The organism is Chromatiales bacterium, from assembly GCA_014323925.1.
Lineage (GTDB): Bacteria > Pseudomonadota > Gammaproteobacteria > Poriferisulfidales > Oxydemutatoraceae > SP5GCR1.
Map to the genome: position 1 here is coordinate 1 of JACONC010000005.1, position 98,501 is coordinate 98,501.

At 44.0% G+C, this 98,501-nt stretch carries 96 protein-coding genes, 3 tRNA genes and 1 pseudogene; 48 read left to right on the plus strand and 52 right to left on the minus strand.

The genetic code is table 11. The features are described from left to right. Nucleotides 1-22 precede the first annotated feature (22 nt). The 3 genes from GDA45_03160 (at nt 23) to GDA45_03170 (ending at nt 3,172) form a co-directional block, all read left to right on the plus strand. The gene (locus GDA45_03160) at nt 23-958 is read left to right on the plus strand and encodes a sulfotransferase (GenBank protein ID MBC6413920.1); all 936 of its coding nucleotides are present in this window, start codon (nt 23-25) and stop codon (nt 956-958) included. A gap of 143 nt (nt 959-1,101) precedes the next feature. Then, entirely contained in the window at nt 1,102-2,004 is a 903-nt protein-coding gene (locus GDA45_03165; protein MBC6413921.1) for a sulfotransferase domain-containing protein, read from the plus strand. A gap of 52 nt (nt 2,005-2,056) precedes the next feature. Beyond that, nucleotides 2,057-3,172 (plus strand): DNA adenine methylase, encoded by a 1,116-nt coding sequence (locus GDA45_03170; protein MBC6413922.1) that lies wholly within the window; start codon nt 2,057-2,059, stop codon nt 3,170-3,172. A gap of 41 nt (nt 3,173-3,213) precedes the next feature. Here GDA45_03170 and glmS read toward each other — a convergent pair whose 3' ends face one another. The 3 genes from glmS to selD all read right to left on the minus strand — a co-directional run bounded on the left by glmS (nt 3,214) and on the right by selD (nt 7,584). After that, on the minus strand, nt 3,214-5,058 hold the full coding sequence (gene glmS / locus GDA45_03175) for a glutamine--fructose-6-phosphate transaminase (isomerizing) (GenBank protein ID MBC6413923.1): 1,845 nt from the start codon (nt 5,056-5,058) through the stop codon (nt 3,214-3,216). After that, complete coding sequence (glmU, locus tag GDA45_03180; protein ID MBC6413924.1) at nt 5,058-6,440, minus strand: bifunctional UDP-N-acetylglucosamine diphosphorylase/glucosamine-1-phosphate N-acetyltransferase GlmU; 1,383 nt, start codon at nt 6,438-6,440, stop codon at nt 5,058-5,060. The genes glmS and glmU overlap by 1 nt, the downstream gene beginning before the upstream one ends. Before the next feature lie 103 nt (nt 6,441-6,543). Beyond that, on the minus strand, nt 6,544-7,584 hold the full coding sequence (gene selD / locus GDA45_03185) for a selenide, water dikinase SelD (protein ID MBC6413925.1): 1,041 nt from the start codon (nt 7,582-7,584) through the stop codon (nt 6,544-6,546). Between selD and mnmH the strand changes: the two genes are divergently transcribed. Next, on the plus strand, nt 7,583-8,653 hold the full coding sequence (gene mnmH, locus GDA45_03190) for a tRNA 2-selenouridine(34) synthase MnmH (protein MBC6413926.1): 1,071 nt from the start codon (nt 7,583-7,585) through the stop codon (nt 8,651-8,653). The two genes, selD and mnmH, sit on opposite strands and share 2 nt — an antisense overlap. 108 nt (nt 8,654-8,761) lie before the next feature. Here the strand turns inward: mnmH and GDA45_03195 are convergent, their stop codons facing one another. The 11 genes from GDA45_03195 to GDA45_03245 all read right to left on the minus strand — a co-directional run bounded on the left by GDA45_03195 (nt 8,762) and on the right by GDA45_03245 (nt 16,507). Continuing rightward, complete coding sequence (locus tag GDA45_03195; GenBank protein ID MBC6413927.1) at nt 8,762-9,112, minus strand: DUF861 domain-containing protein; 351 nt, start codon at nt 9,110-9,112, stop codon at nt 8,762-8,764. A gap of 239 nt (nt 9,113-9,351) precedes the next feature. Further along, nucleotides 9,352-11,016: a Na(+)/H(+) antiporter subunit D gene (locus tag GDA45_03200; GenBank protein ID MBC6413928.1), complete on the minus strand. Its 1,665-nt coding sequence runs from the start codon at nt 11,014-11,016 to the stop codon at nt 9,352-9,354. Then, nucleotides 11,006-11,224 (minus strand): hypothetical protein, encoded by a 219-nt coding sequence (locus GDA45_03205; protein MBC6413929.1) that lies wholly within the window; start codon nt 11,222-11,224, stop codon nt 11,006-11,008. The genes GDA45_03200 and GDA45_03205 overlap by 11 nt, the downstream gene beginning before the upstream one ends. After that, the gene (locus tag GDA45_03210; GenBank protein MBC6413930.1) at nt 11,221-12,660 is read right to left on the minus strand and encodes a monovalent cation/H+ antiporter subunit D family protein; all 1,440 of its coding nucleotides are present in this window, start codon (nt 12,658-12,660) and stop codon (nt 11,221-11,223) included. Before GDA45_03210 ends, GDA45_03205 begins: the two co-directional genes overlap by 4 nt. Continuing rightward, complete coding sequence (locus GDA45_03215; protein MBC6413931.1) at nt 12,657-14,120, minus strand: monovalent cation/H+ antiporter subunit D family protein; 1,464 nt, start codon at nt 14,118-14,120, stop codon at nt 12,657-12,659. Before GDA45_03215 ends, GDA45_03210 begins: the two co-directional genes overlap by 4 nt. Nucleotides 14,121-14,141: 21 nt before the next feature. Beyond that, nucleotides 14,142-14,498 carry a cation:proton antiporter subunit C gene (locus tag GDA45_03220; protein ID MBC6413932.1) on the minus strand — a complete coding sequence of 119 codons (357 nt, stop codon included), beginning with the start codon at nt 14,496-14,498 and terminating at the stop codon, nt 14,142-14,144. A 2-nt stretch (nt 14,499-14,500) separates the two neighbouring features. After that, a complete protein-coding gene (locus GDA45_03225) occupies nt 14,501-14,920 on the minus strand; it encodes a Na(+)/H(+) antiporter subunit B (protein ID MBC6413933.1) in 420 nt (139 codons plus the stop codon). Between the two features lie 2 nt (nt 14,921-14,922). Further along, nucleotides 14,923-15,459, minus strand: coding sequence for a DUF4040 domain-containing protein (locus tag GDA45_03230; protein ID MBC6413934.1), 537 nt, complete (start codon nt 15,457-15,459; stop codon nt 14,923-14,925). Further along, nucleotides 15,459-15,740, minus strand: a complete 282-nt coding sequence (locus GDA45_03235) for a monovalent cation/H(+) antiporter subunit G (GenBank protein MBC6413935.1) — start codon at nt 15,738-15,740, stop codon at nt 15,459-15,461. Before GDA45_03235 ends, GDA45_03230 begins: the two co-directional genes overlap by 1 nt. Beyond that, nucleotides 15,733-16,032, minus strand: coding sequence for a hypothetical protein (locus GDA45_03240; GenBank protein ID MBC6413936.1), 300 nt, complete (start codon nt 16,030-16,032; stop codon nt 15,733-15,735). Before GDA45_03240 ends, GDA45_03235 begins: the two co-directional genes overlap by 8 nt. Next, entirely contained in the window at nt 16,025-16,507 is a 483-nt protein-coding gene (locus tag GDA45_03245; GenBank protein ID MBC6413937.1) for a Na+/H+ antiporter subunit E, read from the minus strand. Before GDA45_03245 ends, GDA45_03240 begins: the two co-directional genes overlap by 8 nt. Before the next feature lie 538 nt (nt 16,508-17,045). On the opposite strand from GDA45_03245, the gene ppc reads away from it, so the two are divergent. Beyond that, the gene (gene ppc / locus GDA45_03250) at nt 17,046-19,886 is read left to right on the plus strand and encodes a phosphoenolpyruvate carboxylase (GenBank protein MBC6413938.1); all 2,841 of its coding nucleotides are present in this window, start codon (nt 17,046-17,048) and stop codon (nt 19,884-19,886) included. Between the two features lie 12 nt (nt 19,887-19,898). On the opposite strand, the gene GDA45_03255 is transcribed toward ppc, so the two are convergent. The 5 genes from GDA45_03255 to gmhB form a co-directional block, all read right to left on the minus strand. After that, on the minus strand, nt 19,899-20,294 hold the full coding sequence (locus GDA45_03255; protein ID MBC6413939.1) for an aspartate 1-decarboxylase: 396 nt from the start codon (nt 20,292-20,294) through the stop codon (nt 19,899-19,901). A 36-nt stretch (nt 20,295-20,330) separates the two neighbouring features. Beyond that, nucleotides 20,331-20,407: transfer RNA gene (locus GDA45_03260), tRNA-Met, on the minus strand. 259 nt (nt 20,408-20,666) lie between these two features. Further along, nucleotides 20,667-23,465 carry an isoleucine--tRNA ligase gene (gene ileS / locus GDA45_03265; GenBank protein MBC6413940.1) on the minus strand — a complete coding sequence of 933 codons (2,799 nt, stop codon included), beginning with the start codon at nt 23,463-23,465 and terminating at the stop codon, nt 20,667-20,669. 9 nt (nt 23,466-23,474) lie between these two features. Continuing rightward, nucleotides 23,475-24,404, minus strand: coding sequence for a bifunctional riboflavin kinase/FAD synthetase (gene ribF, locus GDA45_03270; protein MBC6413941.1), 930 nt, complete (start codon nt 24,402-24,404; stop codon nt 23,475-23,477). Continuing rightward, nucleotides 24,404-24,943: a D-glycero-beta-D-manno-heptose 1,7-bisphosphate 7-phosphatase gene (gene gmhB / locus GDA45_03275; protein MBC6413942.1), complete on the minus strand. Its 540-nt coding sequence runs from the start codon at nt 24,941-24,943 to the stop codon at nt 24,404-24,406. The genes ribF and gmhB overlap by 1 nt, the downstream gene beginning before the upstream one ends. A gap of 171 nt (nt 24,944-25,114) precedes the next feature. Between gmhB and glyQ the strand changes: the two genes are divergently transcribed. The 12 genes from glyQ (at nt 25,115) to GDA45_03335 (ending at nt 36,756) form a co-directional block, all read left to right on the plus strand. Continuing rightward, entirely contained in the window at nt 25,115-25,993 is an 879-nt protein-coding gene (gene glyQ / locus GDA45_03280; protein MBC6413943.1) for a glycine--tRNA ligase subunit alpha, read from the plus strand. Between the two features lie 28 nt (nt 25,994-26,021). Next, nucleotides 26,022-28,115, plus strand: a complete 2,094-nt coding sequence (locus tag GDA45_03285; GenBank protein ID MBC6413944.1) for a glycine--tRNA ligase subunit beta — start codon at nt 26,022-26,024, stop codon at nt 28,113-28,115. Nucleotides 28,116-28,186: 71 nt separating this feature from the next. Continuing rightward, complete coding sequence (locus GDA45_03290; GenBank protein ID MBC6413945.1) at nt 28,187-29,263, plus strand: AI-2E family transporter; 1,077 nt, start codon at nt 28,187-28,189, stop codon at nt 29,261-29,263. A gap of 47 nt (nt 29,264-29,310) precedes the next feature. Further along, nucleotides 29,311-30,192, plus strand: coding sequence for a 4-hydroxy-tetrahydrodipicolinate synthase (locus GDA45_03295; protein ID MBC6413946.1), 882 nt, complete (start codon nt 29,311-29,313; stop codon nt 30,190-30,192). Then, nucleotides 30,189-31,241 (plus strand): outer membrane protein assembly factor BamC, encoded by a 1,053-nt coding sequence (gene bamC / locus GDA45_03300; GenBank protein ID MBC6413947.1) that lies wholly within the window; start codon nt 30,189-30,191, stop codon nt 31,239-31,241. The genes GDA45_03295 and bamC overlap by 4 nt, the downstream gene beginning before the upstream one ends. After that, the gene (locus GDA45_03305; protein ID MBC6413948.1) at nt 31,241-31,642 is read left to right on the plus strand and encodes a hypothetical protein; all 402 of its coding nucleotides are present in this window, start codon (nt 31,241-31,243) and stop codon (nt 31,640-31,642) included. Before bamC ends, GDA45_03305 begins: the two co-directional genes overlap by 1 nt. 53 nt (nt 31,643-31,695) lie before the next feature. Beyond that, nucleotides 31,696-31,914: a hypothetical protein gene (locus tag GDA45_03310; protein ID MBC6413949.1), complete on the plus strand. Its 219-nt coding sequence runs from the start codon at nt 31,696-31,698 to the stop codon at nt 31,912-31,914. A 57-nt stretch (nt 31,915-31,971) separates the two neighbouring features. After that, a complete protein-coding gene (gene leuC, locus GDA45_03315) occupies nt 31,972-33,384 on the plus strand; it encodes a 3-isopropylmalate dehydratase large subunit (GenBank protein ID MBC6413950.1) in 1,413 nt (470 codons plus the stop codon). Then, nucleotides 33,384-34,019, plus strand: a complete 636-nt coding sequence (gene leuD / locus GDA45_03320; GenBank protein ID MBC6413951.1) for a 3-isopropylmalate dehydratase small subunit — start codon at nt 33,384-33,386, stop codon at nt 34,017-34,019. Before leuC ends, leuD begins: the two co-directional genes overlap by 1 nt. 215 nt (nt 34,020-34,234) lie before the next feature. Continuing rightward, entirely contained in the window at nt 34,235-35,323 is a 1,089-nt protein-coding gene (gene leuB, locus GDA45_03325) for a 3-isopropylmalate dehydrogenase (GenBank protein ID MBC6413952.1), read from the plus strand. A gap of 36 nt (nt 35,324-35,359) precedes the next feature. Continuing rightward, complete coding sequence (locus GDA45_03330; GenBank protein MBC6413953.1) at nt 35,360-36,067, plus strand: metallophosphoesterase; 708 nt, start codon at nt 35,360-35,362, stop codon at nt 36,065-36,067. Nucleotides 36,068-36,123: 56 nt separating this feature from the next. Beyond that, nucleotides 36,124-36,756 (plus strand): redoxin domain-containing protein, encoded by a 633-nt coding sequence (locus GDA45_03335; GenBank protein MBC6413954.1) that lies wholly within the window; start codon nt 36,124-36,126, stop codon nt 36,754-36,756. A gap of 170 nt (nt 36,757-36,926) precedes the next feature. On the opposite strand, the gene GDA45_03340 is transcribed toward GDA45_03335, so the two are convergent. The 7 genes from GDA45_03340 to GDA45_03370 all read right to left on the minus strand — a co-directional run bounded on the left by GDA45_03340 (nt 36,927) and on the right by GDA45_03370 (nt 46,762). Further along, entirely contained in the window at nt 36,927-37,379 is a 453-nt protein-coding gene (locus GDA45_03340) for a helix-turn-helix domain-containing protein (protein MBC6413955.1), read from the minus strand. Continuing rightward, nucleotides 37,363-37,698: a DUF4258 domain-containing protein gene (locus tag GDA45_03345; GenBank protein ID MBC6413956.1), complete on the minus strand. Its 336-nt coding sequence runs from the start codon at nt 37,696-37,698 to the stop codon at nt 37,363-37,365. The genes GDA45_03340 and GDA45_03345 overlap by 17 nt, the downstream gene beginning before the upstream one ends. A gap of 86 nt (nt 37,699-37,784) precedes the next feature. Further along, nucleotides 37,785-38,486 (minus strand): M48 family metallopeptidase, encoded by a 702-nt coding sequence (locus GDA45_03350; protein MBC6413957.1) that lies wholly within the window; start codon nt 38,484-38,486, stop codon nt 37,785-37,787. A gap of 8 nt (nt 38,487-38,494) precedes the next feature. Beyond that, on the minus strand, nt 38,495-41,695 hold the full coding sequence (locus GDA45_03355; protein MBC6413958.1) for a type I restriction endonuclease subunit R: 3,201 nt from the start codon (nt 41,693-41,695) through the stop codon (nt 38,495-38,497). Nucleotides 41,696-41,864: 169 nt separating this feature from the next. Continuing rightward, nucleotides 41,865-44,105, minus strand: coding sequence for an AAA family ATPase (locus GDA45_03360; protein MBC6413959.1), 2,241 nt, complete (start codon nt 44,103-44,105; stop codon nt 41,865-41,867). Further along, nucleotides 44,102-45,205, minus strand: a complete 1,104-nt coding sequence (locus tag GDA45_03365) for a restriction endonuclease subunit S (GenBank protein MBC6413960.1) — start codon at nt 45,203-45,205, stop codon at nt 44,102-44,104. Before GDA45_03365 ends, GDA45_03360 begins: the two co-directional genes overlap by 4 nt. A 42-nt stretch (nt 45,206-45,247) precedes the next feature. Next, nucleotides 45,248-46,762 carry a type I restriction-modification system subunit M gene (locus GDA45_03370; protein ID MBC6413961.1) on the minus strand — a complete coding sequence of 505 codons (1,515 nt, stop codon included), beginning with the start codon at nt 46,760-46,762 and terminating at the stop codon, nt 45,248-45,250. Nucleotides 46,763-47,091: 329 nt separating this feature from the next. Here GDA45_03370 and GDA45_03375 point away from each other — a divergent pair, with 329 nt between their 5' ends. From GDA45_03375 to GDA45_03395, 5 genes are all read left to right on the plus strand, one after another. Then, nucleotides 47,092-48,210 carry a hypothetical protein gene (locus GDA45_03375; GenBank protein MBC6413962.1) on the plus strand — a complete coding sequence of 373 codons (1,119 nt, stop codon included), beginning with the start codon at nt 47,092-47,094 and terminating at the stop codon, nt 48,208-48,210. Nucleotides 48,211-48,501: 291 nt separating this feature from the next. Further along, nucleotides 48,502-49,521, plus strand: a complete 1,020-nt coding sequence (locus GDA45_03380; GenBank protein MBC6413963.1) for an aspartate-semialdehyde dehydrogenase — start codon at nt 48,502-48,504, stop codon at nt 49,519-49,521. Between the two features lie 219 nt (nt 49,522-49,740). Then, nucleotides 49,741-51,144: a hypothetical protein gene (locus GDA45_03385; protein MBC6413964.1), complete on the plus strand. Its 1,404-nt coding sequence runs from the start codon at nt 49,741-49,743 to the stop codon at nt 51,142-51,144. Further along, nucleotides 51,141-51,920: a tRNA pseudouridine(38-40) synthase TruA gene (gene truA / locus GDA45_03390; GenBank protein ID MBC6413965.1), complete on the plus strand. Its 780-nt coding sequence runs from the start codon at nt 51,141-51,143 to the stop codon at nt 51,918-51,920. The genes GDA45_03385 and truA overlap by 4 nt, the downstream gene beginning before the upstream one ends. 407 nt (nt 51,921-52,327) lie before the next feature. Continuing rightward, nucleotides 52,328-52,690, plus strand: coding sequence for a TusE/DsrC/DsvC family sulfur relay protein (locus GDA45_03395; GenBank protein ID MBC6413966.1), 363 nt, complete (start codon nt 52,328-52,330; stop codon nt 52,688-52,690). 11 nt (nt 52,691-52,701) lie between these two features. Here the strand turns inward: GDA45_03395 and GDA45_03400 are convergent. Both GDA45_03400 and trxA read right to left on the minus strand, forming a co-directional pair. Further along, a tRNA-Val gene (locus GDA45_03400) sits at nt 52,702-52,777 on the minus strand. A gap of 34 nt (nt 52,778-52,811) precedes the next feature. After that, nucleotides 52,812-53,138 carry a thioredoxin gene (gene trxA, locus GDA45_03405; GenBank protein MBC6413967.1) on the minus strand — a complete coding sequence of 109 codons (327 nt, stop codon included), beginning with the start codon at nt 53,136-53,138 and terminating at the stop codon, nt 52,812-52,814. Nucleotides 53,139-53,666: 528 nt separating this feature from the next. On the opposite strand from trxA, the gene GDA45_03410 reads away from it, so the two are divergent. Next, nucleotides 53,667-54,557 carry an NAD(+)/NADH kinase gene (locus GDA45_03410; protein ID MBC6413968.1) on the plus strand — a complete coding sequence of 297 codons (891 nt, stop codon included), beginning with the start codon at nt 53,667-53,669 and terminating at the stop codon, nt 54,555-54,557. A gap of 4 nt (nt 54,558-54,561) precedes the next feature. Further along, a complete protein-coding gene (gene recN / locus GDA45_03415; protein MBC6413969.1) occupies nt 54,562-56,235 on the plus strand; it encodes a DNA repair protein RecN in 1,674 nt (557 codons plus the stop codon). Nucleotides 56,236-56,243: 8 nt separating this feature from the next. Here recN and GDA45_03420 read toward each other — a convergent pair whose 3' ends face one another. Together GDA45_03420 and fur are read right to left on the minus strand one after the other, a co-directional pair. Beyond that, nucleotides 56,244-57,578: a DNA methyltransferase gene (locus tag GDA45_03420; protein ID MBC6413970.1), complete on the minus strand. Its 1,335-nt coding sequence runs from the start codon at nt 57,576-57,578 to the stop codon at nt 56,244-56,246. 128 nt (nt 57,579-57,706) lie between these two features. Then, nucleotides 57,707-58,135 carry a ferric iron uptake transcriptional regulator gene (gene fur, locus GDA45_03425; protein MBC6413971.1) on the minus strand — a complete coding sequence of 143 codons (429 nt, stop codon included), beginning with the start codon at nt 58,133-58,135 and terminating at the stop codon, nt 57,707-57,709. A 187-nt stretch (nt 58,136-58,322) separates the two neighbouring features. Here fur and GDA45_03430 point away from each other — a divergent pair, with 187 nt between their 5' ends. Next, nucleotides 58,323-58,580 carry an outer membrane protein assembly factor BamE gene (locus tag GDA45_03430; protein ID MBC6413972.1) on the plus strand — a complete coding sequence of 86 codons (258 nt, stop codon included), beginning with the start codon at nt 58,323-58,325 and terminating at the stop codon, nt 58,578-58,580. Between the two features lie 26 nt (nt 58,581-58,606). On the opposite strand, the gene GDA45_03435 is transcribed toward GDA45_03430, so the two are convergent. From GDA45_03435 to GDA45_03445, 3 genes are read right to left on the minus strand one after another with little or no spacing between them, the layout of a single operon-like run. Continuing rightward, nucleotides 58,607-58,927, minus strand: a complete 321-nt coding sequence (locus GDA45_03435; protein ID MBC6413973.1) for an RnfH family protein — start codon at nt 58,925-58,927, stop codon at nt 58,607-58,609. Then, entirely contained in the window at nt 58,881-59,276 is a 396-nt protein-coding gene (locus tag GDA45_03440; protein ID MBC6413974.1) for a type II toxin-antitoxin system RatA family toxin, read from the minus strand. The genes GDA45_03435 and GDA45_03440 overlap by 47 nt, the downstream gene beginning before the upstream one ends. Nucleotides 59,277-59,320: 44 nt before the next feature. Beyond that, a complete protein-coding gene (locus GDA45_03445) occupies nt 59,321-60,628 on the minus strand; it encodes a sodium-dependent transporter (protein ID MBC6413975.1) in 1,308 nt (435 codons plus the stop codon). 113 nt (nt 60,629-60,741) lie between these two features. On the opposite strand from GDA45_03445, the gene smpB reads away from it, so the two are divergent. Continuing rightward, a complete protein-coding gene (gene smpB, locus GDA45_03450; protein MBC6413976.1) occupies nt 60,742-61,212 on the plus strand; it encodes an SsrA-binding protein SmpB in 471 nt (156 codons plus the stop codon). A 1,050-nt stretch (nt 61,213-62,262) separates the two neighbouring features. On the opposite strand, the gene GDA45_03455 is transcribed toward smpB, so the two are convergent. Genes GDA45_03455 through GDA45_03465 form a run of 3 tightly spaced genes read right to left on the minus strand, consistent with a single transcriptional unit; the run spans nt 62,263 to nt 66,235 of the window. After that, entirely contained in the window at nt 62,263-62,904 is a 642-nt protein-coding gene (locus GDA45_03455) for an outer-membrane lipoprotein carrier protein LolA (GenBank protein MBC6413977.1), read from the minus strand. Beyond that, nucleotides 62,904-65,162: a DNA translocase FtsK 4TM domain-containing protein gene (locus GDA45_03460; GenBank protein ID MBC6413978.1), complete on the minus strand. Its 2,259-nt coding sequence runs from the start codon at nt 65,160-65,162 to the stop codon at nt 62,904-62,906. The genes GDA45_03455 and GDA45_03460 overlap by 1 nt, the downstream gene beginning before the upstream one ends. Before the next feature lie 53 nt (nt 65,163-65,215). After that, entirely contained in the window at nt 65,216-66,235 is a 1,020-nt protein-coding gene (locus GDA45_03465) for an N-acetyl-gamma-glutamyl-phosphate reductase (protein ID MBC6413979.1), read from the minus strand. Nucleotides 66,236-66,338: 103 nt separating this feature from the next. Here GDA45_03465 and GDA45_03470 point away from each other — a divergent pair, with 103 nt between their 5' ends. Then, nucleotides 66,339-66,764, plus strand: a complete 426-nt coding sequence (locus GDA45_03470) for a CopD family protein (GenBank protein ID MBC6413980.1) — start codon at nt 66,339-66,341, stop codon at nt 66,762-66,764. On the opposite strand, the gene GDA45_03475 is transcribed toward GDA45_03470, so the two are convergent. Next, entirely contained in the window at nt 66,761-67,210 is a 450-nt protein-coding gene (locus GDA45_03475; protein MBC6413981.1) for an RNA pyrophosphohydrolase, read from the minus strand. The genes GDA45_03470 and GDA45_03475 overlap by 4 nt on opposite strands. A 96-nt stretch (nt 67,211-67,306) precedes the next feature. Between GDA45_03475 and GDA45_03480 the strand changes: the two genes are divergently transcribed. Then, nucleotides 67,307-67,957 carry an HAD family hydrolase gene (locus GDA45_03480; GenBank protein MBC6413982.1) on the plus strand — a complete coding sequence of 217 codons (651 nt, stop codon included), beginning with the start codon at nt 67,307-67,309 and terminating at the stop codon, nt 67,955-67,957. A gap of 31 nt (nt 67,958-67,988) precedes the next feature. Here GDA45_03480 and GDA45_03485 read toward each other — a convergent pair whose 3' ends face one another. The 4 genes from GDA45_03485 to GDA45_03500 all read right to left on the minus strand — a co-directional run bounded on the left by GDA45_03485 (nt 67,989) and on the right by GDA45_03500 (nt 73,253). Beyond that, nucleotides 67,989-68,927, minus strand: a complete 939-nt coding sequence (locus tag GDA45_03485) for a carbohydrate kinase family protein (GenBank protein MBC6413983.1) — start codon at nt 68,925-68,927, stop codon at nt 67,989-67,991. A 6-nt stretch (nt 68,928-68,933) separates the two neighbouring features. After that, complete coding sequence (locus GDA45_03490; protein ID MBC6413984.1) at nt 68,934-69,107, minus strand: rubredoxin; 174 nt, start codon at nt 69,105-69,107, stop codon at nt 68,934-68,936. A 328-nt stretch (nt 69,108-69,435) separates the two neighbouring features. Next, entirely contained in the window at nt 69,436-72,219 is a 2,784-nt protein-coding gene (locus GDA45_03495; GenBank protein MBC6413985.1) for a cadherin-like beta sandwich domain-containing protein, read from the minus strand. Nucleotides 72,220-72,344: 125 nt separating this feature from the next. Further along, nucleotides 72,345-73,253: a GIY-YIG nuclease family protein gene (locus tag GDA45_03500; GenBank protein ID MBC6413986.1), complete on the minus strand. Its 909-nt coding sequence runs from the start codon at nt 73,251-73,253 to the stop codon at nt 72,345-72,347. Between the two features lie 557 nt (nt 73,254-73,810). Between GDA45_03500 and csrA the strand changes: the two genes are divergently transcribed. From csrA to hflX, 4 genes are all read left to right on the plus strand, one after another. Continuing rightward, nucleotides 73,811-74,029 (plus strand): carbon storage regulator CsrA, encoded by a 219-nt coding sequence (gene csrA / locus GDA45_03505; GenBank protein MBC6413987.1) that lies wholly within the window; start codon nt 73,811-73,813, stop codon nt 74,027-74,029. 21 nt (nt 74,030-74,050) lie between these two features. After that, nucleotides 74,051-74,143: transfer RNA gene (locus tag GDA45_03510), tRNA-Ser, on the plus strand. A 217-nt stretch (nt 74,144-74,360) separates the two neighbouring features. After that, entirely contained in the window at nt 74,361-74,573 is a 213-nt protein-coding gene (locus tag GDA45_03515; protein ID MBC6413988.1) for a transposase, read from the plus strand. A gap of 168 nt (nt 74,574-74,741) precedes the next feature. Then, on the plus strand, nt 74,742-76,019 hold the full coding sequence (gene hflX, locus GDA45_03520; GenBank protein MBC6413989.1) for a GTPase HflX: 1,278 nt from the start codon (nt 74,742-74,744) through the stop codon (nt 76,017-76,019). A 180-nt stretch (nt 76,020-76,199) separates the two neighbouring features. On the opposite strand, the gene ribD is transcribed toward hflX, so the two are convergent. The 11 genes from ribD to GDA45_03575 all read right to left on the minus strand — a co-directional run bounded on the left by ribD (nt 76,200) and on the right by GDA45_03575 (nt 86,550). Further along, nucleotides 76,200-77,330: a bifunctional diaminohydroxyphosphoribosylaminopyrimidine deaminase/5-amino-6-(5-phosphoribosylamino)uracil reductase RibD gene (ribD, locus tag GDA45_03525; protein MBC6413990.1), complete on the minus strand. Its 1,131-nt coding sequence runs from the start codon at nt 77,328-77,330 to the stop codon at nt 76,200-76,202. A gap of 34 nt (nt 77,331-77,364) precedes the next feature. After that, nucleotides 77,365-78,615 (minus strand): serine hydroxymethyltransferase, encoded by a 1,251-nt coding sequence (locus GDA45_03530; GenBank protein MBC6413991.1) that lies wholly within the window; start codon nt 78,613-78,615, stop codon nt 77,365-77,367. 55 nt (nt 78,616-78,670) lie between these two features. After that, nucleotides 78,671-79,276, minus strand: a complete 606-nt coding sequence (locus tag GDA45_03535) for a sulfoxide reductase heme-binding subunit YedZ (GenBank protein MBC6413992.1) — start codon at nt 79,274-79,276, stop codon at nt 78,671-78,673. 13 nt (nt 79,277-79,289) lie between these two features. Continuing rightward, on the minus strand, nt 79,290-80,231 hold the full coding sequence (gene msrP, locus GDA45_03540) for a protein-methionine-sulfoxide reductase catalytic subunit MsrP (protein MBC6413993.1): 942 nt from the start codon (nt 80,229-80,231) through the stop codon (nt 79,290-79,292). Nucleotides 80,232-80,402: 171 nt separating this feature from the next. Continuing rightward, complete coding sequence (locus GDA45_03545) at nt 80,403-81,365, minus strand: TraB/GumN family protein (GenBank protein ID MBC6413994.1); 963 nt, start codon at nt 81,363-81,365, stop codon at nt 80,403-80,405. Between the two features lie 59 nt (nt 81,366-81,424). Beyond that, nucleotides 81,425-82,207, minus strand: coding sequence for a uroporphyrinogen-III synthase (locus GDA45_03550; protein ID MBC6413995.1), 783 nt, complete (start codon nt 82,205-82,207; stop codon nt 81,425-81,427). Continuing rightward, nucleotides 82,200-83,123, minus strand: a complete 924-nt coding sequence (gene hemC, locus GDA45_03555; GenBank protein ID MBC6413996.1) for a hydroxymethylbilane synthase — start codon at nt 83,121-83,123, stop codon at nt 82,200-82,202. The genes GDA45_03550 and hemC overlap by 8 nt, the downstream gene beginning before the upstream one ends. Nucleotides 83,124-83,298: 175 nt before the next feature. Further along, nucleotides 83,299-84,048, minus strand: a complete 750-nt coding sequence (locus tag GDA45_03560) for a response regulator transcription factor (protein MBC6413997.1) — start codon at nt 84,046-84,048, stop codon at nt 83,299-83,301. Further along, nucleotides 84,045-85,037 (minus strand): histidine kinase, encoded by a 993-nt coding sequence (locus GDA45_03565; protein ID MBC6413998.1) that lies wholly within the window; start codon nt 85,035-85,037, stop codon nt 84,045-84,047. The genes GDA45_03560 and GDA45_03565 overlap by 4 nt, the downstream gene beginning before the upstream one ends. Before the next feature lie 287 nt (nt 85,038-85,324). Further along, nucleotides 85,325-86,137, minus strand: coding sequence for a 3'(2'),5'-bisphosphate nucleotidase CysQ (gene cysQ, locus GDA45_03570; GenBank protein ID MBC6413999.1), 813 nt, complete (start codon nt 86,135-86,137; stop codon nt 85,325-85,327). Continuing rightward, complete coding sequence (locus GDA45_03575) at nt 86,134-86,550, minus strand: YkgJ family cysteine cluster protein (GenBank protein ID MBC6414000.1); 417 nt, start codon at nt 86,548-86,550, stop codon at nt 86,134-86,136. The genes cysQ and GDA45_03575 overlap by 4 nt, the downstream gene beginning before the upstream one ends. 287 nt (nt 86,551-86,837) lie before the next feature. Here GDA45_03575 and GDA45_03580 point away from each other — a divergent pair. From GDA45_03580 to GDA45_03655, 16 genes and pseudogenes are all read left to right on the plus strand, one after another. Continuing rightward, nucleotides 86,838-86,942 (plus strand): annotated as a pseudogene (locus tag GDA45_03580) (IS3 family transposase). A gap of 307 nt (nt 86,943-87,249) precedes the next feature. Next, entirely contained in the window at nt 87,250-87,525 is a 276-nt protein-coding gene (soxX, locus tag GDA45_03585; GenBank protein ID MBC6414001.1) for a sulfur oxidation c-type cytochrome SoxX, read from the plus strand. A 38-nt stretch (nt 87,526-87,563) separates the two neighbouring features. Further along, entirely contained in the window at nt 87,564-88,022 is a 459-nt protein-coding gene (gene soxY / locus GDA45_03590) for a thiosulfate oxidation carrier protein SoxY (GenBank protein ID MBC6414002.1), read from the plus strand. A 16-nt stretch (nt 88,023-88,038) separates the two neighbouring features. Then, nucleotides 88,039-88,350 carry a thiosulfate oxidation carrier complex protein SoxZ gene (gene soxZ / locus GDA45_03595; protein MBC6414003.1) on the plus strand — a complete coding sequence of 104 codons (312 nt, stop codon included), beginning with the start codon at nt 88,039-88,041 and terminating at the stop codon, nt 88,348-88,350. A 12-nt stretch (nt 88,351-88,362) separates the two neighbouring features. After that, complete coding sequence (gene soxA / locus GDA45_03600) at nt 88,363-89,202, plus strand: sulfur oxidation c-type cytochrome SoxA (GenBank protein ID MBC6414004.1); 840 nt, start codon at nt 88,363-88,365, stop codon at nt 89,200-89,202. A 13-nt stretch (nt 89,203-89,215) separates the two neighbouring features. Next, nucleotides 89,216-89,530 carry a hypothetical protein gene (locus tag GDA45_03605; protein MBC6414005.1) on the plus strand — a complete coding sequence of 105 codons (315 nt, stop codon included), beginning with the start codon at nt 89,216-89,218 and terminating at the stop codon, nt 89,528-89,530. 33 nt (nt 89,531-89,563) lie between these two features. Next, nucleotides 89,564-91,309, plus strand: coding sequence for a thiosulfohydrolase SoxB (gene soxB, locus GDA45_03610; GenBank protein MBC6414006.1), 1,746 nt, complete (start codon nt 89,564-89,566; stop codon nt 91,307-91,309). Further along, on the plus strand, nt 91,310-91,846 hold the full coding sequence (locus GDA45_03615; GenBank protein ID MBC6414007.1) for a heme-binding protein: 537 nt from the start codon (nt 91,310-91,312) through the stop codon (nt 91,844-91,846). It abuts the gene before it with no gap. A 40-nt stretch (nt 91,847-91,886) separates the two neighbouring features. Continuing rightward, nucleotides 91,887-93,020 carry a thioredoxin fold domain-containing protein gene (locus tag GDA45_03620; protein ID MBC6414008.1) on the plus strand — a complete coding sequence of 378 codons (1,134 nt, stop codon included), beginning with the start codon at nt 91,887-91,889 and terminating at the stop codon, nt 93,018-93,020. 379 nt (nt 93,021-93,399) lie between these two features. Beyond that, complete coding sequence (locus GDA45_03625) at nt 93,400-94,350, plus strand: phosphotransferase (protein MBC6414009.1); 951 nt, start codon at nt 93,400-93,402, stop codon at nt 94,348-94,350. Then, the gene (locus tag GDA45_03630) at nt 94,347-95,006 is read left to right on the plus strand and encodes a nucleotidyltransferase family protein (protein ID MBC6414010.1); all 660 of its coding nucleotides are present in this window, start codon (nt 94,347-94,349) and stop codon (nt 95,004-95,006) included. Before GDA45_03625 ends, GDA45_03630 begins: the two co-directional genes overlap by 4 nt. A gap of 81 nt (nt 95,007-95,087) precedes the next feature. Beyond that, nucleotides 95,088-95,975 carry a carboxylating nicotinate-nucleotide diphosphorylase gene (nadC, locus tag GDA45_03635; GenBank protein ID MBC6414011.1) on the plus strand — a complete coding sequence of 296 codons (888 nt, stop codon included), beginning with the start codon at nt 95,088-95,090 and terminating at the stop codon, nt 95,973-95,975. A gap of 5 nt (nt 95,976-95,980) precedes the next feature. Then, a complete protein-coding gene (gene pyrE, locus GDA45_03640) occupies nt 95,981-96,589 on the plus strand; it encodes an orotate phosphoribosyltransferase (protein ID MBC6414012.1) in 609 nt (202 codons plus the stop codon). A gap of 74 nt (nt 96,590-96,663) precedes the next feature. Further along, nucleotides 96,664-97,506: a lysophospholipid acyltransferase family protein gene (locus GDA45_03645; GenBank protein ID MBC6414013.1), complete on the plus strand. Its 843-nt coding sequence runs from the start codon at nt 96,664-96,666 to the stop codon at nt 97,504-97,506. A 22-nt stretch (nt 97,507-97,528) separates the two neighbouring features. Continuing rightward, nucleotides 97,529-97,705 (plus strand): hypothetical protein, encoded by a 177-nt coding sequence (locus tag GDA45_03650; GenBank protein ID MBC6414014.1) that lies wholly within the window; start codon nt 97,529-97,531, stop codon nt 97,703-97,705. Nucleotides 97,706-97,756: 51 nt separating this feature from the next. Beyond that, the coding region (locus GDA45_03655) for a hypothetical protein (protein MBC6414015.1) at nt 97,757-98,501 on the plus strand (745 nt) is incomplete at its 3' end.

Below are 98,501 nucleotides of genomic sequence, written 5' to 3' on the forward strand. Positions count from 1 at the left end.
CCATTTTAAGGATTTAAGAACGATGGTACTATCCATTGGTTCTCTCGCAGCAGGTTCGTCAATTATCGGCTTCCTTTTAACTGCACATCCTAATATTGTAATGACCGACGAAGGTGAGTTAGAAACCTTCTTGAACATTAATAATAAATATATAGAACTGTCAAAGTGGCAATATAAATTATTCAATTATCTTTTGAAGATAGACAGGTATGGTTATCTCTCTTGGAAAATTTCTTCTAATAAAAATATAGATGCGTTAAGAAACCTCTCGGACATTAATAATAGATATATAGAACTGCCAGATTGGCAATATAGATTATTCGATTATCTTTTGAAGACAGACAGATATAGATATCTACTTTGGAAAATTTCTACTTATAAAAATAAAATGGAACATATTAGAAGAAGTGGCACTAGGGAAAAGCGTTATGTATATGTTCCTGGCCAATACCAGGGGCGTTTCCAAAAATTACATGTAATAGGAAATAAAAATAATCACACAGATATTAAGCTTCTAGCCAACACGAGTTTACTAAAACATTTAAGAAGCAAACTTGAAGATAATAAAATCTCGCTGAAATTTATCTTCATCACTCGCAATTTATATGACAACATTGCTTCCGCCGCGCAGCAATGGCATGGTGGTTCTTTGGATAAGGCTATCAAAATCTTCGCAGAATTATGCGAACGAAACCAAAAAATTCTTGAGCAGATAGATTCTAATGATGTGTTTATCTGCAGAAATGAAGATCTGATTGCGAATCCTAAACTACAAATCACCAGATTGTGCGATTTTCTAAAGGTTTCCGCTTCGGCTGATTATATCAATACCTGCGCTTCGTGCGTTGTTAATAAACCGACTAATAGTAGACTTAAAATTGATTGGTCTGACCAGCATAAACAAAAAATTAATTCGCTCATAAAAAAATATGATTTTCTCTCTAGCTATGATTGTTAATCATATTCAGAGATATTGCCCCTTCTCTAGGTATATTTGGATTAAAACTTCAACTTATATGGACTTTTTAATAAGTTCCATAAATTCAGTGCGAGTGCGCAGGTCAAGCTATAGAACAATAAATTAGGTATAGTACTTATTAAATGGAAAATAGACTTAAACGAGCGGCTAAGTTACATTATCTCAGGCCTTCTTATCTTAGGAATCGATATAGAGTATCTTCTAATGACTTACTGCTTCTCTATACCCGTTTCTTATACAAACCCAAAGCAGACCATTTTAAGGATTTAAGAACGATGGTTTTAAATGCACATCCTAATATTGTAATGACTGACGAAGCAGAGTTAAAAACCTTCTTGCAAATTAATGATAGATATGTGGAACTGCCAAATTGGCAATATAAATTATTCAATTTTCTTTTAAAGATAGACAGATATAGATATCTATCTTGGAAAATTTCTTTTGATAAAAATAAACTGGAACATAATAGAAGAGGTTACCCTAGGGAAGAGCGTTATGTCTATATTACTGGGCAATACCAAGGGCGTTTCCAAAAATTACATGTAATAGGAAATAAAAATAGTGCAAGAGATATTAATATTCTAGCCAACACCAGTTTCTTAAAAAATTTAAGAAGCAAACTTGAAGATAATAAAATCTCGCTGAAATTTATCCTCATTACTCGTGATTTATATGATACCGTTGCTTCCGCCGCACAGCAATGGTATGACGGTTCTATGGATGAGGCTATCGAATCCATCTCAGAAGTATGCGAATGGAACCAAAAAATCCTTGAGCAGATAGATTCTAATGATGTGTTTATCTGCAGAAATGAAGATCTGATTGCGAATCCTAAACTACAAATCACCAGACTTTGCGACTTTCTAAAGGTTTCCACTTCAGCTGATTATATCAATGCCTGCGCTTCGCGCGTTGTTAATAAACCGACTAAAAGTGAATTTAAACCTGAGTGGTCTAACCAACATAAAGAAAAAATTAATTCGCTCATAAAAAAATATGATTTTCTCTCCAGCTATGATTGTTAATTATATTCAGTAAACTTCTACAGGAAGATATTGAAAGCCTGAAGCAAACAAAATGACTACTGAGCAATTAAGCCTTCCGAACACATCTTTTGCTACCACACCGAATACCCAAGGAATAAAGTATGTCGGTTCAAAGTTGAAAATTCTGCCTTATATCATTGCTATAATCAGTCAATTAAATAATGTGCGTAAAGTGTTAGACGGGTTTAGCGGGTCAACCCGTGTCTCGCAAGCATTCGTGCAGCAGGACTACCAAGTGACCGCAAACGATGTGGCAGTATGGTCGGAAGTCTTTGCTACCTGCTACCTTAAATCAAAAAAAGACGATACTTTTTATCAAGATATACTTGCTCACTTAAATAACTTAAACGGCTACGATGGTTGGTATACCGAAAAATATGGGGCAGAGACAAGCGGTAGCAAAAAGCCTTTTCAAGCGAAAAACACCAGAAAACTTGATGCAGTGCGTGATGAAATAGAAACATTAAACCTAGCTTGGGAGGATAAATGCGTTGTACTCACAAGCCTAATCTATGCCCTTGACCGTGTCGATAGCACATTGGGTCACTATGCATCGTACTTAGCCGAATGGTCGCCGCGTTCGTACAACGACCTGATACTCAAACTGCCTGCACGTTTTCGACATAACGGAAAACACCGTGTTCTCCGCGACGATATTTTCAATATTGTGAAAAACGACGAATACGATCTTGCTTACTTAGATCCACCGTATGGTTCTAACAATGAGAAAATGCCGCCTAGCCGCGTCCGCTATGCCGCTTATTATCATCTATGGACGACGATTATCAAACACGACAAACCAGATGTTTTTGGTAAAGCCAATCGGCGAACCGATAGCAAAGATTTAGCGTGTAGTTCTCTATTCGAGGAGTTCAGAAAAGACCAAGACGACAAATACATTGCCATGAAAGCACTCTATAGATTGATAGAACAAACTCAAGCTCGCTATATACTATTGTCGTATAGTTCCGGCGGCAGAACTACGAAAGAAGAATTAAACCATATTATAAAAGCGGCTGGCACTCTTTTAGAGTTTACCGAAATAAACTATAAAAGAAATGTTATGGCAAATATGCGGTGGACAAATGACTGGGTAAACGAAAGTGGCAAGCATTGCGAGTATTTGTTTTTGCTACGCAAATTTTAGTCGCGGTTAGCCTGAGATGAGGGTGTCGCTGCAATATCTAGTTACTCAACGGTAACCGATTTAGCGAGATTGCGAGGTTGGTCTATGTCGGTGCCTTTCAATAGTGCCGTATGGTAAGCCAGCAGCTGCAAGGGGATGGTAAATAGAATAGGGGCAACCGCGTTTTCTGAGGCATTGATCCGTATAAGTTGCAAGGACTCCTCTTCATCCGATTGAAAGCTACAGCCGTGGTCGGCGAAGACATGCAAACGACCGCCCCGTGCGCGCACTTCTTTCAGATTGGATTTTAGTTTAGATAATAGGCGATCGTTAGGGGCAACTGCAACCACCGGCATATCGGAATCCACCAGTGCTAGCGGGCCGTGCTTGAGCTCCCCTGCGGCATAAGCCTCGGCGTGTATATACGATATTTCTTTCATTTTAAGCGCACCTTCCATAGCGATTGGGTAATGCAATCCGCGTCCTAAAAATAATGCGTGATGTTTGTCAGAGTACTGTTTTGCCAATAAGCATACTTCTTTTTCACAACCGAGTATTTGTTCTAAACGCGAGGGGAGGTTGCGTAGTTGGTGGACCAGATCAGTGATCATTTCTTTGCTTAAGCACGACCGCTTACCTAATAGTATGGTTAATAAAAGCAAAACGGTTAATTGAGTGGTGAAGGCCTTGGTTGAAGCCACTCCTATCTCGGCGCCGGCGTGGGTCATCAGTATTTCATCGACCTCATGGGTAAGAGAACTTTCGGCGACATTGCAAATAGCCAATGTTTTAAGATAATTATGCTGTTTGGCAATCTGTAATGCGGCTAGGGTATCGGCGGTTTCGCCCGATTGAGAAATGGCGATAAATAGGGTATTTGGGAGGACAAAGTGGTGTCTGTAGCGGAACTCGCTAGCAATTTCTACATTGCACGGCAGATGCGCAAACTCTTCCAGCCAGTAGCGTGCAACTAAGGCGGCATGGTAGCTAGTCCCACAGGCGACAATTTGTATATGCTGAACACTATCAAGAAATTCGTTAGCGTTGGAGGAAATAATGTCGTCCGGTATGTTGTTATCCAATAAACGACCTTCGAGGGTATCGGCGATGACGCGAGGCTGGTCATATATCTCTTTTTTCATGTAATGGCTGTATTCGCCTAGTTCGTTATCGTACGACTGCAAAGATATTGAGCGATGTTTGCGTTCAACAGCTTGTAGGTGATTATTGAATATATGCACTGCATCTTTTCTAATTTCTGCTATATCGCCGTTTTCCAGATGCACAAAAGTTTGGGTGACGGATGTTAGCGCTTGGATGTCGGAAGCCGCATAGTTGGCATTTTCTCCGATACCAATGACTAATGGACTGCCTTCTCGCACCAACACGATATGCTGCGGATTTTGCGCATCCAGCACCGCCAAGCTATAAGCTCCTTCAAGGTCGTTTATGGTTTTTGATATGGCATTCAGTAAATCATCGTTTTCTCGCAGATAAAATATAATCTGATGCGCAATGACTTCAGTGTCGGTTTCTGAGTGAAACTCAAACCCTGCGACTTGCTGTGCTTCTTTCAAAACTTCGTAGTTTTCTATGATACCGTTGTGGACAATAGCGATACGATTGTCGGAAATATGCGGGTGTGCATTAGCCTCATCAGGGGCACCGTGAGTAGCCCAACGAGTATGCGCTATGCCGATATTGCTATGGCACGGCGAAGATATCAGTGCTTCCTGCAGTTTGGCCACTTTGCCTAGGCAGCGCACTCGTTGTACAGGTATATCAGTGTTATCGCTCAACACCGCAATGCCAGCCGAGTCATAACCACGATACTCCAGTCTCAATAGCCCGTCCACTAACACACTGCTCACATCGGAGTCGGCAATGGCAGCGACTATTCCACACATTATTTTGATTTCTTGCTTGGTCGTTTCCAGCCTGTGACGGTAGTCTGTTGGCACCGAGATAATGTTAATTTATCGGCTGGTACATCGCGGGTAATCGTTGAACCAGCACCAATGGTAGCCTTAGAACTTATCTCTACTGGTGCGACAATTTGAGTGTCCGAACCTACGAACACATCGTCGCCGATGCGTGTACGATGTTTTTGGGCACCGTCGTAATTACAAGTAATGGTGCCGGCACCTATGTTAACTTGTGAGCCTATATCGCTATCCCCTATGTAGCTTAAGTGGTTGACTTTGGTGTAGGCACCCGTTGTGGTCTCTTTAATCTCGACGAAGTTACCAATACGATTATCATCACCTATCCGAGTATTGGGGCGTATTCTGGCATACGGACCGACGATACAGCTCTTGCCTATATGTGCGCCTTCTATATAAGAGAACGGCTTAACCATCGTGTCTGCTGCGATACTAGCATCCTTTAATACGCTATAAGCTCCTACCTCAACACGATCGCCGAGTTCTATTTCTCCCTCAAGCACTACACCTACATCAAAGACGACATCCTGTCCCAGTTGCACTTTTCCGCGTACATCCAAGCGGTTGGTGTCTCGGACAATCGCTCCTCTTGCTATCAATTCCGATACTCGTGCGCGCTGTAGCAGACGCTCCGCTACAGTATATTGTGCAAGCGTATTGATACCGCTAGCCCGCCAAGTTTCCGGTAATTCGCAAGTGCCTATTTTCAAGTTGTTGTTAACCGCTAGCTGTATGCAATCGGTTAAATAGTATTCGTGTTGTTTATTATCATTTTTAATTTCTTTGATCAATTTATTTAGAGTCTGTGATTGGCTTGCCATAATGCCTAGATTAACTTCTTTAATTTTATATTCATCAACCGAAGCATCGGCTTGCTCAATAATACGTGCGACTTCACCGCCGTCGGTGCGCAATATCCGTCCGTATCCGGTCGGATCTTTTAGCATTGCTGACATGAAAACGACATCGTGTTGTTTTTGTATATCTAATAGCGCACGATAATTTGCTGCATTGATGAATGGCATATCGGCATACGCAATGATTACTTGTTCGTGGTTAGCGATAGTCGGTAGTGCTTGTGAGACTGCGTGGGCGGTGCCGAGTTGCTCAGCTTGTTGATGCCAATGTATATTATGCAACTCCTTAAAATGGCAAGAGACTGCTTCTTGGACTTGCGTGCCACCGAAACCTACGACTATATGTAGCTGTATACCCTTGATTTTTTGAATTTCTCGGATGACATGGAAAATGAGCGGTTCGCCGCCGAGTTTATAGAGTGCTTTAGGTCTCACCCCCCCCATCCGTCGGGCTTTCCCGGCCGCAAGAACAACAGCGGAGATACTCATAGGACTATAGAAACTAACATTTTTTGTATGACAATATTATGAATTGTTATTATACATTAGTATAAAGCTGTAGAGGCAGTGTCGTTGCCGATCTATACATGACCTATACGACGGTGATTTTTTTGCTCCCTAGGTTATTCAATAGACCTATAGCTGTTGCTTGCTCAAACCCGTTTCGCACGAATAAGTCTTGCACTTGCGGCGCTGCTTTCGGCGCACAAGCAACCAACAACCCACCGTTGGTTTGAGGGTCAGTCAATAGTGCTTTAATGGTCTTTGCTTTATCGGATAGGGAGGTATCATTTCGGCAATTCTCCCAGTTGCGCAGAGCAGCTCCTGCAGTGATGCCATTTGTTGCCAGATCTACTGCTTGACTTAGCAATGGAATATCATCGACATTAAGCACAGCCTGCAGTTTTGATGCTTTGCATATCTCTAATAAGTGTCCCAATAGACCGAAACCGGTAACATCAGTTATTGCGTGCACCGCTTTTAGCCGTGCCAGTTCGCCACCTACGCTGTTGAGTTGGCTGGCATAATTGATCAAGGTTTTATATCCTGATTGATCTAGTTTTCCCTGTTTATAAGCGGTTGCTAAGACACCTATCCCAAGCGGTTTACCCAATAGTAAAACATCGTTGGCTTGTGCCGTACTATTCCTTTTTATATGATTAGGATGTGCGGTGCCACAAACTGAAAGACCGTAAAAAGGTTCCTGGCAATCGATAGAATGTCCGCCGGCTATGGCAACATCAACGCGCTCGCAGATTGTTCGTCCGCCGGTCAATATTCTATCGATAGTTTCTACTGCCACTTTTGCCATCGGCATACCCAGTATATTCAATGCCAATATAGGTTTGCCACCCATTGCATAGATATCCGACAATGCGTTGGCCGCGGCAATGCAGCCGAAGTCAAAGGGGTCGTCTACTATGGGCATAAAAAAATCAGTGGTCGTAACCAAGATACTATTTGCACTGAGGCGATAAAGTGCTGCATCGTCCGAAGTGGTGTGGTCGAGTAATAGTCGTGAGGTGGACAGCGAGGGCATGCGATTGAGTAATTTACCAAGGATCGCTGGAGAAATTTTGCAACCGCAACCGCCACCGTGAGATAATGCCGTTAATTTGAAGTTTTTAGTCATGTTTAAGTTAGCAGAGAATTGGACACTCGAACAACTGGCGTATTTTGACGATATTCTAGATGTACGTTCTCCCGCAGAGTACGCTCTTGACCATTTGCCGGCTGCTGTTAATTTTCCGGTGTTAGACGATGCAGAACGCGCCCGCGTTGGCATATTATATAAAAAAGTCTCACACTTTGAGGCAAAAAAACAAGGCGCAGCTTTAGTCGCAGAACATATCGCTGCACATATCAAAGAACACCTTAGCGATAAGAGCGAAGGATGGCAACCCTTAGTTTACTGCTGGCGCGGTGGCACCCGTAGCGCGGCGATGGTGCATGTTCTAAGCGACATAGGCTGGCGTGCGCAACAATTACCCGGAGGCTATAAAGCCTACCGCAATAGAGTCATAGCAAAAATATCCGAACTGGCAAATCAACTGCATTTCACAGTGTTGTGTGGTCCCACTGGTGTAGGTAAAACTAAGCTACTAAACGCATTGCGTAAACAATCAAAACAAGTGCTTGACTTAGAGGATATCGCAAATCATAAAGGCTCAGTACTGGGTGAACCTACTGAAGGCACACAACCTTCGCAAAAATATTTTGAGAGTCGGTTGTGCAGTGCGATGATGGCTTTTGATGCTAAACAGGTAGTCTATGTTGAAGCCGAAAGCCCTAAAATCGGTCGCATTCAACTTCCTACGGTTTTGCTAGATGCGATGCATAGAGGACAATGTCTGCGTGTCGAAGCATCGCTTGCATCGCGAGTATCCTTCTTAAGTTCGGAATATCGCCACTTTTTAAAAAACTCGGAATTATTCAAACAAGCCGTAGAAAAATTGACCGCATATGCGGGCAAGAAAAAAATAACCCACTGGTTGTCATTACATAGTGAAGGAAAGTTAACCGAACTGGTTGAAGATCTATTGGTTTCGTACTACGATCCTTTTTATACTCGTTCAATGAAAAAGAATTTTAAGCGCTATCAAAACACTGATACAAAAATACAACTGCAACACATAGACGAAGCGAACCTTGCCGAAGTAGCCGAGGCTATAGAAAGAATGTGCATGCCAAGCTGTGAGTAAGGCATAGCGCACTACTGTATGTGCGTATGGTACGCCGGCCGGCTTTTACGCTAAACTGTCTTCTCTGAGATACAAAACAAAGTTTTGTTGAGCGCTACGATAGAAACTTTATAGCACGCCTTGTTTTCTTTGTCCGACATAAAAGGCAGTGCCGGAAGTCGCCGATGAAAAAACTACTTTTGTTCCAGTGTCAAAATAAACGACATCGCCGGGTTTTAGGTGAACGCTCTTGCCACCTTCTTCCGAAATAGTCATTTCTCCGTCAAGCATAATTTTACATTCGTCATAACTGTAAGTGTATTCAAGTGGATTGCCTGCTTCCATTCTAAAAAATCCTGCGGTAATCGGTGATGTTGCATTATTTGAAGACACCGTGTCTTCCAAGAACGCATTTATTCCATCTATGCCCAAAGACTTAATTTCTTTCTCCTTAGCATTTGCAAAATATTTCATTGCCATAGTTATACTCCTTAATTTATCAGATTAATTATCAGTTCAAGTATAGCACGGCAAACAGCACCGGCTACTGCACCACACTTTATAATTTAATATACGGCATGCAAATAGTAGTGACTTTAGCTACGACTAATCAAAGAGAGATTTTATAAGTGCCTTAATATTTCTTCTACGAGTAGGCATATAAAAATTACACTACTACAAGCACTACAAGCTATAGCATATCAGATGCTTAGAGCTGTTCAGAGATAATAAATTGCTAGTAAGATAGACAGCGTTATTCCCAGCACGATTATCAGCGTTGTGGTCGATATGTCGCGCCCAATGGTATTTATATGTGGCTGCCTGCTCTTTGCGATAGCTAGTCCGTGTGCATATATTCTACAGCCGATTTTTTCTATGCGCAGATAAGTGGGTTTTAAGTAGTGTTGTAGGCATATTGGTAAGCGACGGTATAGCCAGTCGGTATCTAGAGTGATAGTTGGCGTACGTTTGAGCAACGGGAGCATTAAAAAGAATGCAATCATGGCAAATACTAAGAACTGCGATTGCGAGAGCAGATGCGCTAAAGTATAGGGCTGATAATCAACCGGATAGGGCAGTAGTTGATAGAATTGTTGGGGGAACACACCCATCGCTATACATAGGATGGAGAGAAAAACCATTGCCGCTTTCATATTACTGGGTACTTCCAATACTTGACGGCGCTGGGGTTTGTTTTGAAAAAACACGAACCACGGAATGCCAGCGTGAAGGAATACGCCTGCGGATGCTGCCAGCAGAGCACCCCACACCCAGATCATTTCCGCTTGCTGTGCGGCCTCGCTAATCAGGGATTTTGCAACAAAACCTGAGGTTAACGGCACTGCTGAAATAGAGATTGCGCCGATTACGCTACAGATCATAGTCAAACGCATGACCCGATTTAGTCCGCCAAGCTCAGAGCACTTTCTTTGATTTGTTGCGTATAGCACACCACCTACTGACATCAGCAACAGTCCTTTGTAGATGATGTGCGCCGAGGCGTGCGCAGCGACACCGTTGATTGCCATCTCACTACCAATACCGACACCGGTGATCATAAAACCGACCTGATTGACGATGCTATAGGCGAGTATCCTGCGCATATCGTTTTCCGATAAGGCGTAAATGATGCCGTAAAACATCATGTAGATGCCAATAGGAATTAAAATTGCGTTACCGGCAAATACAACTAGCAGAGCAAACACTGCCGATTTGGTGGTAAACGCCGATAAAAATACGCTGCCGCTTACGCTACCTTCAGGATAGGCATCGGCAACCCACGCAGACAGCGGTGGTGCGCCGGCATTGATGAGAAAGCCAGCCAAGATCATCCACTCGTAGACTGATGACAGCTCAAGCGCGCGCAAAGATGCATCGCCACTTTGCCAAATTAAACCGATAATGCCCGCCAACAATATCATTCCTGATAATAAATGTATTAAGGCATAGCGCATTGTCGCATTAAAAGATGCTGCCATCGGCGACGAGAACAAAATCATCGTAGAACCGATTGCCATGAGTTCCCAGAATATAAAAAAGGTAATGAAGTCACCGCACAATACTAGACTAATCGCGCTACCTGCATATAGTAGAGCGCCTGACAGTTCGGTGCGCGCAGCTTGCTTGAATGCGAACCACAGTCCGCCAAATGCTATCACTGAGAAAGTAGTTGCAAAGAGTAACCCTAAATCACTCTTTTGAACAACGACTAACTGATAGCTCATAAGCGTAGCAGAGACATAGTCTTTGCCTAGCCAAACCACTGCCAAGCACAGTAACGGAAGTAGCAATAGGACAACCCTGCTTGATGTTTTCAAATAGCCGGCAAAGACAGCTCCGCCGATTAATATCAGACCTGGTGACATGAGCCAATCAAGAGTCATAATAAGTATCCTTTCTTTTTATGACTTTCGCGATGAGTAAGGCGATTAATATCAACGCAATAAAACTTACAAAGCCTGCTAATGCGTAGAATCCAGTCATCTTTACCGTTGCAGTGCCGAGCCAGCCCTCTATAACCAATAATAGTGCGCCGACTATCAACAAAATAAGTAGCAGCGAGCGTACATTACGATGCCATAGTTTCTTCATAATAAACCTCCGATCAACGCAATAATTTGATCGCTATAAAAGAATAGCAACACGCAGGTAAGTGTTGGCACGAGCATAGCAATTCGCATGACCAGCGGCGCTTCATCATTGTCTAAACTCAATCTAGGTCTAAAAAAAGCTCGATGAATGATTGGCAACAAATAGGCAGCACTCAGCACACTACCAGTTACTAGCACTACAATGGCAACATAGCTACCGGAGGCAACGGCACCTTCCAATAAAAACCATTTGCTAGTAAATCCGATCAACGGTGGCATACCGATAATAGAGAGTGAGGAAATCGTGAATAGCCCCATCGTCCATGGCATCGTGTGCCCGATACCGTCAAGTTCGCGGATACGACTAAAGCCTTTTACCGTATAAATTGCACCGGCGGCAAAGAACAATGTTATTTTGGCAAAGCCGTGGGCGACGATATACAGTGCTGCGCCAGACAATGCTAGCGGGTGCAATATGGCGACACCTAGAATAATATAAGAAAGCTGGCTGATCGTTGAATAAGCCAATAGCTTTTTCAACTGCACTTGCTTCAGGGCAATCACCGAAGCTGCCAGAATCGTAAAGCCGGCAAGATAAACTAACCAGTCGGTATTGATACCCGTTAGAGTATCTACTCCGAAGGTATAAACCACGATTTTCATTATTGTAAAAACACCAGCTTTAACCACTGCGACTGCGTGGAGTAAGGCGCTGACCGGCACTGGTGCGACCATAGCACTCGGCAACCAACGGTGTAACGGCATAATTGCAGCTTTGGTGGTTCCGAACACGACCAGCAATAACAGAATGGTAGTTTCCATAGCACTGGTATAGCCCGGTAATATGCCGCCTTTTTCAAAATCTAAACTCCCAGCAACATAGCCTATCCAGATAATCGCAGTGAGCAAAAATAATGCCGATGCGCCGACCAGTGTCAGTAAATAAAGCCATCCGGCTTTCAGTGCTTCGCTAGTACGGCTGTGGACGACTAACGGATAGGTGCTAAAGCTCAGTATCTCGTAGAAGATAAAAAGAGTCAGTAAGTTATCGGCAAAGGCAATGCCTAAGGCACTGCCTATCGCCAGGCTGTAGCAGGCAAAGAAATGTGTGGTGCGCGGCAGATTATTCTGATACATATAAGTCATTGCGTATAACGAACTCACTGGCCACAGTACGCAGACCAAGCCGGCAAATATCAATCCCAAAGGCTCCACTGAAAAAGTGATGCCGATATTGCCGACGATATCCAGTAGGGTGACCTTAAAGTCGGCCGCAGGGTTATAGAGTGATGCCAGCCATATCAATGCGAGCAGCGAGATAAACGGTGCAACGGTATTGACAGTATTAATCAAAGTCGGCCTTTTGTGGTTTAACAAGATCAGCAACGCAGCCACGAAAGGCGTTGCAAGACAAAGCAATAATGCACCCGCAGTCATAATTGTGCCCATAATGTGTTGCCTACAGCGGCGCAAATCTCAGTCAGCCAAGCGGGTTGCACGCCGGTGTAAATGGTAATAGCGGCTAATGCATAAACGGCAATAGTCATGCTAAGCGGTGCTTCTTTAACTTGGGTTGCTTTGCTTCCTTCAGAATAAGTGGCCGCTATCAATTGCCATACATAAATAAGGCTCAGCAAAGAACCAGTCAATACAACGATTACAATCAACCAAACATTCGCCTGTAGTGCTGCAGTGATTAAATACCACTTGCTTATGAAGCCTGATGTCAGAGGCATGCCGATTAAACTCAAGCCGCCGATAACCAGTGCTGCCGCTGTCCACGGCATCTGCTTGGACAGTCCGCGCAGTTCTAAAAGCGTACAATTTCCCATTCTATAAACTACGCAACCTAAAGCCAAAAATAGCATGCATTTGATAATCGCATGATTAAATAGATTGATGAGCGCTGCGCTCACCCCTGCTGAGCTCAGTAAGCCTACGCCAACAATGATATAACCCAGTTGCCCAATGCTCGAATAAGCCATCATCTTTTTGATGTGTTTTTGCCGACAGGCAACGAATGAACCAAATAAGATGGATAGGCTACCTAGGATTAGTAAGATAGTGTCTATATGATCGGAGAACGCAGAACCGCCAAAAGTATCGAAATAAAAACGAATCAGCAAGTACAGCGCAACTTTACTGCTGATACCAGAGAATAATGCGCTGATTGCCGACGGCGCGTAAGTATAAACCCGAGGCAGCCAAAAATGCAGAGGGAATACCGCACTCTTAAGCAATAAGCCGATGATTATAAAAACCAAGGCTGCCAGTCCAGCCGGCGTGTCTAACAAAGTCGATAACCGCAGCGATAAATCACTAAGATTAAGCGTGCCAGACAAGACATACAAATAGCCGATGCCGAGTAATAAAAATATTGCCCCCACAGTGCCTAGAATCAGGTACTGATAAGCTGCGATGAGATCATTGGGTTTGCCCTTGGCTGCAGTTAATGCGTAGCCAGCGAGCGATGCCATTTCTAAAAACACATAAATATTGAATAAGTCGTCGGTTACGACAGCACCGGTATAACCCGATTGCGAGATGAATAACGCACTATAAATAGGATAGCGGTGTCGGTCGGCAAGCTCGGCAGCAAAACTGCGTGGTATATAAAGAAATACAAATAAGAAAATGATACTCAATAAAAAGGCAATCAGTGCGCTCAGAACATCGATCTTATAGGCGATGCCAAACGGCGGTATCCATCCGCCGAGATAGTAGCTTAGGTCACCCGTAGTGCTGGCGTATATCAACATCCACGCACAAGCAATGACTGAGAAAGTGCCAACCAGTAGAGATAAAATATGGAGGAATTTGTTGTTGCGTAGCAACAGACATAGCGGTGCGCATAATAACGGTAATGCGACGACTAATACGGGGATGTGCCTGAGCATATTAAATTATGAAAAGCCGTTTTAACTTAAAGTACTATACTTGGAAATCGTGTTTTCACTCAAACTGCCACAGGATTTTTTGATTTTAACAATCAGCGTAAGCGCCACTGCGGTGATAGAGACATTGACAACGATAGCAGTTAGTATCAGCACATGCGGTAGCGGATTTGCATAAACATCGTAATCTGCTGACAACAACGGTGCGCTACCGCCTACCACCGCACTCGCCGAAATATAAAAGATAAAAACCGAAGTCTGCATTATGCCGACACCGACTACTTTTTTAATTAGGTTGTCATAAGCTATCGTGATATAAAGCCCAATAACGAATAGCGTTGTAATTAATAAGTGTATATAGGGTTGTAGTGAGGCGTCCACAGTTACTCATCCACTTCCGCCATCAACAGATAGAAAATCAACATCACAACCCCAACGATAGTAATGCCTACTCCTAGCTCAATCAATAACACACCAGCGTGTTGACCAGAGAGGGGCTGTGTTGCCAGCACCGAATAATTCAGAAACTCTCCGCCCATCAATAGACCAGCAAAACCCACTAAAATGTAGATGCCAATACCTAAACTTGCTAGTATCTGCGCAGTCTGCATAGAGATAACGCGACGCGCGCTTTCGACACCAAAGGTGAAAGCATACAATACTAAGCCAATAGTGAATATCATCCCAGCTTGGAACCCACCGCCAGGTCCGTAGTTACCGTGAAATTGCACATAGAGTCCGTAGAGTAGTATGGTCGGCACCAAAGTGTATGTGGTTTCCCTAATGATGGGATTGTGTTTAATCATCATGGCTTCATTCCCCTGATATGATTACCTAGCATGATCAATACGCCGACACCAGCAGTGAATATAACTGCAACTTCTCCTAATGTATCCATGCCGCGATAGCTCGCTAGCACGGCGCTCACTACATTTGGTTTGCCGACATCTACCATAGCGTGCTCTAAATAATAATGCGCGACATAAGCGTGCAGTGCTATATCGCCATCACCCAACAATGGTAAATCAACCATAGAGTAGTAAATCAAAACGCCGATAACTAGCGATAAAGCGAGCGCCGGGATTTTTCTGGATGCAGCGTAGGCACGCTGTTCACCTACTGCGCCAATTGTTATTAACAAAAGGATGGTGCCGATTCCAGCGCCTACGGCAGCTTCGGTGAAAGCTACATCTGGGGCACTCAAAGACATATAGAGCGCCGCTGCCGACAGACTGATGATACTCGACAAAAAAGCAACTGAGAACAAATTGTTGGTGATGGCAACGATAAACGCAGTGCCTACGAGCAGTAACAAAATAAGTAGTGGGATATAATCCATCATTATTCGGTGGTCTCGGATAAGTAGATATTAAACAACGCATAGATCGCAACGGGTGAAGTCGTCACTAAAAATAGTATTATTAAAAAAAGTTTTAACGAGACGATAGACCAACCGTACTGCAAAACGACCGCAATAATAATCAACGATGCACCTAATACATCGACCAGACTGGCGGCGTGTGCGCGGGTTTCAAAATTGGGCAAACGCAGTATTCCTAAGGCGCCAATAACTACGAAGAGCGCACCGACTACAGCAAACGACCAGCTTAATATTTCAATCATTGGAAAGGCGCCTCCTGATATTGTTAAAAAACGCTAGCCAACCCTGCCCCTTCTTCTTAAACAGTCTCAACCAAGCAATCATGCTAACGAAGTTAACCAGTGCATACAAAAGTGCGATGTCGATGAAGTACTCGCGTCCCGATAGTAACCCAATGCCGACAATCAATAGTATCGTAATCGTGCCAAAAGTGTTGATAGTGAGCACTTGGTCAAAAATATGCTTAGAAAAACCAGCATGCAATAAAATCAGGAACATCGCAAACAATAACGATAAGATGATCATTTCAGCCATTGCGTTTTCCTTGCAGCCATAATATCTTATCGGCAATTTCCCCTTTTAGTAGATCACCAATGTTTGCATTACTCAGCGCATGCACATGAATGATGCCGTCTTTTATATCTACACTGATCGTACCAGGCGTAAGCGTAATAGAGTTTGCGTGTATTAAATGGAACAGCGGTGTATCGCCGGCAAGTTTTATTTGAAGATACTGGGGTTCTACAGGTAAGCGTGGATGCAGTATCCTATAAGCGACTTGCACATTCGCTAGGATGATCTTCCATGTCAACCAGATAATATAAATCGTTAGCTTGAGGTAAAACAACAGTCGGTGTTCGCCGATTCCTCCCAATCGCATACGCGCCGATAAATATGTAACGATTACTGCTGAAACGGCACCAAGCAACACAATTAAATATTCAAAGTGGCCAGAAAGCGCCAGCCAAAAGATAAATAGTAATACGATAATTAAAATCTTCTCGCGCATAAAATTCCTTTTATTTTATTTACTGTAGTCTCGTTTAGAATATGCTTAGTAATATAGTCTACATCATAATTATAATGCAGTATAAAAAACGCTACTAAATCGAAGAAGGCTACTGTCTAGCCCAGGGAATTATATAGATAATTTGATAAGCGATTTTGCTTATCGTGAATCGTCTGGTCAAACCTAGTTTGACAATATATGCCGAATCATCTTGCAATCACCTGTTGTAGTAGTTTTTGGTGTTGTATAGCACCTAGCAATATGAAAAATCTATAATAACAGTTTCTGTGATATACAGCGATTTTTGAACTTGCGTCATAGAATAATTACATACATCGCCACCCAGGTCTGCCGTCTCGTTTTAATTCTTATGTGTGATAAAGCAAATAACTTAATTAGCGGTTTTGGCGTTCATTTCCACATAAGCCAATTGAAAACTACCGTAATAATAATTTACCTCGCTACTAACAGAGGTTGTGCGTTATATCAGTAACGATTTGTTGTCTGATAGAATAAGCAGTTTAATCGGTCTTTTACCATGACATTTTTAGCATCCGACGATCGTTATCTCCGTGCCCGAGTTAAGTTACTGGGCAAAATACTAGGCGATATTATCAAAGAAAGTAGCAATGAGCGTACATTCAATACTATTGAAACACTACGCAAGGGCTTCATAAGTCTGAGCAGCAAGCGTAACGATAAGAAAGCCCAAGACATTATTGCACTAATCAATGCGCTACAACCGGATATGGCGTTCACGATTATACGAGCTTTCTCTACTTATTTTAATCTGGCAAATATCGCTGAGGAGATTAGCGAATATAAAAATGTTCATCATCGGATCTCGTCTACTGGAGCAATGGGTTTGGGTAGCGGCACGCCTATTGCAGTGTTGTCGTCGTTTAAGGATGCTGGCGTAAAAGCCGCCGATGTGCAGAAACTTTTCAATAAACTCGAGTATATACCGGTGTTCACTGCGCATCCGACCGAAGCAACCCGACGCACGATTATGCAGCTGCAAAAGCGTATTTTCGAAACTGCGAAGCAAATGGAAAAGCGCCCCCACAGCATAGAGGAAAGAGCAGAGAGAGAATACTGGGCACAGAAGCTACGCAACGATATACGGATATTATGGGAGACCGACGAGGTGCGTTTGAGCAAGCCAAGTGTTGCATTAGAGGTTAGCAACGGGCTTTATTACTATAAGACATCATTATTCGACACCATTCCTAAAGTATATCGTATGCTAGAAGCGGCAGTTGCTGAAGTTTATCCCAACGAGGAAATTATAATTCCCAGCTTTATTAATTTTGGCTCATGGATCGGTGGTGATAGGGATGGCAATCCATATGTAACACCGTCGGTGACTAAGCACACCGTACAATTACAATCTGTGATGATACTCGAGCACTATATTGATTGTGTTGAGCACCTGATAGGTGTGTTAACACATTCAATTAATATGGTGAATTTATCGGAGAATTTTATACTCAACCAACGCAAAGATAAAGAAGATGGTATCGTCGAAAAAGCGTACCAAGATACCGGCTATAATTTCGCCAAAGAACCATACAGATGTAAATTATCTATTGTGCTTTATCGTTTACGGTGTAAATTGCGCTTAATAAAAGCACAGCAGGTGCATGCTAATGACCGTGAATATGCCTATCAACACGAATACGAACTGCTTGACGACCTGAGATCTATGTATGAATCTTTGTCTTACCACGGTGATCGTATTGTTGCCGATGCCGAATTAAAAGATTTGATACGCTTAGTTGAAACTTTTGGCTTTTATCTGGCACGATTGGATATAAGAGATGAGTCTAAACAGCATACTGGAGCAGTCGCGGAGATTGCCAAACAATGGGGGTGTTCCGATTACTCGTCAATGAATGCCACCCAAAAAGCCGATTATTTGAGTGAAAAAATTGGCAGTGATGTCGCCCTAGAAATAGATCAGAGTCGCTTGAGTGAGGATACCAAGCGTATTTTGCAAGTCTTTGAATGTATGGTGCAAGCACAAGAAGAAATCAGCCCTAAAGTTATCGGCAACTATGTCGTGTCTATGACGCATAACGCCAGTGATGTATTAGAGGTTGTTTTGTTGGCAAAAATTAATGGTTTAGTTGGACAAAAAGCGGATGGCACACGATATTGCAATATCAGTGTTTCACCGTTATTTGAAACCATAGACGATTTAGCCCGCACTAAAGACATACTCGAAGATCTATTCGGTAATCCGGTCTACAATAAACTTTTGCAGTCTTCTGGTGGCTTACAAGAAGTCATGCTGGGCTATTCCGACTCGTGCAAAGACGGTGGCATACTGGCATCTAAATGGCAGTTGTATCAAGCGCAAAAGAGCATTATCGGATTGATGATTAAATACCGAGTTACCTGTCGCTTGTTCCACGGGCGCGGTGGAACTATAGGGCGCGGCGGCGGGCCTACTTATGAGGCAATTACATCACAGCCGCCGGGCACCGTGAACGGTCAAATTAAAATTACTGAACAAGGCGAAGTATTGTCGTATAAGTATAGTAAAAGAGAGGCTGCCGTTTATCACTTATCTACTGCGATTGCCGGGTTAATCAAGGCAAGTCAGCATTTGGCTATATCGCATTCTTTTGATCTGTCGTTCAAACCCAGAGATGAGCAAACCTATTTAGAAATTATGGCTAAGCTATCCGACAGCGGCGAACGTTATTATCGCCAACTGATAGACCATACCGACGGTATATTGGATTACTTCTACGAAGCAACTCCGGTGGTTGAAATCGGTCAAATGAATATAGGTTCTCGGCCGTCACATCGTCGTAGCACCGATCGTTCTCGCCAATCTATACGCGCAATACCTTGGGTGTTTGGCTGGTCTTTGTCTCGTCATACTCTACCGGCGTGGTTTGGCATCGGCAGTGCACTTGAGGATTTCGTAAACGAGCACGCCGACAATATGCGCAAGCTACAGAAACTTTACAGCGAGTGGCCTTTTTTCCATAGCTTAATGGAAAATATGCAAATGGCATTATCTAAAGCAAACATGAGTATTGCCGAGCAATACGCCGGTTTATGCGTTGACCAAGAAAGTGCGATGCGGATACTCAAAATTATTAAAACTGAGTATTACAAGACCGTTGATTATGTACTACAGGTCAGTGGTTGCGATAAGTTATTGGCACATCAGAGTTCTCTGATGCTTTCAATACAAAGGCGAGAACCTTATATACAGCCGATTAATTATTTGCAGATCATGCTACTGAAAAAATACCGACAAATTCAACAAACGAATGGCTCATCTGATGATGAAAATCAGTATATGGAACTTGTATTGCGTTCGATGAGTGCAATCGCATCTGGGATGCGCAACACTGGTTGATAGGCTACTTGCTTAATCGGCGAGCGCCGATAACTGCGGGCGCATGCTAGCGGAATTGATTTTGACAATCCGGTTGTGTTTATCTAAATAGACTAATGTAGGTTTATGCTTTTTAGCCTCGGCTTCGCAGAGTTGCACATAAGTGCAGATGATAATCCGATCGCCGACTATGCCGCGATAAGCAGCTGCGCCGTTTAACTCTATAGTCTGGCTGTCGGCAGCGGCGCTGATCGCATAAGTTGTCAGGCGGTCTCCATTGCGCAAGTTATAAATCTCTATTTGCTGATATTCGCGGATGCCAGCGGCAGCCATCAAATCGGAATCTATTGCGCACGAACCGTCGTAGTTAACTTCAGTTCCAGTGACACAGGCGCGATGTAATTTGCTTTGCAAGAAAGTCAGTTCCATATCACAGTGCTCTTCATAGTAGATGCATAATACTAATGGTTGCGGGGGCAGGATTTGAACCTGCGACCTCCGGGTTATGAGCCCGACGAGCTGCCAAGCTGCTCCACCCCGCATCGTCCAATAGACAGATTATTCTATCATAAGTAGCATATCCCATACTAATCCATATCGTATCTAATCTGGGAGTTATACTGCCAACAAAAAGTACAGATATCCGATTTTTAATACCACCGCAGGCCTACTGATGCCTAGATATAATTTCTTTGCTAGTCACCCACAATTTGCTAGTCACCCATAAAGAGAGAGGGTCAACAAAGATCATCTAGATGCTACTGCAGTGAAGCAAGATGTTAAGATGAATAACGATTAGTTCTATAAATAAATACGTTGTTCGCCTTGATGATTGATGTTTAGCAAACATCGCTCGCAGATTGCACCGTAGTTTGATTCTTTAAGATCTGCACATCGTTGCCAACATCTAGCACATTTTGCTTGTCCACTCGGTGATATTAAAATACTGAGATGCTCGGTTGCTTGCACAGCATCGCCGGGGGCTTGTGCCAACGGATACGCTTCGGCGTTTGAAACAATGAACAGAAATTTAAGTTCAGCTGCCAGTTGTTTGAGCAAGTGCAAACCATTTTCATCACAATAGAGCTTTAATTCGGCATCCAGAGAGGAGCCTATGGTGCCGGTTTTTCGTAAGTTCTCTATCTGTTTATTCACGGTATCGCGAATTTCTAGTATTTGATTCCACTGCTCCATACTCAGCATTTCATTGTCCGATAAATCAAACAACGCATCGTACCATTCGGCTAAAAAAATGGTTTGTCGTTTCTCTCCGGGCAAGGATTTGCATATCTCTTCGGCAGTAAAACTTAAAATCGGTGCCATCCATCGTGCCAATGCTTGCACGATATGGTAGATTGCCGTTTGTGCGGAACGTCTGGCCGCGGCCTGCGGATGAATAGTGTAGAGGCGATCTTTTATGATATCCAAATAAAAGCTACCCATTTGTATATTGCAAAAATTGTGTAGCCTATGGTACAGGTGGTGGAAAGTATAATTGCGGTAATCGTTTTGTATTTCACGCTGTAGTTTTGCGGCTGTTGCAACCGCCCATCTATCCAGTGCCAGCATAGCACTGGGTTCTATCTGGTCCTGCTCAGGATTAAAATCGTATAGATTAGCCAACAAAAAGCGAGCGGTATTGCGTATTCGGCGATAGGCGTCTACGATGCGTTTCAAAATCTCATCGGAGATGTTCATCTCGCCACTGAAGTCGGTCGCCGCAACCCACAACCTTAAGATATCAGCACCGTATTGTTTAATCACATCTTGTGGGGCGATTACATTACCTCTAGACTTGGACATTTTCTGACCGCGCTCGTCGACAACGAAGCCGTGTGTTAAAACACCAAGGTAGGGTGCGTTGCCATTGTATGCAACTGAGCTCAGTAATGATGACTGAAACCAACCGCGGTGTTGATCCGAACCCTCTAAGTAGAGGTCGGCGGGTCTTGCTAGTTCTTCTCGTACATCTAATATACAGGCGTGTGTAGTTCCTGAATCAAACCACACATCCAATACATCGTTGATTTTTCGGTAATCATCGGCGTCATCTCCCAACAGCTCTTTATGATCTGATTCAAACCACGCTTCTATGCCGCAATGCTCTATCTGCTGTGCTATCTGCTCTATAAACTCGGCACTACGCGGATGCACCGTGCCGTTTTCTTTATGCACGAATAATGCAATGGGTACGCCCCAATAACGTTGGCGAGACACACACCAATCTGGGCGCGCACGCAACATGCCCTTAATGCGGTCTTGCCCCCAGTTGGGAGTCCAATGCACTGTATCACAGGCGGCTGATGCTCGGTCCAATAAATCATTCTTTTTCATGGCTATGAACCACTGCGGTGTTGCTCTAAAAATAATCGGGGTTTTGTGACGCCAACAGTGAGGATAGCTATGTTCATAATCGCAGCTATGCAGTAAATTTCGTTTCTTGGCAAGCTGCTCAACAATTGGCGTACCAGATTTGCGTAGATGGCAGCCAGCTAGAAATCCTGCAGCTTCGGAAAACACTGCATTGCTTTGCAACGGTGTTTGATGTCCAAGCCCATAGCGTTGACCTAATAAATAGTCATCAACACCGTGTGCCGGGGCGATATGCACGCAGCCGGTACCAGCCTCTAAGGTTACATGGTCACCCATGACGACCGGCACATCATAATCGTACAGCGGATGCTTGAGCATAAGTTTTTCTAAATGCTTGCCTTTAACAATATCAAGCGTAGTCGTTTTTTGCCACCCGTATCTTGCACAGCACTGCCCGACGAGCTCTGCAGCGATGATATAGTTTTGCTCACCGTTGTTTACCACTGCATAATCTAGATTCGGGTGTAGTGCCACGGCTTGGTTGGCTGGCAAAGTCCACGGCGTAGTAGTCCAAATCACTACACTAGTCGCAGAGTCTATTTCCGGTGTTAATCTGCTGTTTAAGTCGTCTTTGTTCTGTACACTAAATGCAACATCTACCGCGGTAGACACTTTGTCGCCATATTCAACTTCCGCTTCGGCAAGTGATGAGGCGCATTCTAAGCACCAATGTACCGGTTTATGTCCTTGCTGCAGATAGCCTTTGACTAATAATGCACCCAGCGTTCGTAGTATGTTCGCTTCGGTCTGAAAATCCATACTCAGATACGGATTCTGCCAATCACCCAACACGCCTAAACGAATAAAATCACGCTTTTGCTTTTCAATTTGGCTACTTGCATACTTCCGGCACTGTTCTCTAAAATGCGCTGGATCTTCGGCGGTTTTAGCTTTGCCGTATTTTTTCTCCACTTGTTGTTCTATAGGCAAGCCGTGGCAATCCCAACCCGGAATATAGGGCACATCCAATCCCTGCATCAGGCGGCTTTTAACGATAATGTCTTTGAGTATTTTGTTTACTGCGTGTCCGATATGTATACTGCCGTTTGCATAAGGAGGCCCGTCGTGCAGAATAAATTGCTTGCGTCCGCGTCGCTCCGAACGAACTAAGTCATACAGCCCTATAGACTCCCAATAAGCCAATATTTGCGGCTCACGCTGTGCCAAGCTGGCACGCATCGGAAAATCTGTTTTAGGGAGATTTAAGGTGTCTTTGTAGTCTCCCATCGTAATATTTTATTGTTTTCCTAACAGCGATTTTGCTGCGCTTACATCTTTGCATATCGCATCCTTCAGTTGTGCTGTATCATTGTATCGTTGTTCTGCTCTGAGATAATATCGCGGATAAACGGTTAACCGTTGTCCATATAACTCTTTTGAAAAATCAAAAATATGAGTTTCTATTCGGTATTGTGTTGCCCCTACAGTCGGGCGCACGCCAGCGTTAGCAACTCCTATTAGCTCGGCATTTTGTATTTTTACCGAAACCGCATAAACCCCTTGCAAAGGAGGTTGTCGTTTCCCAAAAGTTAAATTAGCGGTAGGATAACCCAATTGCGTTGCCAACCGATCGCCTTGTCCAACCCGCCCGGCAACGCTGTAAGGTCTTCCTAGCAAGCGATTAGCTTTGTCAATCTCACCGGCGAGCAACAATAGCCGTATGCGCGTACTACTAATGCGCTTATCGTCGACCGTCACCTCAGGCGTGCAACTCACCTCAAAGCCGTAGCGGTTGCCATAATCACACAGCGTATTATAATCTCCTTCTCTATTTTTGCCGAAACAAAAATCATCTCCCACGACTAAATGCCGAGTGCATAGCCCTTTTAATATAACGCGTTGCACGAAATCCGCTGCCGTCCAGTTCGCCAAAGCCGCACTAAAACGCAAGCATACTAGATAGTCAACATCTAAACTTTTCACTAACTCTATACGTTTACGCAAAGGGTAAATCCGTTTAGGAGGAGTATCATTGGTGGCAAAGAACTCGCCGGGCAAAGGTTCAAACATAATCACAGCCGACGGTAGTTTATACTGTTTTGCTATCGCTTTAGTCTGTTGTATAACCCTTTGGTGGCCTATATGCAATGCGTCAAAAGCACCTATGGTTGCCACACATGGGTGATTAAAATTATCCAGACTGTCTAGACTATGCAACAATCGCATTATGATTGTTTCCTAAGATGATTAGCGACATCGGCTAAATTATCAAAGACCAGTACGCTTTTAGGTAGTTTTGAATTAGCTTCGGTTGTAGCGCCTTGTCCGCTACGCACCAAAATCGCTTGCGCGCCGATCTTCTTTGCTGCTTTTAAGTCATTCATCGTGTCGCCGACATAAGGTACTTTCTTTAGGCTGATATTCATTCGCTTTGCGAGATCTTCAAAAAGCCCGGTTTTAGGTTTTCGGCAGCGACAATCATCATCTGGATGATGAGGGCAAAAAAACAATCCATCTATCTGCCCGCCGTTGGATATTAAAAGCTTTTGCATTTTTTCGTGTATCTTAGCCAGCGCCTCGACCGTAGCCAGTTGGCGCCCGATAACTGATTGATTGGACACTACAAAAATACGCCAGCCGGCTTTATATAGCTGAGCAATAGCCTCTATGCTGCCTTCTATGGGTAGCCATTCGTCTGGTGTTTTGACATAGTCCGGCGAGTCATGGTTAATGACGCCGTCGCGATCGAGCAGAATTAATTTCACGGTACTAAACAGTCTATCTGAAGAAATGAAAAGACAATGGCATACAAGTAATTATCAAACTTTATATTACCATTTATATTATACATAACTGCGCTAGCATCACAGTTGCCTGTGCATTATCCTCACCATAATTGATTTGGTAGAATAAGCGCCAAACTATTGAACTCCGTCATGACAATAAAATCAAATACCATTCAAAATATGTTGTTATACCTGCAGCATTATTGGGCAGAGCAGGGCTGTGCTGTATTGCAAGCTTATGATCTTCCAATGGGCGCTGGTACTTTTCATCCAGCAACTTTTTTGAGGGTGCTGGGTCCACAACCATGGCGATGCGCTTATGTGCAGCCGTGTCGGCGCCCGTCTGACGGTCGCTACGGCGACAATCCGAACCGCTTGCAACACTACTATCAATTTCAGGTGGTCTTAAAGCCTTCGCCGTCTGACATACAACAGTTATATCTGGACTCTTTAACTGCTTTAGGCATTGACACCGAGCGAGACGACATTCGTTTTGTAGAAGATAACTGGGCATCACCTACGCTGAGGGCATGGGGCCTTGGCTGGGAGGTGTGGCTAAACGGCATGGAGATAGGACAATTTACTTATTTTCAGCAGGTCGGCGGTATAGAGTGCAAGCCGGTTGCCGGTGAGATTACTTACGGGGTCGAGCGTCTGGCTATGAGTCTACAGCAAGTTGATAATACTTTTAGTTTGTGCTGGTCGGATCAGGTCGACCCACCGCTCTATTATCGCGATCTATTTCATCAAAACGAAACACAACAATCAGCGTATAATTTTGACCAGGCAAATGTTGCCGAATTAAAGCAACAGTTTGACGAGAAAGAGCGAGCGTGTTTAGATCTGCTTGACAAAGGATTAACATTACCGGCCTATGATCAAGTGGTTATGGCATCTCATATTTTTAATCTACTTGATGCGCGAAGAGCGGTTTCGGTAACCGAAAGACAGCGTTATATATTGAAAGTCGGCAAACTTGCACAGCGTATTGCAAAACACATAAGCATCAGTGAGCATAACGACGATTAGTCTATAGCACTCTCCTTGCGAACAAAAAATGCAAAAACAAAATTTATTGATAGAAATAGGCACCGAAGAACTCCCGCCGCTCGAATTATCCGAACTGGGTGAGGCTTTTGCAGCTAACCTGAAGCAGCTATGTAACGACGCCGGATTAGGCGGCGAGCAAGTGCATGCTTTTGTGACGCCGCGGCGCATTGCAGCACGATTAGACGCAGTAGCAGAGGCACAAGCCGACCGGCTGATAACGCGCACCGGTCCGCTTGTAGAAAAAGCATACGATCAAAACGGCAAGCCGCTACCAGCGGCGATAGGTTTTGCTAAATCCTGCCAAGTGGAAGTGTCGGAACTGCAAATCTCTGAACAAGACAAACGTCTTTATGTGCAAAAAACCGTTAACGGTCAGAGCATAAAAGATTGCCTGCCAAAGCTACTAGAGCAGACACTAGAACACCTACCTGCCGGCAAGCGCATGCGATGGGGTAGCGAGGACTACGAGTTCATACGCCCAGTGCATTGGCTACTGGTACTATACGGTGATACGCCGATCGATCTGGAAGTGATGGGGATTGCGTCGGCTAACCATACTTATGGGCACCGTTATCATTGTCACAAACCTCTAACCGTATCGCACGCGGATGATTACGAAAAGATATTGCAACAGCAAGCCAAGGTCATTCCTTCGTTTGACCGGCGCTTGCAAAAAGTGAAATCGCAAGTGATGGCAGCAGCACAATCAGGCGATGTGCAGATGAACGACGACTTACTCTCGCAAGCCACCGCCATTGTTGAATGGCCGGTTGCAGTATTGGTATCTTTTGACCAGAGTTTTTTGAAATTACCGGCGACGGTGATTACTGAGATCTTAGAAAAAGAGCAAAGATGCTTTACCGTTTTAGCTGCCGATGGTGCATTGGCTGCGGAGTTTATCGTCGTATCAAATATAGAAAGTAGCGATATCCAGGCGTTGCGTAGCGGTTATCAGCGGGTGGCTATATCCAGACTAAAAGATGCCGATTTTTTTATCAAGCAAGATAGAAAACATCCGCTAGAGTATTATGCCGATAGCCTTGATCAATTGACTTTTCATCACCGCTTAGGCAGTTTAGCCGATAAGGTAGAACGCATCGCAGCACTGTCGCTTGCCATTGCCCGACATTTATCGGATACCGGTAATGGCTATGACTTTAACGCATCCGAAATTGAACTGATAAAGAAATCGGCGCGCCTTTGTAAGGCTGACCTCAGCACCAATATAGTCTGCGAATATCCGGAATTGGCAGGGTTTGCAGGCAGTTATTATGCGGAGTGCGACGGTGAGGTCGCCGATATAAGCCGTGCCATACTACAGCACACAAAGCCCCAGCGCGCCGGTGACTCATTGCCGCAAGGGAAAATAGCCATCGTACTGGCAATAGCCGACCGACTGGATACTCTGGTTGGGATTTTCGGTAGCGGTGAATACCCCAGTGGTAGTCGCGACCCCTATGCGCTACGACGAGCCAGCCTAGCACTCATACGCATCCTTAGCAAATACCAACTGGATTTAGATCTAGCGGAATGGGTTATCAAGAGCCATCAATGTTATACAGTGGAGATCGCCGACAACGGCATTGCCAAGTTATTGGATTATTTGAAAGAGCGGCACAGACATTATTTTATAGATTGTGGTTTTAGCGGTGATCAAGTAGATGCGGTTAGCGTCGACCGTCCTTTGCATAGCTACGATATATATCAGCGGCTAGTTGAATTGCGAAGGTTTATGGAGATACCACAAAGTACCGAACTTGTAGCAGCCAATAAACGAATACGGAATATCTTAAAAAACAATCGTAGCGAGATTATCAAAGGAGTTGATGTGCAGATAATAAACAACGATGCCGAGTCTAGGCTCTACGAGACATCCGCTGCGCTAAGTCCGCAAGTTCAGGCATTGGTTGAAAGCAGGAATTATTTTGAAGCACTAAAAGTTTTGACACCACTACGAGACCTTATAGATCGTTTTTTCGACCAAGTGCTGGTGATGTCGGACGATGAAAGAGAAAGAAATAATCGCCTCGCATTACTGCATCAAATAGATTGCTTATTTATGCGTATTGTAGACTTTTCTGCGCTACGTTTAGATGAGTAGTTCAAATATGGCTGTCTCCATTTTATTTATTTATCGTTGTTAAATCGTGTATCATATATTCTTTTATAACAATGGATTCCTTAGTAACACAGTGGTTTAAGAAAGTTTTATCCAACGCACAACTGGTAGTGCTGATAGTGCTACTGGTGGCGATTGTAGTCGTATTGAATATAGCGGGCGATATATTAATGCCGTTGATAATCGCTGCGATATTTGCTTATGTATTAGACGGTGCAGTTGAACAATTAAAGCAATGGAAAGTTCCGTCAATGCCGTCACTTACCGTCGTTTATCTTTTGTTCCTCGGCATCTTGTTGTTTATTATATTGGTGTTGTTACCGCTGATGACAGTAGAGATCACTCAATTCTTAGGCGATTTACCCGCCATCGTTAGCCGCGGCCAACAATTACTACTGCAACTGCCGCAGACCTATCCTGAACTTATAGAAGATCAGCAAATCAATAACTTCATTGCCAGTATGCGCGAAGAGATCACCAGTATCGCACAAAGTGTATTGAGCACTTTGCTGGTTTCAATTCAAGGTTTCATAACCGTTTTGGTTTATTTGGTGTTGGTGCCTATGTTGGTGTTTTTCTTCTTGAAAGATAAAGATGTGTTGTTGCGTTGGGCTAGCGGTATGTTGCCGCATAAAGAAAATCGCGCATTGACTACTCAAGTATGGCAAGAAGCCAATCAAAAGATCTCAAACTATATACGAGGAAAGCTGTTGGAGATATTGATAGTTTGGTTCGTCTCGTGGATTGTGTTTGCATTCCTTGGTCTGAATTATGCGCCGTTGCTCTCCTTCTTAGTCGGCATTTCAGTGATAGTTCCCTTTTTGGGAGCAGCGATCATCACCTTGCCGGTAGCTATGGTTGCTTATGCACAATGGGGTGTTTCGTCGGAATTTATCTATGTGATGGTTGCTTATGCGATTATTCAATTCCTTGACGGCAATTTGCTTGTGCCCTTTCTATTCTCGGAAATAGTCAATCTTCATCCGGTCGCTATCATTTCCGCAATTCTTATATTCGGAGGCATCTGGGGAGTGTGGGGGGTGTTCTTCGCTATTCCTCTAGCGACGGTGGTTAATGCGATATTGAAAGCTTGGCCGCGTGAAGCCGCTGCTCAGCAAAGCACAGTATAATAAGTTTGTAGTATTAATTAACAACACAAATCTATGTATTGAAAGCGATGTCGGTAAAGTTCCAAGGCAGTATGGTAGCGATTGCAACCCCTATCAAGGGTAGCTATATAGATTATCCATCTTTTGAGAATTTACTAGAGTTTCATATAGAAAACGGTAGCGACGCTATCGTAGTTGCCGGCACAACCGGTGAATCGGCAACACTTGATATCAACGAGCATCGCGAAGTATTACATTTCGCAGTGGAAGTAGTGAGACAGCGAGTAGCAGTCATCGCCGGCACTGGTGCCAATTCTACCGCAGAAGCTATAAAACTAACCGAGTTTGCCGAGCATGCCGAGGCTGATGCTTGTCTTTCGGTAACGCCTTATTACAACAAGCCTACCCAAGAAGGACTTTACCATCACTATCGCAGTATCGCCGAGGCGGTTGATATGCCGCAGATACTCTACAATGTTCCGGGGCGTACAGCGTGCGATATGCTCCCCGAAACTGTCCAACGATTGTCTGAAATTGACAATATCATTGGCATCAAAGAGACCGTATCCTTATCGCGCATGCAACAGATTAGAGATTTATGCGGTGATGATTTCGCACTCTACAGCGGTGAAGATGCACTGGCTGCAGAGGCGATATTGCAAGGGGCTGATGGCGTTATATCAGTGACCGCCAATGTAGCACCGGCATTGATGCATCGCTTGTGTGTTGCAGCACTGAACGGTGATCGCCAATCAGCCGAAGAAATAGACCAACTATTGCAACCGTTACACAAAGCTTTATTTCTTGAATCCAATCCAATCCCGGTCAAATGGGCACTAACGCAAATGGCTTTAATGACCAATGACATACGCTTGCCGCTAACTATTTTGTCTGCAACACATCGTCAAGCGGTAGCCGATGCAATGAAACACGCCGGTATAGAGTTATGAGAATAACAAGATGCGCAGCGATTATATATGGTATATGCGGCTGCTTGGCGATGGCCGGCTGTTCATCCGACGGTTCGTCCTTTATGGACGATATAGAATTCGGCTTGCCCGGCTTAGGCGAGGGAGTGTATATGGGAGAGGACAATAAAGCATTGCAAGTGCCGCCCGACTTAACCGCTTTGGATGCCTCGAAAAAAATAGGTGTGCCGGGCAGCGAGAATGTAAGTATGTCCGATATGGCTTTTGATAGCCGGGTGTTGCCCGAACGTTTAGATTTGCGCGTCCAGCGCGAAGGTGATGTGATATGGCTTTCAGTCGATGTCGATCCGGTGACCTTGTGGCCCGAGTTGCAGGGCTTTTTGCAACTCGGTGGCTTTGATGTTGTCGCAAGCGATCCAGCCGCCGGCAACATGGAAACCAGTTGGCGAGAACGACAAATCAATGTAGATCAAAAGCGACAAGGCTTAATCAGGCTACGCAATCAGCTACGGGTCAATTTGGAACGAGAACCTAACGCAGTTACCAATGTTTTCTTCTCAGTGCGCGAAGCTGGCTATATCGGCAGCGGCTGGCGAATATTGCCGCCTGATCCCTATATAGAGAGGCTGCTGTTATTTAAGTTTAAGGATTATCTCGCCCGCAATAGGGAGATAGCCAATCCGCAGATGGCATCTTTGAGCGATATAACAACACTGTTGCGCATTCGGAACGCCGAAGGTGTGGCGGTGCTTGAGATAGGGCAGTCGTTTAGCAAAGTATGGCGGCGTCTGAATGCAACGCTACGACGGTCGGACATGAATGTGCGCGCAAGTGACCGCAGTCGTGGCATTTATCTCGTCGAATACCGAGCAACACCCGCCGAGCGCAACGGATCAATAGATAGTACGCCTGCCAACCAATCTTTATTACAACTGCATGTACTCGGTAGTGGCAATCGCACCATCGTAACCGTGCACCCGAACCGAGACAATCAAAAGGTGCCATACGCCACTGCCCAACGCGTGCTACAACGAGTTGTTATGGCGTATCAACCGACTTTGAGATCTTGATGGAAGAGCATAAATGTCCCTTTCAGATGCCGCAAATTAAACAAGATTTTGCCTGCGCATTAGGTGTCGGAGTGACTCGCCGAGATGGCGCAGCCATTGCCTGCCAGTCAAACTCTGCCAGCATACGCTGCTGTGAATTGCATGCACACTTGAAGCAAGCAGGCTTGGCAGCTTATGGGGCGAGCGACGATTTATTGCGAGTACCGCAGAGCTTTTATATTAAGGTACAATATGGAGGTTTGTTAGGATTGCAGAGATTACTCGGCGACGCCCAACGGGATATTGCAGATATATCGTCGCTGGTTGCACAGTTGTACGAGCACTATGGTGCGATTGAAAATATACCCTGCGAGCAAGTGATAACCGACATTGCATCTTACAAAGTGCGGCGCAAGAAATAGAGCCATGCTGGTGAAAGGACAATTTTGATTTTGAACAAAGCAAGGAGTATAAAATGGAAGATACTTTACATCATAAAAATGACGAAACAGGCTTCATCATAGGTTGGAGATACAAATATAAGTTTGAAGCTGGCTATTATTATGACGAAGAAATGAGCTTCGGAGAGGCTAAAAAGCGTGTTGAGGAATTGCACGAAAAACATCCTGATATGACTTTTTGGCCGAAGAAAAAATCAATCACCGCAGCCTTCTATAACCCTGACGCGCACTAATCGGCATCGCCCAAGCAGGTGCAATACAGGATGGTTCAATCATAATGGGTTATCACAGTGGCTGGACTGACTTTATACGACAAACTATGGCAAGATCACCTAGTCTTTGAAGAGCCTAGTGGCGATGCTCTCATTTATATCGATAGACATTTAGTACACGAGGTCACCTCACCGCAGGCTTTTGAGGGCTTGGCATTGTCCAAACGCAACTTATGGCGTAAGGACAGCATCATCGCAGTACCTGACCACAATGTGCCGACCCGCAACCAGAACACCACCATTGCCGATCCTATTTCGCGGTTGCAACTGGAGACGCTGGCAACAAATTGCGCGACACACGGCATCCGATATTACCCACTCGGCGATATGCGCCAAGGTATCGTCCATATTATCGGACCCGAGCAGGGCGCGACCTTGCCAGGGATGACGATAGTCTGCGGTGATTCTCACACTTCCACGCACGGAGCTTTTGCAACTTTGGCGATGGGTATCGGCACCTCCGATGTCGAGCATGTGTTCGCAACCCAGTGCTTGAAGACTGCTAAGCTCAAAAATATGCGCATCAACATAGCAGGCTCGCTACCGTTGGGTATCAATGCCAAAGATTTGATATTGGCGATCATCGGCAACATCGGCACCGCCGGTGGCACTGGCTATGCAATAGAGTATAGCGGCAGTGCTATCAGTGAACTATCTATGGAAGCGCGTATGACGATTTGCAATATGACCATAGAAGCGGGCGCACGCGCTGGTCTGATTGCTTTTGACCAGTGCACTGCCGATTATTTGAAAGGTCGCCCCCTTGCCCCTAAAAATTTATTGTGGGAGCAAGCACTAGGTAGCTGGGAGACATTACATTCCGACGCTGATGCGGCGTTTGACACCGAACATACGATCAACGCAAACGATGTGCCACCGCAGGTTACTTGGGGCACCTCACCAGAGATGGTCGTCTCAGTTAACGATGCGGTGCCGAACCCTGATGAGCAGAGCGATGAGAACAAAGCAAAGAATTGGCGGCAAGCACTGGCTTATATGGATTTGCAGCCCGGCACGCTGATGCAAGACATACGACTGGATAAGATCTTTATCGGTTCGTGCACGAATTCTAGAATTGAAGATTTGCGGCTCGCTGCACGCATCGTCAACAATAAAAAACTAGCAAGCAATATCAAACAAGCGATCGTCGTCCCCGGTTCGGAGATGGTCAAACACCAAGCCGAACAAGAAGGTCTGGACACCGTCTTTACCCGTGCTGGTTTTGAATGGCGAAATCCAGGCTGCTCAATGTGTCTAGGTATGAACGACGACCGTTTGAGTCGTGGTGAACGGTGTGCGTCAACTTCTAACCGCAACTTTGAAGGCCGCCAAGGTCAAGGTGGGCGCACTCATCTGGTGAGTCCGGCGATGGCAGCAGCAGCAGCAATCAACGGGCACTTCACTGACATCCGCCACTGGAATATAGACTAATGCAAAAGTTTCAGAGCATTCAAAGCATCGTCATACCGCTGGATCGCACCAATGTTGATACCGATGCCATCATCCCCAAACAGTATCTAAAATCAGTCAAACGCAGCGGCTTAGGACCCTATCTATTTGACTATTGGCGATACCTAGACCCTGGCGATTTAACCATTGATAACGCACAAAGACGACAGAACTCAGACTGCATATTCAACGACCCACATTATAAGGACGCGCAGATTTTATTGACCGGAGCCAACTTCGGTTGCGGTTCCTCGCGTGAACACGCAGTCTGGGCAATGATCGATTACGGCTTGAAAGCAGTTATCGCCGCTGGCTTCGCCGACATCTTCTATAACAACGCAATCAAAAACGGCTTATTGCCTGTCGTGCTCAATGAACAAACTATTGCAACCTTATTTGACAACACTGCCGACCCGAATTACACCCTAACCATCAACCTAGCCGACCAAACCGTCGCCGATGCCCAGTCGCAATGGCACTTTGATATCGCTGACTTTGATAAACAATGCCTGCTGGAAGGTCTAGACCAAATTGCCCTGACCCTTAAACACGCTGACAAAATCCGTGCCTACGAACTCAAGCGCCGACAAACCACACCATGGTTGTTTGCGGAATAAGTCGCTTGGTTGCACAAAGCACGCCACCCACCATTAAACGATCGCGACAAACCTATGTGGTGAGCCACCGGCATGCGTAGCGTGTCGTCTCGCAACATCACACAGCAAAATGTTATGGTTAAAAACAGTAACAGAGTTCGGCAGGCACTGCCCATCTTACACAAGGCATGTATAATAAATCCTCTTTAACTATAGTCCTTAGGATACTGTAAATCATGGCCGATGCTAAACATATCTTATTACTGCCTGGCGACGGCATAGGTCCCGAAGTAATTGCCGAGGCCGTTAAACTCATCAAGTGTCTGCAAAGCGAAGGGCTAAACATTGCGTATAGCGAAGGATTAATCGGTGGCACAGCCTACGATGCCTGCGGCAAACCATTGCCCGACGAGACTTTGGCGGCAGCGCGGTCGTCTGATGCGATATTGATGGGCGCGGTGGGCGCCCCCCAATACGAGAAATTGCCACGCGAGGCACGCCCGGAGCAGGGGTTGTTGGCAATACGCAAAGAGCTAGGCCTGTTCGCTAATTTGAGGCCGGCGATGTTGTTTAAGCCGCTGGCAACCCGTTCTAGCTTGCGCACTGACCTGATAGAAGGGCTGGATATTTTGATAGTGCGAGAATTGACTGGCGGCATCTATTTCGGTGAACCGCGCGGCAAACATTATAACGAAGACCATCTACACGAGGCATACAACACGATGGTCTACAATGAGGATGAGATAATGCGCATTGCGCGTATGGCATACCAAGCGGCGGCGATGCGCGGTAAGCGGTTGTGCTCAGTTGACAAAGCAAATGTATTGGAAGTGTCTGAGTTGTGGCGAGAGGTCGTCGAAAGTTTAAGATCCGACTATTCCGATGTTGAACTGACCCACCTTTATGTAGACAATGCAGCGATGCAGTTGGTGCGTGAACCCAAGCAGTTTGATGTAATTGTCACCTCTAATCTATTCGGCGACATACTATCCGATTTGGCAGCGATGCTAACCGGTTCAATAGGCATGCTACCGTCGGCTTCTCTAGACAGTTCAAATAAAGGTTTGTACGAACCGGTGCACGGTTCCGCACCCGATATAGCTGGGCGCGGATGTGCCAATCCACTGGCAGCGATTTTGTCGCTTGCTATGCTACTACGCTATTCTCTGGAGATGTCCGACCCAGCAGACCGCATAGAACAAGCAGTCGCCCAAGCACTAGAAACCCATCGCACACCAGACATCGCCGCCGGCAGCAACGCAGTATCCACCGCCGAGATGGGCGATGCTGTCGTACGCTATTACAACCAAGCTGTAGCGGGCTAATGTTTGGGCAAAGCTGTCAAACTATCTGATGCCCCAATGAGAACGCTTGCTATTGGTGATATACACGGCACGCACAAGGCAATGCTACAGTGCTTTGACAGGTCTCAGTTTGATTATGAGGAGGATCAACTGATTGTGTTGGGCGATGTTTGTGATGGTTATCCGCAAGTCAAGCAATGCATAGATGAGTTATTAAAAATTAAGCATTGTCGTTTGGTCATCGGTAATCACGATATATGGGCATTGGACTGGGCGCTGAAAGGTGAGATGCCTGAAATATGGACTCGCCAAGGCGGTGCGCGAACCATCGCTTCGTATGATGGCGAACCTATGCCGAAAGCGCATATTGAGTTTTTAAGAGGCGGAGAACTTTGGATTGAACGCAACAAGCAATTCTTTGTGCACGGTGGCTTCAAGCCTGATGTGCCGCTTAACAAGCATACTGCAAAAATGTTTATTTGGGATAGAACGCTTATTGATACGGCATGGGAAAAACATACCACCAACACCGCATGCCAATTAGGCAAGTATAAAGATATATTTATCGGTCATACGACAACCGAACACTTTGAAACATTAGAACCGCTAAATGTATGCAACATCTGGGATTTAGATACCGGTGCCGGCTGGAGCGGCAAACTGACCCTTATGGATGTTGACACAAAAGAATACTGGCAGTCCGATTTAACACAGGATTTATATGGCGGATTACCCAATCAACTGGCAGCACAATGGAGTGCTTAACATAGCGACTATATGATGTACTATGATACTTTCATAAAATAGTAGGCATAAAATTAGTGGAGAAAAAATTAGTGGAGAAAAAATTGACAGAGAAAAAATTAACGAAGCGGTTCTATGCAGCGGCACGCACACTGCTCTCTAGTTGGATGAAGGCAGTCACCTTTTGCTTGTGCGTGGCAATTATATTTATCGGCACGATGCCGCCCTCGACCTCCATCACCTTATCCGACCATCCCAAAACATTACCGCCATTTCATACCCAAGAAGCGATTGACTGGCTCAATTCTCCGCCGCTACAAGTGGAAGACCTAAAAGGCAAAGTGGTACTCATTGATTTTTGGACTTACAGCTGTTGGAATTGCTATCGCTCTTTCCCGTGGCTAAACACTATGGAAGCCCGCTTCAAAGACGAGGATTTTATCGTCATTGGTGTGCACACCCCTGAGTTTGACCACGAACGAGACCGCAGTAAAGTAGCCGAAAAAATCAAAGAATTCGGATTACATCACCCCGTTGTCATAGACAACGATCACCGCTACTGGCAAGCCATGCGCAACCGCTACTGGCCGGCATTCTATGTGGTAGATAAACAAGGAAACATCCGCCACCACTATGTTGGCGAAACCCACGAAGGCAGCCAACGCGCCCGCATCATAGAACAGGCGATAAGCCAACTGCTCGCCGAGTAAGTGCATAATATCAAAACCCCAGAGCCTTATAAATCTATAGGCACCCCACCAAATTAAGTGTGCAAATTAAGTATGCAAATTAAGTGTGTGCCACCAAGATATTCGCATTAGAGCAGTGCGCCGACATAATGCATATTTGATAAGGTGCTGAAAAAACGACCTTAACTCTGTTAAGCAGTCTGGTCTAGCCTATATGTGCTGATAGATGTTCTGCTTCTAATAGCCTTTATTTGCCTAGTTCTTCTTTTGGGTGGCGTGCTGTAGACATTCCACTTTGGAACTACCAATAGAGAAAAACCTAATTGTCGTAATTTCAGTTCCACTGACTCTTTAATTGTAGTCTTACCATTTTCCATAGACTTCAGCGTTCTTTCAGCTATTTCCAGCTCCTTTGCCAATTCTTTAGGGGTATAGCCCATCTCAGTCCTCAAAAATCTTATCTCATCTCCATTGATAGATTTGGACTCTAGAATGTCCTTAGCAATTAACCAGTGTAAAGCATGTATATTAGGAATTGTTATCACCTTCTCGCCATCGTCATCAGCAAAATGCAACCCATCAATATACACATTTTTTAGCCCACACTCAGTGTAATGGTATCTTTCTTTACTCTCTGCTTTCATTTTCCCACATCACGGTTACTAGTTTAACAGCACAACGCTCTAAGCTGGGTATAATTACGATGCATATTCTTTTACCTCCAGAGTTAGGTGTGTAACCAGCAATTTTATACTTGTATAAGCCCTCATCAGATCTAGTGGTTTCATCAAGGCTTATCAGTTCAAATTTGTGTCTGAGGAGATACAGTATATCAGACATGATAATACCACGCTCGATTAAACGTTGCTTAGCATGTCTAGTCCACGTAATCCGCTCTATTCCGTTATTTCTTTGCAGAAAATCAAATAATTTTTTTTCATTTAAGGGTTTATGAGAGTACATATTATGTTGAGGGAAATAATTCTAACAAAGTCTTAATCATGCTATCAAAATTGTATTATCAACATCGGTTCTATCTGCCACTGCTCTTAAGACAGTGCCATTTCTAGTTTGTGTTTGCGGGTGAGCCAGTCGGGCATGGTTCTGTCCAGCAGGCGGTAGAATTCGTTGCTGTGATTGTGGTGTTTGAGGTGGCAGAGTTCGTGGACGATAACATATTCTATACATTCTTTGGGGGTTTTGATTAAGTCGGTGTTGAGTGTGAGTTGTCCTCTGGGAGAGAGGCTGCCCCATCTTGTTTTAAGCCATTGGATTCTGAGTTTGGGTTTTATGTGTGTCGCTTGGTCAAAGTTATTCCAGCAGTTGTCTACCATCTTGGTTAAATAGACGAAGGCGTGGCGTTGATACCATGTTGTCATCAATTTGCGTATGTAGGTTGGGTCGGACCTGATGCATTGTATATAGAAATAGCCGCTCTTTAACAGCACTTGGTCTCTGCTTGCGAGGGAAATTTTGAGGCGGTATTTTCTGCCCAAATAGAGATGACTTTCACCGCCGACATATTGTCGCGGTGGTGTTCTTGGTTCAAAGCGGTTGAAGTATGCGATTTGTTTAGTAATCCAGCGTACCCGTTTGGCAACGCGCGCACGGATAGTATCTATAGAGTAGACCGCAGGTGCTTTAACGACCACTCGCTTATCAGGATGTACCGCTATCTCCAGCGACTTTCGGTCCATTAGCAATAGTTCGTAGTTGATAACGGTTTCGCCGTAGTGTATCGTGCAAGCGATGGGCTGGGTCATGTGCTGCGTCTGCTTTCAGCGATTTTCATGACTCGGCTGATAATATCAACCACCTGTTCCCCTGGTAGCGATATGTTAAATCTTGCTTTGACATCATCGGATAGGTAGTCGTCTATATCGCTTTTGATAGAATTACAGGCATCAAAATTGCGCCAAAAATCCACTATAGTATTCTCGTTCAAAATCTTTTGAATGTACAAAGCGGTTTCTGATGCTGCCTGTTCGGCAAGTTTGTCGTCAGCCAGCCCCTTAAAATGAGATTGCATCACGCCGAAGTAAGCGCAAGCCTCGCGGTTTTCACGTATCGCTTCAGGGACATCGTCGCGGGTGTTGGAACTCACCTGATTGCGAACATCCATTGCGATTTTCAAATAGGCTGTGTCTATGATTCTCCCTTGCCTAAAATCGTCTATTGCTTGTTGAATCAACTTTGAGAACTTTTCATAAAAGGTGGGGTCTTGGTTCTTAAATTTCTCTTTAAGGGTCTTTTTCGTTGCGTGTGCAATGGCATCGGCTCTAGCTGCGGTTGACCTCACCGACTGATCGTGGATAGGGTTATCCTTCATCACCGCATTGACCGACCGCTCGTCCATTATGTCAATTGGTTCGCTTATTTGTATCACTTCCCTGTCCGCGTGTATATGCCTATCCAGAAGTTTCTCTATTCTATTTTCATAAACACCAAAGTCTATTTTTTCGGCGTAGCGCAACTGAACGGACTTGCGCAGTTTCATAAAATGCTTAAGGTCACCTCTATAACGGTCTAATTCCTGCTCATCAATCTCGGATAAAAACTTATCGCTAGATAGGGCAATGGCGAGAGTTTTGCTATATTCGGTCAGACACTCGTAAAAATCGTCGCGTTTATTTTGATCAGCAAGCAGTCTCTCAAATGCTTCGTTATCATTTTTGTTTGTTATTTCTTTGAAAATATCCCACAAAGCGGCATGCGCTACCGGCAACTTATCTATTTCTTCTCTGATAGAAATCAGTGCCTTGGCAATATCCTCCTCGTCAAAGTCCTTAAAAGCATCATACATTATTAATGCTTTATCCAGTTCCGCCAATACTCTATCGTAGTCAACGATATAGCCATGGTCTTTGCCTTCATAGATGCGATTGACGCGAGCGATGGCTTGTAGCAAGCTATGTTCTCTTAAGTTCTTGCATAAATAAAGCACCGTGTTCCTAGGTGCATCAAAACCGGTTAAGAGTTTATCCACCACGATGATAATTTCCGGTTCTCTCTCGTATTTGAATTGGTCAATAATTTGCTTTTCGTATTCCTGAGGCGTGCCGTACTGATTCATCATTCTTCTCCAAAATCTGACGACTTCAGCGGTTGAGTCATCATCTATTTTTTGATGACCCTCGCGCGTATCTGGCGACGAGATAACCACTTCCGAACTAACACATCCTATATCCTCTAATGCGTGGTGATATCTAATGGCTGTGAGCTTGTCGGGTGCGACCAGCTGGGCTTTGAACTCAGTGTCCTGCCAGTTTTCCCTAAAATGCATACTAATATCCCACGCACGCGCATAGATCACTTGCTCCGTTTTATTGAGCATCCGCGCACGCGCATATTTTCTCTTCAAATCGGCTTTCTGTTCATCCGATAGATCATCGGTGTGCCTCTCAAACCACAAGTCAATGTCCGCTTGGTCTTGTTTTATTCCAACATGCCTGGCTTCGTATAGTAGCGACACAATAGTTTTATCTTTCACTGCTTGTTCAATGGGATAACTTGGTTCTATCAAGCGGCCGAATTTGCGAAAACTGTCTTTGTCTTTTTTCATCAGCGGAGTGCCGGTGAAACCAATATAACACGCATTAGGTAGCATCTTCCTCATTTTCGCAGCAAAGAAGGCAAAGTTTGTGCGATGGCTTTCATCCACCAACACAAACAGATTGGTATCGTCGTCAACATAATCCTGTGCCTTTAATGCCGTATTAAATTTATGTATGACGGTGGTAATAATCGGTGTTTTTGCTTTGAGAAGGGTCGTTAAATTTTTACCCGTAGTTGCTCGTGTTCTTTCCAGACCACATTGCTTAAATGTATTTCCCAGCTGCTCATCCAAATCGGTCCTGTCGGTGACCAGTAAAATCCGCGGATTGCTAATTTCTGTATCTGATATCAATGCTCTCACCATCATCACCATAGTCAACGACTTGCCTGAGCCTTGTGTGTGCCATACGATGCCGCCTTCACGACGGTTGCCATCGTATTGCTTGACTCGCTTTAAGGCATTGTGCACCACGAAAAATTGCTGATAGCGGGCAATTTTTTTAGCACCGTGTTCAAAGATAGTAAAACGATAGGTCAGGTCTAGAAGCCGCTCAGGTCGGCATAAACTATAAATCGCCTTGTCCTGTTCAGTGAGTTGCCTGCCACCCTGGGCGTCTATCTCGTCAAAGTGTTGACGACACTGTGCAAACTCATCAGTAAACAAAACCTCCTTTTGTGCGGCAGACAAAGGTTGATTGACCAACGCTTGGATATCGTCATCTTTGTCTTCGAGCTCTTGCCATACACTCCAAAATTTTTCCGAAGTACCGGCGGTTGCATATTCCGCCTCATTTTTATTGACCGCTAAAACAAGTTGCGCATAAGCAAATAGATTGGGAATATAATCCGTACCTTGATTGCGGATATGTTGAGAAATCGCTTCCTCTACTTCAACCTCAGGCGATTTACACTCAATTACACACAAAGGAATACCGTTGATAAACAGCACAATATCAGGTCTTGCATGCGCATTTGAATGTGCACGCTCAACCGCAAACTCAGGCAACGCATGAAACACATTGTTGGTTATATCCTTCCAGTCAATGTAGTTTAAGTCAAAACTTCGCGTATTATTCTCCACCGTCTGCGTCAAAGATACCGGCAATGTAATGTAGTCATAAATAGCTTCCTGTGTTTTACCTCGCCCGTCACGCCGCACACCCTTAAATTTCTGCACAGCCTCTTGAATGTTCGCCTCCGAGAACAGATACTCTCGCCCCTGATAGTGGATACGATTAATCTTGTGCAGCTGTTCAGTTAAGATACTCTCCAATAACACATTGCCCGTACTGCCGCCACGCACCGCCAACGCCGCAGCAGGCGGCAACACCTGATAACCCAGTTTCGCCAACAACTGCAACGCCGGAATCTGCGACGATCGCAACTCATCAATTTTTAACGACATAACATAACCCTATACTGATACTGAACAACTATAATCAAAACCTTTGATAACCCCATACTACTGTGTGCCATAGTCGTCCGTAACCAGTGCCATTGCCTCCTTCAGTAACTTTCTCTGCGAGACTGGTCCCCCCTTTTAGTATTAACTAATGCGGTTATCATCGTATAGTTCAGGATTTCTTTCTCATATATTTTTCATAATGTTCTTTATAGCCAGTTTCTATAAAAACTTGCCTAAATGCTTCTCTAAATACGTCAGTATCTATTTCTCTATTATCGCAAATATTCGTAGCATCAGAGTGTGCTTCTCTATTCATGTATCGGCAAAATGCTCCGTATTTTTTTGAATCCATAGATTCCAGTATTTTGTGTAGTTTCTTTTTCTCACAGAGGAAGAACGCGAAAAAATACTCAAGTATGTTCCTCATACTAATCGCCAATAAGGCACTGGTTACTTTTTCTGAAGAATCTTTAATTATCTGCCAATATGATTGGTATTCATTTTGTATGTCATTTTCGTCTATGGGTTCAATGAGGGATCCTTGCTTACCTTTTATAACTCTAAAATAGTCTATTGCATTGCTTTCGTTTATCTTTAGTTCATGGAAAAAATATAAACTGTGAGTCAATATAAATAATTGGTAGTTCTTTCCATCAGTGTTGTTCTTTCTATAAAATTTTTCCTTGATAAGCATAGCTACATTGTATATATGTATGTGAGATAAGCTGGATATAGGGTCATCAATAACAATTATTTTATTTTTATCTACCTCATCTGGTTTCTCCCTTCCTAGACATAATTCTATAAAATAAAGAAAGCTAATTATCATTTTTTCACCCTCGCTTAAAGTCTTAAAAGCATTTTTATTTTGTCCGTTTCGGACAACCCTGTAATGTTCTTTTTTTTGTTCATGTTTCTCAATCTTGAAACCTTCCATGTTGAGTTCACGGAGCCTATTGTTTATACTAAAAATAGCATCTTCTATATTCAATGTATAGCGCTGTGCCTCCTGAATAATTTCATTCTGCTTGCCAACTTCCTTTTTTGATTCCTTTATACTGGCTTCCGTTTTCCCTATCTTATTCTTTATCTCGCCTGTATCTTCTTGGTATCTGGTTATCGTTTGATCATAGTCGCAGCGCATTATTTGCCAAAATATATTCTTAATATCTTCTTTAGTTTGCGCTATGTTCTGAATTTGTAGATTATGCTTATCTATATCTTGATTTATTAGGTTTATCGCTTGGTTTAATTTCTCTATATTTCCCTGGGTGCTTTGTAATTCCATCCTTTGGCTTGGGGTATTAATTTTATTTTCAATTTTTTGTAAATTGGCGTCTATTTTTCTTAATAGATTTGCATGTAGGCTATTAAAATCAGTTTTATTTGTAGCATCTTTTTGTATATAGGTATTGTCATCAAACTCTCCTTTGAGGCTGTTAGCTCTATTTTTACTTTCGTTGTATCGTTCTCTTAATTGCCTTAAGTTTTTTAGTTGTTGTTCATAAGTCTCATCAAAATAATTCTTTATCTCGTTGGCTAATTCTTTACTGATAGTTTTCTCCTGACAAAAAGGACATTGCTCATTTTCTGTTATATCGTCAGGTTCATTTATATAACAGACACCCTGACGCACCCAATCGGAATTATTTAACTGTGTAATTAATTCTTTTATCTGGCTATCTTGGTTACCTGTAATAGGTTCTTGAAAAATAGTATTTCTTTCAATAGCTGCGAAGTCTTTTGGTTCCATGCTATTGAGTGGCTTAATAGTTTGCCCATCTTGCAATGCCTGAGCTTCCTTTTCAAGGTCTTCTACAGTTTTACTAGGTTTTGTTTCAGGTTTAGAGATATTTATAATATGCTTAAATAGTTTTTTCTTATCTCCTTTAAAGCCTGCTACACAAAAATCTAAAGGCCTATCTTTTCCAGAATAATTCGTAATTATCTCCCAGATTTTGTCACGAGCTGCTACCTTAAAATTAGCTTCTTCGGTTTCTAAATCTTTCTTTAGAGCTTCTTGATTACTCAAACGTTTTTGAAGTTCTTCCTTTTCCTTTTTAGCTTTTTCAATTTCTTTTTCAGCTGCTTTATTTTGTGAAGACAAAGTAAAAATACCCTTTTGTGATCCTTCTATGCTTTGAAAAATATCTTCAATAAAATTTTGGTTATAGACTAATATCTTTTCTCCATCCTCAAAACCTTCTATAGAGCAGTCACCATAATCTATATCAGGTGGGTTTTTACTTTCATCTCTATTATTTGCTTCATACCTAAGATAATCAGATAAGATCGACTTTCCAGTACCATTAAGTCCATAAAAAAGGTTAATATCCTTGTTTGTTTTTATAGGTTCAGGGTTCTCATCCTTATAAGTTGCTACATTTTTCAGTGTGATTTTTTTAATCATATTAGCCTCCATTTGGCGGTGAGTAGTTTTTGCATTAAGCCGCGTTTTTGTATGCGGTATCGTTCTGTTAATTGTTTCAGTAAAGTAATTTCTTGTTGGGCGGTATTGAGAATTTGAGTAATGGCTTTTTGCTTTTTGATATCGGGCAAGGCAATCGGAATAATACTCAAACTATCAAAGCTGACTGTTTTCCTGACGCTGCCTTGTTCGCTATTTTTAATTCGCTGCTTGGCTTCGTCGGATGATAGCCAATATAAAAAGTAATCATTCTCAATTTTCTCTGGGTTCAATTTGAAAACTGTATACATCGGGCTTATTATTCCGTTATGCCAATTATCTAACCTGGCTATTGAACCGACATTAATACGGGCTGGATTGTATGCATATTGACTGCGTTTAACAATTTTGTAGTTAGAAACATTGCTACTAGCAACTCGTCTTTCAAATTGTTCTTCAGGTAGCACAAAACCACTATGATTAGTAACGCTTAGGACACGGTCTAGCTGATTATCTTTGTTGCGTATTGATACTTCCTCAATAAAGTTTAGTAAACGGGTCATTTTATGATCGGATTTGTTGATTAGAGAATTTACCAACCACTCAAACTGTTTTTTTTTTGCGGCGATTAGGGCTTCGGTTTTTTCAATCGCTGTGTCCCATGTTTCTAATAGAGAGGCGATGGCTTTTTGTTCGGCGAGAGGGGGTATTTTTATATCTTGTGCGTACGCAATATTTCTATTCAAACCAGGCACCGCAGAATCTGAATTTAAACTATTTAACCCAAGATTCTTGAGCAAATAGTAAAGAAAATGTAAATCACATTTTGTGTTTCGTTCTGAGATATAAAAAGTAGTATCAATAGGGAAAAATGATATGTCACTCTTATAAACGGAGCCTGCTGTTCCTTTTCTACCAATAATGATTCCCGGCTCTTTTACTAATGGTTCATTATGCTTTCCAATTAATCCAGCAGAACTAAACACTGGTACATCACCTAAAATCCTCCTCTGCTTTGGCAATGATTGGCCATAATTAAAAACTGCCACTTCACCCAGTCTCATTTCTTGCCATCCTTTTGGTAATATTTGTTTTTTCATCATCTCTCACCAATCTGTAAATACATCACCTGTACATGCGCAGATTCATCTATCAATCCCTTTCAGTAGTTCTCTCATCTTTGTTCGCACTGCACTCAGTTCATTTTCCATTGTGTCTATTTCATTTTGCACCGCATCAATATCTATTTCTTCCTCTTCTTCAAAGGTGTCTACATAGCGGGGGATGTTCAGGTTAAAGTCATTTTTTTTGATTGCGTCCAAGTCAGCTAGGTAGGCATATTTATCAACCTTTCGGCGGGCTTCGTAGGTTTTCAGTATCTTGTCTATGTGTGCATCCAGCAGGCTGTTTTGGTTCTTACCGGCTTGATAGTCGCGGCTGGCATCTATGAATAAGACATCTTTGCGGTGTTGATTTTTGCCGTATTTTTCCCGCGACCTATCAAAGATAAGGATAGCAACTGGAATAGATGTGGTTGGAAAGAGATTTTTTGGCAAGCCGATAACTGCGTCCAGCAGGTTGTCTTCTATCAGTTTGGTGCGAATGCGTCCTTCAGATGCGCCGCGAAATAAAACACCGTGTGGCACAACGACTACAACTCGGCCTTTTTTCTCTGTAGCTGCTTCAATCATATGACTGATGAACGCATAATCGCCTTTTGACTTGGGTGGTATACCCCGCCAGAAGCGATTGTAGGGATCGTTCGCAGCATCTTCAGCACCCCATTTTTTCATAGAAAAAGGTGGGTTAGCAACGATGTTGTCAAACTTCATTAGACGATTTTTATCTACCAGATTGGGATCCTTGAGAGTGTCGCACCACTCTATTCTTGCTGAGCTTTTGCTGTGCAGAAACATGTTCATACGACACAACGCCCAAGTGATAATGTTTGATTCCATGCCGTAGAGTGCATAGTCAGGGCTTGCGACTACCTTTGCTGCTTCAATCAGCAGTCCGCCCGACCCACAGGCCGGGTCACAGATGCGCGCACCGGCACTCGGCTTGCACAGCTTGGCAACGAGTTCGGATACTTTGTGTGGTGTGTAGAACTCTCCCGCTTTCTTGCCGGCATCTGAGGCAAAGCGTTCTATTAAATAGATATAGGTATTGCCGATGACATCTTCCGAGACCCGAGGTGGGCGCATATCCAACTGGGGTTTGTTGAAATCCTCCAGCAGTGTTTTCAGTCGCCGATTTTTATCCTTAGCCTCACCAAGATAGGTTTCGGAATTAAAGTCTATTTTGCGTAATACGCCTCCCAACTTTTCTTTGTTTTTGATCTCAATGGCACCCAATGCCTGATTGATAATATCACCGATATTTGGTTCGTTGCGCTGATTATATAAATCGTAAAAACTTGACCCTTTGGGCAAAACACACCATTTTAGCTTTAGCTTGCGGAGAATACGCGCATCATCGTCGCCGTACTGTTGCTTATAGGCATCATAGTGGTATTGCCATACATCGGAGATATATTTGACAAATAATATCACCAGAATATAGTCCTTGTAGTTGGCTGCGTCTACTACGCCGCGGAAAGTGTCGCAAGCCGACCACGCCGCATTGTTGATGTCTTGCTGTTTAATAGTCGTTTGTTCCATTGTTATTGCCTTATTAGTAGTTTATCTCTTATCTCTTGGTGGATGCGGGTCATTGCCGTAGCTATTTCCATCTCTGATTTTTCCGTTCTAATGTATAGTAATCGGCAATACACTTTTGCTTTTCTTGATACGGGATGATTGCTTGTAGTTTCGCCAATGTTCGTTTGCTTATCATTTTAACTACCGATCCTTCGGAACGCATGCGGAAATATGCCTGCAATACCGATCGCTGTACTCCTCAATAAGAGCAACCCTCTCTATCAGTATCATTATATATAATGTAAGAAAACTTGGATAGGTTCAAAAATTAAAACCATTGGAGGTGAACCATGCAAAAAGATATGCACTTTTGGGGTACCTATGTTATCACTAGAGCGGCGGGAGTTCCGATGAACGACGCCCATACCATTGCTTATGCTGCTCAATATGTAGACGATTCCACCCAGCAAGATAGCGAACAACATGAAGACGGTGGGTTGCTCTACGGTATTGCAACTGCGCATCATGCTTTGAAAAGTGCGGCAAACAGTGTTATTGATCGCGAAGCGCAACGCCGAGTATGGGTGCCGTTTCATTTTATACCGGGTGGCATGGGCAAAACTTTAGCAGAGAAATTACTCTGCGTTAAAGATAGCGAAATCGCCCAAGAGATGATCACGCACCATATTGCTAAGGCAAAAGAAAAAACCTTTGCACTAGAACTTATCGGCATTGCTGCCCATGTCTATATGGATACATTCTCTCACTATGGATTCTCTGGGATTAGTTCCGAATACAACGCGGTAAAGGCGGACTCTTTTAAGTTTTTTAATGTTGAATCAGGGTCGCGGATAGAAAAGTACATTAAAGGTAAACACAGTGCCTTTGTTGAAAAGTACAAAGAACAAATAGAACAAGTGCATAATTTTTTCGCGGGGATAAAAAGTTCTGTAGCGGAAGCAGGTTCTGGTGCTTTAGGACATGCGGGCGTTGTCACCTATCCCGACCGACCTTTTTTACACTGGCAAGTTGAGTTTGAGCGTGCGCGTGCTGATAAATTATCTAATCGCAATAATCCGCAAACCTATCTTGAAGGGTGCGAAAAATTGCACGGCTACTTAAGTGAATTTGCACGAGAGAGATACGAACAACCAGAGATTGTGCCGTTTGAAAATATCAAAGGCGAGGTAGAAAAGATTATCCAATTTCAAGGTGCTAAGGAAGAGCGCATAGATAAATGGAAGCAGGCGATTACTGAAAGGACCGTATATGCTCCTGAAGAGGGTGAAGCGAAAGAAACCAAATATGAAGCGAGTCTGTGGGAGGAGGAGAAAGAAGGATTTCATAATGCCACATCATCTAGCGAGGGTATTGACACGAATGTCTACCGTTTTCATCAGGCAGCCGCCTTTCACCGCTATTATGTCTTAAAGGATCTCTTGCCCAAGCATAATATTGCTGTTTACTAGACTTGCAGTCGATCGTCCACTATCGACTAAGGGCACCCTCACTTTAATCTAAACAGCACAATTTTCTGGTTAAGACAAAAAAGTAGCAGCAATATTCTTGCCAACGAATTTCTCCAATTTTTGTCCTTATGCGATAATACCTTGATTTTGTGAGGAAGCCATTGGTTGGTTTTATCTCGCAAACTGAAAAATATAAGGATGGCTGATGGTGTAATGTGGGGATATCCGCTGGCAAGTGCTTAAGGTCTCCTTGCGCGTCGCTCAATTAACATTTACGCATTGTATATCTAGATGAAAAAAGTCAATATAGCAGTTGTCGGTGCCACTGGGGCAGTCGGTGAGGTCATGCTTGAGGTTCTGCAGCAGCGGGATTTCCCAGTAGATGAGTTGTATCCGCTTGCGAGCAGGCGGTCGGCGGGTGGTGTTGTGCGGTTTAGGGGGCAGGATTGCGAGATTGGTCTGCTGGATGATTTTGATTTTGCGCGCACGAGTATTGCACTGTTTTCAGCAGGTGCTTCAGTGTCAGATGTTTATGCGCCGCGCGCAGCAGATGCGGGTAATGTTGTAATAGATAATACTTCGCGTTTTCGCAACGAGGCAGATATTCCGCTGGTGGTGCCAGAGGTTAATGCGCATGCGGCAGCAGATTATGCGCCGCGGCGGATTATTGCTAATCCGAATTGTTCGACGATACAGATGGTGGTGGTGTTGAAGCCGCTGCACGATTTGTTCGATATCAGCCGAGTGAATGTTGCTACTTATCAGGCGGTTTCGGGCGGCGGGCGGCGTGCACAGGATGAGATGTTGGCACAAACTCGTATGCAGTTGGATGGTGAGGTGGTGCAGACTGAAGTTTATCCGAAGCAGATTGCGTTCAATGCGTTGCCACAGATAGATTGTTTTATGGACAACGGCTATACACGGGAAGAGATGAAGATGGTTTGGGAGACGCAAAAGATTTTGGGGGATGAGCAGATTAAGGTGAATCCCACGACCGTGCGTATCCCAGTGGTGAACGGACATTCGGAAGCAATACATATAGAGTTCAAGCAACAGGTAGATGAGGTCGCCGCTCGTGAGGCATTGGAGAAAGCGCCTGGCATTAAGGTGTTGGATGAGCGTGTCGCAGGCGGGTATCCAACAGCTGTAACCGAAGCGGATCATCAGGATGCGGTTTGGGTTGGGCGTATACGTAAGGATATTTCCCATCCCAATGGGCTCAATGTATGGGTGGTGGCAGATAATTTACGCAAAGGTGCGGCGACCAACAGTGTACAAATCGCCGAGTTGATGTTGCGGGAGTATTTGTAAAGAGAGTTGTTGCGGTTGGTTTTCATGCTCTGATGATGATACGCAACAGCATGCGGTTATCGCGCGATGTTTAATATAGATATAGGGTTGACTAAAATTTTATGGTATGCCTCTGGTGTGCAACGGCTTATGGGGTGTGCGTATAGGTGTCTATTTAGCAGCGCTGTTAAGGTTGCTTATAAAGCAGACTGTTTATGTTACTTTAACAAACGGCGCCTGATGAGGTCTGAAAGTGACTGCATAGGGACACCTCTATGGTTTGCAATGGCACTAGGCAAGGACAATCACACTGGGTTGTCCTTGCGGTGGTCGATGTTGTGGCTGGTGTTGAGTTGTTTTGCGGTGAGTTCGGCAGTGGCGTTGGAGTTGGGCGACCTATCAGTTGACAGCGAGGTCGAGCAGATATTGGATGCCAAGGTCACGCTAGGCGATGTAGCACGCGAGAACTTAGCAAATTGGTATGTGTTACCTACGGATGAGAACGATTATCAGGCGCAAGGGCTTGAGTATCTAAAGAGTTTGCACGACCGCTTGGTGATGGAGATAGTAACATCGGCAAATCCACCTTATATTGCGGTTAGCAGTCTTGTGTCCATCGGACTTGATAGTTTTGATTTAATCGTTCGCATCGGCGACGGCGATAAGATATTGAGTAATACTTATCGGCCAATATTAAAAGAGCCATCGGCACCGCTGCCTGAAATAATCAAAGCGATGACACCTGCTGAGATGTTGAATTATTTGGTGAATAAGCTCGCTACCGCGCAAAACATCCCTGCTGGAGAAGTATGGGGTGAGTTGCAATTATTGACGACTGCCACTGATCCGGATGGCGAATACAAGTTCATGTCGTATCTAAGTTCAGTCAATGTAGACCCGCGCTTTTTAGCTGGTGTAGAAGCAATGCTCAGCGATTATCAAAAGACTGTTTTTGATAAGGCTCGTGCTGAGTCGGGTGATGCTCGTGCAGTCGCTACGATATTATTCGCTCAGCAAGGCTTTCTGATATTAAAGGCATTATTTGGCAAAGCGACTGAGTCTTCACTAGAAGAAGGTGAGACCAGGAGCGAGCAATTAGACTTTGCCCGTGAAAATGCGGCAATATTGCAAAACAAACTTTTTGCGCTTGAGTATGCTAAAGCGCAGCAAGATGCGGCAGCACAGCAAGGACAAGCCGATACGGCGGTTGGTCAAGATAAAAAGTTTCGTTGGTCGGATTATCTGCAGTGGGGAGAGCAGCCGTTGATGACGAACGCTAAATTTTGGATGGTTGTGGCAATGTTCTTAGTTGTACTGCTATTGCTGGAGAGCCTATGGTTACTTAAGAAGCGAAAGGCACTGCCTATTCGGCAAGCGAGCAATGTCGGTCGTATGGGTGCACCGTTGCCGGGGCAAGAGAAATTAGCAAAACTGCGCTCTCCACGAGAGTATGTAGAGCCGCCGAATAATTTGCCCAAAGTCACAGCCGATAAGACTATTGGCAAGCTCAACCAAGCCGAAGCCTATATAGAAATGGGTGACTACGACAAAGCAAGCCGTCTACTCAAGGAAGTAGAGCGACAAAGCGAGGATGCCGAGCAACTAGCACGTCTGGGTAGCTTACGAGATAAAATGAAAAAATGAAGTTTGCTGCTGGCATTGAGTATAAAGGCACCGCCTTTGACGGATGGCAGTGCCAATCGCACGCGCCCAGTGTGCAAGATTGTTTGGAGCGAGCTTTAACGAAAGTGGCGAATAGTCCGGTGCGCACCGTGTGTGCTGGACGCACTGATAGCGGAGTGCATGCCACCGGACAAGTTGTTCATTTTGAAAGCGATGCGCAGCGCAGTGAGCGAGAATGGCTACAAGGTTGCAACGCGCATACCACTAAAGATATTGGTTTGCGATGGATGAGTGTGGTGGATGCGAGCTTTGATGCGCGCAGAAGTGCAATCCGCCGGCATTACCGATATGTCATTTTGAATAGCCTTCTGCAGTCGCCTTTGTTGCACGATCTAAGCACACATATATATAAGCCACTGAGCGAACAAACGATGCATCAAGCCGCACAAGCACTAGTTGGCGAACACGATTTCAGTAGCTTTCGCAGTGCCGGCTGTCAATCTAAGACGCCGGTTAGGCAGGTCTATGCGATAACGGTGTGCCGAGATGGACGATTTATTTATATAGATGTTTGTGCCAATGCCTTCGTTCAATATATGGTGCGCAATATCGTCGGTGTGTTGTTGGAGGTCGGCGCCGGTTCCCAGCCTGAGCACTGGGTCGCCGATGTATTGGAGAAAAGAGACCGAACACAAGGCGGCGTGACCGCATCAAGCAACGGGTTATATCTGGTGAAGGTAGAATACGATACTCGTTATGGTTTGCCCGACGATACGGTGTATCCAAGTTTTTATTAAAGAGTAGGATAAATCGTAGGGGCGGTTCTGCGTGCCACTAAATTGTAGAAGCGGCCGGTGATTTTCACACGACTACAGTAATGTGCCGTTTGTTGTAATTGCACAAATGATTTGCTTGTGTATAGCCTTAGCAGTGTTGTTGAATACATAAATCTACGAGCGTAATATCCGCTGTTTTATGTGCAGGCACGCTAACAATTTTAGTAGCAAGTTCAGTGCACTGTTAGCCACTCAGAAGCATACCCAACAACCCGCCGCCACGCATTAAGATACACATAAAAGGTTCGCAAGATGTCGCCTATTCCTTGCTGATTATTGGCGATTATTGTATATAATAGATGTCGCACTACAACAGTAGGCAATACAATAACTTAATTTATTTGATAATTTTTAGATAGGAGAATGAAATGTCGGAAGCAGACGAATCAAAGACTCTAACTGTGAAAGGTAGGGAAATTAAGAGAGATAAAAACGGTTATCTGTTAAACCCCTTGGACTGGAGCCAGGAAGTGGCAGACGAGATGGCTCAACAAGAAGGCTTAAAAATAACCCCCCAACACATGGATATCATCGTACATTTGCGCGATCGGTTCTTCAATTTTAACGAAGAGCAGCCTAACACTCGTAAGATAGTCAAAGCCATGCAAGAACAATGGGACAACAGCGATCTTTCGGCTAAAGAACTTTATGCTCTTTTCCCTAAAGATCCAAGTAAGCAAGGAGCACGCTTTGCAGGATTACCTGAAAGTCGCCGCAAAGGTGGCTATTGATTAGTTGCTAATGGTAGGCGCGATTGGATTTGAACCAACGACCCCCACTATGTGAAAGTGGTGCTCTAACCACTGAGCTACGCGCCTACGGTACACAAAGCAAAGCGATACTTTAATTTGCCTAGATATTCTGGTCTATAAAAGCAGTTAACTGAGAGAGTGTTAGCATACCCACCTTGGTATCTTTGACCTCACCACCCTTAAACAGAATCAAAGTAGGTATGCCCTTAATACTGTATTTAGACGCTGTCTCTTTATTATGATCAACATCGAGCTTGACTACCTTAATTTGTCCTGCATATTCTTTGGCAACTTGTTCAATCAAAGGTGCGATTGCCTTGCAGGGCCCACACCATTCTGCCCAAAAGTCTACTATAACGGGCATATCTGAATCTAATACATGTTCTTGAAAATTACTGTCGTTTGCAGCGATCATATGGTTATCCATTATTTATTTACCGGTTGATTATTAAAATACCCCGTAGCCTCAGCAAAGCATTGAAACTACAGGCTCAATTATCACAGACTATCTGCTTTTACATAGCAATCTGCGAAGTAAGGTGTCTAATATACTTGCATAAGCAGGCTATGTCCAGTTTTTAGCGAATGCGTGTCAAACCAAAGCACAGATGTCCGCCTTTGCTCACAGCAGAAATGTCCTATTTGCATAGGATAGTTTTAGGATAGTTCTAGGAGAGTTTGGGCGTCTTGGTGCGATGGCAATGATGGCTGTTCTTGATAGGGTATAGGCTAACTTTTCCCCTTAAGCGAGTTGAAAATGCTCTAGGGTCATCAAAAGCACATTTCTGTTTGGCAGAAATAGGACTTTACTACTTTTGTCCCTACAGGTATATTTAATTTTACGCACAGCTTATCTGCTATCTTGTTATAATGCCTATCATACATATAACTAACAAAGGACAATTACAAGGAGAATGTCCTCTTTGGGTTGGTGAAGAAATCATTGCTAGCACGGATGAAAGACATTAAAAACACCCGATGCGTCGGCTTAATACTCAAACACGACGATAGCGGTAAAACTCGCGATGTAGCGATACATCTATGCGATTACCTTAAGCAGCGTTTTGACTCAATCATTGCTTGCGTGCGAGATAAAGCTATCGTATCCGATCAGACAAACATACGGTTTGTCTCTGCAGAGGAATTCAGTCGCCAGTGTGAGCTCGCCTTTTCCGTCGGTGGCGACGGCACTTTATTGCAAGCGAGTCATCTATGTAGCGAGCACGACATTCCTATCATTGGCATCAACCTAGGGCGACTAGGTTTTCTGGTAGAAATATCGCCGGATAACTTTCGCGAACACTTAGACAGCATCTTGAATGGGAATTACCGATTAGAAGAGAGAATTATGCTCGATGTAGCACTGCATAGAAACGGTAGCATAACCGAGAGCTTTACCGTTTGTAACGATGTTGCAATGCATAATAAAAATACTGTTCGCATGCTTGAATTAAATACCCATGTAGATGGCGTTTTTCTAAATACTATACACGGCGACGGACTGATTATTTCAACACCTACGGGTTCTACTGCTTATGCCTTAGCTAGCGGTGGTCCGTTATTGGAACCGACTATGGAAGCGTTATTGGTGGTACCCATCTGTCCGCATACATTGAGCCAACGACCGTTGGTCATAGACTCCAAGAAAGTTATTGAAGTGACGGTCACCGAAAGGTATCGTGACGATACCGTTATTGCTGTAGACGGTCAAATAACCCGTAGTATTGAGAGTAACTCTAAAATCATCATTAAACGTTCCCCACATAAGCTAAAACTAATACAGATCCTGCAACACGACTACTTTACTACGCTGAGAAATAAACTCATGTGGAGTACCAAGCCTTAGATTGATGCTAAGCGCATTAACGGTCGAGAACTTTTTAATTATCGATAGAGTAGTCGCCAATTTTGAACGCGGCATGACAGTCTTAACCGGCGAAACCGGAACTGGTAAGTCGATATTAATAGATGCATTAGAACTAACACTGGGACGACGCGCACAAAGTCATCTGCTACGCCCTGGCGCCAACAAACTGTCGTTGAGCATTGCTCTAGATGTGAGCGGACAAACTGCGGCAATAAGCTGGCTCAAAAAACAAAGCATGGAAAACGATGAAAACAGCTGTGTCATCAGACGGGTTATTAATAGCGAAGGACGTTCGCAAGCCTATATTAACGGTTCGCTCTCGACACTGGAACAACTCAAAGAACTGACCATGCTACTGGTTGATGTGGCCGGTCAGAATAATCAACAACAATTATTAGATAGCTCTCGCCATTTAGCGTTGCTCGATTTATACAGCGACCACGAAGCGCAATTACTGGAAATGCAGAATATCTATCAGCAATGGAAGATGGTAAACGACCAACTCAATCATCGCCAGCAGCAATCGCAAGAAATAGAAATCAAACAGCAATGGTTAACACAGCAATGCCAAGAACTAGAGCAAGCCGCAATCAAAGCTGGCGAATATGAACAAATAGAGCAAGAACACCGCGTGCTTTCACAAAAAGAAAAACTCAAACAAGCACTTGCCAACGCCTACCAAGCACTAGATGCTGAATCCCAACAAAATGCAAATCTGTTGCTGGCTACAGCGTACAACGAATTACACTCCTTGAGTGAAATAGATACTAAACTTCAAGAAGTAGCCGAGTTGGTGAACTATGCACTGGATCAAAGTAACGAAGCAGCGCGCGAGATCAAGCAATATCTAGACCGTATAGATAACACACAAGGTGAGCTTGAGACCATCGAGAGACGGCTGGGTGTTTTGACCGAACTGGCGCGCAAATATAAAACATCAGCCAATCTGTTGCCTGAAAAACTTGAACAGATGAGTCACGAGTTAAAAATGTTGGACGACCCCGAACAAAGTATCGAGCAACTTGAAAAGAAAAGGGATAACGCTGAGGCAGATTATAAAAAAATTGCGCTACAAGTGAGCGGCACCCGAAAACGATCGGCGCGCGTATTAGAAGAGGCAGTATTGAAACTGCTAAAGCAACTGAATATGAAACAGGCGCAATTCAAAATAAACTTTGTCACAGACAGCCATACTACCCCATCACCAAGCGGGCTTGAGCGGGTTGCGTTTATGTTGTGCGCCAACCCAGGTCAAAAACTACAACCCTTGGCGAAAGCGGCGTCGGGCGGAGAACTCTCTCGTATTAGCTTGGCTTTGCAAGTCGCACTGTCAAACCGACGCATGATACCCGTGCTGATATTTGACGAGGTAGATAGCGGAGTCGGTGGTGCAACCGCAGAAATAGTCGGCCGTCTATTGAAGAAATTATCCTCACAAACGCAAGTCTTTTGCGTTACCCATCTGGCACAAATCGCCTGCCAAGCAGACCATCATTATTATGTAGAAAAAGTAAGCAAAGATGGAAGCACCTCAGTGTCGTTAACCAAACTGAATAAACAAGACCGACTACAAGAACTCGCAAGAATGATAGCAGGAACAAAAATCACCAAGCAATCCCTAGACCACGCCCGACAAATGCTTGCGACAACCGAATGAACTAGATACTAGTGTTTCTGCATGACCACGATATACTCGTTGGTCATCGTCGCTGATATAGAACCCGCTTTATTAGTCGGGCTATTCCTACCCGGCATCCTCTTGTTAGGAATAGCTCTGATAAATGTGTTCTGATACTCCACCCCGTGGTGTTCAAAGACCGACTTGGTGATTTCATCAGTCGGCAGTTTGATATCTTTTACTCTGCGATTGCCGACTACATAACATATATAAGCACCGCGTTTTACTACACCAACAACATTAGCGATCGACTTAATATAATCATCATAAAAACTGTAGACCGCCTGCGCTCTTTTTAGATCTTGTCGGGCAATTTTCTCCACTATGCTATCAACGATACCAATCCCCGTTTTTCCTATTTCTTTTATTTTGCCGCCCATTAATTGATTATCCACTTGATTGGCATCGCTTATGCCAAGCCACTGATTAGCCAAGCGCGAAAACTGACCATAGGCTACCGTCGTCTTGCTATCACCGTAGGGGGGAGAAGTGACGACTATATCCATCGAATCTTTTTCTATTGCCGATATATCGCGAGCGGAATTAAAATCATATATATTCGTTGTTGCAGAGATATTTTTAGTTTTTAGCAGATAGCTTTGCAAACCTTTGTGGTTTCTTGACAACTTAGCGGTCATTATTGAACAAACATCAGGGTTGAATTTCTCTCTTTTTATTTTTGACATTCTATACAACTTAAACTCGCCATTCCTAGTTAAGCTGCTTTCCCTCACCGTCTCGCTAAAAGCTATCAAGAAAAATTCCTGTACATTTTTATCTTCTATCGCATCTATAAAACCTTTGACAATTGCCAACTTTTCTTTGGTTTGCGGCTTAAACCAGAAATCAATGTTATGAAATTCAGGCAATGTAACACTAAAGTTCTTTAGCTCAAAATTTAACGCAAACAAAAATTCCTGAAATTCTTTTAGATACAAATCTAGCACTTGAAGTTTTATACGAGTGGTTTTTGCTCTAGCAATCAACCGCGCTAAAGGGTTTAGGTCGGTTCCATAGGCATTGATAGATTTAAGGTTTGCCTCCACCAGCGAAGTACCCGTGCCACAATACGGATCAAAAAGAGTCTTCGCGTTGCTAGCGTATCGTGCAATCAGCCTTTCAGCGACTTGCGGAATCATCATTGCCGGATAGTTATGATAGCAATGCGTATCTGCCTTAGTATCAGCAGTTCTAAAATCCCAACTAAAATCTCGGTATTTTGATCTGCTCCTTGACTGCATGCTAAATTTCCTCGACTCTTGCGAATAACAGGGATAATTTGTTTTCAAATATTCGGAATCCAGTGCCGTGGTTTCTGGCATACGTTGCTTTGGCATGCAGCCTTAAATCAACCAGTCAATGTTCTCAGTAAATGCTCCGAATAATTTTAAATTCTCTGTGGAATTCTGCTGGCGTCAATTTTTCTTATAGTTTTTAGAAAACAACACGCTTACGAGTGTTTTAAGTGCTTACAATTATTTGCCTGACAGTCTACATACATTACCAGTGAGTGATCATTGAGGGTAAAACCGTGCTTTTTGGCAATAGCTTCTTGTCGGTCCTCTATAGTTGAGTCGACGAACTCAATGATTCTGCCGCACTGGGTGCAGACCATGTGGTCGTGATGATCGCCGCGGTTAATTTCGTAGCATGCTTGTCCTCGCTTTAGGTAGCGACGCAGTATTAAACCGGCTGCCTCAAATTGCGCAAGCACATTGTAGATAGTTGCCAAACCGACATTTTCGTCTTTTAAGGTTAGCTTTTTGTGTATATGCTCAGCAGTCACATGGCGGGAGTCGGCTTGCTCCATAATTTTCAATATTTTAAGGCGCGGCACCGTCACCTTAAGTCCTACTCGTTTGATATCTTGCTGGTTCATAATATTTAACAATTTAAGCTACTTATATTATCATTATGTAATGCTCAAACGAAATTATAAGCTATTCCGCAGTCTAGCCATTGCCATATGCAGCGCGATATTGTGTTCTTGCAGTAGTGAGCTGGGTCAGGAATCTAGCGGATTCTTTGGTCGGTTATTCAATCCCGACAGCTACAAGCTATATCGTATGGATATTACCCAAGGCAATATATTAGAACCATCAAAAATTGCAAAAGTAAAGGTCGGCATGACCAAAAGCCAGGTGTACTATTTGTTGGGTACGCCAGTGTTGCCGACCGCATTTCACGATGATAGGTGGGATTATGTTTACTATAACGATGTCTTGCGAAAGGAACTAGAACTCTACAGACTAACACTGCTATTTGATGGTGAGCGCATAGAATATTTACGCAAAACAGAAAATTTGGTTATTGATAAATCCTGAAAATAGCATAGCGATCGACAAACAAATTAATGATTATTAAGCGCTCGGCGGCGGCGGGCCTCTTGCGGACTACATTTTAACGGGCGATATATCTCGACCCGATCGCCTGCTTTAAGTTGCAATTCCAACGATACTTTGCGCCCAAAGATGCCGACCTTGTTATGCGCCATACTAATCTCAGGAAACTCTGCCAATAAACCAGATTGGCGGATGGCATCTATAACCTGCATATTAGGCTGTAGATCTACGCTCACTACTCGTTGCTTATGCACTGCGGCATAGACGACTTCTACTCGTTGCTCAGACAACAGTCCCGTACCTTTGTCGTGCGCGGGTTTGAAAAGCATCAAACAAAGACACCGACACCTTATCAAAAATCTGCTTAAACAATATATATTTCAAAGATTTATTGAACTCGTAGTCGAGCTGAAAAATAACTTTGCAACCACTCTCCCCAAGTGGTTGAAAATACCAATGCCCACTTAAGCTACTAAAAGGACCGTCGGCTAATTTCATATCTATAGATTGCTCAGGTGTATTGGTGTTAATAGTAGTGAAAGATAAATTTATCGTTTGCTTATAGAGTATGCTCAAACGAACTTTAACCGAATTTTCGCTTAATACCTCAGTATCAACCTTGTCGCACCAAGAAATAAACTCCGGATAATCTGACACATCGGCAACTAAATCGTACATTTGACGGCAAGAATAGGGGACTATGGCCTTTCGTGAGATACGACTCATGTCTCCCCCAACTGATTTGCAATAAGAATAGCCAATATCAATATAGGACAAAAATAGCGCGCACTCCAACGCCATATTTGGTAATAGGTATTGGAACTTGAGCCAAACTGTTTTTTGCTAGCTGTAGCAGGTAGCACCCAACCGGCAAATAGAACTATCAACAAGCCGCCCAAAGGTAGCGTGATGTTCGAGGTTAAATTATCTATTAGATTGAATGGAGTCATCTCCCATAATTCGACTTCTTGCCATATATTGAAAGAGAAAACAGTTGCAAAACCTAGCAACCAAATTACCAAGGCAGCGATAGCCGCCGCCGTGCTGCGTGTCCAACGAGTATGCTCAGTCAGCCAGGCAACAGCAGGCTCCAATAACGAGAAAGCTGAAGTCCAGGCGACGATGAAAAGTAATACAAAAAATATGAAACCAAGTAAAGCACCGCCAGGCATCTGAGAGAAAGCAATGGGTAAAGTCTTAAAAATCAAGCCCGGGCCTGCAGCCGGTTCTAAATTAAAAGCAAATAAAATAGGAAAAATCATTAGACAAGCAAGGATAGCAACTAAGGTGTCGATCACAACTATAGTGCTGGTCGTGGCAAGCAAAGGTTCACTATCTGACAAGTAAGAACCGTAGATCATCACTGCTCCCATCCCTAGACTCAACGAGAAAAATGCTTGTCCTAGGGCAACCAAAATTACATCGGGCTGCATATCTTGCCACCTAAACAAAAACAAAAAACGCACCGCCTGTCCCATATCGGCGTTATAAAAATTATAGACAATGATTCCAATTATCAATATCAGCAACAATGGCATAAAATAATAAACAACCTTTCCTATGCCGGCATTAATGTTTCGCATACAAACAATTGCGGTTATCAACATAAATAAGCCATGGTACAAAATCATCTGCTTAGGATCTGCTAAAAGCGTATTGAAAAGATTTGAAAAGCCCTCAACCGACTGAGATTCAAAGGTGCCGGTGGCGGAATGAAATACATAAACCACTAACCATCCTGCAATCACACTATAGAAGGATAATATCAAAACACCGGTGATGATGCCCATCAGTCCGATTACCTTCCAAATCGGGCTGGCTCCATATTCTCTATGAAAACGGGAAAAAGTATCTACAGTATTGCGTTTTCCCAAACGACCTAGCATCACCTCGCTCAACATCACAGGTAATCCCATTACGATGACAAAAAATATGTAAAGTATAACAAATGCACCTCCGCCGTACTCGCCAGTAATATAAGGAAAGCGCCAGATATTACCCAAACCGACCGCCGATCCGGTTACTGCCATAATAAAGACAAGTCGCGAAGCCCATTGGCTATGGGTGTAGTAATTTTTGCTGATCATCATTGGATGAGATATTATTTAACGATTTAGAAACAAGGCTTTATTATAGTGGAATTATGAAGACTAATAAAACAAAACAGGCTAAAACGGCGCAGAACCCAGAAGCTAGGCGCAATTATTTTATATCCGAACAGATAGAAGCAGGCATCGTGCTCGACGGCTGGGAAGTCAAAAGCCTCAGAGCCAATCGCATACAGTTGAAAGAAAGTTATGCTATCTTAAAAGATAACGAAGCGTGGCTAATCAATGCACATATTAGTCCGTTGCCGAGCTGCACTGTCTCGACAACAAACCCGGCGCGCACCCGCAAGCTGTTGCTCAACCAAAGAGAATTACGCAAACTACACGGTAAACTGACGCAGCAAGGCTACACATTAATACCGCTTGATGTGCATTGGAAAAACAATCGTGCCAAAATCCAGTTGGGTCTGGGCAAGGGAAAACACAAATACGATAAACGCATGACTGAGCGTAACCGTAGTTGGAATATAGAAAAACGCAGGCTTCAAAAAATAAAGTTTCGGTGAAAAGTCTGGCTATTTGCGTAGCGGCGACCGCAAAAACCACTAAGCCGTAGAGGTAACCTCAAACTCGTTACTGTAGATTTAGCGTAGCGGCCCTTCTAGGAAAACCTTAGTTCGGACACGGATACCTGTATCAAAACTGGTGGCATCGCACAATGTTTTGAAACCGGGTTGCTATGCTATATAATAAACTAACTAAGCATGTCAAGGAGGTATAGTGGACATGGTACATGTTGATGAGAAAACAAGCAATGTCAGTTTTGCTGACATACTTGTGATATTAGTACTAGGACTTATTAGTATGAGTATAATATTTTTAGGGGACTATCTTGAAAATCCCGTCATCTCCTTATTAGGATTGCTGTTTTTCATAATAGTAATCGGAACTGCTATAGTTAAATTTGGAACTGCCATAACTAATTTTATAAATTCTATTCTAGACCTCAAAGACCGTCTAAAACGAAAGTAGACTCTTATTTTCAACCACTTCTAATTACTTTTCCAGCACAGCACCAAGTGCGGCGCAAAACCGCATAACTTCGTAGGTAGTTTGGTATAGCTCGCTCCGAGATCGTTGCTCTATCGCGAGCTATGGGCTTCGTTTTTTTAGAGACTGTATAATGCCAGAAACATGTAAGCAGGTAGTTGTCTTGATACCTCAATTCAATGCTAAAATCCTATTAATTGAATGGTTCAACTAGTTGGGAAGTTTGCAAAGGGTATATCGGCTTTGCACAAATAAAAGGGTTAAATAGATATGGCCGAAATAGCATTATATAATTTATTGAGACGGATACCCGATGTGTCTGATAAGGAAGCAAAGGAAGCAGTAGATGGAACTTAAATATTTGCGTTGGGTACTTTTCCCTTTGAATGCAGCTATCCTGGTAAAGTTATTTTTTTAATTTATTACGGTGGCAATCAGTGTAGAGAGCACGATAAACTAAATTAGGGGAGAGAAAAATCGCCAGCAGAAATAAGTTTTAATCTGAGCTATTTAGCCAAATAAATTACGAGCGAAGGTTTTAATCTAAAATTTGTGACTAAAACTTGCTAGCGCCCATTTTGTATGACATCGACATCTTCAGGTAGTTTAATTTTAAAGTAATCTCTCTTAAATTCTGTGCCTGTTTGGACATCGTAAAAGCGTATATGCGTAGATTGATCGAAATGGTCGTAGAGTACTAAATACGATAAACGGCTGTTCCTGAAGCCTACATCAAAGTAAATAAAATCGGTGTCATCTTCTTTTGGTTCCAGTCTCAACCAATCAACCGCATCAATCTCGGCATAAGTATTATCGGCTATAGTGTCTACATAAAAATCATCAGCTACAGTGCGTTTATCCAGCAGCAACATCAAGGGTGCTTTTCCTAAAGTGGTCAGTGTTGGGCGGATGTATGCCTGTTTGAGGGGCACATCGTAAATCAATAGATTGATGCCGTCGGTTAAAATCAGATAAGGCTCGGGCAAGACATATTCCCAGCGAAAGCGCCCCGGTCTATGGAACAATATAAATCCTTTCGATTCATCAATCTTTTGACCATCAGCACTGTAAACCTTTTGCTCAAAATTCGCCCGAAATGTTTCGGCATCAAAAAAAATATCCAAATCACTAAATATGTCGGCGACCGCCGATGCATAGAAAAAAAACAGGCAACTCAATACTGCCGCACTAATTTTATACGGTCGCATTAATCTTTGCCCGGCGCTGCAACCAACACTTCGCGAGAACCGTTCGAATGTATTCTGGAGACTATTTTAGCGGCTTCCATATCTTCTATCATACGCGCCGCTCGGTTGTAGCCGACCTTAAGACGGCGTTGCAAATACGAGATAGAGGCTTTGCGCGATTCTATTACAATTTCCACCGCTTGATTATAAAGCGGGTCTTTGGCATCAGAGATATCCAACCCAACCGTAGCCGTGTCCGATGCTTCTATATTTTCTATGTAAGCCGGAGGCCCCTGTTGCCGTATAAAGTCGGTAACTGCTTGCACTTCATTATCTGATATAAATGCACCGTGTACGCGCAGGGGTGTCGAATAACTCGGCATCAAACACAACATATCGCCTTGTCCGAGCAGTTGTTCGGCACCGTTCTGATCAAGGATAGTGCGCGAATCCACCTTTGAAGAAACTTGACATGCAATCCTCGCTGGCACATTGGCTTTAACTAAACCCGTAATGATGTTTACCGATGGTCGTTGTGTAGCAAGTACTAAATGTAATCCGGCAGCACGCGCCTTCTGCGCAAGCCGGATAATCATTTCCTCTACTTTCTTACCTACCATCATAATCATGTCAGCAAATTCATCTATAAAAATAACGATATAAGGCATCGTCTCTAATAACGGTGCGGTTGCGCCGTCTTCGTGCTTATCGGCATCAAACAGTGGATCGGCTATCGGTTGCTTCTTTTTTTGTGCCTTAAGAATTTTATTATTGTACGACCCGATACTACGCACATTGAGGGCAGCCATCAAACGATAGCGGCGCTCCATTTCGGTGACTGCCCAGTATAAGGCGCCGGCGGCTTCCTGCATATCAGTGATCACTGGTAGCAATAGATGGTGGATATGCTCGTACGATTTAAGCTCAAGCATTTTAGGATCTACTAGAATTAAACGAACCTGAGAGGGACGATTACGAAACAATAAACTCGCTAGCATAGAATGCACGGCGACCGATTTACCGGAACCAGTGGTGCCAGCAACCAGTAGATGTGGTAGCTTTTCTAGATCTATAAATACCGCTTGCCCAGCAACATCCTTGCCCAGAGCAAGCGTCAGAGGTGAATGTTGCTTTTCGTATTCGTCCGACCGCAACAGCTCACCGAATTTCACAACGGCTCTTTTTCTATTAGGTATTTCTATGCCGATTGAAGATTTACCGGGGATAACTTCTACCACTCTAATACTGGGAAGCGATAGCGAGCGCGCAATATCCTTCTGAATACCGCTTATGCTACTTGACTTAGTGCCGGGCGCAGGCACCACTTCAAAACGGGTGACTACCGGGCCGGGCTGTGCTTCAGTCACTTGAGCAGTGATTCCGAAGTCTTCTAATTTAATTTCAAGTTGTCGCGCAAGCTGTTCAACTTCGTCTTTAGAGTAATGTGAAACTGCTGCTGCCTCTTGGTCAAGCAAACTCATCGGTGGTAATTCTTCTCTGCCGTCTATCGGCAATGTGATCTGATGCTTCTGGTTAGCTTTTTCTCCGCGCGATAAACTGCTAATGGCACTCCCTATTTTAGGCGGTGTTCGTTGTCGGAGTTTCTGCTTACGCTTTGAAACTATTTGACTGCGTTCTACTGATCGTTCGTGCACTAATAGGCGACTCTGCAGCCATTTTTTTGCATTCACCACGGATTGCGCAGCGACGAACAAACATAAGCCGACCCTATCTACCACCTTCAGCCAGGCGATACCGGTCATTATCGTAAAACTTGCGACAATCAGCCCCAACAATAATATGGTCGACCCCACCATATTGAACAGCGGATAAAAGCTATTCATAACCAACACGCCTAACCGACCACCACTGCTGGCAGGAAGTTCAGGCGCAACAAAATGTATCGTTGCTAACCCACAACACGCAGCGATGGCAAGTGTCGCTGCTAACCAAATAATTAGGTGTCTGTTCCATATTGAACTTTGTTCGTATGCAGGTTTGAACAGCCGCGCAGCACTCATGAATATAGCGAGTGGCAACAACACCATCGCCGGTGCACCGAATAGAAAATAGGCACTATAAGCAACCCATGCACCAATAACGCCGCCTAAATTTCGGGCTTGGTCTAAGGGAATATTATTCGCCCACGACGGATCGTCGACTTGATAACTTAACATAGCAAGTAAAAAGTATAAGCCGACAAAAACAAGAAACCACCCGCCTCCTTTACGCAGATACATTGCCTCTTGATGCCAATTTTTTGCACCGGATCTAGACATCCGGGCTGATGTTTTGCTTCTCACTATTTCCTTTTGTTGATTACATCAAACGCTTAGTATAAATCAATCAATCCAGTCGTTTCATCAAGACCTAGCATTAAGTTCATATTCTGCACGGCTTGTCCAGCAGCCCCTTTGATTAAATTATCAATGACCGAGAAGATAATCGCAATATCGCCATATGCCGGTTTATGCACAGCTATCAAACAGTTGTTAGTCCTGCTTACATCACCGGTCTGCGGATGGCTGTCGGGCGGCATAACATGAACGAAGGCCTCTTGACGATAAGCCTGCTCCAAGCACTGCTGTAGTTGCTCAAGCTCGGCGGTTGTCTTAATGTACATCGTTGATTGCAAGCCGCGAACAATCGGCAATAAGTGCGGCGTAAAACTCAACCCTATTTCGGTGCCAGCGATTTGATTCAACTGCTGTCTGATTTCCGGCCAGTGTCTGTGACCGCTGGCTTTATACGCTCTAAAGTTTTCACTACACTCTGAAAACAGCAGTTCTACATTCGCTTGGCGGCCAGCACCGCTGACCCCTGATTTTGCATCAATTATCAAAGCTGCAGTGTCGGCGTAGCCCGACTCTAGCAGTGGCTTTAATCCTAGTATCGCCGAAGTCGGATAGCAGCCAGGGTTAGCTACCAGATTTGCCGCCGCGATGGCGTTGCGATTTATTTCGCTGATGCCGTAGACTGCTTTGTCCAATAAATGCGGGCAGGTATGCTGTGTGCCATACCAATGTTGCCACTCGGATACATCGCGCAACCTAAAATCCGCTGCCATATCTATCAGCCGTATTCCGGCATCCAGCAAGGTCTCGGCGTGCTGCATCGCAGTACCGTTGGGAGTAGCAAAAAACACCAAATCTGGATTAAGGTCGCGTTGCAAAACATCGCTGTAATGCAAATCAGTCAGTGCGGTCATCCTAGGATGCACCTCGGCAATAGCACGACCTGCGTAAGTACGCGAGATAACCTGCGTGAGCTTGACTTGCGGATGATGTAGCAAAAGGCGCGTCAATTCGTACCCTGTGTAACCACCGCCACCTATGATTGCGACCGCATGCATTATTTGTCCTCTTTGTATGTATAAGCGATTGTTAGTTAAATAACTTTATATTTTATCATCACTGATATTTTGAGTAATTCTATAATTCTGCCACAATAGTCGGATGTTTTTATGGTTTAAGACACTGCACCTGATATTCATGGTCGCTTGGTTCGCTGGCTTGTTTTATCTGCCGCGCCTATTCGTCTACCATGCCATGGCTAGCGACAGCGATACGATTAAACACTTCACAGTGATGGAGCGTAAATTATTCTGGGGAATTATGACTCCCAGTGCGGTATTAACCATGTTTTTCGGTGGTGGCATGCTAATCTACGGATGGGCAGCATATCAAACGCAGTGGTGGATGCATGTAAAACTGTTCATCATTTTTTTGTTATTGGCATACCATATATGGTGCGGAATGCTACTACGGGATTTCAAACACAACCGTAACAAACACGGTCATGTGTGGTATCGCTGGTTTAACGAGATAACCTTTGTCGCACTGGTTGCGGTGATATGGCTTGCGGTGTTCAAGCCGAGCTAAGCATTGTGCGGCGAAAAGCTTTCCAATACCCGTCTATAAACTTGGCGCTTAAAAGCGACGATTGTATCCAGCGGATACCACCAATCCACCCAACACCACTGGTCAAACTCATTGCTCTCAGTCAAGTCAATAGGGTCGTCGGCGACTAACATTTCCAATAAAAACCAAGTTTGCTTTTGCCCTTTATAGGACATCTGCATAGCTGAGGGGAATTCATAGCAGAGTAATTGATCTATAGTTTGCAGCAATTCTACATGATCAGATAACAAACCGACCTCTTCGTTCAGTTCACGCCACATTGCAGTTTCTGCAGACTCGCCTCGCTCTATACCACCTTGCGGAAATTGCCAGGCATCCATTCCGACGCGCTTACACCATAATATCTTCCGGTCGGGACGGCGTATAACCATACCCACACCCAGTCTATATCCTTCGTCATCCTGCATAACTCGTCCTTTGTTGCATAAAACATATAATAATACGCTAAAATTAGGTTATCTGCTCATTGTGCAACCACGAAATAGATACGAATTGCTTTGCATATGGACTTAGTACTCTTTGATTTAGACCATACCCTGCTAGACGGTGACAGCGATTTTAGCTGGGGAGAGTTCTTATGCGAGATTGGCGCAGTGGATGCCCACTATCAAAAGCGCAATAGAGATTTCTACGAAGCGTATACTCGCGGTGAACTTGACATAGCTGAGTATATAAAATTTTCTCTGCAGCCTCTGGCGCTAAACGATATGCAGCAACTGCAGGTTTGGCAACAACGATTTATCACCGAAAAGATAGTACCTATGGTTAGGAACGAGGCTGTAGAACTCGTTGCACAATACCGAAGCAACAAGGATTTTATCGCGATAATTACTTCAACAAACTCTTTTATCACCCGACCTATCGGCAAAATATTCGGTATAGAGACGGTCATCGCCACTGAACCTGAATTGATAAATGGTTCTTTCACTGGCAATATAGCTGGCGTGCCTTGCTTTCAAGAGGGCAAAATTGTTTGTCTAAAGCAGTGGCTTGATAAGCACTCGCTAGACTATCAAAAAAGCTGGTTCTACAGCGACTCTTATAACGACAAAGCGTTACTGTCGTGGGTTGATGAACCGGTCGTCGTCAATGGCGATGCAGAACTGATGAAACACGCCGCCCGAAATAACTGGCGTATGCTTAACTTGAGATAACAGCGCTATCGCAATAGAGAGTAGGCTTGCCTCACCAACCGATATCGTCGCCGTAAAGTTCGGTGTAGCGTTGCTTGAACTCGGTTTTAGAAAAACCATGTTGCTGACCGCCTCGGTGCTCAACCTTATAAGCCGCCAACAACGATGCTATACGCCCAGTCGTTACCCAATCTAGATTTTCCGATAGACCATAAAGCAATCCTGCTCTATAAGCGTCTCCGCAACCAGTAGGATCCTTTGGGTTATCCGAATGTATAGCAGGGATGGAATACACTTTGCCGTTAGTGTGAATCAGCGAACCCTTATCGCCCTGAGTGATGATGAAAGCCTGTAGACATTCGGTGACTTGCTCAACTGTCTTATTGGTGCGCTCGCAGATCATTTGTGCCTCGTAGTCGTTGCACGCCAACCAATCGGCTTGCTCAATAAAATTATTCAGTTCCTCTCGGCTAAACATGGGTGTGCCTTGACCCGGATCAAATATAAACGGGATGCCTGCTTCGTTAAACTGCTGTGCGTGTTGGAGCATCCCGTCACGCCCATCAGGTGAAACAATGCCCACGGTAATACCTTGATGCTGGGGCACTTGGTTAATATGACACTGATTCATTGCCCCCGGATGAAACGCGGTGATTTGATTATCATCCATATCGGTTATGATAAAAGCACGCGGTGTATAGCTATCTTTGATAACTTTAATATACTCCCTACTGATGCCACATTCGTCCATCCATTTGCTGTAATCAGTAAAATCTTTACCCACGGTCGCCATCACATAAGATTGGCAGCCCAGCAATGACAAGCTATAAGCGATGTTGCCAGCACAGCCACCGTATTGTTGATGCATATCAGGCACCAAAAACGACACATTTAAGATATGTAGCTGGTTTGCTAAGATGTGATTCTTAAACCGGTCGTTGAAGACCATAATGTTGTCAAAAGCAACCGAACCACAGACTAATATAGACATAAATATTTAGTCCAACGTAACCATTTCAAAGTCCGATTTTTGTGCGCCGCACTCCGGGCAACACCAATTCAACGGAATATCTTCCCAGCGAGTCCCTGGCTCTATGCCATCCTCCGGGACACCATATTCCTCGTCATAAATCCAACCGCACACTACGCACATATATTTCTTATATTCCATCACCAGTCACGAAAATAAAACTAGAACGGGCTAATTATACAGAATACACACTAGCCACACAATCAACGCACAGGCACAAACTCTGCTGAAAATTGCACGGCAAGCTACGCAGGATTATCCAGTAAGATAAAAGTAACCCGCCGGGTGCGCATTGGAAACGAATTTCCCCTAGGCGTGGCGGGTATTGTTATACATAACATAGCACAACATTGGAGTTTATCGTCTATTTCTGTATGCCTTGCCCACTCTAAGAAAGAAATAATATACGAGAAGCTTTGGCTTGCGCTACAGGTGACAACCCTAAGGATGCAAGGGGATACCCTGCCAGCTAGCGTAATGGCCCCTCCAAGAAGACCTTCACTCGGACACGGATGGCAGCCCGGTCTACTGCTATCGTATAGGTTTTCTTCGTTTCGTCATCTTGCGCTGTGACGACAATCGTAATCGTTGTCACGCGACCTGCGGTTAGCATAATACTGCTACTCGTAGTACCGCTAACCACCGTATCATTATTCACTGTGATAGTCGCATTCGGGTGAGTCGCCGATGGTATCACCTGCACTTGCGCTACTATGCTTTCTACATCTACCGTATAAGTGGTCGTTGTTGGGGCAAAATCCTCAGCCAGTGGAATTGATGTGCCATTACTTTGCGTTAGCACTAAATTACTTAAACTCGCATCACTACTCGGTGCACGGTCTACTGCTATCGTATAGGTTCTCTTCATCTCGTCATCTTGTGCAGTGACGACAATCGTAATCGTCGTCACGCCACCTTCGGTTAGCATAATATTGCTACTCGTAGTACCGCTAAACACCGTGTTGCCATCCACCGTGATAGTTGCATTCGTGTGAGCCGCCGTTGGCATTACTTGCACTTGCGTTACCGTGTTGGCTACACCTACCGTATAGGCCGTCGTTGTTGGGGCAAAATCCTCAGCCAGTGGAATGGGTATGCCATTACTTTGCGTTAGCACTAGATCTCTTAAACTGGCATCACGGCTTGGCGCACGGTCTACTGCTATCGTATAGGTTCTCTTTGTCTCGTCATCTTGTGCAGTGACGACAATCGTAATCGTTGTCAAGCCACCTTCGGTTAGCATAATATCTCCACTCTGACTATCGCTAAACACCGTGTTGTCATCCACTGTGATAGTCGCATTCGGGTGAGTCGCCGTTGGTATTACTCGCACTTGCGCTACTGTGTTCTCTACATCTACCGTATAAGTGGTCGTTGTTGAGGCAAAATCCTCAGCCAGTGGAATGGGTGTGCCATTACTTTGCGTTATCACTAAATTACTTAAGCTCGCATCACTACTCGGCGCACGGTCTACTGCTATCGTATAGGTTCTCTTCGTTTCGTCATCTTGTGCAGTGACGACAATCGTAATCGTTGTCACACCGCCTTCAGTTAGCTTAATATCTCCACTCTGACTATCGTTAAACACCGTGTTGCCATCCACTGTGATAGTTGCATTCTCATTAGTTGTCGTCGGGGTGACCGTTATCGTTTTCGTCGTATTAGCTACCGACACTTTGTAGGTTAGTGTACTGCTAGTAAAGACCGGCATTAATGTGCCTGCCGATACTGTCAAATTACTTAAACTCGTATCTTTACTGTACGGAGCCACAGTCAACATGTAGATCTCGGTCTTTCTTCCATCTGGTTCAGACACTTCAATCGTAATTCTCGTGATATCGCTTTTGGTTAAGGAAATATCTACACTGATGCTACTGATATCAGTGGTCGCTTGCGCGCCTATGCCATCACTACGAATGGTAATAACACTATCCGTAGTAGCCGTTGCTTGCAGGGTGATTGTATTGACCATCTCACCGACTGCCACCTGATAGACAAATCGCTGCGGATTAAACGCAGTTATCAATAGACCATTGGACACCGTGAGCGTGTTCAAAAGTTCACGAAATTGATTGACTAATAAACTGCCGCAGTTAGGTTTGCCGGCGATACCACAGGCTGGGTTATTGCCATCGGGTCCTCTGGTATATTTCAATGCTGGGTATTGTGATGCATTACCAAAATCCCAGTCTGCAGTGCTCCATGCACTGTATATACCCGTTGCCGTAGTGGGCAACCGCAGTTCCCTAATGGACAGATGCCGGCTATTCGTTACATTACTGCTAAAAGAATTTCTGCCGACTAAACCGCCTGCATTATCATTGCCATCCACAGTACCGGTCGCATAGCTGTTGGTTATATCACCATAATTTTGGCCGACTAAACCGCCTACACTACTACTACCAGCAACAGCACCGGTCGCATAGCTGTTGGTTATATCACCATCATTGTCGCCGACTAAACGGCCATTTTCGCCGACTAAACCGCCTACATCAAACCTTCCTTGCACATCACCGGTCGCATAGCTGTTGGTTATATCACCATTATTGTCGCCGACTAAACCGCCTACACTAGACCGCCCAGTCACAGCACCGGTCGCATAGCTGTTGGTTATATCACCATTATTCCAGCCGACTAAACTGCCTACATAATCATCTCCTATGATAACTACATTGAGCAGACCTATATTAGTCATTTTAGAACCAGTGTCTGTATGACCGAATAAACCTATATAATCATCACTACTGGGTCTATTTATCATTAGGTTAGATATCGTATGACCGTTGCCTTCAAATACTGCACTGAAGCTCTGACTTGCCCTGAAGCGCTGACTCCACCTGCCTATCGGCGCCCATCCTTGACCTGTCGTCCACGCCGTATTAATGCTTCCACTGTCATAACTGTTAGCATCGTGAAAGTCTAAACTCAGAACCAATTCGTAACCACGACAGCCACCCTGAGGACAACCGGTCGTTATCCGGGTTGCGGTGCCACTCGCTTTATAGCCAGTCCCATCCAACTGATAGCGTATCGCATCCAATCCCTCTAAGCTACACAGTTCTATCAGACCATCACCATCTTTGTCTATATCCATAGCTGCTGATACACCGTCGTTATCAGTATCCTCTATGAACTGAGTGCAAGAGGGGCGTTCCTGAGCAACCGCAGGTTGCCACAATATAAATGCCACCAAAGCAATTAACAAAAATATGCTTAACGGCAGTGACTCATCATTTTTTATGGTTATATACATATAATAAGTAGAACTACGGGACTAGGAAGTTTTAGTCACAAAATATAGCGTCAAATTATGGAGTGAAGGTTACCTTACTAGAAGTATTACCCACTGGCACTTTCTCCATTGGTAGCCAAGTTCAATCAATTCGCGTTATATCCAAACTCGCCGCGGCTATGCAGTGCACCTTTCCAAAAGTTCTCCCTATGTATGATAGCTTCGTCGCTGGTTTTGAATGGCCAACATTCAATAAGCGTGAATCTGAAATTTTTTCTTACATAATCTAAAGGATTTTCACTTTGAAATATTGCCCGCATACTATCATTTTCTTGATTGTTTGCTAATAGTTCTTTTAGTTCTTTGTTACCACCATGGAGACTATCCACATAGCAACGCCATCTGTGCCATATTCCTGATTCCCCATAGGCCGACCCCACATATTTCTTACCAGTCTGCTTATCAAAAATAACATAAATACCCTTGTTATTCTGCAATGCGGTTCGCCAGTCGTTTCTGTTGGCATTAACGATAGCCTCAAGTTCAGTAAAGTCCAAGCTAACATTCTCGTAGCCACAAAAAGGTTGACCAGAATATCGGGATTTTAAGAGTTCACTAAACTCTAGTTGATCGTAAACGTTTTCTAGGTATAGATACTGTTGTCGCACTTTGTTGTTATAAGTAATTTTTAAGCGACCAATCCATTCCTTTCCCTGCTCAGTTAAATGGACATCATAAAGTGCGCCTACCTTATCTCCTTTAGAGTAAGGATTTTTTACTTCAAATATACCCCCAAATAACCAAACATTTTCACCTTCAGAGTAAACTCTCATAAACGACAAGATGTATTTGCGTGTCCATCTATTTCTTGCTTGATACCAAGCTTGCCAGCCCCACCACGCAGATTCTTTCTCTCCTGCTCTTTCCCCGTCTGCTATAAATTCATCTAAGGGTTCTCTCTTACCGTAGCTTTCCTGAACGGCAGCGTGAAGTTTGTATTCATCCAACTTATTTGTATCTATGTCTAGCAAATTAGCAAGCTCTATTTTAGCCATTGTATTTTTTCTCCTTAGTTAATAATTTTCTCCTGACAAGGTGTCAGGCGCTTGCTACAAACAACACAAAAAGGATGTTCCCGATTATTTCCCTGTCGGGTTTTATATTCACGGGTCGCCCGACGAGCGAGCGGATTTGTGTTGTATGTAGCGTTGAATATAATAGCAAAATCAGGTGTAAAGTCCAAAAATTTATTTAAAACTGAGCCACTAAAGACCAGCGAGCTGATTTGTGATGCTTTGTAGCGTTGGATAATGGAACAGAATTATTAAATGTCAAACCAGGTATATTTAGATTCAAAGTAGAAATGTCAGGCTTTTGAAAAAGTACGCTTTATCCCCTGAAGCTATACCGGGATGAAGAATGTTGTTGTAAACCAAAATCTTATCCAGTGAAAATAAAAATCTAAAGTGGGCGATAATCTCTTTAGATTTTCAAACCCCAGCACAACATTTCGCTGCTTTATTCCCTCATTCGTCGCAGATTCGTGGCATCGTGCAGTATTTCCTCTATAAACCGGCGATGTTATATAATAGGGTATTGGAGGAATAATACTATGTTGATTTTGACTAGACGAGTGGGAGAGACACTTAAGGTAGGAGATGATGTGAGTGTTACTGTGCTGGCAGTAAGGGGTAACCAAATAAGAATTGGCATTAATGCCCCTAAAGGCATTGGTGTTTATCGTGAAGAGATTTATGATAAGAAAAAAGGTGCTGACAAGCCTACCACTGATATTGATGAAGAAAACACCAATTCTGTCACACCGCATTAACGGCGATTGTTACCTGACTACGGAGAGATGGCCGAGCGGCTGAAGGCGCTCCCCTGCTAAGGGAGTATGGGGTTTGTAGCTCCATCGAGGGTTCGAATCCCTCTCTCTCCGCCATCCAATCTAACTGCCGTGCTTACCAACCGAAGCAATAAAAGCCTTCAGGATACTCAATGTGAGATGATGATAGCTGCGCACTGATTGGTCAACTAGTTGTCGTTTCCATTGGTGGTCGCCAAGTGGTTCGCTGCTTAGATCAACTTATCGTAAACAGAGAGCAACCTGAGAAAATCGTCTGTGATAACCCTGAGTTTATGAGTAAAGCCTTGTTTTTCTGGTCGCAGGATACGGGATAAAACTCCATCAACCCGGCAAACCGACCCAAAATGCGTTTATTGAAAGCCTTCATGGCAAGTATAGGGGTAGTTGTCTCAACCTACACTGTGGTTTCGCAGTCTCAAGGAAGCGTACCACATTATTGAGTAATGGCGATACCACTATAACTATGCGCGACCGCACAGTTCCCTTAATTACCCAAAGTCTATAGCGCGTATGTAGAAAATGGCTTAAAGTGAAATCTTATTCATGCGATAGCCCTGAAGAAGCGGGAAGGTCGCAGTCGCTTGAATATCTACACTGTGTAGGTTGAATCTATAGAACGGTACTGCTTGGGGTACTTTTATCTTTTATGGTATATAATTTCTTATCGTTAAGTATGAATACAGCACACCCATCCCAACCTGAAGAAGCGATATTGGTCGCTACCCATTTTGGACACGAACAAGATAACCTAGCACATATAGAAGAGTTCTGTGAGCTGGTTAGTTCGGCCGGTATTTATGGTAAACACCTATTAAAGGTACATCGTTCTAAACCAGAGCCTAGATATTTAATTGGTGCAGGGAAAGCGGCTGAACTGCGCGAACGGGCACAAGCAAATGATATAAGTCTCACCATAGTGGATAGGGACTTAAGCCGCAGTCAGATACGCAACTTAGAACAGTACAGCGGTACCCGAGTTATCAGTTATGCTGGGTTGATATTGGATATATTTGCGCAGAGGGCACGCTCATACGAGGGCAAACTGCAGGTCGAATTAGCGCAGCTAGAATATCTCTCTACGCATTTGGTAAGAGGATGGACACACTTGGAGCGACAAAAAGGTGGTATCGGCTTGCGTGGTCCTGGTGAAAAGCAACTAGAAACCGACCGCCGCCTATTACGGCGACGAGTGGCTACCATTAAAAATGAACTGCAGAGCATTAAACACCGATACCAGCAACGCAGACGGACGCGCAGAAAAAATGCATTGCCGTCGGTCGCACTCGTCGGCTATACCAACACCGGCAAATCTACTCTATTCAGTGCACTGACCACTGCCCAAGTAGACTCTGCTAATATGCTTTTTGTAACACTAGACCCGATTACTAGACGCTTAGAATTGGAAGACTGCACCCTATTAGTCTCAGATACCGTTGGCTTTATCAGGAACTTACCCCACCAACTAATAGAAGCATTCAATGCAACTTTATCTGAGGTTCGGGATGCTAATTTAATTTTATGTGTAGAGGATGCATCGGACGCCAAGCGGCTGGAGAAACGCCGTTGTGTTGAGCAAGTGCTACAGCAGATTGGTGCTGGAGATATTAAATGTATCCGAGTAATGAACAAAATAGATCTATTGGATAACGCAAAAGCCAAGGTCGACTTTAACGCTGATGCTTCGGTTAGAATGATCTATCTGAGTGCCTTAAAAGGTGTCGGCATCAATCTTTTGCGACAAGCATTGCACGACGAAATTGTTGCTAACCGAAGAACATATAGCTTTCACTTGCCGGCTAGTGCTGGTGCTTTACGCGCTGAATTATACGATAACAAAAGGGTGGTTAAGGATCGTTATATTCCTGGGCATGGATGGTTATTAGAACTGAGTTTGGAGCAAATAGAATTACAAAAATTACGTACCCGAGCAATGCTACATAAAACCGACTAGAGCCTCGTCTAACGACATAGTTAGCCGTTGCGTTGCGTTACTGCCGACAACACCTGTATAGTTAGATTTTTAACAGATGATTCTCCCTGCGCTGAATCGTAACTGCTACTTTGTCAAGCCTATCCATAGCAACCCGAGTGTCTGTAGCGATGCCCACATGATTGTTTTTGCGTGCTATAGCTATTGTCGACATGGTTGTGCGATGATACGGATATCATCTCCAATATTCTTTACTTCTTTATAGCTAAAATTAATCCGCTCATCCATCGTTCTTACAACATTATCAAATCTTGCCAATCCTTGACTGCCTGCTCCGAGTATACACGGTGCTAGATACAATAATAGTTCGTCGCACAAATCGGCTTCCACGATAGCACCAAACAACACGCCACCGGCCTCCACTTGTATTTCATTGATCTCGTATTGCGCAGCTAAAGTCTCTAAAAGCTCTACTAGAATGGCGCGTGATTTTATCGCTTGTACCGTTAAAATTTCAACACCTTTCTGTTCAAATTGAGCCATCAGTTCTTTGTCTGCTGTGTTATCACAAACAACTATGGTGGGTGCATCTGAGTTATAGATTTTTGCCGACGGCGAGGTCGTCAATTTTCTATCCAACACCACCCGCAAGGGTTGTCTAACAGCGCCTTTTATATCCAGTGCTTCACTATCAAGCCGTACATTCAGCTGCGGATTATCGGCTAGAACTGTACGACTACTGGTTAATAGGGCAGTGCTTTGAGCACGCCAAAACTGTACATCGCGTCTTGCTGCCTCGCCACTAATCCAACTGCTTGCGCCGCATGCCAATGCAATATGTCCGTCTAGGCTAATGGCCGATTTGATACGCAACCAAGGTCTACCTCGTTTAATGCGTGAGACAAAACCGCAGTTTAATGCTTGTGCCTGCTGGGCGAGCAAACCATGTTCTACTTGCACGCCGGCAGCCCGTAACTCGGCTATACCTTGTCCGTTGACTCGCGGATCAGGGTCGGACATCGCTATGACAACACGCTTGACTTTCGCTTCTATCAGCGATGGTACGCACGGGGGTGTGCGCCCTTGATGCACGCACGGTTCTAAAGTCACATAGACCGTTGCACCGTGTGCTGCATCTGCGGCAGCGGCGAGGGCTAACGGTTCAGCGTGTGGGCTACCGATGCGGTGGTGATAATTTTCTGCAACGATTTCTTCATCACGGACAATCACACAGCCAACCATAGGGTTGGCACCAACGGTGTAGCGACCGCGGGCGGCTAAGGCTAGTGCCCTCGACATGTAGTGATGATCGCGCTCGCTGAATTGCTCCATAAAATCACGCGATTTCAGGGTCTAGTCCCTGAAATCAACCATATACAGGATAGCGTTTACACAAACTTAAGATTTGCTCTTTGACTGTTTTGATTTTGTCTTCGTCGTTAATATCGTCCAATACATCACAAACCAGATGCGTTAGCTGTGCCACGATATTACCATCAAAGCCGCGTGTTGTAATTGCCGGGGTACCAAAACGCAAACCGCTGGTCACAAAGGGTGATTTAGGGTCTTTGGGTACGCTATTCTTATTGACCGTGATATTGGCTCGCCCAAGTGCGGCATCGGCATCTTTGCCAGTTATGCCTTTAGAGATCAAGCTAACTAGCATCAGATGGTTTTCGGTACCACCCGATACGATTTCATAACCCCGGTCTAGCAGAGTTTGCGCCATGACTTTGGCATTACTTTTAACGGTAGCGATATATTCCTTAAACTCAGGTTGCAGGGCTTCCTTAAAAGCAACTGCTTTCGCAGCGATGACATGCATGAGCGGACCGCCTTGCATACCGGGAAATACCATAGAATTTATTTTCTTTTCTATCTGTTCGTCGTGCTGACAGATAATAAAACCGCTGCGTGGTCCTCGCAAACTCTTATGCGTAGTCGAGGTGACCACATGCGCGTGAGGCACTGGGTTAGGATACCCATCACCGGCGACTAAACCGGAAACATGCGCCATATCAACAACCAAGTATGCACCTACCAGATCGGCTATTTCTCTCATCCGTGCCCAATCGACAATCTGCGAGTAAGCGGAAAAACCAGCGATGACCATCTTCGGCTTATGCTCAACAGTCAAGCGCTCTATCTCGTCGTAGTCGAGGAAGCCTTCGTCGTTTATGCCATACTGGACAGCATTGAAAACCTGCCCAGAAAAGTTAACTTTAGCGCCGTGCGTCAGGTGTCCGCCGTGGGCTAAGCTCATACCGAGTATGGTGTCACCAGGTTTACACAATGCCAAATAGACTGCGGCGTTCGCTTGTGATCCGGAATGTGGTTGCACATTCGCATAATCCGCACCATATAATTCCTTTAGACGATCTATCGCCAGTTGTTCGGCGATATCGACATTTTCGCAGCCGCCGTAATACCGCTTATTGGGGTAACCCTCAGCATATTTATTAGTCATAATAGAACCTTGTGCTTCCAATACGCGCGGGCTGGCGTAATTCTCGGAGGCAATCAATTCTACATGTTCCTCTTGTCGCCTACTTTCGGCAGCAAAGGCATCTGCCAACTCAGGGTCGAACGAGGCTATGGTCATATCTTTTTCGAACATTGCTCTTTCCTTATGTAATCTAGATTTAGAATTGCCTTGATGCGGTAAAACCCTATTATACCCGATATCGGTAGGATTGCTTTATATAATAGGTTAAGCGATAACCCAGCAGCAAAGCCAGTATACTCAAATAAATCCATGCCTTTAAGTAGTCGGCGCGTATCAGCCACCAATAGTGTACTAAACCAGCGATAGCGATAACATAAACCAAACGATGTAATGAAGTCCAGTGGTTTTGCAGATATCGCACCGCACGATCATTGGATGTAATTGCCAATGGAATCAACAGAACAAAAGCACCAAAGCCGGCAAAAATAAAAGGGCGATCAAGTATATCTACCGCTATAGACTGTAAGTCAAAAAACTGATCTAGCCATATATAAGTAACGAAGTGACAGCTAGCATAAAAGAAAGTATATAAACCGACCGCTCGGCGGTGACGCAATAACCAGCGCATATTGCTCAGATGCACCACTGGTCTGAATGCCAATACTATGAGGATGAGGCGCAAGGTCCAGTCACCAGTATGGCGGGTAATATATTCAATAGGGTTCGCCCCAAGGTTGTTATTCCAACCGGCGTAGAGCAAATATAAAAAAGGTATCAGACACAAAATGTGTACGAGGGCTCTGCTTAACAGTAGCGGTGGTGCAGCTAGCATAACGGTTGAAATATTAGAAGTATTTTTCCAAGTCCATTCCGCTATATAAACTGGCAACTTCTTCTTCGTAACCATTGAACATCAAAGTGCTCCGTTTTCTAAACTCGCCTATGCGTCGTTCGCGTTTTTGCGACCATCTCGGATGATTGACTTCAGGATTGACATTTGAATAAAAACCGTATTCCTGAGGTGCCGATAGATTCCATGCCGTAGGCGGTTGTTGTTCGGTAAACTCCATTGCCACAATTGACTTGATACTTTTGAAGCCGTATTTCCATGGCACTACTAAACGGAGCGGTGCGCCATTTTGATTAGGTAGCACTTTGCCGTATAGACCTACCACAAAAATGGCGAGTGGATTCATCGCCTCGTCTATACGCAAGCCTTCCTTATACGGCCAATCCAGTACCGGCCGGCTTTGACCGGGCAAGTTCTCACGATCTAGTATGGAACGGAAGGCAACATATTTGGCTCTCGAGGTTGGTTTGCTTTTTTTAATAATTTGGTTGACTTCGAAACCTACCCACGGTATCACCATTGACCATGCCTCCACGCAACGCAAGCGATAAATCCTGTCTTCCAACTGATGCGGTGTGACAAAATCCTCCAAACTGTAGACACCCGGGTTTTCACACTCACCATCCACCGCAATGCTCCACGGTTCAGTCTTGAGGTATTTGGCATTTTTGTGTGGGTCATCTTTACCGTAACCCAGTTCGTAGAAATTGTTATAGGTGGTAATGGAGCGTTCATCAGTTAATTCTTCGTCGATGTTGTAACGGCTGTCTGGTAGATTATCCAGTGGCCCCAGAGCTGCTTTTGCATAAGTCGTCAATGACAAGCCTGCTGCAACAGCCCCACTTTGTTTAATAAATTTGCGACGATTCAAATAAACGGTTTCGTCAGTAATCTCCGAAGGTAGCGGAGTGGAATAGCATTTACTTTTTATTAACATGGCAATTTCTCCTTTAGTTCAACATATTCTACACTAATCGGGCAAATCAATTACGCTATCTGCGTAAAGCAAATTTTGCTCACCAAACCGTAGGGACAATCAATGCATCACGACTCTGTAAAAATATAAATGACCAGTTTGGCAAATGTTAAGCCGGCATTTTAATTTACTTTAAGTCATAGATACTCTCTCCACCCGATAACCGTATCCCTCCAGCAGGCTTAGCACGCCTTCTTTGCCGTATAGATGCAAAGCACCAATGGCAATAAATGTATTCTTCCTGCGTAGCGGTGCTAGCATATAATGCGCCATCACAATATTACGTATGTATAACACATGTTTTAAGTAAGTTTTCTTATAGCCTTTGTCGGCTGAAGCTTGGGATATAAAAAGAGTAGCGAGCGACAACATATTTGACAGGTCTTCCTCAAGATAAGAGTTTATCATCGCCTCGGCTACTACCGGCAAATCGTTTAAGTGCTCAACACGATCTTTTAGCAAAGCTACCTGAGCGTCAATAGGGAAAGCGTAATATGCTGCCATTAACTCCTCGAGAGTCTCTAATTGATACGGTGTTGCTGAATTGTCTATTGCCATTTGAAAAAGCATGTGGTCTAACATAACTTGGTTTATCCTACTATCTTTATCAGGCTTTTCTTCGGATCTATAAATCCCGGATAGTGCATGCATTGCAGCCCACGGCTTTAATTTTTCTATGCGTTCGTCCTTGAATCCGTTCATTGATAGTTTTGTGCGCAGCGATTGATAGGTTTCGGCATCCACGAGTTCATCCAATCGTTGGTCGTTCTCTAACATCATATCTTTGACGATGCTCCTGAACCCTGAGTTTGGGCTAAAGTAGCGTACGCCAGGGAAAGTTTCTATACAAAAGTTTTCTGCTGACAATAAAGCCGTCCTAACGGGTTCCTTCAAATCGGTAACACGCATATCGTTTGAATGTAAAGTCCCGAAAAGGTAACCGACATGTTCACCAGCTTTTGATATAGACCAGAATAAGCCTTCACCAAAACGCTGATTGAGCTGGGTGGTTTGGTCGGTTTTTAACTCTGCTTGCACTGAAGCCGATAATACTGATAACGATATAGTCAATAACCATATTAAAAGTTTCTTCATACCTTCCTCCTAAAATACGCTAGTTAATCTGCTGTGAGGTCTCCATATTTTAACAATGCTTAGCGGATATTGTAATGCCCCAGAATTGCTTGAAAAATATCATCATCTATAGGGCTGTGCGCAATAATTGGCGAATTTTTGAAACCTAGGCGGTCGTGCAATGCTTTCATACTGGTGCTGCCTAAAACTAGTTGTCTTCTGAGCAGAGCAGGAATAGAACTCTCAGTGGTCATCGCATATAAATTGGCTAAGGTCTCGCCGCTTGCCACAGTGATTAGGTCTGGGTGCATATGCTGTTCGTCTAATCGCAAATTTTCTTTAGGTCTTTGCCGACGGTAGACTTCGGCATAATCTACCGTGAGACCTTGGCGAGCAAGTTGTTCTCCTAAATAAGCCAAACCGCCACGACCGCGAAAAATCAAAACAGATCCCTTTTTCAGCTTCTTGATAAATTGGGTTGCCGCTAATGCTTCGCTGCTCATTGCATCGCGTGGGTGTATTGCGTTGGGGATACCGGCTTGCGCTAATGCTTCGGCGGTTTTAATACCGACCGCAGCAACCGGCATAGTTATTTGATAAATACCGTGCTCGTGCAGTAGTCTGGTGCCATAGTAAACAGCGTTGCGACTGATGAAAATTAGCAAGCTATATCTATCAAGTTGCTTGATATGATTGATATTAGCTTCGCTATGCGCAGTATCAATGATTTCCATACACGGAAAACGGATAACCGTTGCCCCTTGTTTGATACAAAGTTCCGATAATCTATCTGCGAGTTGAACAGGACGCGTAATCATCACTCGGCAACCTTGCAAAGGCAGTTGAGTGTTATGCTTATTCATTATTTTGCAAAGACGCAATGATAGTGGCTGCGCCTTGGCTGAGCAGTGCATTGGCGGCTGCTTGACCTAGTTGTTTGTTTTGTTCTATACGACCTTGTCTTTGATCGCGTAAGATGTGTTTGCCCTGTGTATCACCGATTAACGAACTGATATATATATTGCCGTTATCGTGATGTGCATAAGCTGCTAGCGGCATTGTGCAATCTCCGCCCAATGCCAGACTCAAGGCGCGCTCAGCTTGCAGGCAAGCTGAACTGATGGGGTCGTTTAATGCGGTTATATAAGGTGACAGCTGATGTCCGTCGCGCATTTCTATGCCGATAACGCCTTGTCCTATCGCCGGCAAACTTATACGATGCGGAAGCAAGCTACGAATCCGTTCACTCAAGCCCAGACGTTTAAGGCCAGCGGCCGCTAGTATTAACGCAGCACATTCTCCGTTATCAAGTTTAGCAAGCCGCGTTCCTACATTGCCACGCAATGGCTGCACTCGTAAATGCGGATAGTGATGCTTTAATTGGCATTGTCTGCGCAGACTGGATGTTCCGACTATCGCGTGCTTCGGTAGTTCGGCAAGGTCTGCGTAGTGATTGGATACGAAGGCATCCGATGGGTCTTCGCGTTTTAACGCAGCGGCGATATTAAAACCAGCAGGCATCTCGCACGGCACATCTTTCATAGAATGTACTGCAATGTCGGCTTTGTTGCGTAGCAGTGCTCTTTCTAAGGATTTAATGAATAATCCTTTACCGCCTATCTTTGCTAAAGAGACCTCTGTTTGTTTATCTCCCTCGCTTACTATCGGGATAATAGCGATTTTGAGCGTGGGATGCATAGCGGTTAATTGTTCTGCAACTATATTCGTTTGCTTTAACGCAAGCGGGCTGCTGCGTGTAACTATGCGTATCGTATCCATTACTTATCATGTTACGGCAATTAACCACTAAGTGCATCGTTTAATTCCACCAAATTACGCTTGACGCTGGCAGCTACTAACACTATTATGTGTATCTTATGTAAAATTGGTTAGCCATATTTTCTATAGCTGGGTAGTAGCCCAGTAGCCCGCATAGTAGCTGATAGATCTTGCTCTATGGCACCGGTGTGCCGAGTTGCATCAAGTAGACTCTCACTCTGCTTACATAACGGCGGCTCAAGCATAATTTATCGCTGGTACCTTTGAGGGATAGCTCAGCTAGTTGGTTATTCGTACGCCTCAGGCGCTGCATATACGCTTTATTGACTAAAGCATTGCGATGTACTCTCATTAGGATATCTCTGAACTCGTGTTCTAAATTCTTTAAGGTCTCTTCTATCAGGTGTGTACCGTTAACATGTCTTACCATAGTGTATTTTTGTTCACTTTTGAAATAGATGATATCATCCACCGCTATAAGTTCCAGCTGATTGGCAACGCGACAATAGATATGACTACGCCGCCTTTTATTTTGCGGCATCGCCTCCCGAACATATCCGCCATTATCTGGTTGCTGCAACTGGTCTAGTTTTTCTCTGAGCTTACAACGCGCAATAGGCTTTAACAAAAACCCCTTGGCGTTAACCTCAAAAGCGGAATACGCATGCTGACGATATGCGGTGGTGAAAATAATTTGCGGTGAGTTGGCACTTCTATTCATGTGCCGCGCCGCTTCCAATCCATCCATTACTGGCATGTGTATATCCATCAACACTACATCTATATTCAAGGCATTCACCTTTTCAACAGCATCCAGCCCGTTGCGTGCACATGCTGTGACATGGCAACTGGGTATCTGGGATACTAGTTCAACCAGTCTATCGCAGGCGTGTTTTTCATCTTCCACTATCATAATATTGATCATAATATCAATCCTCCTATCGGTATTTTTATGGTTGCGCAATACTCTGTTTCGTATTGCTCTCTCTTAAAGCTGAAGTTATTGCCGTAAACGAGTGCTAAACGATTTTCTATATTTGTTTGCGCAATACGATTGCCGGCAAAAAAATCAGAATATTCAGTATCTGATAAAGGATTACGCACTTGAATAATCAGATGATCTTTGATGGTGGATAAAGAAATAAAAATGGTGCCGCCACCGTCGACTTTCTCGATGCCGTGATAGATTGCGTTTTCAACGAGTGGCTGTAAAATTAGCGCTGGTATTTTAATCACATTTTTTACTTTGTAATCAAGCGACCAGTTGACCTGCAACCGTTCTCTAAGTCTATATTTTTCTATTCCTAGATAACACCTCACTGTAGCTAACTCCTCTTCTATGCTGATATAAATTTCCGATAATAAAATTTTCCTTAATAAATCTGCTAGCTTCTCTAGATTATCCTGTGCAAGCCTTGGATTCTCGTTAATCCGACAAATGGTAGTATTTAGGGTGTTGAAAAGAAAATGGTGGCGTATTTGTTGAGCTAATCGTAGTGGTTCGCTTTTGAGCACAACTTTCATCCACCCTCTAATACCGTATAACAAGATAATGCTCAACAGCGCATCAATTAGCGCAATAACTAGAGAATTTTGCGGTGTTAATGAAATCAGCTCAAAAGCCCTAAAAGTCTCAATTGTTAAGTATGTAATTGAACCAGCGATAACGGCACAGATTATATACACGGTAATTTCACTAGGATAGCGGTGTATATGCCAAATGATTATCGCTTTTAAGCAGGCCGCAGACTGTAGTGCAAGCACTAGAACGAAATAAGCGCTGAGGCTTTGAATATTCCAAGTGTTTATTGTTAAACTCAGAAATGCTGTCTCGAACAAAGCGGCGGTGCAGAATAAAGTAATACAAGTACCTCTATTAGGCCGCAACCCAGTTATATTTTTAGCTTCTATCATACTTACCCCTTTTAATTTTTTTGAATGTTGTATGTGACAAATGCCTGAATGATGCAAGTGCCTTATTTATTCACTTCCGACAGATATAGTTCCATCAGTATACCCTCTTGAAGAGGGTTTATAAGATAGCCCTTTATTGCTAGCAAGGGAATATGCTTGTCTTTAAAAAATATATAAGCAGATGATAGGTGAAATTGAAATTATAGGTTGGCTAATAAATTAAACCGACCGCCTAAAGTTTATTTATTGAAAATTAAAATTTATTATGAGCACTACCGCCACAAACCTTAGTTATCCAGGGAAACAAAAGGTCGCCATTCGGGTGATGCTGGGGAATGTACTACGAAGGGCGGGTTGATTAGAGAATCTTGGGTATTATAGCGTAGCGGTTGCTCTGCATAATCGCTTAGTATACCGCCGGCTTGTTCAACGATACATTGCCCGGCTGCAGTATCCCACTCGTAGGTAGGCCCGACCCGTACATAGAGGTCGGCACTACCGTCTGCTATCAAGCAACATTTAAGAGAGCTATCGGCACGCAACAACTCGTGGTCGCCAATTTTCTCCAGAAGATTTCGTGTAGGCACATTGATATGGGCACGGCTGACAGTAACGATAGGCTTTGCTCGGAGCTGTTTGCATACTGATATTTTGCGAGGTTTTGCATTACCATCTTGGCGATATGCCCCATAACCTTCGGCGGCGTAATAAAGCTGGTCTTTGGCCGGTGTATAGATTACGCCGAGTACCGCAGTGTGGTTTTCTATCAATGCGATATTAACAGTGAAAAAATCATTTCTATGGATAAAACCTTTGGTGCCGTCGAGCGGGTCTACTAACCAATACCGTTGCCACTGCCTACGTTCTTCGTAAGGGTGCTCGGACGAAGTCTCCTCGGATAGGACTGGGATGTCGGGACTTAAAATGTTTAACTGTTCGGTAATCAGGGTGTCTGATTTTAGGTCGGCGATGGTAACCGGCGATTTGTCTTCCTTATAATTTACATCGAAGTCATGATTTTTATAAATGTCCATAATTTCGTGTCCGGCGAGACGGGCTATCGAGCAGACTTGATCTATGTATTGATGATATGTGGTCATCCGCGCGTCCACCTTTTATATCTTTTTTTGCAGTACGCTAACAGCGATTGATAATCTGGAAAATAAAGCTCAAAACCATCTTCTGCCGGTGCATCAAACTCACAATAATCGTTTGAGTGCTCTCTGCATATCTGCGGTCGGTTTTCATATATGCCACAGTTTCCATTTGGAAGTAGGTGCATACATTCGGTGTCAAACAACAAACACCACCCATCACTGTCTTTATAAACGCTGACATTGCGATGCGAGACTTGCCATAGTAAATGTTCAAAATCAGCTTTGCTGCGCGGGGTGTCTATGGCTTGCGTTACATAGGTGCAGCATTTACTGTTTTTGCAAAAACTGCATTTGTTTTCCGGGGTTATTTTTTTGTCGGAAGTTATTTTAACGGGTATCGAAAGTGCTTGTAGCATATTAGGCATATAAATTATTGGGGATTATACATTTAACTTGACACAAGCTAAACTGTTTGGTGACGCTTCATCGACCAGTTAAATATTACAATCTCCAAATCCAGTGGTGGTATTTCCGCTCCCAACCTAGCTCGACTTGGTTTTAGCCGAATTATTTCAGGTGATTAGTATTATAATCAAAGTTATTTTGATTTGTAAAGTTATTGCACGATGCCGCAACTGTTATATTTAGATTCGGCTTATTTAGTGTAAGCTAAACGCTTAGGCATGTGCAATGCCTGGGCAGTCTTGCAGGTTGCCATCCACGCTAGGGTTATTTACTACTCCATAACTTGCTAAAGAGAGAAGGATTAGTGGTCAATAAGAAACGGACCCAGCGTATTTATTTGGAAAATTAGGGTTTGGATGCGGGTTATTTGCCTTTATCGGCAGGCATAAAGCCAATATCATCGCCAATTCTTGAAGTGAATCTGTTCTCCAAAAAAAAATTATCAAAAAGCCTAAAATTTTTTTTGTATTTTTTGTATTTTTTGTATTACAATCTAATTAGTTATGAAACTAATCAGTTATGAAACACGCAATAGCAAGGAGGTTTTATAAATGGAGAACATAAAGAGTCGTTTTGCAATGTATATAGCTTTTTTGGTTGCCATCGCATTATGTTTTTCGGCCACGATAGTTGCCGATGAGCACCCTGATATGCGTATGGTTGAAGAAGGCAAGGCACTAAGTCTTGATAGAAAGAAAGGCAATTGTGCGGCGTGCCATTGGATCGCTGGTGTGGAATCTCCGGGCAACTTTGGCCCGGCTCTAGTCGGAATGAAGATTCGTTATCCTAATAAAGCAGAATTGCGTCAGCTTATCTGGGATATAACTGCGGTTAGACCGGAAGTTGCGATGCCGCCGTTCGGAAAGCATGGGATTCTAAGTGATGAAGATATAGACAAAATCACTGAATATATATCAACACTCTAATGCCTAAACAACAGTTAACTTTGATGGAGGATTGAAAGATGGATAAAACAAGGAGAAAACTGCTCGTAGGTACGAGCGCAGGCTTGTTGCTGGCAAGCTGGTGGCCGCAGTCGTTGTTTGCGACACGCGCATCCGAAGTTGCATTTGGCAGTAAAGCACTGGACGAGAGCATTAAGCAGCTCATCGGCGATGCCGATGTGATTGAAGATCAAGAGCACATCCACATTAAAGCACCGACTATATCGGAGAACGGTGCAGTGGTGCCGATTTCGGTGGAAGTGGATTTGGACAATGTTGACATGATTAGTCTTCTGGTTGAACAAAACCCGCTGCCGTTGACCTCAAACTACCAGTTTCATAAAGCATCGGCACCGTATGTCTCAACGCGGATTAAAATGTTGAAGACATCTAATGTCGTTGCGTTGGTAACTGCGGATGGTAAACACTACAAAGCAACCGAGCTCGTCAAGGTGACGATCGGCGGTTGCGGCGGTTAGTCATAAGGAGGTAGTTATGGCAGACTCTATGAAGATTCGTACCACTATGGAAGGTGATTATATTGAGGTCAAAGCCTTGATTAAACACCCTATGGAAACGGGTATCAGAAAAGACAAGGCGGGCAACCCTATTCCCGCTCATTATATTGAAGACTTAACTGCCGAAGCTAATGGCAAAGTGGTTTTTTCCGCTGAGTGGGGATCAGGTATTGCAACCAATCCCTACATCTCTTTTAAGTTTAAGGGAGCTAAGGCTGGCGACATGTTAACGCTTAGTTGGAAAGATAACAAAGGTGAGTCGGATTCTCTGACTGTGCCTATTAAGTAGGAGAAATGTACTATGAAAACGAAATATATTTTAATTACTTTTGCAGTAGCCATTGCTATGGTGATAGGTGGTTTGGCGACAGCCGATTACCAGGATGATATCGCACATTATCAAGCCTACATAAAAAATAAGTTTCCCAACATTGATCCTGCCGAATTCGCAAACGGGGCTTATGCGTTTAGCGAAGATTGGCGTGCCAATTGGGAGGCGATAGAGGAGTTCCCGCCGTATGGTATTTATGTAGATGATGGTGAAGAAATGTGGAACACACCGTTTGCCAACGGCAAAGGCTATAAAGACTGTTTCCCAGATGGGCCGGCGATTAGAGGTAAATACCCACATTGGGATAGCGAACAGGGTATGGTGATGACATTGGCTTTGGCAATTAACCAATGCCGCGAGAAAAATGGTGAGGAGCCTCTGGCTTATATGAAAGGTCCGATAGCATCGTTATTGGCATATATCGCTTATCAGAGTCGCGGGCAGGTGACGAATGTCGTGGTGCCAGAAGATGACCCAAGAGCGATGCAGGCTTATAAAAATGGCAAGGAGTTTTACTTCCAGAGGCGTGGGCAGTTGAACTTCTCATGTGCGCATTGTCATTTCGACGCTGCTAGCAAGAACTTGAGAACTGATGTGCTCAGCGCGGCAGTAGGACAGACGACTGGGTGGCCGGTCTATAGATCCAAGTGGAACGAACTTGGCACTTTGCATCGTCGCTATTCGGGCTGCAACAAACAAGTGCGCTCCAAACCTTTTCCTGCGCAAGGCGAAGAATACCGCAACTTGGAATATTTTCACACATCGCTGAGCAACGGTTACAAATTTAATGGTCCTTCGGCTAGAAAATAAAAGAGGAGACAAAATGTTTGATACGAAACTAATCGGCTATACGATAGGCTTGTTTTTATTGATGTTCGTTGCGGTTAGTGTTGCTGACACTGACTTTGAAAAAATGATTAACGAAGCGGTGGCAGCGCAGAAGAAAGCGAACGATGTAGGTGGCGAGTGGCGCGATGTTCAATTAACGATAGATAACGCCAGAAAAGAGATGGCTGCGGGTAACAAAGAAGAAGCGATGAAATTAGCGCAAAAAGCTAAGATGCATAGCGAGTTGGGCTACGAACAAGCGCGTTCGCAAATGGGTAAAATTCAAATCCCAACCTATCTGCAACGCTAAACGAATAGACCTTCGTTCGCATCGGGAGGTTGTATGAACTTGACCCGTCGGCAATTCATCGCATTGATGTCTACTGCCGCCGCCGCTGGCTTGTTGCCGCGTGGTGCATCGTTTGCGGCGGCTGGGGACTTCTACGATTTTCCGTTCTCTGGCAATGTTCGTCTATTGCACTTCACAGATTGCCACGCCCAACTGCTACCAATTTATTTTCGTGAACCAAATGCTAATATCGGCATCGGCGAAGCATCTGGGCGAGTTCCGCATCTGGTCGGTGAACATCTGCTCAAGCGATACCCAAATTTAAGCGAACCTTATATACACGCGTTAACCTATCTAAACTTTACTGAGGATGCTCGACGCTTTGGTAAAGTCGGTGGCTTTGCGCATCTGTCAACTTTGGTTAAGCAGCTACGCGCTGCGGCAGGCGAAAACCGCACCTTGCTACTTGACGGCGGTGATACTTGGCAGGGTTCGGGCACTGCGTATTGGACGCGTGGCAAGGATATGGTGGGTGCGTGCAATCTACTCGGCGTGGATGTGATGACTGGGCATTGGGAGTTCACTTACAACGACGACGAAATTCTGCAACAGCTAAAAGAAGTAAACGGTGATTTTGTTGCTCATAATGTACGGTTAACTGAGGAGGGGCTGTTTGACGGTAAACCAGCTTATGATGAGGCGAGTGGGCATGTATTCCCACCGTATGTTATCAAAGATATGGCAGGCGTGCGCGTGGCGGTGATTGGGCAAGCATATCCTTATACACCTATTTCAAACCCCAGGCGATTTATTCCCCACTGGACTTTTGGCATACGCGAAGCAGAATTGCAGGAGCTGGTCACAGAGATACGAGAACGAGAAAAACCAAGCGTGGTCGTATTGCTATCGCATAATGGTGCCGATATAGATCTGAAATTGGCATCACGGGTTGAAGGCATTGATGTGATACTGGGTGGGCACACCCACGATGGCGTAGTGGAAGCGGTCGAAGTTGCCAATCGTAGCGGTCGCACATTGGTTAGCAACGGAGGCTCCAACGGCAAGTTCCTGGGTGTTATGGATCTGCATGTAAAAAATAACAAAGTAGCCGACTACCATTATCGTCTATTGCCGGTTTTTGCTAATCTATTGCCAGCCGATAAAGAAATGCAGGCCTACATAGATCAGGTGCGCGCACCTTATGCTGAAAAACTTGGAGAGCAGCTTGCGGTGGCAGACGATTTGTTGTATCGCCGTGGTAACTTCAATGGCACTTTTGACCAGCTGATTTGCGAGGCTTTAGCCGAGCGTCTGGATACCCAGATTGCTTTGTCTCCGGGCTTTAGATGGGGCACGACGGTGCTACCAGGACAAGCTGTCTCTATGGAGCATGTTTTGGATCAGACTTGCATGACATACCCGGAGACTTATGCCACCGAAATGACTGGTCAGCAGTTAAAATTAATATTCGAAGATGTATGCGATAATCTTTTCAATACCGACCCATATCTACAGCAAGGCGGGGATATGGTGCGTGTTACTGGTATGAACTATGTCTGCGACCCGACTGCCAGCATGGGAAATAGAATTAGTGATATGCAGCTGGATAACGGTAAAGCTATCGAAGCTGACAAAAGTTATAGAGTGTCGGGTTGGGCGACTGTCGGTTCGCAATCGCCAGGAGCACCGGTGTGGGATGTAGTCGCCGATTACCTACGCGATAAAAAGATTGCGTCGGTTAACAAACTGAATACACCCAAACTGGTCAACATGGCGCATAACTTAGGATGGAGCACATAAATGAAAACTAATACAAAATACACAAAACAAGTAACTGAAAATATTGCTAGAAGTATTTTAGCAACCGTGATCTCATTATTTTTAGTGGTCGGTTCTTCGGTGGCTAACGAAGATCAGCCGCTGTTTTTAGAAACCAGACAACTGACTGTTGATGCGTTGATGAAAATCGGCAATGCGACATTGGCGGATTGTACCCAGCGCGGTTTTAAGGTGGGTGTGAGTATCACATCTAGAGAGGGGCAACTGCTTTATTTTATCCGTCACCCATTGGCTGGACCGCACACCCCAATGGTGAGCCGCACCAAAGCCTATACTTCTGCGACGATGGGTGTTGCTACCTCTACGCTGACTGATGAAGGTGCGCAGAAGCTCAATCATTTTAGGAATGTCACTTCTCTGGGTGGTGGTGTGCCTATAGAGATTGCAGGGCATCTATACGGAGCCGTTGGTGTGTCTGGTGCAACCTCCCAGGCTGACGAAGAATGTGCCAGAGTGGGAATTAAAACTGTAGCAGAGGATTTAGAGTTTGGTGAATAGAACGCGGCCCATGTATGCACGGCAAAAACAAGCAAATATTATGACAAGCAATATTTATTCGCTGGTTGTTGCGCTACGATTTAGTAGTCGTGCCTTGTTATTTATATGTCTGATGATAGTCGGGCATACGACGGTACTTGCCGAGCAAGAGACTGGTTCGCCGGCGATAGAAGCCAGTGCGCCGACATTCGATGACGGTGCTATGAGCAACCAGCTCGAACAGGAGAAGCCTGAGTGGTTTGGTATGTCTTTCCTGGATCTTGCGATAGATATAGAGGAATCGGCTGCCGAAGGTAAACACTTCGGTCTCTATTTCTATCAGGACGGTTGTCCTTACTGCGAGAAGCTGATCGACGATAATTTTGGACAATATCGCATCAACGAATATGCCAAAGCAAACTTTAATATCGCACCGATCAATATTTTTGGTTCGGTTGAAGTGACCGACCTTGACGGGATAGCGAGGCCAGAGAGCGCCTTTTCCGCGCATAGAAAAATTCAATTCACACCGACGATGATATTCTTCGCACCTGAGGGAGAGGTGTTTCGCATGAATGGCTATTACCCGCCGCATAAATTTCTAACTATGCTGGAGTATATCACTGAGAAGTATTATTTTCGCAACACCACTTTCATAGATTTTTTGCAAACCAAAGCACCACCTGCGGCCGCCGACAAAATGCACTATACAGCCGATATCCTAAGCCCTCCGATAGATATGACGCAAGACACGCTGGGTAGCGAGAAGCCTGTTTTAGTCTTATTTGAACAGCCGCGATGTCTGGCCTGTGACGAATTGCACGGTGACATCTTAAAGCGAGATGCAACTACCAAGTTATATAGACAGTTTGAAACCGTGATGGTCAATGTACACGGCAGTGGAGACATCACTCCTGCTGGCGGTGTAAACAAAATTACCGAAAAAGAATGGGCGCGTGAAATGGATATTGAATACACACCTTCCTTAGTTTTTTTTGAGAAACGCGAAGGTGACCAAACGCTAAGTGAGGTTTTTCGCGTTGAAGGTTATATGAAAGAATTCCACATACAGTCAGCGATGTCTTATGTGTTATCCAAAGCCTACAATGATACATCACAAGACTTCCAAGATTTCATCAGAGCGCGCGCCGAAGAGATGGCTGCCGAAGAAGGCCACCTAGACATCATGAAATAAAGCTGGCAATATTTTATTATTGTCCAGACAAAGCCACTGTATCGAGCCAAAGCTGATAATAACGGTATTCAGAATAGCTGAACTTGAGAATTAATCGAGTCGTCGCTTTATACTCTGTTATACTGGGTATCCGTGGAACAAAATACAAAACAATATCTATATCAAACATTAGGAAGGATACACTGCATAAGTGTTGAGGATGCTTTTTTGAAAAAGAAGCCGATGACAGAGCTCGATGGATGCAAACCAGTTTAACCTTAGTAACTGACTTACCGGCAAAATATAAATCTAAACCCGCGTAAAATTCTCGATTGGCTAATAGAGCAATTCAAGTAATATACCGTAAAAATCAGCTAAGTATTTCATATACATATTTCTGATGGATGATAGATACGCGCAATTGCTAGGCTGGCTTGAAGGTAAATTAGAACAAGGATTTACCATACAGACACTGGGCGGTGATGCTAGTTTTAGGCGTTATTATCGGATTTTGACTGATGAACGATCTTTTATCGCAAGCGATATGCCGCCCACCCAGGAAAATCCAGTTGCATTCAAAGATATTACTGTTCTACTATTGGATAATGGGGTGCGCGCCCCGGCAATACACGCAGCCGATGTTAGTGCTGGGTTATTTCTGCTGGATGATTTCGGCGATACGACTTACCTCAACGCATTATCGAATAATACTGCTGACTTGCTTTATAAACTTGCAATAGACGAGTTATTAAAAATACAAGCCATTGAAGATTCCGTTTTACCTGCTTACGATAGAACATTATTATTGGAGGAAATGCAGCTTTTCACTGATTGGTATTACAAGATACACTTAGGTAAAAGTCTAAATGCCCGCGATAAAAAAATCATTACGCAAAGCTATGACTATTTAGCAGATAATGCATTGGCACAACCACAAGTTTTTGTGCATCGCGATTATCATTCGCGCAACCTCATGCTTTGTGCTGATCGCACTATAGGTGTTTTGGATTATCAGGATGCTGTCTCAGGCGCTATTACTTACGATTTAGTCTCTTTGTTGAAAGATTGTTATATTGAATGGCAACCGTCGCAGCGATTAAAATGGCTTCGCTATTATCTGGCGAATACGCCACATCAATTAGATGAAGAACAATTTATACTGTGGTTTGACTTGATGGGTATACAACGACATCTAAAGGCAACTGGTATTTTCGCCCGTCTCTATCATCGCGACCATAAGCCTGGCTATCTCACCTTCATCCCGAGGAACTTACGCTATATTGGACAGGTCAGCGCACATTATCCCAAACTAGCCGATATGCATACATTTATTGAGGATTTGGCGAGATGAAAGCGATGATCTTAGCAGCCGGACGAGGCTCGCGTATGCGTCCGCTGACTGCCCGCATACCGAAAGCACTGGTTGAAATAAACAATACGCCTTTAATAGCTTATCATTTAATGCGTATTCGTGATGCTGGCATAGTTGAAGTGGTTATCAATTTGGGGCATTTAGGTGAGATGATCCGCGAAGCGTTAAAAGACGGTAGTGATTATGGGGTAAATATCAGTTATAGCGACGAGAGCAGTCATATCTTAGGAACGGGTGGTGGCATTGTCAAAGCTCTCCCGCTGTTGGGTGATACTCCTTTCTTTGTTGTAAACGCTGATGTTTATACTGACTACGCGATTCGCCCCTTAGCAATCCAAGCACCGTGTCAAGCGCATCTGGTTATGGTGGATAATCCTGAGCATAATCGCGCCGGGGATTTCGGTTTTAGCGACGGCTTTGTGGCAGATTGCTCGCAGATGAAACTCACTTTTGCCGGGCTGGGTTATTACACCACTGATTTATTTGCCCGACTGCCGCAGCGGCAGTTGTCGTTAGTTGAAATACTGCGCCCTGCGGTAGCAGCTGGTTTGGTAAGTGGCGAGCATTATCAAGGAGAATGGATAGATGTGGGTACAATAGAGCGATTGAATGTGGCACAAGCGACTGGCTTATAATAATTAAGGTCTCTGGTAAGTATGCAATGCAAAATAGATGCGCAAAATGACTTTGTTTAATATTTAAACACTTCGGCCTTTATGAAACATATTATTTCGCTATCCGATCAATACTTTAGCCCAGGTGTTTGTCCAGTATGGTTATATGAAGCAGTACAGGAAAATGTTTCTGCGGCACTTGCCGAAGATTTGCCAGCTTCCGACCTTAGCACGGACACTACAGTGCAGCAAATATCTAGGGAAGCGGTGATCAGATCCAACGATGCAGCGGTTATTGCCGGTCAATTTTGGGTCGACGAAGTCTTTAGACAAATGCCAACCGAAGTTACAGTTGATTGGCAGGTACAAGACGGACAATCAGTGCCTGCTAAGCAACAATTATGTACGATCACAGGGCATCAGCCAGCGATGCTACAAGCAGAGCGATGTGCATTGAATTTTTTACAGACCCTTTCGGGTACGGCAACCACTGTCGCCCGCTATGTAGCACAGCTCGACCAAACAAGTCATACGCAGATAACCGACACCCGCAAAACTATCCCTGGGCTTAGATTAGCACAAAAATACGCAGTGGTCTGTGGCGGTGGCATCAGTCATCGTTTTAATTTATCGGACGGTGTCCTATTAAAAGACAATCATATCACGATGTACGGCTCTATTACGCGTGCAGTCGCCGTAGCCCGAAGTCGTGCGGTCGGCCAAGCTATAGAAATAGAGGTTAGAACATTGCCGCAGATACAGCAAGCACTGTCTGCGAATGTCGATGTTATTATGTTAGATAACTTTGCGTTGGATGATATTGCCAAGGCTCTGACCATGATTGACGGACAAGCAAAAGTGGAAATTTCTGGTAATTTGGGATTGGAGGATATAAAAACCGTTGCTGATTACGGAGTGGATTATATTTCTATAGGTGCCCTGACTAAACATTTGCACGCTATAGATATGAGTATGACGATTAAGGAGTAAGGTAGATGCTATATAACTCGCATAGTTTTATAGAGTACGCGCTCAAACAAGGAGCTATCAAGCTGGGAGATTTTGAACTGAAGTCGGGTCGAAAAAGCCGTTACTTTTTTAACGCTGGTGTATTCAACGACGGTCAATCTTTATGGGAGTTGGGAAATTTTTATGCACGAACAATAGCCCAATCGGATATTGTTTTTGATGTGTTGTTTGGTCCGGCATACAAAGGCATACCTTTAGTCTGCGCAACCGCTGTTTGCTTGCGACAAATGGGTGTCAACAAGCCGTTTGCATTTAATCGCAAAGAGGAGAAGTATCATGGCGAAGGAGGTGTTTTGGTAGGTGCTCCTCTGGAAGGACAGCGAGTTTTAATCGTTGATGATGTAATCACTGCCGGTACTGCGGTGCGCCACTCAGTTGCACTGCTAAACGCCTGTTCGGCAAAAGCGGTGGCTTTAATAATCTCGTTTGATAGGCAGGAAAAAGGTGTCGGTGATAGCTCGGCGGTTGCCGAATTGAGCGAGCAGCTGGGATTGGCAGTGCTGTCGGTTGCTACCTATAAGGATTTGATAGCGGTGTTAAATGCAGACGAGCGCTATAAGAATTTCTGGACATAATCAGAGTTGTTTCCTTGTGTTGTATGACCATACGCAACTATAACATCAGTAGTGAGACCTAGGCATTAAAGTTAATGAAATTAGCAGTGTTTATATCGCATCTTCCTCTGTCGTTCCTTTATTTTATTGCTTGGCTTGTAGCCGCTTTTAACTGCTATATTTTACGCTCTAAACGCAAGGTTATTATGGCCAATATGCGCAGAGCATTTCCCAAACTGACGGCTGCTGAGATTGGTTCTTTATGCAGGAAGTATTATTTCGTGCAAACTGAGTTTCTAGTCGAAACCATAAAACTGTTGTCGTGTAAAGAGCAATGGTTGCAAAAACGTGCGAAATTGATTAATCCGGAGATTGTCAATCAAGTGGATGGCGACCAACCAATACTTTTTTTATCTGCTCACCAAAGTAATTGGGAGTGGGCAGCACAGGTATTATTTCTTCGTTTTGGCCATCCTTTTTATGGGGTTTATAAGCCGTTGCGTTCTGCCAAACTGGAGCGTGTTATATTTGCAATAAGAAGTTGTTTTAACGGCACGCCGCTACCGCACCGACAGTTCGCAAAAACCTTAATAAAACATCGCGCACAACATAGCTTTTTCTATGTGCTGTCGGATCGTGAACCGGGTCGGCGACAAAAATCTATCAGTCTAAAATGGTTAGGAGCACAACAAACCGCTTTTTATTCTGGCACAATACAGCTCGCTTGTGCAGTTCAGTGCGCAGTGTTTTATGTGAGAACCGAAAAAATCAAAAAGGGGTATTATGAAGTTTCTCTTGAACCAATAGAGAATAAAGGCAAAGGATCGGAACAAGAATTATTAGCGTCTTACGCCGATAAATTGGCACAAGGTTTGAAGAAGAACCCTGAAAACTGGTATTGGGGACACCCACGATGGCGATGGATGAAAAGTGTATAGTGCTAGAAACAGGCGTATTTAGATGCAACTTACTTATTGTAAGCTAAACACTCAGTTATGTGCGGTGCCTGGGAAGTTAAGAGGTGAGGCACTGACCCAGATACTGAGTCGAGTATTCGAACTCGCCCGTATGATTGGCGTACCTCAATCGGAGGATATTCCTGAGATACCCATCGACATTAAAAGTCTATTGTACTGAAAATAAAGCTATGTAAAATAGATGACTCTCCTATTTGAAAGATCACCATAAATGACTAAGCTGTTTAAGGATACACTTAATTTTTGTCATATACTAAAAGCTAGAGTCGTAGTTGCCTATGCTCTGCTTAGTGCATTTTATGATTGTAGTAATATTAATAAAGCTCGGCTTATCAGAGGACTAGTCGGTAGTATATTAGTTTTAGTTCCTAATCGTCTTGTTCGTTTAAGTCAAAGGATAACCAACCTAAAGGAGTGCGGTAGTCAGGTTTATAAACGTCTCAAAATCACATATTGTGTTTTGTACGCAGATTTCTTTCGTGAATATAAAAAACACCGTAAGACACTCTTAGCCGATTATGCTTATGTAGAAATAGATGCTCCCTCATTAGGGAGCTATTTTCCTAGAATAATTGGCGTAGCATGGCTTTGTGAAAAACTAAATCTTAATATTAAGTTTACTTTTCCTGATACTTATATTGCCGGCAACATTAACTTTTTTGAAAATTCTATTCTAGCTTATTCTAAAGAGTGCCAAAACGAGAAATTTATGCAGCTGGAAAAGCCTTTAGTAGGTTTACGCTACTACAATTTCGGCAAATTACCAAGGATATGGGAAGCCTTTGCAAAATCAAGCATACCAAGCGAATACGGACATAATGTCCTTACCAAGCTTTCTATCAAGGAAGATTTACGATTGCAAGCCGAACAATGGTGGCACGCAAATGCAAAACAACAAAAATACATCGGAGTTCACTATCGTTTATCCGATAATCTTATCGAAGATAGAGTGATAA

Coding starts and splice junctions, on each gene's coding strand:
- GDA45_03160 (MBC6413920.1), top strand. CDS start 23: ATGGTACTATCCATTGGTTCTCTCGCAGCAGGTTCGTCAATTATCGGC.
- GDA45_03165 (MBC6413921.1), top strand. CDS start 1,102: ATGGAAAATAGACTTAAACGAGCGGCTAAGTTACATTATCTCAGGCCT.
- GDA45_03170 (MBC6413922.1), top strand. CDS start 2,057: ATGACTACTGAGCAATTAAGCCTTCCGAACACATCTTTTGCTACCACA.
- glmS (MBC6413923.1), bottom strand. CDS start 5,058: ATGTGTGGAATAGTCGCTGCCATTGCCGACTCCGATGTGAGCAGTGTG.
- glmU (MBC6413924.1), bottom strand. CDS start 6,440: ATGAGTATCTCCGCTGTTGTTCTTGCGGCCGGGAAAGCCCGACGGATG.
- mnmH (MBC6413926.1), top strand. CDS start 7,583: ATGTTTAAGTTAGCAGAGAATTGGACACTCGAACAACTGGCGTATTTT.
- selD (MBC6413925.1), bottom strand. CDS start 7,584: ATGACTAAAAACTTCAAATTAACGGCATTATCTCACGGTGGCGGTTGC.
- GDA45_03195 (MBC6413927.1), bottom strand. CDS start 9,112: ATGGCAATGAAATATTTTGCAAATGCTAAGGAGAAAGAAATTAAGTCT.
- GDA45_03200 (MBC6413928.1), bottom strand. CDS start 11,016: ATGACTCTTGATTGGCTCATGTCACCAGGTCTGATATTAATCGGCGGA.
- GDA45_03205 (MBC6413929.1), bottom strand. CDS start 11,224: ATGAAGAAACTATGGCATCGTAATGTACGCTCGCTGCTACTTATTTTG.
- GDA45_03210 (MBC6413930.1), bottom strand. CDS start 12,660: ATGACTGCGGGTGCATTATTGCTTTGTCTTGCAACGCCTTTCGTGGCT.
- GDA45_03215 (MBC6413931.1), bottom strand. CDS start 14,120: ATGCTCAGGCACATCCCCGTATTAGTCGTCGCATTACCGTTATTATGC.
- GDA45_03230 (MBC6413934.1), bottom strand. CDS start 15,459: ATGATGGATTATATCCCACTACTTATTTTGTTACTGCTCGTAGGCACT.
- GDA45_03235 (MBC6413935.1), bottom strand. CDS start 15,740: ATGATTGAAATATTAAGCTGGTCGTTTGCTGTAGTCGGTGCGCTCTTC.
- GDA45_03240 (MBC6413936.1), bottom strand. CDS start 16,032: ATGGCTGAAATGATCATCTTATCGTTATTGTTTGCGATGTTCCTGATT.
- GDA45_03245 (MBC6413937.1), bottom strand. CDS start 16,507: ATGCGCGAGAAGATTTTAATTATCGTATTACTATTTATCTTTTGGCTG.
- ppc (MBC6413938.1), top strand. CDS start 17,046: ATGACATTTTTAGCATCCGACGATCGTTATCTCCGTGCCCGAGTTAAG.
- GDA45_03255 (MBC6413939.1), bottom strand. CDS start 20,294: ATGGAACTGACTTTCTTGCAAAGCAAATTACATCGCGCCTGTGTCACT.
- ileS (MBC6413940.1), bottom strand. CDS start 23,465: ATGGGAGACTACAAAGACACCTTAAATCTCCCTAAAACAGATTTTCCG.
- ribF (MBC6413941.1), bottom strand. CDS start 24,404: ATGCGATTGTTGCATAGTCTAGACAGTCTGGATAATTTTAATCACCCA.
- glyQ (MBC6413943.1), top strand. CDS start 25,115: ATGACAATAAAATCAAATACCATTCAAAATATGTTGTTATACCTGCAG.
- GDA45_03285 (MBC6413944.1), top strand. CDS start 26,022: ATGCAAAAACAAAATTTATTGATAGAAATAGGCACCGAAGAACTCCCG.
- GDA45_03290 (MBC6413945.1), top strand. CDS start 28,187: ATGGATTCCTTAGTAACACAGTGGTTTAAGAAAGTTTTATCCAACGCA.
- GDA45_03295 (MBC6413946.1), top strand. CDS start 29,311: ATGTCGGTAAAGTTCCAAGGCAGTATGGTAGCGATTGCAACCCCTATC.
- bamC (MBC6413947.1), top strand. CDS start 30,189: ATGAGAATAACAAGATGCGCAGCGATTATATATGGTATATGCGGCTGC.
- GDA45_03305 (MBC6413948.1), top strand. CDS start 31,241: ATGGAAGAGCATAAATGTCCCTTTCAGATGCCGCAAATTAAACAAGAT.
- GDA45_03310 (MBC6413949.1), top strand. CDS start 31,696: ATGGAAGATACTTTACATCATAAAAATGACGAAACAGGCTTCATCATA.
- leuD (MBC6413951.1), top strand. CDS start 33,384: ATGCAAAAGTTTCAGAGCATTCAAAGCATCGTCATACCGCTGGATCGC.
- leuB (MBC6413952.1), top strand. CDS start 34,235: ATGGCCGATGCTAAACATATCTTATTACTGCCTGGCGACGGCATAGGT.
- GDA45_03330 (MBC6413953.1), top strand. CDS start 35,360: ATGAGAACGCTTGCTATTGGTGATATACACGGCACGCACAAGGCAATG.
- GDA45_03340 (MBC6413955.1), bottom strand. CDS start 37,379: ATGAAAGCAGAGAGTAAAGAAAGATACCATTACACTGAGTGTGGGCTA.
- GDA45_03345 (MBC6413956.1), bottom strand. CDS start 37,698: ATGTACTCTCATAAACCCTTAAATGAAAAAAAATTATTTGATTTTCTG.
- GDA45_03355 (MBC6413958.1), bottom strand. CDS start 41,695: ATGTCGTTAAAAATTGATGAGTTGCGATCGTCGCAGATTCCGGCGTTG.
- GDA45_03360 (MBC6413959.1), bottom strand. CDS start 44,105: ATGATTAAAAAAATCACACTGAAAAATGTAGCAACTTATAAGGATGAG.
- GDA45_03365 (MBC6413960.1), bottom strand. CDS start 45,205: ATGATGAAAAAACAAATATTACCAAAAGGATGGCAAGAAATGAGACTG.
- GDA45_03370 (MBC6413961.1), bottom strand. CDS start 46,762: ATGGAACAAACGACTATTAAACAGCAAGACATCAACAATGCGGCGTGG.
- GDA45_03375 (MBC6413962.1), top strand. CDS start 47,092: ATGCAAAAAGATATGCACTTTTGGGGTACCTATGTTATCACTAGAGCG.
- GDA45_03380 (MBC6413963.1), top strand. CDS start 48,502: ATGAAAAAAGTCAATATAGCAGTTGTCGGTGCCACTGGGGCAGTCGGT.
- GDA45_03385 (MBC6413964.1), top strand. CDS start 49,741: ATGAGGTCTGAAAGTGACTGCATAGGGACACCTCTATGGTTTGCAATG.
- truA (MBC6413965.1), top strand. CDS start 51,141: ATGAAGTTTGCTGCTGGCATTGAGTATAAAGGCACCGCCTTTGACGGA.
- GDA45_03395 (MBC6413966.1), top strand. CDS start 52,328: ATGTCGGAAGCAGACGAATCAAAGACTCTAACTGTGAAAGGTAGGGAA.
- trxA (MBC6413967.1), bottom strand. CDS start 53,138: ATGGATAACCATATGATCGCTGCAAACGACAGTAATTTTCAAGAACAT.
- GDA45_03410 (MBC6413968.1), top strand. CDS start 53,667: ATGAAAGACATTAAAAACACCCGATGCGTCGGCTTAATACTCAAACAC.
- recN (MBC6413969.1), top strand. CDS start 54,562: ATGCTAAGCGCATTAACGGTCGAGAACTTTTTAATTATCGATAGAGTA.
- GDA45_03420 (MBC6413970.1), bottom strand. CDS start 57,578: ATGCCAGAAACCACGGCACTGGATTCCGAATATTTGAAAACAAATTAT.
- fur (MBC6413971.1), bottom strand. CDS start 58,135: ATGAACCAGCAAGATATCAAACGAGTAGGACTTAAGGTGACGGTGCCG.
- GDA45_03430 (MBC6413972.1), top strand. CDS start 58,323: ATGGATATTACCCAAGGCAATATATTAGAACCATCAAAAATTGCAAAA.
- GDA45_03435 (MBC6413973.1), bottom strand. CDS start 58,927: ATGCTTTTCAAACCCGCGCACGACAAAGGTACGGGACTGTTGTCTGAG.
- GDA45_03440 (MBC6413974.1), bottom strand. CDS start 59,276: ATGTACGATTTAGTTGCCGATGTGTCAGATTATCCGGAGTTTATTTCT.
- GDA45_03445 (MBC6413975.1), bottom strand. CDS start 60,628: ATGGCAGTAACCGGATCGGCGGTCGGTTTGGGTAATATCTGGCGCTTT.
- smpB (MBC6413976.1), top strand. CDS start 60,742: ATGAAGACTAATAAAACAAAACAGGCTAAAACGGCGCAGAACCCAGAA.
- GDA45_03455 (MBC6413977.1), bottom strand. CDS start 62,904: ATGCGACCGTATAAAATTAGTGCGGCAGTATTGAGTTGCCTGTTTTTT.
- GDA45_03460 (MBC6413978.1), bottom strand. CDS start 65,162: ATGTCTAGATCCGGTGCAAAAAATTGGCATCAAGAGGCAATGTATCTG.
- GDA45_03465 (MBC6413979.1), bottom strand. CDS start 66,235: ATGCATGCGGTCGCAATCATAGGTGGCGGTGGTTACACAGGGTACGAA.
- GDA45_03470 (MBC6413980.1), top strand. CDS start 66,339: ATGTTTTTATGGTTTAAGACACTGCACCTGATATTCATGGTCGCTTGG.
- GDA45_03475 (MBC6413981.1), bottom strand. CDS start 67,210: ATGCAGGATGACGAAGGATATAGACTGGGTGTGGGTATGGTTATACGC.
- GDA45_03480 (MBC6413982.1), top strand. CDS start 67,307: ATGGACTTAGTACTCTTTGATTTAGACCATACCCTGCTAGACGGTGAC.
- GDA45_03485 (MBC6413983.1), bottom strand. CDS start 68,927: ATGTCTATATTAGTCTGTGGTTCGGTTGCTTTTGACAACATTATGGTC.
- GDA45_03490 (MBC6413984.1), bottom strand. CDS start 69,107: ATGGAATATAAGAAATATATGTGCGTAGTGTGCGGTTGGATTTATGAC.
- GDA45_03495 (MBC6413985.1), bottom strand. CDS start 72,219: ATGTATATAACCATAAAAAATGATGAGTCACTGCCGTTAAGCATATTT.
- GDA45_03500 (MBC6413986.1), bottom strand. CDS start 73,253: ATGGCTAAAATAGAGCTTGCTAATTTGCTAGACATAGATACAAATAAG.
- csrA (MBC6413987.1), top strand. CDS start 73,811: ATGTTGATTTTGACTAGACGAGTGGGAGAGACACTTAAGGTAGGAGAT.
- hflX (MBC6413989.1), top strand. CDS start 74,742: ATGAATACAGCACACCCATCCCAACCTGAAGAAGCGATATTGGTCGCT.
- ribD (MBC6413990.1), bottom strand. CDS start 77,330: ATGGAGCAATTCAGCGAGCGCGATCATCACTACATGTCGAGGGCACTA.
- GDA45_03530 (MBC6413991.1), bottom strand. CDS start 78,615: ATGTTCGAAAAAGATATGACCATAGCCTCGTTCGACCCTGAGTTGGCA.
- GDA45_03535 (MBC6413992.1), bottom strand. CDS start 79,276: ATGCTAGCTGCACCACCGCTACTGTTAAGCAGAGCCCTCGTACACATT.
- msrP (MBC6413993.1), bottom strand. CDS start 80,231: ATGTTAATAAAAAGTAAATGCTATTCCACTCCGCTACCTTCGGAGATT.
- GDA45_03545 (MBC6413994.1), bottom strand. CDS start 81,365: ATGAAGAAACTTTTAATATGGTTATTGACTATATCGTTATCAGTATTA.
- GDA45_03550 (MBC6413995.1), bottom strand. CDS start 82,207: ATGAATAAGCATAACACTCAACTGCCTTTGCAAGGTTGCCGAGTGATG.
- hemC (MBC6413996.1), bottom strand. CDS start 83,123: ATGGATACGATACGCATAGTTACACGCAGCAGCCCGCTTGCGTTAAAG.
- GDA45_03560 (MBC6413997.1), bottom strand. CDS start 84,048: ATGATCAATATTATGATAGTGGAAGATGAAAAACACGCCTGCGATAGA.
- GDA45_03565 (MBC6413998.1), bottom strand. CDS start 85,037: ATGATAGAAGCTAAAAATATAACTGGGTTGCGGCCTAATAGAGGTACT.
- cysQ (MBC6413999.1), bottom strand. CDS start 86,137: ATGACCACATATCATCAATACATAGATCAAGTCTGCTCGATAGCCCGT.
- GDA45_03575 (MBC6414000.1), bottom strand. CDS start 86,550: ATGCTACAAGCACTTTCGATACCCGTTAAAATAACTTCCGACAAAAAA.
- soxX (MBC6414001.1), top strand. CDS start 87,250: ATGCGTATGGTTGAAGAAGGCAAGGCACTAAGTCTTGATAGAAAGAAA.
- soxY (MBC6414002.1), top strand. CDS start 87,564: ATGGATAAAACAAGGAGAAAACTGCTCGTAGGTACGAGCGCAGGCTTG.
- soxZ (MBC6414003.1), top strand. CDS start 88,039: ATGGCAGACTCTATGAAGATTCGTACCACTATGGAAGGTGATTATATT.
- soxA (MBC6414004.1), top strand. CDS start 88,363: ATGAAAACGAAATATATTTTAATTACTTTTGCAGTAGCCATTGCTATG.
- GDA45_03605 (MBC6414005.1), top strand. CDS start 89,216: ATGTTTGATACGAAACTAATCGGCTATACGATAGGCTTGTTTTTATTG.
- soxB (MBC6414006.1), top strand. CDS start 89,564: ATGAACTTGACCCGTCGGCAATTCATCGCATTGATGTCTACTGCCGCC.
- GDA45_03615 (MBC6414007.1), top strand. CDS start 91,310: ATGAAAACTAATACAAAATACACAAAACAAGTAACTGAAAATATTGCT.
- GDA45_03620 (MBC6414008.1), top strand. CDS start 91,887: ATGACAAGCAATATTTATTCGCTGGTTGTTGCGCTACGATTTAGTAGT.
- GDA45_03625 (MBC6414009.1), top strand. CDS start 93,400: ATGGATGATAGATACGCGCAATTGCTAGGCTGGCTTGAAGGTAAATTA.
- GDA45_03630 (MBC6414010.1), top strand. CDS start 94,347: ATGAAAGCGATGATCTTAGCAGCCGGACGAGGCTCGCGTATGCGTCCG.
- nadC (MBC6414011.1), top strand. CDS start 95,088: ATGAAACATATTATTTCGCTATCCGATCAATACTTTAGCCCAGGTGTT.
- pyrE (MBC6414012.1), top strand. CDS start 95,981: ATGCTATATAACTCGCATAGTTTTATAGAGTACGCGCTCAAACAAGGA.
- GDA45_03645 (MBC6414013.1), top strand. CDS start 96,664: ATGAAATTAGCAGTGTTTATATCGCATCTTCCTCTGTCGTTCCTTTAT.
- GDA45_03650 (MBC6414014.1), top strand. CDS start 97,529: ATGCAACTTACTTATTGTAAGCTAAACACTCAGTTATGTGCGGTGCCT.